92 protein-coding genes and 5 pseudogenes (1 of these 97 running past the window's edge) are annotated in these 115,343 nt (G+C 64.6%); 45 read left to right on the top strand and 52 right to left on the bottom strand.

Going from position 1 to position 115,343, the window contains the following annotated elements; genetic code table 11:
• Nucleotides 1-167 precede the first annotated feature (167 nt).
• From BTE28158_RS08640 to BTE28158_RS08660, 6 genes and pseudogenes are all read left to right on the top strand, one after another.
• Nucleotides 168-954: pseudogene (locus BTE28158_RS08640) on the top strand (IS3 family transposase); the annotation flags it as partial.
• Between the two features lie 35 nt (nucleotides 955-989).
• A pseudogene (locus BTE28158_RS32435) lies at nucleotides 990-1,178 on the top strand (diguanylate cyclase); the annotation flags it as partial.
• Nucleotides 1,179-1,901: 723 nt separating this feature from the next.
• Nucleotides 1,902-2,327, top strand: coding sequence for a MarR family winged helix-turn-helix transcriptional regulator (locus BTE28158_RS08645; protein ID WP_151048516.1), 426 nt, complete (start codon nucleotides 1,902-1,904; stop codon nucleotides 2,325-2,327).
• A 127-nt stretch (nucleotides 2,328-2,454) separates the two neighbouring features.
• A complete protein-coding gene (locus BTE28158_RS08650; RefSeq protein WP_151048517.1) occupies nucleotides 2,455-4,056 on the top strand; it encodes an APC family permease in 1,602 nt (533 codons plus the stop codon).
• 31 nt (nucleotides 4,057-4,087) lie between these two features.
• Nucleotides 4,088-6,067, top strand: coding sequence for a chloride channel protein (locus BTE28158_RS08655; protein WP_151048518.1), 1,980 nt, complete (start codon nucleotides 4,088-4,090; stop codon nucleotides 6,065-6,067).
• A complete protein-coding gene (locus tag BTE28158_RS08660; RefSeq protein WP_151048519.1) occupies nucleotides 6,051-6,305 on the top strand; it encodes a hypothetical protein in 255 nt (84 codons plus the stop codon). Before BTE28158_RS08655 ends, BTE28158_RS08660 begins: the two co-directional genes overlap by 17 nt.
• A gap of 72 nt (nucleotides 6,306-6,377) precedes the next feature.
• Here the strand turns inward: BTE28158_RS08660 and pal are convergent, their stop codons facing one another.
• Nucleotides 6,378-6,881: a peptidoglycan-associated lipoprotein Pal gene (gene pal / locus BTE28158_RS08665; protein WP_151048520.1), complete on the bottom strand. Its 504-nt coding sequence runs from the start codon at nucleotides 6,879-6,881 to the stop codon at nucleotides 6,378-6,380.
• Nucleotides 6,882-7,286: 405 nt separating this feature from the next.
• Here pal and BTE28158_RS08670 point away from each other — a divergent pair, with 405 nt between their 5' ends.
• Both BTE28158_RS08670 and BTE28158_RS08675 read left to right on the top strand, forming a co-directional pair.
• Nucleotides 7,287-8,474 carry an MFS transporter gene (locus BTE28158_RS08670; protein ID WP_338084130.1) on the top strand — a complete coding sequence of 396 codons (1,188 nt, stop codon included), beginning with the start codon at nucleotides 7,287-7,289 and terminating at the stop codon, nucleotides 8,472-8,474.
• 57 nt (nucleotides 8,475-8,531) lie between these two features.
• Nucleotides 8,532-9,851 (top strand): chloride channel protein, encoded by a 1,320-nt coding sequence (locus BTE28158_RS08675; protein WP_151048521.1) that lies wholly within the window; start codon nucleotides 8,532-8,534, stop codon nucleotides 9,849-9,851.
• A 109-nt stretch (nucleotides 9,852-9,960) separates the two neighbouring features.
• Here BTE28158_RS08675 and petA read toward each other — a convergent pair whose 3' ends face one another.
• The 13 genes and pseudogenes from petA to atpD form a co-directional block, all read right to left on the bottom strand.
• On the bottom strand, nucleotides 9,961-10,587 hold the full coding sequence (petA, locus tag BTE28158_RS08680) for a ubiquinol-cytochrome c reductase iron-sulfur subunit (RefSeq protein ID WP_151048522.1): 627 nt from the start codon (nucleotides 10,585-10,587) through the stop codon (nucleotides 9,961-9,963).
• A 93-nt stretch (nucleotides 10,588-10,680) separates the two neighbouring features.
• Nucleotides 10,681-11,115: a carboxypeptidase regulatory-like domain-containing protein gene (locus BTE28158_RS08685; protein ID WP_239007206.1), complete on the bottom strand. Its 435-nt coding sequence runs from the start codon at nucleotides 11,113-11,115 to the stop codon at nucleotides 10,681-10,683.
• Nucleotides 11,116-11,164: 49 nt separating this feature from the next.
• Complete coding sequence (locus BTE28158_RS08690) at nucleotides 11,165-12,631, bottom strand: PDZ domain-containing protein (protein ID WP_239007207.1); 1,467 nt, start codon at nucleotides 12,629-12,631, stop codon at nucleotides 11,165-11,167.
• A 313-nt stretch (nucleotides 12,632-12,944) separates the two neighbouring features.
• A complete protein-coding gene (locus BTE28158_RS08695; RefSeq protein WP_239007208.1) occupies nucleotides 12,945-14,456 on the bottom strand; it encodes a sensor domain-containing diguanylate cyclase in 1,512 nt (503 codons plus the stop codon).
• Nucleotides 14,457-14,696: 240 nt separating this feature from the next.
• Complete coding sequence (locus BTE28158_RS08700; RefSeq protein ID WP_151048523.1) at nucleotides 14,697-15,554, bottom strand: F0F1 ATP synthase subunit gamma; 858 nt, start codon at nucleotides 15,552-15,554, stop codon at nucleotides 14,697-14,699.
• Nucleotides 15,551-17,098: a F0F1 ATP synthase subunit alpha gene (locus BTE28158_RS08705; RefSeq protein WP_151048524.1), complete on the bottom strand. Its 1,548-nt coding sequence runs from the start codon at nucleotides 17,096-17,098 to the stop codon at nucleotides 15,551-15,553. The genes BTE28158_RS08700 and BTE28158_RS08705 overlap by 4 nt, the downstream gene beginning before the upstream one ends.
• Nucleotides 17,076-17,828 (bottom strand): F0F1 ATP synthase subunit B family protein, encoded by a 753-nt coding sequence (locus tag BTE28158_RS08710; protein ID WP_151048525.1) that lies wholly within the window; start codon nucleotides 17,826-17,828, stop codon nucleotides 17,076-17,078. Before BTE28158_RS08710 ends, BTE28158_RS08705 begins: the two co-directional genes overlap by 23 nt.
• Nucleotides 17,829-17,837: 9 nt before the next feature.
• Nucleotides 17,838-18,086, bottom strand: coding sequence for a F0F1 ATP synthase subunit C (locus tag BTE28158_RS08715; protein ID WP_059602310.1), 249 nt, complete (start codon nucleotides 18,084-18,086; stop codon nucleotides 17,838-17,840).
• Nucleotides 18,083-18,781 (bottom strand): F0F1 ATP synthase subunit A, encoded by a 699-nt coding sequence (locus BTE28158_RS08720; protein ID WP_151048526.1) that lies wholly within the window; start codon nucleotides 18,779-18,781, stop codon nucleotides 18,083-18,085. Before BTE28158_RS08720 ends, BTE28158_RS08715 begins: the two co-directional genes overlap by 4 nt.
• Nucleotides 18,778-19,062: an N-ATPase subunit AtpR gene (locus BTE28158_RS08725; protein WP_059602305.1), complete on the bottom strand. Its 285-nt coding sequence runs from the start codon at nucleotides 19,060-19,062 to the stop codon at nucleotides 18,778-18,780. Before BTE28158_RS08725 ends, BTE28158_RS08720 begins: the two co-directional genes overlap by 4 nt.
• 3 nt (nucleotides 19,063-19,065) lie before the next feature.
• Nucleotides 19,066-19,281, bottom strand: a pseudogene (locus BTE28158_RS33075) (AtpZ/AtpI family protein); the annotation flags it as partial.
• 118 nt (nucleotides 19,282-19,399) lie between these two features.
• Complete coding sequence (locus tag BTE28158_RS08735; RefSeq protein WP_151048528.1) at nucleotides 19,400-19,864, bottom strand: F0F1 ATP synthase subunit epsilon; 465 nt, start codon at nucleotides 19,862-19,864, stop codon at nucleotides 19,400-19,402.
• Nucleotides 19,861-21,291: a F0F1 ATP synthase subunit beta gene (atpD, locus tag BTE28158_RS08740; protein ID WP_059602297.1), complete on the bottom strand. Its 1,431-nt coding sequence runs from the start codon at nucleotides 21,289-21,291 to the stop codon at nucleotides 19,861-19,863. The genes BTE28158_RS08735 and atpD overlap by 4 nt, the downstream gene beginning before the upstream one ends.
• A 333-nt stretch (nucleotides 21,292-21,624) precedes the next feature.
• On the opposite strand from atpD, the gene BTE28158_RS08745 reads away from it, so the two are divergent.
• The 4 genes from BTE28158_RS08745 to BTE28158_RS08760 all read left to right on the top strand — a co-directional run bounded on the left by BTE28158_RS08745 (nucleotide 21,625) and on the right by BTE28158_RS08760 (nucleotide 24,148).
• The gene (locus BTE28158_RS08745; protein ID WP_151048529.1) at nucleotides 21,625-22,314 is read left to right on the top strand and encodes a CBS domain-containing protein; all 690 of its coding nucleotides are present in this window, start codon (nucleotides 21,625-21,627) and stop codon (nucleotides 22,312-22,314) included.
• 151 nt (nucleotides 22,315-22,465) lie between these two features.
• Nucleotides 22,466-23,152 carry a cupredoxin domain-containing protein gene (locus tag BTE28158_RS08750; RefSeq protein WP_151048530.1) on the top strand — a complete coding sequence of 229 codons (687 nt, stop codon included), beginning with the start codon at nucleotides 22,466-22,468 and terminating at the stop codon, nucleotides 23,150-23,152.
• A gap of 84 nt (nucleotides 23,153-23,236) precedes the next feature.
• A complete protein-coding gene (locus tag BTE28158_RS08755; protein WP_059602287.1) occupies nucleotides 23,237-23,512 on the top strand; it encodes a hypothetical protein in 276 nt (91 codons plus the stop codon).
• 261 nt (nucleotides 23,513-23,773) lie between these two features.
• A complete protein-coding gene (locus BTE28158_RS08760) occupies nucleotides 23,774-24,148 on the top strand; it encodes a SpoIIAA family protein (RefSeq protein WP_059602343.1) in 375 nt (124 codons plus the stop codon).
• Between the two features lie 314 nt (nucleotides 24,149-24,462).
• Here the strand turns inward: BTE28158_RS08760 and BTE28158_RS08765 are convergent, their stop codons facing one another.
• On the bottom strand, nucleotides 24,463-24,945 hold the full coding sequence (locus tag BTE28158_RS08765) for a cupredoxin domain-containing protein (RefSeq protein WP_151048531.1): 483 nt from the start codon (nucleotides 24,943-24,945) through the stop codon (nucleotides 24,463-24,465).
• Between the two features lie 1,306 nt (nucleotides 24,946-26,251).
• On the opposite strand from BTE28158_RS08765, the gene BTE28158_RS08770 reads away from it, so the two are divergent.
• The 3 genes from BTE28158_RS08770 to BTE28158_RS08780 all read left to right on the top strand — a co-directional run bounded on the left by BTE28158_RS08770 (nucleotide 26,252) and on the right by BTE28158_RS08780 (nucleotide 31,309).
• Nucleotides 26,252-28,609 carry an AAA family ATPase gene (locus BTE28158_RS08770; RefSeq protein ID WP_151048532.1) on the top strand — a complete coding sequence of 786 codons (2,358 nt, stop codon included), beginning with the start codon at nucleotides 26,252-26,254 and terminating at the stop codon, nucleotides 28,607-28,609.
• Nucleotides 28,606-30,501, top strand: a complete 1,896-nt coding sequence (locus BTE28158_RS08775) for a UvrD-helicase domain-containing protein (protein WP_151048533.1) — start codon at nucleotides 28,606-28,608, stop codon at nucleotides 30,499-30,501. Before BTE28158_RS08770 ends, BTE28158_RS08775 begins: the two co-directional genes overlap by 4 nt.
• A gap of 211 nt (nucleotides 30,502-30,712) precedes the next feature.
• Complete coding sequence (locus BTE28158_RS08780; protein ID WP_151048534.1) at nucleotides 30,713-31,309, top strand: plasmid pRiA4b ORF-3 family protein; 597 nt, start codon at nucleotides 30,713-30,715, stop codon at nucleotides 31,307-31,309.
• Between the two features lie 264 nt (nucleotides 31,310-31,573).
• On the opposite strand, the gene BTE28158_RS08785 is transcribed toward BTE28158_RS08780, so the two are convergent.
• The 17 genes from BTE28158_RS08785 to tssJ form a co-directional block, all read right to left on the bottom strand.
• Nucleotides 31,574-36,220 carry an RHS repeat-associated core domain-containing protein gene (locus BTE28158_RS08785; RefSeq protein ID WP_151048535.1) on the bottom strand — a complete coding sequence of 1,549 codons (4,647 nt, stop codon included), beginning with the start codon at nucleotides 36,218-36,220 and terminating at the stop codon, nucleotides 31,574-31,576.
• A 15-nt stretch (nucleotides 36,221-36,235) separates the two neighbouring features.
• Nucleotides 36,236-37,501 (bottom strand): hypothetical protein, encoded by a 1,266-nt coding sequence (locus BTE28158_RS08790; RefSeq protein ID WP_151048536.1) that lies wholly within the window; start codon nucleotides 37,499-37,501, stop codon nucleotides 36,236-36,238.
• Nucleotides 37,502-37,516: 15 nt separating this feature from the next.
• Nucleotides 37,517-39,721 carry a type VI secretion system Vgr family protein gene (locus BTE28158_RS08795; protein WP_151048537.1) on the bottom strand — a complete coding sequence of 735 codons (2,205 nt, stop codon included), beginning with the start codon at nucleotides 39,719-39,721 and terminating at the stop codon, nucleotides 37,517-37,519.
• Nucleotides 39,718-42,390 carry a type VI secretion system ATPase TssH gene (tssH, locus tag BTE28158_RS08800; RefSeq protein WP_151048538.1) on the bottom strand — a complete coding sequence of 891 codons (2,673 nt, stop codon included), beginning with the start codon at nucleotides 42,388-42,390 and terminating at the stop codon, nucleotides 39,718-39,720. Before tssH ends, BTE28158_RS08795 begins: the two co-directional genes overlap by 4 nt.
• Before the next feature lie 12 nt (nucleotides 42,391-42,402).
• On the bottom strand, nucleotides 42,403-43,527 hold the full coding sequence (gene tssG / locus BTE28158_RS08805; protein ID WP_151048539.1) for a type VI secretion system baseplate subunit TssG: 1,125 nt from the start codon (nucleotides 43,525-43,527) through the stop codon (nucleotides 42,403-42,405).
• Entirely contained in the window at nucleotides 43,524-45,395 is a 1,872-nt protein-coding gene (tssF, locus tag BTE28158_RS08810) for a type VI secretion system baseplate subunit TssF (protein ID WP_151048540.1), read from the bottom strand. The genes tssG and tssF overlap by 4 nt, the downstream gene beginning before the upstream one ends.
• Before the next feature lie 4 nt (nucleotides 45,396-45,399).
• Nucleotides 45,400-45,948: a type VI secretion system baseplate subunit TssE gene (tssE, locus tag BTE28158_RS08815; RefSeq protein ID WP_151048541.1), complete on the bottom strand. Its 549-nt coding sequence runs from the start codon at nucleotides 45,946-45,948 to the stop codon at nucleotides 45,400-45,402.
• A 16-nt stretch (nucleotides 45,949-45,964) separates the two neighbouring features.
• Nucleotides 45,965-46,456, bottom strand: a complete 492-nt coding sequence (locus BTE28158_RS08820) for an Hcp family type VI secretion system effector (protein WP_057927224.1) — start codon at nucleotides 46,454-46,456, stop codon at nucleotides 45,965-45,967.
• A 59-nt stretch (nucleotides 46,457-46,515) separates the two neighbouring features.
• Nucleotides 46,516-48,033: a type VI secretion system contractile sheath large subunit gene (tssC, locus tag BTE28158_RS08825; RefSeq protein ID WP_124624102.1), complete on the bottom strand. Its 1,518-nt coding sequence runs from the start codon at nucleotides 48,031-48,033 to the stop codon at nucleotides 46,516-46,518.
• Complete coding sequence (gene tssB, locus BTE28158_RS08830) at nucleotides 48,026-48,580, bottom strand: type VI secretion system contractile sheath small subunit (RefSeq protein WP_151048542.1); 555 nt, start codon at nucleotides 48,578-48,580, stop codon at nucleotides 48,026-48,028. The genes tssC and tssB overlap by 8 nt, the downstream gene beginning before the upstream one ends.
• Nucleotides 48,581-48,639: 59 nt before the next feature.
• Entirely contained in the window at nucleotides 48,640-49,764 is a 1,125-nt protein-coding gene (gene tssA, locus BTE28158_RS08835; RefSeq protein ID WP_174919811.1) for a type VI secretion system protein TssA, read from the bottom strand.
• Nucleotides 49,751-52,123, bottom strand: a complete 2,373-nt coding sequence (locus BTE28158_RS08840; protein ID WP_151047939.1) for a serine/threonine-protein kinase — start codon at nucleotides 52,121-52,123, stop codon at nucleotides 49,751-49,753. The genes tssA and BTE28158_RS08840 overlap by 14 nt, the downstream gene beginning before the upstream one ends.
• A 65-nt stretch (nucleotides 52,124-52,188) precedes the next feature.
• Nucleotides 52,189-52,884 (bottom strand): type VI secretion system-associated protein TagF, encoded by a 696-nt coding sequence (gene tagF, locus BTE28158_RS08845; RefSeq protein WP_151047938.1) that lies wholly within the window; start codon nucleotides 52,882-52,884, stop codon nucleotides 52,189-52,191.
• A complete protein-coding gene (tssM, locus tag BTE28158_RS08850) occupies nucleotides 52,866-56,495 on the bottom strand; it encodes a type VI secretion system membrane subunit TssM (RefSeq protein WP_151047937.1) in 3,630 nt (1,209 codons plus the stop codon). The genes tagF and tssM overlap by 19 nt, the downstream gene beginning before the upstream one ends.
• Nucleotide 56,496: 1 nt before the next feature.
• Complete coding sequence (locus BTE28158_RS08855; RefSeq protein WP_151047936.1) at nucleotides 56,497-57,816, bottom strand: DotU family type VI secretion system protein; 1,320 nt, start codon at nucleotides 57,814-57,816, stop codon at nucleotides 56,497-56,499.
• Between the two features lie 14 nt (nucleotides 57,817-57,830).
• Nucleotides 57,831-59,213: a type VI secretion system baseplate subunit TssK gene (gene tssK, locus BTE28158_RS08860; RefSeq protein ID WP_151047935.1), complete on the bottom strand. Its 1,383-nt coding sequence runs from the start codon at nucleotides 59,211-59,213 to the stop codon at nucleotides 57,831-57,833.
• Nucleotides 59,210-59,725, bottom strand: coding sequence for a type VI secretion system lipoprotein TssJ (gene tssJ / locus BTE28158_RS08865; RefSeq protein ID WP_124900828.1), 516 nt, complete (start codon nucleotides 59,723-59,725; stop codon nucleotides 59,210-59,212). The genes tssK and tssJ overlap by 4 nt, the downstream gene beginning before the upstream one ends.
• A 630-nt stretch (nucleotides 59,726-60,355) precedes the next feature.
• Here tssJ and BTE28158_RS08870 point away from each other — a divergent pair.
• Both BTE28158_RS08870 and tagH read left to right on the top strand, forming a co-directional pair.
• Nucleotides 60,356-60,742 carry a TssQ family T6SS-associated lipoprotein gene (locus tag BTE28158_RS08870; RefSeq protein ID WP_151047934.1) on the top strand — a complete coding sequence of 129 codons (387 nt, stop codon included), beginning with the start codon at nucleotides 60,356-60,358 and terminating at the stop codon, nucleotides 60,740-60,742.
• A 47-nt stretch (nucleotides 60,743-60,789) separates the two neighbouring features.
• On the top strand, nucleotides 60,790-62,208 hold the full coding sequence (gene tagH / locus BTE28158_RS08875) for a type VI secretion system-associated FHA domain protein TagH (protein WP_151047933.1): 1,419 nt from the start codon (nucleotides 60,790-60,792) through the stop codon (nucleotides 62,206-62,208).
• A 171-nt stretch (nucleotides 62,209-62,379) separates the two neighbouring features.
• Here the strand turns inward: tagH and BTE28158_RS08880 are convergent, their stop codons facing one another.
• The 9 genes and pseudogenes from BTE28158_RS08880 to BTE28158_RS08920 form a co-directional block, all read right to left on the bottom strand.
• Nucleotides 62,380-63,825 carry an NAD-dependent succinate-semialdehyde dehydrogenase gene (locus tag BTE28158_RS08880; protein ID WP_151047932.1) on the bottom strand — a complete coding sequence of 482 codons (1,446 nt, stop codon included), beginning with the start codon at nucleotides 63,823-63,825 and terminating at the stop codon, nucleotides 62,380-62,382.
• A 162-nt stretch (nucleotides 63,826-63,987) separates the two neighbouring features.
• Nucleotides 63,988-65,307 carry a c-type cytochrome gene (locus BTE28158_RS08885; protein WP_151047931.1) on the bottom strand — a complete coding sequence of 440 codons (1,320 nt, stop codon included), beginning with the start codon at nucleotides 65,305-65,307 and terminating at the stop codon, nucleotides 63,988-63,990.
• A 15-nt stretch (nucleotides 65,308-65,322) separates the two neighbouring features.
• Complete coding sequence (locus BTE28158_RS08890) at nucleotides 65,323-67,557, bottom strand: xanthine dehydrogenase family protein molybdopterin-binding subunit (protein WP_151047930.1); 2,235 nt, start codon at nucleotides 67,555-67,557, stop codon at nucleotides 65,323-65,325.
• 1 nt (nucleotide 67,558) lies between these two features.
• The gene (locus tag BTE28158_RS08895) at nucleotides 67,559-68,014 is read right to left on the bottom strand and encodes a (2Fe-2S)-binding protein (protein WP_059525474.1); all 456 of its coding nucleotides are present in this window, start codon (nucleotides 68,012-68,014) and stop codon (nucleotides 67,559-67,561) included.
• A 141-nt stretch (nucleotides 68,015-68,155) separates the two neighbouring features.
• Nucleotides 68,156-68,455 (bottom strand): putative quinol monooxygenase, encoded by a 300-nt coding sequence (locus tag BTE28158_RS08900; protein ID WP_044843118.1) that lies wholly within the window; start codon nucleotides 68,453-68,455, stop codon nucleotides 68,156-68,158.
• Nucleotides 68,456-68,548: 93 nt separating this feature from the next.
• Entirely contained in the window at nucleotides 68,549-69,607 is a 1,059-nt protein-coding gene (curA, locus tag BTE28158_RS08905) for an NADPH-dependent curcumin/dihydrocurcumin reductase (RefSeq protein WP_151047929.1), read from the bottom strand.
• Between the two features lie 201 nt (nucleotides 69,608-69,808).
• Entirely contained in the window at nucleotides 69,809-70,429 is a 621-nt protein-coding gene (locus tag BTE28158_RS08910; RefSeq protein ID WP_124900820.1) for a TetR/AcrR family transcriptional regulator, read from the bottom strand.
• Nucleotides 70,430-70,552: 123 nt separating this feature from the next.
• The gene (locus BTE28158_RS08915; RefSeq protein WP_151047928.1) at nucleotides 70,553-71,563 is read right to left on the bottom strand and encodes a DNA-binding protein; all 1,011 of its coding nucleotides are present in this window, start codon (nucleotides 71,561-71,563) and stop codon (nucleotides 70,553-70,555) included.
• A gap of 409 nt (nucleotides 71,564-71,972) precedes the next feature.
• Nucleotides 71,973-72,541: pseudogene (locus BTE28158_RS08920) on the bottom strand (transposase); the annotation flags it as partial.
• Between the two features lie 231 nt (nucleotides 72,542-72,772).
• On the opposite strand from BTE28158_RS08920, the gene BTE28158_RS08925 reads away from it, so the two are divergent.
• The 3 genes from BTE28158_RS08925 to BTE28158_RS08935 are packed head-to-tail and all read left to right on the top strand — an operon-like array spanning nucleotide 72,773 to nucleotide 73,756.
• Nucleotides 72,773-73,021, top strand: a complete 249-nt coding sequence (locus BTE28158_RS08925) for a CsbD family protein (protein ID WP_151047927.1) — start codon at nucleotides 72,773-72,775, stop codon at nucleotides 73,019-73,021.
• 52 nt (nucleotides 73,022-73,073) lie between these two features.
• Nucleotides 73,074-73,445 (top strand): phage holin family protein, encoded by a 372-nt coding sequence (locus tag BTE28158_RS08930; RefSeq protein WP_151047926.1) that lies wholly within the window; start codon nucleotides 73,074-73,076, stop codon nucleotides 73,443-73,445.
• Nucleotides 73,446-73,480: 35 nt separating this feature from the next.
• Nucleotides 73,481-73,756 (top strand): hypothetical protein, encoded by a 276-nt coding sequence (locus BTE28158_RS08935; protein WP_239007209.1) that lies wholly within the window; start codon nucleotides 73,481-73,483, stop codon nucleotides 73,754-73,756.
• A gap of 74 nt (nucleotides 73,757-73,830) precedes the next feature.
• Here BTE28158_RS08935 and BTE28158_RS08940 read toward each other — a convergent pair whose 3' ends face one another.
• From BTE28158_RS08940 to BTE28158_RS08950, 3 genes are all read right to left on the bottom strand, one after another.
• Nucleotides 73,831-74,955: a zinc-binding metallopeptidase family protein gene (locus tag BTE28158_RS08940; RefSeq protein WP_151047924.1), complete on the bottom strand. Its 1,125-nt coding sequence runs from the start codon at nucleotides 74,953-74,955 to the stop codon at nucleotides 73,831-73,833.
• Between the two features lie 37 nt (nucleotides 74,956-74,992).
• Nucleotides 74,993-75,448, bottom strand: coding sequence for a hemerythrin domain-containing protein (locus tag BTE28158_RS08945; protein ID WP_151047942.1), 456 nt, complete (start codon nucleotides 75,446-75,448; stop codon nucleotides 74,993-74,995).
• A 107-nt stretch (nucleotides 75,449-75,555) separates the two neighbouring features.
• Nucleotides 75,556-76,176, bottom strand: coding sequence for a TetR/AcrR family transcriptional regulator (locus BTE28158_RS08950; RefSeq protein ID WP_174919829.1), 621 nt, complete (start codon nucleotides 76,174-76,176; stop codon nucleotides 75,556-75,558).
• A 517-nt stretch (nucleotides 76,177-76,693) separates the two neighbouring features.
• On the opposite strand from BTE28158_RS08950, the gene BTE28158_RS08955 reads away from it, so the two are divergent.
• From BTE28158_RS08955 to BTE28158_RS08965, 3 genes are read left to right on the top strand one after another with little or no spacing between them, the layout of a single operon-like run.
• A complete protein-coding gene (locus tag BTE28158_RS08955) occupies nucleotides 76,694-77,815 on the top strand; it encodes an efflux RND transporter periplasmic adaptor subunit (RefSeq protein WP_151047923.1) in 1,122 nt (373 codons plus the stop codon).
• Nucleotides 77,812-80,979 (top strand): efflux RND transporter permease subunit, encoded by a 3,168-nt coding sequence (locus tag BTE28158_RS08960; RefSeq protein ID WP_151047922.1) that lies wholly within the window; start codon nucleotides 77,812-77,814, stop codon nucleotides 80,977-80,979. The genes BTE28158_RS08955 and BTE28158_RS08960 overlap by 4 nt, the downstream gene beginning before the upstream one ends.
• Nucleotides 80,979-82,445, top strand: a complete 1,467-nt coding sequence (locus BTE28158_RS08965) for an efflux transporter outer membrane subunit (protein WP_151047921.1) — start codon at nucleotides 80,979-80,981, stop codon at nucleotides 82,443-82,445. The genes BTE28158_RS08960 and BTE28158_RS08965 overlap by 1 nt, the downstream gene beginning before the upstream one ends.
• 278 nt (nucleotides 82,446-82,723) lie before the next feature.
• Here BTE28158_RS08965 and BTE28158_RS08970 read toward each other — a convergent pair whose 3' ends face one another.
• The gene (locus tag BTE28158_RS08970; protein WP_151047920.1) at nucleotides 82,724-83,047 is read right to left on the bottom strand and encodes a hypothetical protein; all 324 of its coding nucleotides are present in this window, start codon (nucleotides 83,045-83,047) and stop codon (nucleotides 82,724-82,726) included.
• 201 nt (nucleotides 83,048-83,248) lie between these two features.
• On the opposite strand from BTE28158_RS08970, the gene BTE28158_RS08975 reads away from it, so the two are divergent.
• The 3 genes from BTE28158_RS08975 to pstS all read left to right on the top strand — a co-directional run bounded on the left by BTE28158_RS08975 (nucleotide 83,249) and on the right by pstS (nucleotide 84,899).
• The gene (locus tag BTE28158_RS08975; RefSeq protein ID WP_151047919.1) at nucleotides 83,249-83,464 is read left to right on the top strand and encodes a hypothetical protein; all 216 of its coding nucleotides are present in this window, start codon (nucleotides 83,249-83,251) and stop codon (nucleotides 83,462-83,464) included.
• Nucleotides 83,465-83,554: 90 nt separating this feature from the next.
• Nucleotides 83,555-83,821, top strand: coding sequence for a hypothetical protein (locus BTE28158_RS08980; RefSeq protein WP_151047918.1), 267 nt, complete (start codon nucleotides 83,555-83,557; stop codon nucleotides 83,819-83,821).
• A 52-nt stretch (nucleotides 83,822-83,873) separates the two neighbouring features.
• A complete protein-coding gene (gene pstS / locus BTE28158_RS08985) occupies nucleotides 83,874-84,899 on the top strand; it encodes a phosphate ABC transporter substrate-binding protein PstS (protein WP_151047917.1) in 1,026 nt (341 codons plus the stop codon).
• Nucleotides 84,900-85,380: 481 nt separating this feature from the next.
• Here pstS and BTE28158_RS08990 read toward each other — a convergent pair whose 3' ends face one another.
• On the bottom strand, nucleotides 85,381-86,130 hold the full coding sequence (locus tag BTE28158_RS08990; RefSeq protein WP_124624026.1) for a TetR/AcrR family transcriptional regulator: 750 nt from the start codon (nucleotides 86,128-86,130) through the stop codon (nucleotides 85,381-85,383).
• A 76-nt stretch (nucleotides 86,131-86,206) separates the two neighbouring features.
• Here BTE28158_RS08990 and BTE28158_RS08995 point away from each other — a divergent pair, with 76 nt between their 5' ends.
• The 8 genes and pseudogenes from BTE28158_RS08995 to BTE28158_RS09030 form a co-directional block, all read left to right on the top strand.
• Nucleotides 86,207-86,677: a hypothetical protein gene (locus BTE28158_RS08995; protein ID WP_174919813.1), complete on the top strand. Its 471-nt coding sequence runs from the start codon at nucleotides 86,207-86,209 to the stop codon at nucleotides 86,675-86,677.
• A gap of 12 nt (nucleotides 86,678-86,689) precedes the next feature.
• Entirely contained in the window at nucleotides 86,690-87,760 is a 1,071-nt protein-coding gene (locus BTE28158_RS09000) for a VOC family protein (protein ID WP_151047915.1), read from the top strand.
• A gap of 37 nt (nucleotides 87,761-87,797) precedes the next feature.
• A complete protein-coding gene (locus BTE28158_RS09005; protein ID WP_151047914.1) occupies nucleotides 87,798-88,754 on the top strand; it encodes a fumarylacetoacetate hydrolase family protein in 957 nt (318 codons plus the stop codon).
• Nucleotides 88,751-90,745 (top strand): acyl-CoA synthetase, encoded by a 1,995-nt coding sequence (locus BTE28158_RS09010; protein ID WP_151047913.1) that lies wholly within the window; start codon nucleotides 88,751-88,753, stop codon nucleotides 90,743-90,745. Before BTE28158_RS09005 ends, BTE28158_RS09010 begins: the two co-directional genes overlap by 4 nt.
• A gap of 115 nt (nucleotides 90,746-90,860) precedes the next feature.
• On the top strand, nucleotides 90,861-91,598 hold the full coding sequence (locus tag BTE28158_RS09015; protein WP_151047912.1) for an OmpW/AlkL family protein: 738 nt from the start codon (nucleotides 90,861-90,863) through the stop codon (nucleotides 91,596-91,598).
• 39 nt (nucleotides 91,599-91,637) lie between these two features.
• The gene (locus BTE28158_RS09020) at nucleotides 91,638-94,616 is read left to right on the top strand and encodes a molybdopterin-dependent oxidoreductase (protein ID WP_151047911.1); all 2,979 of its coding nucleotides are present in this window, start codon (nucleotides 91,638-91,640) and stop codon (nucleotides 94,614-94,616) included.
• A 10-nt stretch (nucleotides 94,617-94,626) separates the two neighbouring features.
• A complete protein-coding gene (locus BTE28158_RS09025; RefSeq protein ID WP_151047910.1) occupies nucleotides 94,627-95,496 on the top strand; it encodes a 4Fe-4S dicluster domain-containing protein in 870 nt (289 codons plus the stop codon).
• A 49-nt stretch (nucleotides 95,497-95,545) separates the two neighbouring features.
• Nucleotides 95,546-95,675 (top strand): annotated as a pseudogene (locus BTE28158_RS09030) (cation transporter); the annotation flags it as partial.
• 195 nt (nucleotides 95,676-95,870) lie between these two features.
• Here BTE28158_RS09030 and BTE28158_RS09035 read toward each other — a convergent pair.
• A complete protein-coding gene (locus BTE28158_RS09035; RefSeq protein ID WP_151047909.1) occupies nucleotides 95,871-97,061 on the bottom strand; it encodes a helix-turn-helix transcriptional regulator in 1,191 nt (396 codons plus the stop codon).
• A gap of 281 nt (nucleotides 97,062-97,342) precedes the next feature.
• On the opposite strand from BTE28158_RS09035, the gene BTE28158_RS09040 reads away from it, so the two are divergent.
• The 5 genes from BTE28158_RS09040 (at nucleotide 97,343) to BTE28158_RS09060 (ending at nucleotide 102,665) form a co-directional block, all read left to right on the top strand.
• Nucleotides 97,343-98,281 carry an alpha/beta hydrolase gene (locus BTE28158_RS09040; protein WP_151047908.1) on the top strand — a complete coding sequence of 313 codons (939 nt, stop codon included), beginning with the start codon at nucleotides 97,343-97,345 and terminating at the stop codon, nucleotides 98,279-98,281.
• The gene (gene ribBA, locus BTE28158_RS09045) at nucleotides 98,278-99,402 is read left to right on the top strand and encodes a bifunctional 3,4-dihydroxy-2-butanone-4-phosphate synthase/GTP cyclohydrolase II (RefSeq protein WP_151047907.1); all 1,125 of its coding nucleotides are present in this window, start codon (nucleotides 98,278-98,280) and stop codon (nucleotides 99,400-99,402) included. Before BTE28158_RS09040 ends, ribBA begins: the two co-directional genes overlap by 4 nt.
• A 172-nt stretch (nucleotides 99,403-99,574) precedes the next feature.
• A complete protein-coding gene (locus tag BTE28158_RS09050) occupies nucleotides 99,575-99,988 on the top strand; it encodes a helix-turn-helix domain-containing protein (protein WP_151047906.1) in 414 nt (137 codons plus the stop codon).
• A 2-nt stretch (nucleotides 99,989-99,990) separates the two neighbouring features.
• The gene (locus tag BTE28158_RS09055; protein ID WP_151047905.1) at nucleotides 99,991-101,325 is read left to right on the top strand and encodes a type II toxin-antitoxin system HipA family toxin; all 1,335 of its coding nucleotides are present in this window, start codon (nucleotides 99,991-99,993) and stop codon (nucleotides 101,323-101,325) included.
• 104 nt (nucleotides 101,326-101,429) lie between these two features.
• Nucleotides 101,430-102,665: an NADH:flavin oxidoreductase gene (locus BTE28158_RS09060; protein ID WP_124623995.1), complete on the top strand. Its 1,236-nt coding sequence runs from the start codon at nucleotides 101,430-101,432 to the stop codon at nucleotides 102,663-102,665.
• A gap of 46 nt (nucleotides 102,666-102,711) precedes the next feature.
• Here the strand turns inward: BTE28158_RS09060 and BTE28158_RS09065 are convergent, their stop codons facing one another.
• Complete coding sequence (locus BTE28158_RS09065; protein WP_124623993.1) at nucleotides 102,712-103,839, bottom strand: 4-hydroxyphenylpyruvate dioxygenase family protein; 1,128 nt, start codon at nucleotides 103,837-103,839, stop codon at nucleotides 102,712-102,714.
• A 357-nt stretch (nucleotides 103,840-104,196) separates the two neighbouring features.
• Between BTE28158_RS09065 and shiA the strand changes: the two genes are divergently transcribed.
• The 3 genes from shiA (at nucleotide 104,197) to BTE28158_RS09080 (ending at nucleotide 108,054) form a co-directional block, all read left to right on the top strand.
• Nucleotides 104,197-105,504 carry a shikimate transporter gene (gene shiA / locus BTE28158_RS09070; protein ID WP_124623991.1) on the top strand — a complete coding sequence of 436 codons (1,308 nt, stop codon included), beginning with the start codon at nucleotides 104,197-104,199 and terminating at the stop codon, nucleotides 105,502-105,504.
• Between the two features lie 210 nt (nucleotides 105,505-105,714).
• Nucleotides 105,715-107,016 carry a UDP-N-acetylglucosamine 1-carboxyvinyltransferase gene (locus BTE28158_RS09075; protein WP_151047904.1) on the top strand — a complete coding sequence of 434 codons (1,302 nt, stop codon included), beginning with the start codon at nucleotides 105,715-105,717 and terminating at the stop codon, nucleotides 107,014-107,016.
• Between the two features lie 267 nt (nucleotides 107,017-107,283).
• The gene (locus BTE28158_RS09080; protein WP_151047903.1) at nucleotides 107,284-108,054 is read left to right on the top strand and encodes an IclR family transcriptional regulator domain-containing protein; all 771 of its coding nucleotides are present in this window, start codon (nucleotides 107,284-107,286) and stop codon (nucleotides 108,052-108,054) included.
• Nucleotides 108,055-108,093: 39 nt separating this feature from the next.
• Here the strand turns inward: BTE28158_RS09080 and BTE28158_RS09085 are convergent, their stop codons facing one another.
• From BTE28158_RS09085 to BTE28158_RS09100, 4 genes are all read right to left on the bottom strand, one after another.
• Nucleotides 108,094-110,394 carry an ATP-dependent DNA helicase gene (locus BTE28158_RS09085; RefSeq protein WP_151047902.1) on the bottom strand — a complete coding sequence of 767 codons (2,301 nt, stop codon included), beginning with the start codon at nucleotides 110,392-110,394 and terminating at the stop codon, nucleotides 108,094-108,096.
• On the bottom strand, nucleotides 110,391-112,085 hold the full coding sequence (locus BTE28158_RS09090; protein WP_151047901.1) for a VRR-NUC domain-containing protein: 1,695 nt from the start codon (nucleotides 112,083-112,085) through the stop codon (nucleotides 110,391-110,393). The genes BTE28158_RS09085 and BTE28158_RS09090 overlap by 4 nt, the downstream gene beginning before the upstream one ends.
• A gap of 105 nt (nucleotides 112,086-112,190) precedes the next feature.
• Complete coding sequence (locus BTE28158_RS09095) at nucleotides 112,191-113,069, bottom strand: MipA/OmpV family protein (RefSeq protein ID WP_151047900.1); 879 nt, start codon at nucleotides 113,067-113,069, stop codon at nucleotides 112,191-112,193.
• 207 nt (nucleotides 113,070-113,276) lie between these two features.
• Entirely contained in the window at nucleotides 113,277-113,588 is a 312-nt protein-coding gene (locus BTE28158_RS09100; protein ID WP_044843100.1) for an ATP-binding protein, read from the bottom strand.
• 520 nt (nucleotides 113,589-114,108) lie between these two features.
• Here BTE28158_RS09100 and BTE28158_RS09105 point away from each other — a divergent pair.
• The 3 genes from BTE28158_RS09105 to BTE28158_RS09115 form a co-directional block, all read left to right on the top strand.
• Complete coding sequence (locus tag BTE28158_RS09105) at nucleotides 114,109-114,357, top strand: hypothetical protein (protein WP_124900792.1); 249 nt, start codon at nucleotides 114,109-114,111, stop codon at nucleotides 114,355-114,357.
• A 339-nt stretch (nucleotides 114,358-114,696) separates the two neighbouring features.
• Nucleotides 114,697-115,128 (top strand): CBS domain-containing protein, encoded by a 432-nt coding sequence (locus BTE28158_RS09110; RefSeq protein WP_124623976.1) that lies wholly within the window; start codon nucleotides 114,697-114,699, stop codon nucleotides 115,126-115,128.
• A 63-nt stretch (nucleotides 115,129-115,191) separates the two neighbouring features.
• Nucleotides 115,192-115,343, top strand: the 5' portion of a protein-coding gene (locus tag BTE28158_RS09115; protein ID WP_151047898.1) for a PRC-barrel domain-containing protein. Its footprint extends 349 nt past the window's final position; 152 of the gene's 501 nt are visible here — the first part of the coding sequence; it begins with the start codon at nucleotides 115,192-115,194; its stop codon lies beyond the right edge, outside the window.

Below are 115,343 nucleotides of genomic sequence, written 5' to 3' on the forward strand. Positions count from 1 at the left end.
ATTGCCGAGCCGTTGAGCGAATTCATGTCATTTGCGAGAGTGGTCTGAATCCGGTCGATGGGTATTTCAACGGCCTGCTAGTGGCCAAGTCTTGATTGCGGCGTCGGCTTGGCGCAGCGTCGCTCGTTGAATCCGCATGTCAAGACGGCCGCCTTGCCACGCTTACCTCGCAACGCAAGGCATGTGGCTATCTGGGGTTGAGCCGCCGGGTGGCCACCTATACGCTCAAGCAACCGGAGAAGGATCGGAGGCTGGGCGAGCAACGGATGGCGGCCGTGCAGGAAGTGCCGCGCTTCGGCTACCGGCGCATGTCGGCTTGGCTGGCGCTGGGTGAATCGCGCGTGCGGCGAAAGTGGCGAGCCTTGCAGCTCAACATTGCGCGGCGGCGGCCTCGCCGTCGTCGTTGTGGCAACGACATTCGCTTGCCCGGTGCGACACAACCGAATTCGGTATGGAGCTACGACTTCGTGCACGATCAACTGGTCGATGGGCGAGCGTTGAAGACGCTTTGCGTGATCGATGAATATACCCGCGAGTGCCTGGCGATCGAAGTCGGTGTCGGCCTGCGGTCGCAGGATGTAATCCTGACGTTGTCGCGACTGATGCGGCTATATATGGCAAGCCCACATTCGTTCGGTCTGACAACGGCGCTGACTTTACCGCGGCCAAGATCATGCGTTGGCTGCGAGACGCTGCACTCGGTCCGGCCTTCATCGCGCCTGGCAGTCCGTGGCAAACTGGTTCGTCGAGCACCTTTGCCACGGCAAGCTGCGTGACGAATTGCTGAACCGGGAATGGTTCTGCAGCCGTGCCGAGGCAAAGGTGCTCGTCGAACGCTGGCCGCAGTTCTACAACGAGCGCCGGCCGCATAGCGCGCATCGCTACCAACCTCCCGCCACGGTCCGTCGAGCCTGGCTGGATTCCGATAATATCGACGCGAGACTCACTGCTTGATTGGTCACAAAATTCCGCCTCAGGTCACCGGTTCAATTAACGGACTGGAACTCGAGCACGTCGGAAGCGAATATGGGTGCGTAATCGCGAGTATTGGGTTGGCGGGGTGGACGCCGGATCAAGACGGCGACCCGCGAGCCGTGATCAATGCCGCCGATGAAGCGCTGTACTACGCAATGGCGACCGGACGAAACAAAATCACAGCGTTCAGTCCTTCGGCGTAGCAGTGAGCCAAGTGCACGTAATCTCAGATTATTCAGATTGGCGTGCGAGTCGCGCAGCCGTAGTGAGAGGTTGTCCCCTATACGGATGCGACATGACCGTCTCTAGCTGAAGAGCTTGACGTGTGTGGCACTCGCGTCCTGACGAACAGACCGCCCACAATCCACTCTGCGCAGTTGCGAAACTCGAATGGGCGGTTTGTCCGGATGGACGGGAGAATCTGAACTCCCTTGCCGAGGACCTCACCGCGGTGCCTTGCGGCAGCGGGTGGACCTTAGGCGGTGCTGATCGATTACCACTTGAACCGTTCGCCCGCCAGCCGGGGGAGAGTGCCCCAACCGTCGGGGTGATACGTCACGCTGGGGATGTAGACCCTAGTGGAAGTCGAATAGCTTGCCGCCGGGCGGTGGGTGTTCGGCATGAAACTTGGCCACGCCCGCAGGTTGCCGACATGCAGTATATTTCGCGCCGAGACAACGACGTGGCTGGCCGTTCCCCCACGTGAGCTTATCGAATCACCGGGCTGTACGACGACCAGCGCGACCAGCAGCGGTATCGAAATGCCGTCCACTTGTCCTCACCGATTCAGGTTGATGGGGTCAATCCACGCAGCGACCGGAGTAGAAACCGATGAAAGCACTTTGCACTACCCATCACGCGCGCCTATATTTTAGGTCACGTGATGACATGATTCCAGAAAACTCCCGGTGTTCCCGGAGTTCGTGATGGCAGCAAGCAATCGAAAGGCTGGCGCAAGCGCCACGAAACACGACCTCGAGCAGCTATCCGAATTTCGCTACCGGCTGCGGCGCTTCCTGCGTTTCTCGGAGGAAATCTTGCGTGCCGAGGGGCTGACGCCGTTGCAATACATGCTGATGTTGCACACCTGTGCGTTTCCGGACCGCTCGTGGGCGACAGTCGGCGAGATTGCCGAGCGGCTGCAGGCTTCTTCGCATGGCACGGTGGCGCTCGTCACACGCTGCGAAGCGGCCGGGCTCGTCCGGCGCCAGACGAGCGAGCAGGATCGAAGGCAAGTGGAGATCCATCTGACAGAAAAAGGTGCGGATTGTCTGCGCAAGGTCGCGGCTTTGCACAAATCGGAAATTCAGTCGTTCGGCTGGGCATTCCACGACGTCACCGATACCAACTGATCGCGCGGCAGCGATGCGCGCGCAACGGGTTCACCGAACGGCCGACACACATCGCGTCACGAGAACCGGAAGGGTGGGAGAACGAACACACACGCAGCAGGGGGAGGTCGTTTGCAAGGAGTGGAATATGAGCACGACCTCGAGCCTCAATCTGGAAGGCAAGCTCCGGCGTGACGCCGGAATCATCGGGCTGTTGTTCGCCAGCACGACCAGCATGGTCGGTTCCGGCTGGCTGTTCGGCGCCTATCACGCATCGCGTATTGCAGGGCCGCTGAGTATCGGCAGCTGGGTTCTGGGCGCGGTCATCATCATGTTGATCGCGCTTTGTTTTGCCGAGCTCGCCGCACTGTTTCCCCGCAGCGGTGCTCTCGTGCACATGAGCCATGCGAGCCACGGCGCAGGACTCGGACGCATCTGGTGCGGACTGCTGTTTCTCGCATATGTGCCGGTGCCGGCAGTCGAGGCAGAGGCAATCGTCACCTACGCGAACAACTACCTGCCGTGGTTTATCCAGCCGGGAAGCGCCGGCCTGCTGACTGCGATCGGTTTCATGGCCTGTGCCGGCCTGCTCGGGGTCATGGCCCTGCTGAACCTGATGGTGGTCCGCTGGCTGTTGCGCGTGAACTCCACCATGACGTGGTGGAAAGTGCTCGTGCCGCTTCTGACGATTGCCGGATTGCTGGGTGCGAGTACGCACTGGGGCGTGATGCAAGCGGCGCCTGCCAGTTACCATCTATCGGGTATGTTCACTGCGCTGCCGGCCGCGGGCATCGTCTTCAGCTACCTCGGCTTTCGAACCGCGATCGACCTGGGCGGCGAAAGCGCCAATCCGCATCGAAACATTCCGCTGGCCGTGATCGGCGCGGTACTTCTGGCCGCCGTCATCTACATCCTGCTGCAGATCGCGTTCATCTACGCGCTCGCGCCGGCCGACCTTGCCGGCGGATGGAACCATCTCAGCTTCAAGGGCGAGATGGGGCCGTTTGCAGGGCTTGCCGCATCCCTCGGCATGGGCTGGATGGCAACGCTGCTCTACATCGACGCGTACGTGTCGCCCGGGGGCACTGGACTCATGTATGTCACCGGCGGCTCGCGCATCCTGTTCGCGGCGGGCGAACTGCAAGCCGGCCCGCGCATGCTGACGCGGCTGAACGCCAACAGGATCCCCTGGGTCGCGGTGCTGATCATGTGGGGAGTCGGCGTGCTGTTTCTGCTGCCGTTTCCGGCGTGGCAGCAAATGGTGAGCTACATCACGTCGATCACCGTGCTCACGTACGGGCTGGGCCCGATCGCGCTGCTCGTCCTCCGGCGCAACATGCCGGAACTGCAGCGGCCGTTTCGCATGAGCGGGGCCGGGTTGATCGCGCCGCTCGCATTTATCTGCAGCAACCTCGTCATCTACTGGACCGGCTTCAAGACCAACAACTTCCTGTTCTCGCTGGTGGCGATCGGCTTCGCCCTCTACGCGCTTCACCATCATGTCGTGTTGCGCCGTAGCGCGCGAGACTTCGGCTGGAAGCACATCGCATGGTTGCTTCCGTGGTTCGGCGGTTTATGGTTGTTGTCGTGGCTGGGCGGTATCGGCGGCGGCCTGAGCGTCATCGGATTCGGCTGGGACATTCTGCTGGTCGCCGCCTGGAGCGCAGTGGTGCTTGCGTTGGCCATGCGCAGTGCGCTCGATGCCGGCGAGACGTCGGAGATGATGGGGCGCATGAACGAGACCAGTTGACGGATCGACACACTCGACACAGGCGGGCGTCATGACATCGGGACCGACAGGACGAGAGGACAGCGAGGCCGGAGAACTCGCATCGCTTCGCGTGGAAACCGGTCGCGTCCAGCGTTCGTCTCAAACGGAAGATGACGCGTCGCCGATCGACATGTATCGCCTGAGTTGCCTGGGGATCGTGGTTGGCGTCGTCACCGGAATCGGCGCCGTCGCGTTCCGCGGGCTGATCGGTTTTGTGCACAACGCCTTTTTCCTCGGTCGGTTTTCGGTCTCGTACAACGCGAGCGAATTCACGCCGACTTCCGTATGGGGGGCGTTTGTCATATTGGTGCCGGTTGTCGGTGGCCTGGTTGTGACGTGGCTCGTCTGCACCTTCGCTCCGGAAGCGAAGGGGCACGGCGTGCCCGAGGTGATGGACGCGATTTATTTCAAGCGCGGCGTGATTCGCCCGGTGGTCGCTATCGTGAAATCGCTGGCGTCCGCGTTCGCAATCGGCACCGGCGCGGCGGTCGGTAGAGAGGGGCCGATCATCCAGATAGGTTCGGCGCTCGGCTCGACGCTGGGGCAAGCGGTCAGGATGACCGCTGGCCAGCGCATCACGCTCGTGGCGGCAGGCGCGGGTGCCGGGATCGCCGCGACGTTCAATACGCCGATCGGCGGTGTCCTGTTCGCGACCGAGCTGATGATGCCCGAAATCAGCGTGAACACATTCCTTCCCGTCGCATTGGCGACCGGCACGGCAACCTTCGTCGGACGGTTGTTCTTCGGCAGTGCGCCGGCGTTTCTGGTGCCGGCCCAACTGGGCGCGATTCCCGATCGTCCGGGCAGTGTGCTGACACTCCTGCTGTATGCGGCGCTCGGCATTGTCACCGGCACCGGCGCAGCAATGCTGACCCATGGGCTTCATTTTGCGGAGGATGTCTTCGAGCGCATTCCGGGACGCTATGCGCGTCACGCGTTGGGGATGTTGCTCGTCGGAGTGACGATCTACCTGCTAATGCGCTTCGCCGGGCATTACTACGTAGAAGGCGTGGGATATGCAACGATTCAGGCGCTGCTTTACGGACAGCTCGGTGGCTGCCTGTTTCTGATCACGCTTGCGCTCTGCAAGTCCCTCGCGACGTCGATCAGCCTGGGCTCGGGATCCTCTGGCGGTGTCTTCTCGCCGTCGCTTTTCATCGGCGCGGCATTGGGTGCGGCGTTCGCCGCATTCGTCCAGGCCGTACTGCCCTCGGCACCCGTCAGCGCGCCTGCGTTTGCGATGGTTGGGATGGGGGCGATGGTGGGCGGGGGAACCGGCGCGGCGATGACGGCAGTCGCGATGATCTTCGAGATGACCCGCGACTATGACATTGTGCTGCCGATGATCATTGCGGTTGCGGTCAGCCTTGCGACGCGGCGCCTGCTTTGCCGCGAAAGCATCTATACGCTCAAGCTCGTGCGTCGCGGTCACGTGATTCCGAACGCTTTGCATGCCAACATGTTCCTCGTCCAGAACGCGGCGCAAGTGATGGAGACGGACGTGCTCGTGCAGGACGCCGAGGTACCGTTCCGCGACATTCTGGGCAATCTGGATGGCCCCCCGTTCCGCCACGTGGTCGTCACGCGATCGGGCCGGATCGAGGGTGTGCTTCGCATCAACACCGGGTTGCGCCGGGCCATCTCGCACGACCATCCGTCGGTGACGCTCGGTGCACTCGCTCAACGCAATTTCATCGTGGTCGCGCCGGGTGAAGCGGCGTTCGACGTGATCAGCAAGCTGCGTCAGAAGCACGCGACCATGGCAGTAGTTGTGACCCGACCCGAAGAAGAGGGCGCGATGGAAGTGGTCGGGGTCATTGCCAAGGAACACATCGCAGACGCGGTGGCGAGCAGCATCAGGATTTTTCCCGAGAACCGGCGCGGAACGGAGCGCAGCCGGCGGTCAGGGAAACAGCACGGTGACAGCCACGCGTCGACGCGGGCCGAAGCGCATGCCGGCAAGGAGGGGCAGCATGAAACTCAGCGTTGAGCTGGCCGTCCTGCGTCGGCGCCTTGCGGTGGCCCTGCATCTCGATGAATGGAAGGAAGTGTTGGCCGGCAATCTGGAAGACGAGGCGAGTGACGATCGCGAGTGGGTCATCGTCTACAGAACGGCGAATGGATATTGTTGCCTTTACCGAGGGAAGCCGGTCGAGTTCAATGAACTCTCCGATGTGCAGTCCTGGTCCGCCGAGATGGATGTCCGGACGTACTTCATGGGCTTGTGACCGCGATATCGGTGACGAACCATTTCTGTCGGTCAGTGCCTGGCGGGAGCGGGCTCCCGCCACGATAGCGCTTCATCGATAAACGATATCCGCGCGACGATTCTGTGCCCACGACGCTTCGTCGTGGCCCAATGCAACCGGCTTCTCCTTGCCGAAGCTGACTGCCTCGATCTGTGAATCAGGTACGCCGAGCGTTTCCAGTGTGCGTAGCACGGCCTGCGACCGGCGCTCGCCTAACGCGAGGTTGTACTCGCTGGTGCCACGTTCGTCGGTATTCCCCTGGATCAAGACGTGTCGGCTTGGGTGAAGACGCAGATAGTCAGCATGCGCTTGCAGTAGCGACTGATACTCAGGCTTCACCTCATAACTGTCGAAATCGAAATAGATGCTGCGCTTTGCGAGCGGGCTGTTGGGATTGTTCAATTCGTCAGCCATGGTCGACGGTGTTCCGACCGCCTGACCATTTGCGGCACTCTGATTCATCATGCCTGCAGCGCTGGACGTCTTTGTCGCGGAATGGCATCCACCGAACAGCACAAGGGCTAACACCACCGCATATCGCATCAAGCTTTTCATCACTGGTCTCCCGAAGAGGACGTTCGATTGAACGGAATGGGTCGCAGATCAACGGAACGGGTCGTGGCATCACTGCCGGAAGCACAGTGAACGGGGCTGCTCCTGTTTGACGGGCGACGGAGTTTTGTAAATGAATTGAAGGGTGATCCGAAAGGTTTTCTTGGTCACATGGATCTGGAACACGATCGCCTTTACTAGAGTAGGAGAAATGTCACATCGTGACTAGTTGCCATGTTACGATGCGGAAATTCTGCGAAATTGTGAATTCAGATGTGCTCCCTCAGCTCGCGTCACTCGACGTCCGGTCGTCCCGATACGAAAGGCCGGGGCGAGCTTATTGAACCCGGCTACCCAGCTGGGTTTTTTTTGTCCGTTGTTGGATCTGTTCGGTAAATCGCGTCAACGATGTCCCAGTCGTCCACCGTGTCTTCGCGCATGACCGCGCCCGAATTGCGCGCGACCACGTCGCTCGCGGCGATCTTCGCGCTGCGCATGCTCGGCCTGTTCATGATCATGCCGGTGTTCTCGGTCTATGCGAAAACCATCCCGGGCGGCGATAACGTGCTGCTCGTCGGTATCGCGCTCGGTGCCTACGGCGTCACGCAGTCGCTGTTCTACATCTTCTACGGCTGGGCGTCCGACAAGTTCGGCCGCAAGCCCGTGATCGCCACCGGCCTCCTGATCTTCGCGCTCGGCAGCTTCGTCGCCGCGTTCGCGCACGACATCACGTGGATCATCGTCGGCCGCGTGATCCAGGGCATGGGTGCCGTGTCGTCCGCAGTGCTCGCGTTCATCGCCGACCTGACCTCCGAACAGAACCGCACGAAGGCGATGGCGATGGTCGGCGGCTCGATCGGCGTGTCGTTCGCGGTCGCGATCGTCGGCGCGCCGATCGCGTTCCACTGGGTCGGGATGAGCGGGCTGTTCGCGATCGTCGGCGTGCTGTCGATCCTCGCGATCGGCGTCGTGGTGTGGATCGTGCCCGACGCGGCGAGGCCCGCGCACGTGCCGGCGCCGTTCGGCGAGGTGCTGCACAACGTCGAGCTGCTGCGCCTGAACTTCGGCGTGCTGGTGCTGCACGCGACGCAGACGGCGCTGTTCCTCGTCGTGCCGCGCCTGCTGGTCGACGGCGGGCTGCCGGTCGCCGCGCACTGGAAGGTCTACTTGCCGGTGATGGGGCTCGCGTTCGTGATGATGGTCCCGGCGATCATCGTCGCGGAAAAACGGGGCAAGATGAAACCGGTGCTGCTCGGCGGCATTCTGGCTATCCTGATCGGCCAATTGTTGCTCGGCAGCGCACCGCATACCATCCTGATTGTGGCGGCGATCCTGTTCGTGTACTTCCTGGGCTTCAACATCCTGGAAGCGTCGCAGCCGTCGCTCGTATCGAAGCTCGCACCCGGTTCGCGCAAGGGCGCGGCCACGGGCGTCTACAACACCACGCAGTCGATCGGGCTCGCGCTCGGCGGCATCGTGGGCGGCTGGCTGCTCAAGCAGGGCGGCCCGAACATGGTGTTTCTGGTGTGTGCCGGCATGGTTGCAGTATGGTTGGCGATCGCATTCGGCATGAAGCCGCCGCCGCGGCGAACCTGAACGATCCGGACAGCGTTTGAAAATGAACGAGACTGACGAGTGGGCAGGGGGAGACCGATGATCCGCATTTCCGCGCTCGCAGATCGACGCGCGTTGCTGCATGCGCGGCGTCTGTGGCTTCACTATGGCGTGTTCTGGCTGGGTGCGGTGGCGGTCGGCCTCGTCGCGGTGCTTTACGCGAAGCTGATCGATTTCGGCTACGCGGTGTTTCTGGGCTATGCCGCCGAACATGCATGGTTGCCGCTGATCGTCACGCCGCTGATCGGTGCGGTGACGGTCTGGCTGACGCGGAGATTCTTCGATGGTGCGGAGGGGAGCGGCATTCCACAGGTGATTGCCATGCTGCATGCGCCGGGCAACACGGGTGCGCGGCTGCTCAAGATCCGGATCCTGATCGGGAAGATACTCGTCTCGTTCCTGGCCATTCTCGGCGGGTTCACGATCGGCCGCGAAGGCCCGACGATTCACGTCGGGGCCGCACTCATGTTCAACCTGCGGCAGTTTTATCCTCAGCGGTTTCGTGCGATTCGCCCGGGCGTGCTCGAGCACCGGCTGGCCCTCGCGGGCGCGGCGGCAGGCCTTTCCGCCGCGTTCAATGCACCGCTAGCCGGCGTCGTGTTCGCGATCGAGGAGCTCACGCGCAGTTTCGAACAACGGACGAGTGGCGTGCTGATCACGGCGATCATCTTCGCCGGTATCGTGTCGCTCGGCATTCAGGGTAACTACGTTTATTTCGGCACGATCGACGTCGGCGCTCACCTGCCTCAGTCGCTGGCACTTGCGGTCGTCCTCATAGGTGTGATCGCGGGCGTCATGGGTGGAATCTTCTGCTGGTTGTTACTCAACACGCGACGCTGGATGCCGCGAGGGCTTCAGGATTTTCGTGCAGGTCAGCCAGTGCTGTTCGGCGCAGCGTGCGGGCTGGTCGTCGCGGTCGTCGGGGTAGCTACGCACGGCCATACGTTCGGCAGCGGATACGCGGAAGCCCGCGGCATGCTCGAAAGCCACACGAACGTGAGCGTCCTGTATCCGGTGTTCAAGATGGTTTCAATGATTGGCTCGTACCTGCCCGGTGCGCCGGGCGGCTTGTTTGCACCGTCGCTTGCGATCGGTGCAGGGATCGGCAACACGCTGCATATCCTGTTCTCGGGAATGCAGCTGCAAATGCTGATCGCGCTCGGAATGGTCGGCTATCTGGCCGCGGTCACGCAGAGCCCGATCACGGCGTTCGTGATCGTCATCGAGATGATTAACGGCCATGCACTGGTCATCTCGTTGATGGCCACAGCGCTGATCGCCAGCCGCGTGTCGCGATTCTTTGCTCCGCCGCTGTACGAAGCGTTGTCGATACGCTATTTTCCCGCTGACCCCCGATGATCTTTTGAGGGCATCGTTCCAGCGCATCGAACGTCATGAACCGCGTTCGTCTCGACTCGTGAAGGCCCTGCAGATTTCTCTTGCCACGTTGCCCGCGGGTTTGTCGCGACTATGCCGCACCGTGTTCGTCCTGACCAACCAGCAATTCGGTCGGTGAAAGGAACATGTAGCGGGGAACGTCGAGGTTCTGCGGTGCCGGCTTGTCCCGGAATACACGCCCCGCCAGATCATACGTTGATCCGTGACATGGGCACAGGAAACCACCTGGCCAGTTATCGGGCAGGTTTGGCTGAGGTCCGGACTGAAACCTGGGGGTTGGCGTACAACCGAGATGCGTGCAAACGCCGACCACAACGAGAATGTTCCGATGATCGGCACGTGAGCGAAACGGGTTTTTGCAATAGTCCGGCAGCGGCATCGAGAACGCGTGGAGCGAGTCGGGGTCCGCGACCAGCGGGGTCGCCTTGACGACGCTTGCGAGCATGGCCGGCGATCGGTCGACGATGAACACCGGTTTTCCTCGCCATGCAACCGTCGACATCCCGCCTTCTGACAACTGACTGATGTCGACCTTGACCGGGGCTCCTGCGGCGAGCGCGCTGGCGGGCGGCGTCAGCGAATCTACGAAGGGAAATGCAGCTGCAATTCCGCCGACGCCACCCGCGACCGTTGTCGCGATGAGCCAACGACGCCGATTGACGTCGGGTCCCGTAGCCTCAATCGGCTTCTCGTCCATGCCAACTCCTTCGAGACAAAAGAGCGCTCGTGCCTTCACTGCTGCTGTTCCTGAAACGGTAGCCGAACGGGGCAGCACGGCTCCCCGTGTCGATCACATTGTCCAGACGAACACCGCGTGAGAATGCGAAGACGCCTGTATGGCGACGCTCCGGCGCATGACTTTCCCGTGATAAGTGGCCGTCACGGCATAGTGCCCGACCGGCATCGATACGAGCAGAAATGGTCCGGCGGTCACCGTCGAGAGCACGGTGTTGCCATGCGCGTCGACGATCTGCACCGGGATGTCTGCCAAATACTCGTTCCCGCTGCTCGTGTGCCCCGCGAACTCGAGCGCGAGCGAGTATTTGGGCATCTCCTGTTTGATCGCGGCCGATTGGTCACTCCCGATTCCTCCGGACAGATAGGTAACCTTGCCCGAATTTTCGGGAGGTGGAAGCGACGTCAGCTCTGCGGCCAACCCGCTTCGAGCGAAAACGGCAATCGCGGCTGTCGCGACGCCGAACGCCATTCTGGATGAGAACTTCATGACTGCCTCCTGGTGTGCTCCATGTCGATGTGCTTGATTCGAAATGTCTTCAGCTCACATCCATGGTGACAAACATTCGCGTGCCGTTCCGGTCGACAAGGAGCGCTACGTTATGAGCGGAACGCGCGATTCTCTTGAAGAACTGGGTCGTACTCGTCACGGGCGTGTTGTTGATCCTCAGAATGATGTCGCCCGGTTCGATCCCGGCGAACGCAGCCGGCCCACTGCTTTGCTCAACGCGTACACCGCCCTGGACTCGGACAGCCCGTTCTTCGTCACCGGTCAGATTGCGTACCTCCAGTCCGTATGCGCCGGAAGGCGCGCGGGTCATCGCATTGACGGACAGATCGTGGGTGCCCATCGACGACAGAACAAGCGTCGCGTGATGTACAGCATGATTTCGCCAGTAGCCAAGATCGATCGTGGCGCCAGGACTCAGATCGGCCACAGTCGCCGGCAAATGTGTCGAATCCGAGACTGCCGTGCCGTTGATGCCAACGATGATGTCGCCCGCACGCATGCCTGCTTTCGCTGCAGGACCACCCGAGTCGACCGACGTGACGAGCGCACCGTTCGGCCGTGGCAACCCGAACGATCGGGCAAGCGGATCTGTCACGTCTTGCACAGCGACACCGATGCGCCCATGAGTAGCCTTGCCATGCAACTTCAGCTGGCGTTCGACCTTCATGGCTTCGTCGATCGGTATCGCGAAGGCCAGACCTTGGTACGCGTGGCCGTCGTTCGGGAGTGGCGTTTCGATACCGACGACTTCACCGCTGAGGTTCAGGAGCGGGCTACCGCCATCGCCGGCGTTCTCCGTAAGATCGGTCTGGATCAATGGAGCGTACGATTGGTCAGGAAGCAGACGGGATGTATTGCTTACGATGCCCCTCACGATCGAGTTCCCGAGTCCGTATGGGGAACCAATCGACGCGACCCATTCGCCGGCTTTGAGCACCGAGGGCGATCCGATTCTGGCAACCGGCAGCCCTTTCGCGTGAATCTGAAGCAGTGCGACGCCGCTTGCCGAGTCGCTTCCGATTACTTTGGCGGGATACGTTCGGCCGTCGGAGAGGGTAACAGTGACTCTCGAGGCGCCGGCAATGTCGCTGGCGTCGGTGAGGATGCCACCGTCCGACGAGATGATGAAGCCGCTGGCGTGTTGTCGTGCGAGGGCACCGCGGTTGTCGCCAGGTGCGGGAGAGAATTCCCTGAAGAAGCGAAGGAACGGATCGTTTGCGCCGCCTGGCGGAGGCCATAGTTGCTTCACACTCGATGTCGCATCGAGTGGCGACACGTTGACTGTTACGACAGCGGGCCCGTCGACCCTCGCCATGTTCTCGAAGTCGGACACGATTCCCGGATAGGCCGCCATGTCTGACGTTGCGGAGAGAACGCGTTGCGAAGCCCGCGTTGCCTGTGCCGGGGCAAGCGATTCCTTCGACATGCAACTTGCCGACAAGGCTGCAATTGCGACACTAGCGACCGCGATACGCTTGAATCCGATGCTTGCCATGACTACGCTCCTGTCGCGCAGAGGCAAACGTACCGGGCAAAAAACACGCTACGGCGCTTCCATACCGCGACAGTTTTACCGTAGGTCGCGAGTATTAAATTGTGCTTAAAAGACCGGGATCAGGGCGTCGGGCAGGCCCATCGAAGGTGACGACAGGATGTTCTGCATACTTTTCGCTCTACGCGTCGGAACCTGACGACGGGCGCTGAGAGGGCCGTGATCGACGCTTCGCAGTATTGCAAGCCGCGAGGGAGACGGACGGGATGGCTCGAACCGATGTGGCGCGGTACGCGACGAACTACCACGTCGCCATCTATTCGTTGAAGACGACGATCCGGTTACGCCCCCGGGCTTTTGCACGGTAGACGGCAGAATCGGCAGCGTGAAGCAAAGCCGCGAGGTCATCGCCCCGATCCGGCCGCCACGTCACGATGCCGATACTGACTGTCACGCGCCCCGATTCGTTGAGCGCGTGCGCAAGATTCTGGCTTTCGACAGCAGTTCGAATCCGCTCGGCCACGTCGTACGCGTGCCGCTCGGTTGCGTTCGGAAGCACGACTACAAACTCCTCGCCGCCGTACCGACATGCATTGTCGCCGGGATGTCGAAGGTTTTCGACAATGCATCGCGCAACGGCTGCAAGTGCTGCGTCACCGGCCACGTGGCCGTACGTGTCGTTGTAACCCTTGAATCTGTCTAGGTCGATGAACAGCAATGAAATTGGCGTCCGCGCGCGGATTGCCTCATGACATTCGGCCTTGAGGATTCTGTCCAGCCTCCTGCGATTGCTCAGACCGGTCAGCGCGTCGGTGTCCGCCAGCAAGTGCAGTTCGGCTTCGACTTGTGCCCGTCGTCGAAGTTGTACGCCCAGCAAATAGGATAGGGCGAAAATCAGCGCGCCGAGCAACAACACCAGTGCCCCGATGGTTGCCGCACGCTTACTCCAGGGGCGGTAGATGTCGTCATGGGCGGCCGCGACCATGATGATCCACGGCAGGCGCCTCATTTGGGCAAACCAGTAAAGGCGACGTACCCCGTCAAGACTTGCAGTCTCGCTAAACGATCCTTCATCCGAGGCCATGAAGCGCTTGAATGTGGAGGCGCCGCTAATATTTTTTCCAATGACGCTTGTCTGGTATGGCACGCGCATCACCATGAGCCCGTCTTTTCCGATGAGCGATGCTGATCCGCCTGGGCCGAGAGAAAGCACCGACAGCAGCTGGCGGAAGTAGTCGAGACTGATGATCATGACGACGACGCCGCCGAATTTGCCGGCTGGCGCAGGGATTCGTAAGCTCAGAGCGACACATAAATCGCCGCGCCGTGCCCTGGAGTGAAAAGGTGGGCTGAGAAAAAAACCCAGTGCGGGGTGATTACGCTGTGCCGTGAAGTAGATTTGATCGAATAAATTTCTTGCGTGGGGCGTCGCGTCTTCGGAATCAAGTATCACGCGTCCCGTCGGGTCAATGGCAAGGATGGAGCCCAGCGTACTCGAATTCGTCAGACCATCGAGCAAGAATTGTCGACGAAGCGCCGGTGGCATGCGCATGATCGTGGTATTTCCCAGCCTGCCAGCAAGCGTTTGCAACGAACTCTCGTACAGTTCAAAGTTTCGCTCAATGTCCCGCTGTGCGATGAGCGCGATATTTCTGAGATTCTCGCGGGTGTACGTGGTGGCGTCGCGCCGACTCTGATACAACGAGAGCGCACATATTGCTGTCATGAGCATCGCGATGAGCAGGCCGACATAGGGCACGCAACTGGACAACCGTACGACCTTTGTGCGCCACGGCCGGCGGCCAAGCATATTTTTTCGCTTAAGCATCGAATATTTGTCGCGTCACATGCCATTCAGGAGAAAAATATCCTGAATCGGATGTGGCCGCTTTGTTGGTTCGTCTGCAAAAATCCCCGTATGCCTAGCTAAGGTAGTCGATTGAGCGGAAACGTAAAAGTCTCGATGTTCGGAGCGGGCCGCATCGGTGGTGCGATCCCACGGTGCGCGTACCATTTCCTCGGCGGCCGACGGCGATCTCGGGGCAATCAATTGCAATCCCGTCGTGAATCATGAGGCAAAGCCCCCGTCAACGGTCGATAGTTCAACGATTTCTGCAGTGATTTGCTCCTGCCTCAAGCGGTGATAGTCCCGGTTCAGGCGTTGCGCGGTGTCGTCGATATTGCGTTTCGCCGCGATCATTGCGCGCATGCGCGCTTCGTTCTCCGCCGCAAACGACAGGATGATGGCCTCGCAAACCTGTGTGTAGACATATTCCTCGGCCAGTCTTTCCTGCAGTTGCTGTATCGGGAGCGTGACAACCGGCGGAAAGGGGCGCGTGACCGGTTTGAAACGCCGGAAATCGAAGGGCAGCAGCGATGTCGTCAGGATGGCCGCTTCGCTGATCGCTTGTGGTACACCGTGCACGAGCGTGACATGCGATGCGTTGCCGCGACGCAGGCGACGATACAGCGCATTGATGATCTTCGCTGCGAGATCGGGCACGGCATCGGCGTGAACGATCATTTCCGATGACCAGACCACCGGGAGACCGAATTCGTCGGCCGTACTTCGTGCGCGATCGCCCACGACGAAATACTCGACGGCTCCGGTTGCCGGCCGGTTGATTGCCTCAAGCACACGTTGATTGTAGGTGCCGACGAAGCCGTGTTCCGCGCCGATAACGATATAGACATGGGTGTCGTCCGGAAGCGGCGACCTCGGGCTCTCGGGTGACTGTAGTACGGCAACGCTCATCGCGTCAGCGATCGCAAGGCCGATCAGATCGGCGCATGCCCGGATTCCCGGCAGGCGTGCGAGTGCTTCTCGCGTTCGTGTCGCCGCGATGCCGCGCATCGCGCTCACCACGGATTCCAGTTCGCGGACCGTACCCAGTCGATTCTGAACGTCGCCGAGCCGATTGCTCATCGGTCGCTCCGGATTTCCGCGGATTGCGGTATGAGATCGCGGACGATGCGGATGAGCTCGGTGCGATCATCGGATGACACGTTGTCGCCGGCAATGAGCATGGGACCGAGCTTTGTCGCGATACCGGTCGAATCGAGGCGGGCGGGAAGAGCGACTCGCACCGCAGCGATCGCCGACGGTGCGCATGCATCGAATACGCCGTCGGCCAGCGCAAACAGCAATGCGATCTCGCCCACCGGGCGCAGCGGCGCGAATCGCGGTTGCGCAATCAATGCGCGAATGCGTTCCCCACGAGCGATTTGCGCCTTGATTCTCGTATCGCTGAGCCCGCCGAAGCGCGTGAACATCTCGAGCTCGAGAAACTGTGCGTAATCGAGTCGCAACCTTCCAGAGGCAGCTCTCAGTGCCGGAAGCTGGGCCTTGCCGCCGACTCGGCTGATGCTGAGCCCGACATCGATGGCGGGACGCTGGTTGGCCGCGAACAGGTGGGAGTCGAGAACGATCTGCCCATCGGTAATCGAGATCAGATTGGTTGGAATGTACGCCGCGAGATTCCCGGCATCGGTTTCCGCAATGGGCAGCGCGGTCAACGAGCCGCCTCCGCGCTCCGCGGAAAGCTTGGCGGCCCGCTCGAGCAGGCGGGCATGCAGGTAGAAGATATCGCCAGGATAGGCCTCTCGCCCGGGCGGATCTCGTGCCAGCAGCGCCAGCTCACGATGCGTTGCGGCGTGCTTGGTCAGATCGTCGATGACCACGAGTGCGTGCTGACCCCGATCGCGGAAGTATTCCGCAATGCTGAACGCGGCGAACGGTGCGATCCATTGCAGACCGGGCGGATCGGCCGCCGATGCGACGACGAAGATACAGCGTTCCGGTGCGCCGTTCCGTCGAACCGCATCGATTACGCGTTCGACTGCGGTGGCCCGCTGGCCAATCGCCACGTACACGCAGATCACGTCGGAATGCTTCTGGTTGACGATCGCGTCGACCGCGATGGACGTCTTGCCCGTTGCCCGATCGCCGATGATCAGCTCGCGCTGTCCGCGGCCGATCGCGAAAAGCGCGTCGATCAAGAGGATGCCTGTTTCGACTGGTTGAGAGACCGCTGCGCGTTCGATGATCGACGGCGCGGCGCGTTCGATCGGAAGGGTCGACGAACATTTCGGCGGTTGGCCGCGATCGAGTGGCCTCCCGAGCGGATCGACGACGCGCCCGAGTAGGTTCGAGCCCACCGGCACTTCGACGACGCGGCCGGTACCCGAGACGCGCGTGCCGGCCGCAATGCCGCTTTCGGTGTCGAGCAACACGCAACTGAGCGTGTCGACGTCCAGCTTCAGCGCGAAGCCGAACTGTCCTCCGTCAAATTGCAGCAACTCGTTCAGGCGAACATGCGGAAGGCCGCTCACCCGTGCAATGCCGTCAGCGATGTGCTCGACGCGCCCGACCGATTCCGCCCGCGGTGCGAGATTCAGCGCCGCCAGCACGGTTCTGCCGTGCGCCAGCCACGCATCGGCGGTGCCTTCACGCGTTTCGTTCGTCGCCATGGGAAATGAGGTCGCTTTTCAGGGACTCCAGACTATGTCGAAAGCTGTTTCGCACGATGACGTGGGGCGCGACGAGTTCGAGCCCTGCGATCAAAGTCGGATCGACGTCAGCCTGTATCGGCGCGTCGTAACCCAACGCCGTCGCGAGCATCGAGCGACAGCGAGCCAACTCGTCGTCCCGCAACGTACGCGGGGCAATCAGGCGCGGCATTTCACCGTCGCGGCCGAGGCGTGCGCGGTCCTCCGCAGGCAGTGCCCGGACCGCTTCGGCGAGTGGCTCGATGAATCCTTCCACCAGCGTGCTGGCAGGGAGTGTCGTGAGCAATCGGGCCGCGATGTCGATCGCAAACTGGCTGGCCCGTGCCGCGTTGTCACGCCGCGCGTCCTTCTTCATCGCTTCGACTTCAGCCTCGGCGGCTTTTCTCAGCGCATCGGCCTCGGCACGTGCGTCGGCGAGCAGCGATGCCTTAAGGCGCTCGACCTCGACTGTGGCCGCACTCGATCGTTTCAGGCGAGTTGCCTCTTGCTCGGCAACATCTCTCGCCGCCTTGTCGCGATCCTGCTGCGCCGCGTCGCGGGCGGCCGATGCGTCCTGCAGAAGACGCGCAGCGGCTTGCTGACGATCCGCCATGATCTTGGCAACCGGCTTGAACAGAAAGCGCGACAGCAGCCAAATCAGGACGAGGACGTTGATCGTCTGGAAGCCGAGTGTCCACCAGTCGATTCGCATGGCCAATGCTTACTTGGTAAACGGATTGGCAAACAGAACGAGCAGGGCGACCACGAGACAGTAAATCGCCATGGTTTCGATCATCGCCAGACCGACAAACAACGTTCGTGAAATCGTGCCAGCCGATTCAGGCTGGCGTGCCAAAGCATCCATCGCGGCGGCCACGGCGCGGCCCTCAGCCAGTGCCGGGCCGATTGCGCCGAATGAAACAGCAATGGCTGCCGCGACGATGCTTACGATTTGAATCCAGTTGTTCATGATGCTCCTTGCGGTGGATGCGACGCGGGCGCGCCTTCGCTGCCGAGCGCGGCGCCGATGAAGACTGCCGCGAGTACCGTGAAAATGTATGCCTGAACCGCACCTGTCAGCAGGTCAAGCGCCATGAGCGGAATCGGAACCAGCAGGCCCGCGAGCGACAGTACAATGCCAATCACGAACACGCCGCTCATGACGTTGCCGAACAAGCGCACGATCAGCGAAAAGGTACGGGTTATCTGCTCGACCAGATTGAGCGGAATCATGATCCAGGTCGGTTGTGCAAAAGATGCGAGATAACGGGCGAGACCGCGTTCGCGGATGCCGTAGAACACCGTCGACACGAAGACGACACCGGCAAGGGCTGCGTCGGTTTCAAGATGGGCGGTAGGGGGTTCGACACCCGGGATCACGCCGGACCAGTTGCAAGTCAGGATGAACAGGAACAACGTCCCGAGCAACGTCCGGCAACGCGCAGGTTCAACTTGCATCGTGTCCCGCAACTGGTTGTCGAGCGTCGAGACGAACAACTCGGCGGCGGTCTGGAGTTTGCCCGGGGTCAGCGACAGCCGCCGTCGCATCGCTACCACGGCGACGGCAATGAGCGCCATCAGCGCCCAGGTGGTCGCCACCGGCGTAGAGACAGGCACCTCCCCGATGCGAAACAGCGGTTCGGTCATGAGCGGTGAATGCATCATGACGAACCTCCCGGCAGCCGGATCATCACGCGGCGAGCGAGCATGATGCCGGCGAGGCCGCTCAGCAACGCGATGTATCCAATTTGCGCCAGCCCAAATAGCACCAGGGCGATCATGCCGAAACGAACGAGATGCACGATGATGGCGATGCTGATGGCATCCCGTACGTACCAGCGCACGTTGGCGAGCAGCGACGCAAAATAGGCAAGGCCGACGGCCCCACCGGTTAAGCAGCCTGCGGCAGTCTGGACGGGAACCGACAACGTCTGGATTGGCATCATGTTTCAGCTCCCTGGACCTTGGCGATGCATCCAGCGCCATGCGGACCACAGGCCGAACGCCGCACCCAGCATCAGTAGTGGCGCGGAGAAGAACACGCCGGTTTGAAAATGCCGGTCGAGCCAATGGCCCAGCCATAACGCCAGCAAGGCCGGAATCACGATAATCCAGCCGAGCATTCCGATCTGCCCGAGTCTGGAGCCCAGTGTCGGCTCCGGCACGTCACGTGCCTGCCTGTCTCGCTGAACGGCGCGTTGCGCGGTCTGTTCAAGTACCGGCGCGTCGGGCTCCTGAGTTTTCGCCTCCGGACCGGGCCGAGCAGGCGACTCCTTTCCGGGATTACCGCTCATGGCCGGCGCCCTCGTTTGTACCGTCCGCGCGTACGGCTGCGCCCGGTGTGCCGGGACGCAGATACTTCAGTATCTGCCGAATGGCTTGGGCATTGAGGCGCGTTTGCTCGACTCGCACTCTACGCGTCGCATCGAGACGTGATTCGCGGCTTTCCCGTACGCGGGCTTCCAGTGTCTCAAGCGCATCGCCGAGTTCTCCGTCACGGCACGCGATATTGATGTCTTTTCCGTCGATGACCCGTAAAACTCCACCGCTCACCGCACAAAACCGGCGTGTGCCGTCTGCAGTGCGCCAACGCATGACACAGGGTGACAGCACGGTCAGAAAATCCGTATGCCCGGGCAGAACACCGAAACTGCCGGTCGCATCCTCCGCACGGAAGGCGACGACGTCAGGTGAATCGACCAGCATCCCTGCGGGCGTCGCGATGGTCATGTGAAGCGCCGTGCTCATGACGTTTCCCGCTCCCGCTCGCGTGCTTCGTCCAGCGTTCCAACCATGTATAGCGATTGTTCCCGCCATGCGTCGCATTCGCCGTCCAGAATCGCGCGGCATCCTGCAATGGTGTCGTCGGCCGTGACGGAGCGGCCCGGCACACCCGTGAACGCTTCGGTGACGGCGAACGGCTGGGTCAAAAATCGCTGCAGACGGCGGGCCCGGCCGACGATCCGGCGGTCGTCCGCTCCCAGTTCCTCGATGCCGAGCAGCGAAATGACGTCCTGCAACTCGCGGTAGTGCTCGATCGTGCGCCGCACGTCGGTTGCGACCTGGACGTGTTCGGCTCCGACCACCAGCGGATCGAGCAGAATCGACGACGATGCGATCGGATCGATCGCCGGATACATGCCTTCGGCGGCCATTGTGCGCGACAGAACGACCATGCTGTCGACGTGCGCGGCGATGGTCGTGACAGCGGGGTCCGTGAAATCGTCCGCCGGAACGTACACGGCCTCGATCGCCGTGATCGAGACCCCGCCAACGGAAACGATGCGCTCCTGCAACGCCGCGACTTCGCTCGCCAACGTCGGCTGATAGCCGACGCGTGACGGGAGTCGCCCGAGCAAACCCGATACTTCGGCGCCGGCCTGGACGAAGCGGAATACGTTGTCCATCAGGAGCAGCACGTTCTGGTGCTGTTCGTCGCGAAAATATTCTGCAACGGTCAAGGCGGTTAGGGGAACACGCCAGCGCGCCCCTGGGGGTTCGTTCATCTGACCGTACACGAGCACGGTCTTTGGCAGCACGCCGGAATGCTGCATGTCCACCAGCAGTTCATGGCCTTCTCGCGAACGTTCCCCGACACCGGCGAACACGGAAATTCCCTTGTAGCGTTCGACCATCGCATGAATCAACTCCATGACGAGAACGGTCTTGCCCACGCCGGCGCCGCCGAACATCGCCGCCTTGCCACCCCGGGCGAGCGGGGCGAGGAGATCGACGACCTTGATGCCAGTCGCGAATATGCCGGTTGCACTGTCCTGCTCAGACAATGCCGGCGGTGGCTGGTGGATGGGGCGGCGTTGAACATCGAGAGGAAGCGGTTCACCCATGTCGCCAGGTGTACCCATCACGTCGATCAGGCGTCCAAGCACAGCGTTGCCGACCGGAATCGCGATGGGCTGACAGGAAGCTTTCGCCGCCGCCCCTCTCGGCAACCCGCTGGTCGATTGCATGGCCAGTGCTCGGATAGTCCGCTCATCCAGGTGGGCTTGTACCTCGGCAATGATTGAGTTGCGGGCATCGACTTCGATCGAAACTGAAGTGTCCACCGGCGGCAGCATGCCGGTCGGGAACGTGATATCGACGACTGCGCCACGGACTGCCACAACGCGTCCTGGAATCTTCGGGAGGGAGGCGTTGTCGGTCGATGCGGTGTTCATCAGTTCTGTTCGCTGTTGGAGTTGATGTCCGTGTGCCGCTCGGTGCCGTACTGATTTGTGTCTCGGGCATAAGGTACTAGCCAATATTTACTGCGATGCAACCTGTCGACGATTGATCGTGATCAAAGGGCACATCGACAGGCGGGGCGGCCAAGGCGGCTTGGCTATGTGCGCAGCCAAGCCGAAACGTCTGGGATATTCGGCATGGCGAGCCATGGCTACGGCGTTGACTCATATCAACGAACCGATGCGCAGGTTACCTAACCTCGATATCGGATATGCAGGAAGCGCCGTCCAGGGCGCTTGCCTGAAGTAGATTCGAGGAGGCTGACAATGCACGCAATAGATGTCATGACACCCGCAGTGATTTCCGTAAAGCCGGATATGACCGTACAGCAAACAGCAGCGCTGCTCGTCGAGCACGGCATAAGCGGAGCGCCCGTGATCGACGAGAATGGACGTCTGATCGGGATGATCAGCGAGTCGGATCTGGTGCGGCGCGTCGAGATCGACACCGACAGGCCGCATCGCGCCTGGTGGCTGGATTTGCTGACAGCCCGCCGCGACGACGCTGCGGATTATGTGAAAACGCACGCACATCTCGTGAAGGACGTCATGACGAAGCACGTCGTGACCGTCGAGGAGATGACGCCCATCGACGAGCTGGCTCACCTTCTTGAGAAGGCACACGTCAGGCGCGTCCCCGTCGTCCGCGGCAATGAGGTTGTCGGGATCGTAAGCCGGGCCAATCTCGTTCAGGCGCTCGCAATTTCGCCATCAACGCCCAACCTGCAGCAGGTCCTAAGTGACCGCGAGATTCGAGGCATGCTGTTGGCCGAAATCGCAGGTCATAAATGGAGCTTTCCCGGTCGAAACGTGATCGTCAAGAACGGGATTGTGCATCTTTGGGGTTACTACGCATGGGCACCGAACGAGGTGCAAGCGATGCGCGTCGCGGCCGAGGGTATTCCGGGTGTCAAGGGTGTTGAAGATCACACGGGTGTATCGCATTCAGGCGTGTAGAACGTCATGTCCGTGACGGCACGGCGCTGGACATTCTGGACGAGCGTTATGCATGCCGCGACATCGATGCAAGCGAGTACAAGAAGCGGCACGCCGACCGGAAGCATTGGGGTTCCTACGCGCGGAACCAGTCCCTGCGTGGAAGGAGGACATGATGTCCCGTAATTTTAGAATTCGTGTGTTCGCCGTGGCCGCGGCGATGACGTTGCTCGGCGTCACCATGCCAGTGTCGGCGCAGCGCTATTCGGGTAACTCAGACGCGTGGGGCATGATGGGTGGCTACGGCATGGGACCTGGCATGATGGGCGGTTTCTCCAACGGCCCGGGCGGCGGTGGTTGGGGGCGCGAGTCAATGACATACGACCAGGTTCAGGCCTTCATCCGCGACGGCGATCGTCAAGGCAGGGTCGATATCAAAACGAACACAGTCACTTTCGATGCACCGGACGTCACGATCGACATGATCGCCGTTCAACCGGGACATGATGACCAGACGTTCGAAGTTCGCGGCTTGACGAATCCCACGCTGATCGTGCCAGCTAAGGCAGTGGTTCACCTCAATCTGGTGAACATGGATTTCGGAGCTAACATGGAACATGGCTTGATCCTGACGCCGGAGCCGCCGCCCTATCCGTACATGGCGATGATGGCAACCGGACCGGGGCTCGCCCGGATCATGCCGCTACTGCCGTGGCGCAGCAAGAAGACTCTGAAGCAGGCTACTTACGCAAAGCTGTCGACAACGTTTGTCGCAGATGAAGTCGGCACATACTGGTATGTCTGCCCGACGCCGCAGCACGCCGAGGAAGGCATGTTCGGAAAGTTTATCGTGCGTTGAGCGCTGGGGATAGACATACATCCGCCGATTGAAGCTTACCCGGTAGCGACGCTTCAGCACTACCGATGAGAACGGGAGGAAGAAATGGCAAAGACTCTGCTCACCGCCGAACAAATCCGGGACGAGGTGTCCAAGCGCGTCCGTGACGGCAGCGGGAACGATCCGATGCAGGTATCCATCCCGCTGCCAAAGCCTCACCCCACGGACGCCGAAGAACGCAACTGGGATATGGAGACAGTCGGACAGCCGGGTCACGACGCCTATGTCCGCCGCGTGATTGAAGATGCGAGACGTGAGTTCCTGCTGTCCGATGAGGCAGAGCGCGACGAAGCGTTTGGCGATTCGATCGCGCATCCTTGAGGTGCCTGATGTCCTCGGGGAACTGAACGGTTGATCTTACGCGGCCGCGATCAGCTTGGTGTCTGGCAGGGTGTCACGAACTGTTCGTCGGCCTTGTGCCGGTACCGGCGGCGATCGTTCCGTGAGGGCGGGGCGCCGACCGTCGTCGGACGCTCCGGCTTTGTGTGGCGCTCGCACATACCCCGGTGTATAACGATCGTGCCGGCCGCAGCGAGGGCAAACTTGTCGGCTGACCTGAGCGGGCCTGAAAAAGGAGTTGAGATGATCGAGATTCTCAATGAGATGCCACCGGGTGTCGTCGGCTTTGTGGCCAAGGGACAGGTGACCAGGAAGGACTATGAGGACATTCTGATCCCCAAAATGACGGAGATCCTGGCCGCTCACAGGAAGGTGCGCTGTTATTACGAGCTGGGCTCTGATTTCTCAGGCATGGATCCTGGCGCAGCCTGGGAAGACTTCAAGCTTGGCGTTCAGCACATCACACAATGGGAACGCATTGCTGTCGTGACGGACGTTGAATGGGTTCGATTTGCTTTGGCGGCGTTTCGATTCGTGATCCCGGGGGAAGTGCGGGTATTTGCGAGTGGCGACAGCGTGGCGGCACGAGCGTGGATAATCGAAAGCAAATCCACCTGATGTCATATCCGTTCGATGAAGCCGGCTTATATCGCCGACAGGTGACTTCGGATGAGGGGCCGAAAATGCCGCGTGCCTCACACGGTGCTCTTGGTCAGAGTTGAATTGACGAGAAGAACTCGGGTGATCGATGAGCATCGATAGGCAAGTCTCCAAGTACCCCCGACGTCAAATCGGGGCAAGAGCGCGCGCTGGGCGAATGAGGTACCCGATTCCAACTAGTCGATCAGATTCGCCACGATTGCCCGCATTTCGGCTCTGGCGCGCAGCCATCGTCGGCTCCGCGCCAGCGTGATGGCCGCAGCGTTTGGAACTTACATCACGATGAAGTAGCCCGCCATGTAGCCAACCTGGTCGTCGCCACCGTCGCCTTTTGACATCGCCCAGTAGTGGCCTCCCTTATCGCAGGGAGTCAGGCAATGCCACCTGAAAATTCCCTTTTTAGCCGGTGTGAACGAATAGTGCGTGGTCACTGGCGTCACCGTTTGATCCGCATGCTCATGGCCTGGGGCGATCATGACGTTCAAGTTCATTTTTTCGGCCGTGATCGTATGGGCACCTTCGTCATAATTGACGATGGTGAGATCGACCGGCTGGCCCGCCTTGAGCACGACATTGGCCGGCACGATCATGTCGTGTCCGTGCCCATCGGGCCCCTTCGGCGCTTGCTCGCCGCGCAGAACGTAGACCGTGATGTGAGCGCTCGGGCCGGCGGCATGAGCCAGAACAGGCACGATGGCAATTGCGAGCGCCGTGCCCATGATCGCCGAAGCGATGGACTTCCGGAACGTATTCATAATGTGGTCTCCTTTCCCGGGAATAGGGATCTCCCGTTGAAATTGAATCTATGCCCACGCGACCGGTCGCGGTTGACATGAGTCAACGATGCCCAAGCGCCGGCTGATCGGGACGCGGGGGCGTTCCAGATTAAGTACTCCCGGTACCAGTCTGGGGTTTCCGAATCTGTGGTCGTCGTATCGCGATGGTGAGCATAAGTCGTTGTCGGTGCTCTGTACCCACGGGAAACGCTTGTACCGTCGTGTTGCGATGATGCGCGGCGTGCACAATCGCGACTTGACCAAGAAAAGACCCGGGTTTGAACCGGGGCAAACGAAAGTGGCAAGGGGCAAGGCTCCAACCATCCTGAGCCGAAGCGCAATCTGCCGCGTCTACCATCCCTCGGTGTGGACGATCGATGCAGCACTCCCCGTGCTCAAGCTATCGCAGCAAATCTATACGTTCTCGTGCCATACTCACATCTTCCTTACGCATTTCATCGTTAAATTCGGATAACGAATTAACTCGAAATGGTTAACATCGACGCCGAAATGCATGCCGGTGAAGTGTGGCGATCTAAGGCGAACTCTTGAGAATCGGAGGAATGAGTTGGCGGGCCAGGACGGCGGGTATCGAATGCTCACACACCTTGTAGGCAGAAAGCGCAATCAGCACGCACGAACCTGGGGGGACTAGGGTAGGGGCGTTGCAGCGGCGTTGCGCACCGATTTGAACTGCTTGGGCGGCCGACTGACTCCTGCATCAATGCAGGGCGTTTCGGACGACTCTAGACTTAGCGCGATCGGTGTGCAGCCGGAAAGATGAGAGCCCCAATCCCGTCATTCCCGGAAATTATCGCAGCGCTGGGAAAATAATTTATCTTATCACAATAGCATGATTTTTCACCAAAACTAATCGAATCGAAAACGGTGCTGTGCTTTGTACTTGGAACAAGTCGACCGACGCGCAGAGTCCTCTACGGTGGTCGCGGGTGTGGTGAGGGCCCGGTAGCAGAAGGGCGTCAGACCTTGCCGACGTGCTAGCGCATCGTGATAGCTAGCATGCCCAGGTCTGGTGGGCCCGAGGCCTGGGCGCGCATGCCTCCGACGCTCGTTCAGGCGGTCAATGCGGACTTTTCCGAAGAAGCCGGACGGCTACGGGCGGTCGAGTTGCGTTTGCGTGGAAGGGCAGCCATCATTGGCGACAAAGATCATCGGTATAGCGGATACGGTCAGAGCGAAGCGACTACGCGTCGATCCGGTCCGGTGACTTCGAGAGCGAATGAGAATCAGTCCCCGGTGGGGACAATAAAACTACGGGGGCAGCATGCAGATCAAACTCGTCGAAATCGGTAACTTCCGCAAGTTGCAGAAGGTTAGGATCGACCTTGCAGAGAAGACGACGGTTTTCGTCGGTGCCAACAACAGCGGAAAGACGTCCGCAATGGTCGCGCTTCGCCATTTTCTCGTAGGACGTACGGATTTCTCGATCAACGATTTCACACTGTCAAATTGGGCCAAACTCGATGCGCTTGGGCAACAATGGGAGGCCCAGAAGGCTGACGAGGTAGATCCGCCATTCGACTGGAATACAGTGCTCCCGCACCTTGATGTTTGGCTCGATGTTCAAGTGGGGGAACTCCACTATGTTCAAAAGATCCTTCCGACACTTGACTGGGCTGGCGCCCTAATCGGCGTACGTCTGCGCTACGAACCCAAGGACGATCAGGCCTTCAAGGCTGCATATCTGAATGCGAAACTCGCCGCGGAAGCGGTCATGCGTGCCAATGCGGCCGCTGAAGAACCGCCGAAAGCTGTTTCTCAAGGAGCGAATGGCTTCGCTCTCTGGCCCAGATCACTGATGGACTTCCTGTCCGTGAAGCTTCGCTCGATGTTCGAAGTACGAGCGTACCTACTCGATCCGGCCAAGCTTGTCCTCCCGAAGGGCGGCATCGCTGCGCCGCAAGCACTTCCTGCAGAAAGCGAGCCAGTGGAAGGGGATCCTCTCAAAACGATTATTCGCATCGATGAGATTAGTGCGCAGCGTGGGTTTGGATTTGCGCCGGCAACGACACGAAGCGAGGGCAGTTACGAGGAAGGCGCTTCGCGCGGCGGAAAAAAACTGTCCAGTCAACTTCGTCATTACTACACCCAGCATCTAGATCCCTTCGACCAACCTGAGCCAAAGGACCTAGAGGCCTTGCAAGCTCTCCACGGAGCACAATCAGCTTTTGGAAAACGCTTGGAAGTCTGTTTTGCCGACGCACTCCAGGAACTAGAGCAGATCGGCTATCCCGGAGTGGCTGACCCGAAGCTCACAATCACCGCCAACATCAAACCCGTAGACGGCTTAAATCACGCGTCCGCTGTTCAGTACGTCGTGCCTACGCATCAAAGCGCTGGTGCCGGCCATACTCACCAACTTCCGGAGGATTCGAACGGACTCGGCTATCAGAACCTCGTCTCGATAATCTTTGCGCTGATGAGTTTTCGTGACAAATGGATGCGCGTTGGCAAGGCAGGGAAAATGACCGGGGATGGTGATGAATTGATTCCACCGCTTCATCTCGTCCTGATCGAGGAGCCGGAAGCTCATCTTCACGCGCAGGTACAACAGGTTTTTATCAGACAAGCCTATGAGGTTCTTCGCAAACACGAAAGCCTCAAAGCCTCAAAGGATCTGTGCACTCAACTAGTGGTCAGCACGCACTCCAGTCATCTTGCCCACGAAGCCGAATTCACATCGTTACGGTATTTCAGACGGCTCCCGGTGAAAGCCGAGGATGGGTCCGTGCCGGTCTCGTGCGTGGTAAATTTGTCAGAGACGTTTGGTACCGAGGATGGCACTGCCCGATTCGTCAAGCGATACTTAAAGGCGACGCACTGCGATCTCTTTTTCGCAGATGGTGCAATTCTTGTCGAGGGACCAGCTGAGCGCATTCTCGTTCCACACTTCGTCCGCTCCAAGAGCGAGTATGAGTTCATCCGACGCTGTTACGTGACATGGCTCGAGATTGGTGGCAGCCACGCTCATCGATTGAAGTCCCTGATTGAGCATCTCGGCCTGAACACGCTGATCATCACAGATATCGATGCCAAGAATGCTGCCGGTAGTTCGGTCCCGCCTACTCGTGGAGCAAGTCTTAAAGCCCGCAATGAGACGCTGAAAAGCTGGGTGCCAAAGATCGAGTCGCTGGACGCTTTGCTCGACACAGAAGAGGCAGATCTTGCGCTTTGGGACAGTAGTGGTTACGGTGTTCGCGTCGCATATCAACAACCAATAAGCGCTAAGTTTAAGACAGCAGATACGGTGGAGTTGCTCGCAAACACCTTCGAGGACGCCCTAGTCTATGAGAATCTTGAGACTTTTAAGGAAATGGATGGCACTGGGTTGATGGGCCGCCTTCGAAAGTCGATCGATGACGCAACCGATGCTGCTGACCTTGCCAAAAAATTCGCTGTTGACCTCGGAAAAGGGGGCAAGGCTGAATTTGCAATGGAGCTTCTTTATAGTAAAGAAATCGACACGATGGCGGTCCCTGCATATATTAGAAAAGGGCTGCTATGGCTCGCCGCGCAGTTAAAACGAAAGGAGGATGATGTCCTCGGCAAAGAGTCATCCACCATCTCGATGCTGGTAAAGCCTACGCCGAAAGGGCCCGTAACTGATCCGGTGGCCGTATGACAACCGCCATCCAAACAGCAGAACCGAACGATGCGCACGTCGACATTGAGATTGCAGCTTGCCTAAATCTCGATGCTCCGAAGAGTTTTTTCCTGTTTGCAGGTGCGGGATCTGGTAAAACGCGGTCGCTTGTCAGGGCACTTCAGCACATTCAGAACACCTCGGCAGACAGGCTCCGCGTCAAGGGGCAACGTGTCGCCGTCATCACTTTTACCAATGCCGCAAGCGACGAGATTAAGAGACGACTACTGTTCGACTCCTTGATTGACGTCCGAACTATCCATAGCTTCGCATGGTCTCTCATCGAAGGGTTAAATCACGATATTCGTGAATGGTTGCGAGTGGATCTCGCAGAGGATATCGTGCAGCTTAAAGCTGACGAAGCAAAAGGGCGCAAGGGAACAAAAGCATCTGCGAGCCGCCTCAGCAAGATCGAGTCGAAGACACGGCGACTGCAGGACCTACCTTACATCAAGTCGTTCACATATAGTCCAACGGGAGACAACCGCGGGCGCGACGCGCTCAATCATGCGGAGGTCTTGAAGTTGACGGCCCATTTCCTGAGCGCCAAGCCAGCCATGCAAAGCATTCTTGCTGGCCGCTATCCAATTCTGCTCATCGACGAGAGCCAAGACACCCATCGACTTCTCGTCGACGCACTCTTCGTCGTTCAATCCAAATTGAACGAGCGATTTCTGCTCGGGCTGATCGGTGACACGATGCAACGCATCTATTCAGACGGGAAGGAGGGACTCGGGCAGGGGCTGCCAGACAACTGGTCTGAGCCGACGAAAGCCTTAAACTACCGGTGCCCTAAGCGTATTGTGACCTTGATTAACAAGATCCGCGCTGATGGGCAGCAACAGATCACACCGTCCGCCACACCCGAGGGACACGTCAGGCTCTTCGTTCTTCCGAGTAGCATGGCCGACAAACCCACGGCTGAGCGTGTCATTGCCGAGCACATGGCCGTCATCACCGGTGACGAACAATGGAACCAACCGAGGGCAGTGAAGACTCTCACTCTCGAGCATCGCATGGCCGCATCTCGACTCGGGTTTCTCGACGCGTTTTCTGCGCTATATGACTACGAGAGCTGGCGAACTAGCTTTCTTGACGGTACGCTTCCGGTCTTCCGTTTTTTCTCGGAACAAGTCCTTCCTCTCATCCGCGCCAAGCGCGCAGATGACCAGTTCGCCATCGCCCGTATCGTCAAAGCCGACTCCCCGCTCCTGAGTCCCGCATCCTTGCGGCAGTCGAAGGACAATAGGGCGCTGCTTCAAGACGTTAGCAAGGCCATCGGAGGCCTGCTCGAACTCTGGCGCGGCACTGAGGATCCTTCGTTGCTCGCCGTCTTACAGCATGTTGCAAAGACCAATCTGTTTGAGATCCCTGATGCGCTCCAGGCGCATGCGTCTGGAGCAATTGAACGGGCAGCCGCCGATTCGTCCGACGAGGATGAACAAGAGGATCGTCAGACTGAGCGCGACATCGCCATCCAAACTTTTTTGTCGACACCGTTTTCTCAAATTGAACCGATGGCGGAATATCTAGCGGGTAAGGCTCGTTTTGACACCCATCAAGGTGTAAAGGGATTGGAATTTGATCGTGTAATGGTCATCATGGACGACTCAGAAGCACGTGGCTTCATGTTTAAATACGACGATCTATTTGGTGGAAAGCCTTTGGGAGATCGGACAGTAGAGGCGACCAAGCGCCTGTTCTATGTGACGGCAAGCCGTGCAAAAGAGAGTCTTGCGCTGGTTGCTTATTCCGCGTCAACCGAACGTGTCAAATCCTTTGTTTTGAACGAAGGTTGGTTTGCTCCAGGAGAGATCATCTCCGAGCTAGTTGTGGTTGATCGTCTTGCGCGGTCGAACAATCCTGTATAGCCGGAAAGAGAGATGGCGACCAAGAAAACTTGCGAACCAGATTGGACATCGAGCTGATGACCGATGTGACTTTACATAAGAGAATCTAACGAATTAGTCGATTTCGCATATCAAGCTGACCGGAAGCGATTTTCGATTTGCACTTCCAAATAGATCCCGAGGAATCAACCTAGGGTGATAATAGTTCAGATTCCCGTTCTCCGGAGATCAAATGCCAAAATCGTTCCAGCGTCTCACCCTCAATGTGACGCTTCAGCATATCGATCCGCCGATCTGGCGTCAGATTGAAGTCGAAGGAACCGAATCTCTGCGCAAGCTGCATCACATTCTGCAGGCAGCTTTCGGATGGGAGGACACCCATCTGCACGACTTCCTGATCGACGGCATGACCTACGCCATGTTCGAGGTTGATGACGTGGCGGACTTCGCCGATCCGGACACGACTGCCGATGACCGGAAGGTTCGTCTGCAGACAGTCGTGAAGCCAGGTTCGCGCTTCGTGTACCGATACGACTTCGGAGACGGCTGGAATCACGCCGTCGTCGTTGAGAAGATGGAAACGGTCGAGAGCGAACCGTGGGGCGAGGCCCAGGTCATTGACGGCGCTCGTGCTTGTCCGCCTGAGGACGTGGGCGGCCCAACGGGCTATGAAGCGTTCCTGAATACGCTCTCGAACGACCCCAACAGTGAAAAGGCGGAACGTTACCGAAACTGGATCGGCCCCGGCTTCGACGCAGAATTGTTCGATTTGCGTGCCGCCAATGCAGCTCTGTTACGCATGGCTTCCAACCGCTGGGGCAACCGGTAACACACATTGCGTCAACACTCCCATCAGCTTGCAGGCGGAGCCGTCTGGGCATCATGACAGCCATATGCCGGCAAGAAGTTTTGGCACAAAAGCCGGTAGGTACCATCTACGGAGCCCAGTGTTGCGCTGAAGTAGCCGATCCGCGGCTCAGAACGCAACACCTCCAAATGTACCAGGCATGTCGATAATTCACGTTATGTAAACTGTGTTTATGGAGATTCTGGAGTGACAGAATTGAATTGCTCTACACCTCCAGGGACTAGCCTAGGGATTCTGAAAAACTCTAGTCACAGCGACGATCAATCCGGGGCGCGTTTTCGTGTACGTGTATCTGACGTAATCCGGTCTCGTTGCGGAGTTGCCGAATAAGTGAGTCTGTTCGAAATCCAAGGCCCGTCGGCTGAAGGTGATTTCTTTGGCTATCTCTCCTTCGAAAACGCGGAAGCGGCCACGATTGATACCCGGGTCTTGGGCCCACACATAGTCTTTGCCGCCGCTGCCCCCCAACCGGCATCCTCGTGTGTGGCCCGCGTCGTCGGTCAGGCGCCCAAGACTGCGCGCCCAAGCTCGAGACGTCGCATTTGTGCCCGTACCCACGCCGCGACGAAGGTGCGAGGGATCGATCGTCCCAGAGACGGAAATAATCTGACCGGCACTTCCGCGCACAATAATGTCCCCACCGCTGGCATGTAGTCCCAAGGGGTCGATCCAGGTGATCGAACTTTTGGCATAGTTGTACAAGCCGGTGCCACCGGCCAAGCGGATGGGATCGCAACTCGCAAATCTGCCGGCGTGCGGATCGTAATACCGGTAGCGGTTGTAGTGCAAACCGCTTTCCTGATCAAAATACTGCCCCTGCAACCGAAAAGGTTGATCGTGTGTCCTCGTGCCTCGTTGATTTGCTAGTCCCCAGGCCGAATATGCGGCTTCCCAGACAACGATACCCGTCACATCGATCGTCCGAACCGGCGCACCGTTAACCCCGGTTTCGAAGAAAGAAATATCGTTTGACCGAGACGCCGAACTAACCCTTGCCAGCGGCCGAAAGCTGTCTGGATAGTGGACCCACTCCCATGCCTCGCCGCATTGGCCGCCCGCCCCCGGGCGGACGTCGTTCAAGCCGTCCACTCGGACGAGAGCGTCCTCCGGCACCGTGTTTGCGACGGAAAACGCGTCCGACAGTAGCCTGCCGGCTTCCTGATCTCCCTGCGTGAGCTCACCCACCAGCGCATCCCCCTCCCAGAAGAAATAGCTGGTTTGGGACAGCGCCGTCCGATCGGACGCAGCCCCCGTCCGGATGCCGGGATCGTGCTGAATCCGCGTGGTCTTCTTCGTGCGCCGATGGAACACATCGTACGCATAGCGTGTGCAGATGCTCAACGTGCCGCTTGTATCCCCCACGGACTCCGCCTGACGCACGGTCAACGACTCGATCAGCAACCCGTCACCATCCCAGCGCAGCATCAGGTCCTGTTGCCGATCCTGCCTGCGCACCAGATTGCCGATGCGGTCGAATGCGCAATAGCAGCCGTCATGCTCGCCTTCCCGGATCCACGTATCGGCCTTCGTATCCTCGCCAAATACATTGGGCTGGCGGGCCTTACGAATCGATGTCTTCAACTGATCGCCAACCGGGTCATACAGGAACCGATGCAGTTTCCCGACCGGATCGCTGTGTCCGATCAGCCTGCCCATCGGATCGTATTGATAGCGCTCGATGCCCAGGCGGGAGTCGCGCTTCTCGAGCATTTCCCCATTGGCGTCATACGCGTATTCGCTGGTGAACAGGGCGCCTGTGCCAGAAAACAGCGCCTGCGTGGCCAGTAACCCATCAGATGTGTACGATAGCTCGTGCCGAAGCTCGGCCCCAAGGTGCTCGACGCAAATCTGCCCGAGCGCATTACGCTCAAATGTGATCGGCGCAGCCTCGTCGACTTGGATCGATCTGACCGCATCGAGCGCGTCGTAGTCGTAGCGAACCGTATGCGCATTGATGAATTCGCCACCGGCCTGGAGCCGGGTCTGGCGTTCAATCCGATTGCCCGCCGAGTCGTACGTGTTGGCGATTACGAAGTGGTCGCCTTGCCTTTCCTCAACGACACGACCGGCCGCGTCATACTCCAGTTCCACCCGGCTGTCCGGATTCGCGGCGACGATCAAGTTGCCACTGCGATCGTACGAGAAGGTTTCGGTGCGGACTCCATCAGGTTGCCGCGGGTCAGGCACCCGCTTTTGCACGATACGGCCCAGCGCATCCGTTTCGTAGTCGATCGTCTGCCCCAGTGGATCGATGCTGCGTAGCAATTCGCCCGCCGCACCATACTCGTAGCGACGCGCCTGCCCCCAGTAATCGACCTCCTCGACGATCCGCCCCAACGCATTGCGTTTCAGTTGGTACAGTTCGCGGCGCTCGTTGACGACGCCGACCAGTTGCTCCTCGGTGTCGTACCAGTATTCGACGGTGCTGCCGTCCGGCGCGAGCCGCCGGCTCAACTGCCCGAGCGCTGAATACTCCATCTGTGTCACTTGGCTCGCGGGGTCGCGATACCGCACCAGGTTCCCGTCGGCGTCGTAAACGAAATGAAGCTCGCGCCCGCCCGGTTCGATCGCACGCGTCAAGTTGCCGTTGCGGTCGTACTCGTAGTGACTGTGTTGTCCGAGCGGGTCGACCACCTCGACAAGGTTCCCGGTCGCGTCGTGCCCGAACTGCGTGCGATAACCTAATGCATCCGTCCGCGCGGCGGGATAGCCGTCGCGGTCATAGTCGAACCGAGTGAGCGCACCGCGCGGCCCCAAATGTTCGACGGGCTGGCCGTATGCATCGTATGCGTAGCGCGACGTCGTGCCAGACGGCTCAGTCTGCGCCAGCAAGTTGCCGCGAGCGTCCCATTCGTACCGCCACTGCCGGCCGCCGGGCAACGTCACGCAGACGGGATGTTGATGTACATCGTATTCCGTGCGGATCACACTGCCGTCGGGCAGCGTCCGCGCGACGACGTTGCCGTACCGGTCGTAGTCCCACGAGGTCGTGCGGCCAGCAGCATCGACCTGCGCACTCGTGCGCGAGTGTGAATCATATCGGTATGCAGTCACACCACCCAACGGGTCGGTTTCCGCCACCGGCATCCCGCGCTCGTTCATCTGCGTGATCGTCGTATGCCCAAGCGAATCGGTGGCGCGTGTTTCCATCCGCTCGCGATCGTAGGCGAAGCGATAGTCGAATAGGCCGTTGTCACCCCACGCACGATCGACACGCCACACGCCGTCGTCGCCCTGCTGGTAGCTGTAGTAAAACGACACGCCCCGCGCGCTCGTGTGCCTCACCATCCGATGCCCAACTGCATACTCGAAATGGTGCGGATATGCCATCGCGTCAATCGCGGCTGCCAGATTGCGCTCGCGATCATGCTCGTAGCTCACGAGCGGATGTGCGTTTTCGCGCGCATCGATCAGCGTTAGCGACGTTAACAACCCAGCGTTCAGCCCGCGGCCCGTACCGCATTCGACCACGCGCTCGGTCCGCCGATTGCGCTTCCATTCGACGAGACGCGCGAGTCCACCATACGCGTCACGCTCGAATTTCCATGCATTGCCATTGAGATCGGCCATGCGGTCGAGCAGCAGCGTGAGCCGCGAATCGGCATCGAGCGCAGAAGCAGCCTCTCGCCAACGGGGGGGCAGCACGAATCCGTATTCGATTCCCTCACGCGTGCGCAGCACCATCCGCCCGTCGTCGTCATACAACGCATGCCCATGCTGCCAGTCATACGTGCGCGACGTCCAGCCATCGTCCAACGGCACCGCGTTGAAAGCGGTCGCATGATCCGGGAAAAAAACAGCCGCACCGATCCCGTCTTGGTTCCGCATCAGTTCGAGCCGAATATCGGCCGGTGTCTGCCAACCAAAGCCGACAGCGCCTGCATGGCGATTGTGACTCGCGTAATATCGGTCCCACACGAGCGGCAAACGGCCGGACACGGTGAAGTCGTTCTGCTGCACAACCACCTCGCCCGTGGTCACGTCCACCGGCTCCGCCTTCAACACGTTGCACCGCAAGAACCCCGACTTCAGATTCAGCTTATCCGCCAGCGACTTCGCCCACTTCGACCCCCGAAACGCCTTGAACAACCCCTTCGCCGCCGCAGCCATGTTCATGATCGGCGGCCCACCCACCAACACCGGCCGCCCGGTCGGAATCGGCAACATCACCGAACTGGGCATTGACGGATAAGTCCGATCGGTATGCGCGCTGTTGTGCGGAGGCGGCTCCATTCCGACCGACCAGCAACTCAACGCCTCAAGCGCCATGTAAGACATCGGATCGTTGTTGGCGAGCACCGTCTTGCTGCCCATGAACGATTCCCCGTCGTTCGACGGCTCAACTTTGTCAGGCGGCGCAAACGATTCCCCGAGCGGAAAATGCAACCCTGGAACGTGATATGCATGCGTCCCTGCCGTGGCGCGCATCATCCCGTTCACAAAAATCGGCCTGCCGCTGCTACCGCCCGAGCCGACGTTAGAGCCAAGATCGTCACTGATGCGGTTCTTGATCTTGTTGGCCTCTTTCGCCAGCCTCGTCCCCTCCGCGACAGTGGGGTCATTCTTGAAATCAGGTAGCTTGCCTCCGCCCATCAGTTCATTGACCTGCTGAGTCGCTTCGTCGGCGAGATGTTCGAGCTTCGTCACATCTTCGGGATGATCTTCGATGTATTCGGTCACCTTCTCCTGCACGATCATCATTGCAATGCAGCCGACCACGGCCTTTGCGGCCTGGATGTACTCGCGCTTATCGAGCATGAACCCGACATGAGGATGCGGCAGGAACACGGGTGGTGTACCGGGCGTGACCAGTACCGAATGAACGTCCACGCCAACAACGGGATCGAGATGCTTGACGGCTGGAAGTGCCACGGTCTCGGCCCCCGCTCAACGCCCACCGCGCAACGCTGCGACTTTCTCGCTCAACGCGTTGCGCCGCTGGTCCTGTACACCCAACTGCGAAACCATCCACTGAACAACCATCGGCAGATTACTGTTAGCCCGCATCGGCTCATCGATCATCAATCCCGCATCGAGCGCATTGAAACCGGCCTCCAGCGCATGCTCGCGCTCCCCCGCCCGCTCCCAGCACACGGCGCTCATGCGCCACGCCTCGACCGTCATCAGCCCGTCCTGAGCGGCCGTAGTCGACGCCGCCGCACGCTCGTAGCAATACGCCGAGTGCGCGTAATCCTTGTGCGTCAGATGCACGCTCGCCTCGCCGAACAACCCGTTCGCAACGAGCTTGTGCCCCGCCGGATGCCCTGCCTCGACCGCGCGCATGCCGCTGCTGGCGGCACTCCGATACGCATCGATCGCCTTCTCCCGATCACGCCACTTCAGATACGCAGCCCCTGCAATCAGATGCACGACAACGCATTGATCGAACCACTGCTCACGCTCCGCGACCTTCAACGCCGCTGCACGCAATTCCTCCAGTCGAGCAGGATTACCGCCTTCGATCATCTCGGTCAGCATCACGAAATGCCGTCGAAACTCGCCGCTCGGCCCGCGCTCGCCCGATTCCGCCAGCAACTCACGTGGCACGCTCGCCATCGAGTACTTGCCGTGCACGATCCGCACCGCGGCACGGTGCCGTTGCATCAACGCAGCAAACGGCGCGATATCGATACGAGGCACGACGAAGCGCACGCGCTCGGCAAGCTGCGGCGCGACCGCAATAATCGACAGCAAATCGTCGATCCATCGCACCCATGCCGCATCATCCCGAACTTTCGCCGGCTCAAGCACGAAAACCATCGCTGGAAAAATATCCGGATGGTGCTGCATCAGGCTGTCGGCAACCGCGAACAGATACAGCAAGGGATTCTTGCCATCGTCGTACGGCGCTTGCCAATCGGCCCGCACCCCATGCGCATCGGATCCTTCACGCCGGCTGTCGTAGAACGCAATAAGCTCGTCCGTCAGCGCCTTTGCGTACTCCGCTTCATTGACGAACGACGCGCGCATCGTCCTGACCGCACACGACGTCTCGTCCTGAACCTGAAAATAGAGCCGCACGAGCTCCGCATCCGTCTCGTCGGTCTGCCAGATCATCAATCGCGCATCCTGCTCTTTTGCGAAACTCATCCAGTCCGTATGCGCATCCATGAACCTGCGTTCTATCGGATTGGTCGGCTGCCAGTTCTGCATTCGTGCGAGCCTCCGTTATGGATTCAGTTTCAGGATCGCGCCTTCGACCGTGTGTTCGCCGGTCGCCGACGACGTCACCGTCTTGCCGTTCACGCTGTGGGTGTTCGTGCCGGTCGACGCGATGTTGACGCCCTGGATCGTGATCGTGCCGTCACGCTTCATCACGATGCTGGACATCCCGCAGACGAGCGAAAGCTGATCGCCGGCGTTGACGAGCATCTGGTGCTGCACGTTCGTCGTATGGTTCTCGCCGACGTTGACGGTGTGCTCACCGCCGACCGTGTGCGTATGGGCGTTGGCAATCGTCGATGTACGTGCACCGATTTCCTCGGTATGCGACGACGCAACCAGCGTCTTCATGTCCTGCGACGTCGTTTGATACATCTGTCCGACATTCAGCGTCTTGCCTTCGCCGATCGTTTCAGTCTTGGCTTTCGCAACCGTCTCGGTATGTATTCCACCAATGGTCGCGTCGCGATTCGCAGCGATCGTCACGGTTTCGTTCTTGCCGACCGTTCGCGTCCGGTTCCCCCCCACCCCATGCGTCTCGTCCACCCCGATCTGCGCGACCCGGGTGTGCCCGATATTCACTGTCTCGTTCTGCCCGACGCTCCTTTGCCGGTTGTTCTTCACCTGCATCGTCTCGTCGTTCCCGACGGTGTGCGTATGGTTGTTCCCGACGGAAAGCGAATGATCGAGTTCGGTCTCGGCGTCGAAATTGCGCTCGGCATGCATCCACAGCTGCTCCGCGCCCTTCTTGTCCTCGAACCGGAATGCGTTGGCATGGTCGGTCGTCCCGCCCGGCGACGACCTTGACAGCATCCCGCTCTGCGTCGCGCTGCCCGGCAATCCCCACGGCGGCATCTTCTCGCCGTTGTAGACCCGCCCCGTCACGATCGGCTCATCCGGATCGCCGTTGAGAAAATCGACGACAACCTCATCGCCGACACGTGGAATCTGCACGCCACCGAAGCCACCCCCAGCCCAAGGACTCGACACTCGCACCCAGCATGACGAATCCTGATTGCTCTGCCCGTATCGGTCCCACCGGAACTGCAACTTCACCCGCCCATACTGATCGGTCCAGATTTCCTCCCCCGGCGGCCCGACCACGGTAGCCGTCTGCGGCCCGTTCGTCCGCGGCCGCGGCGTTTCACGCGGCGACCGATAAGGCAGGCTCGACGGCTGCACGAGCATCATCGTCTGATGCACCACAGCCTCCGCGCCCTGATCGCTCGCGTACGCGTTCTCCTGGAAACGGTACCGACACCGCACGATCAGGTACTCGCGGTTCTGATCGGCACGCGGGCAATGCGCTAGCGTGAACAGATAGCCCGGCGCGGCGCCGCGCACGTCGGTATCAGCATTTGCCCGCTCATGTTCGGCCTGCTGCTCCTCGAGCCGAACGCGGCTGTAATGCGCACCAGGCGCATCGTCGCGATACCCGCCCGGCCATTCGAAAGACGCAAAACTGTCGTGATCATGCCCACGCGGATCGACCTTCTGCGCGGAAAGATCGGCGCGCGGCTTCGTATAGTCGTAGTCGGTCGTCTGATGCTTGCCGACGCTCACCTCCTGCGCGGGCAGCCAGCCGTCGATGTGCTCCTCGTCGGCGATCGCGGTGCGATCCTGCGCGATGTACGGGATCGTTTCGTAGCCGGGCAACGCGACGTGGGACGACATCGCGTCGCACAGCACGAGCGTATGACTGTCGGCCGCGTGCCGGAAATAGAAATAGATGCCCTCGAACTCCATCAATCGCATCACGAACGCGGCGTCGGTCTCGTTGTATTGCACGCAGAACTCACGCGGCACGTACGCATCGGTCAGCTTGTTTTCGATGGGGAAGCCGTAAGGCGCGAGCACTTCCTGCACGATGTCTGGCACGGTGCGGTTCTGGAAGATCCGGCAATCTGAGCGACGCGTCGCGAGCCACAGCCACGGCCGCACGACCAGTTCGTAACCGTAGTGCCGCTCGGCACGCCGGCCGGCCAGCGTCGCGCGCGCGACGATCCCGTTCAGATAGCGCGTCGACAGGTCCTGCTGCTCGATCCGCACGGTCACGGGCTTGCCGAGCATGTCCTTCAGCGACAGGCTGTGGCTGTCAGCCAGAGCCTCGATCCGGAATTCGAACAGGCGGCCGAGTTCGTCGCTGCCATCGAGCGTGTGGAACTTCAGGTCGTCGCCGTGCGGGCTGTCGATTGTGAATACGCGATTCACGTCGTTCCCTCCTCGTCGAACCGGTAAGCGAATTCGCCGCCGGCGGCGCTCACCTCGATCGACGTCAGCGTGCGCCCTTCGAGCGTGGCTTCTAGGATCGCGCGACCGATCCGCGGCATCACGGTATGCGTGAGAATCGCGTCGACCATCCGGCCGCCGGATTCGATCGTCCGGCAGCGTTCGACGATCAGCGCGGTCGCCGAATCGGTGCATCGCAGCCGGATTCCGTGATGCAGGTCGATCCGCTTCTCGATGCGCCGCAACTGCAACTCGACGATGCGCGCAAGCGTCGCATCGGTCAGCGGGTAGTACGGCACGACGGTCAGCCGGCCGAGCAGCGCGGCGGGGAACACGTCGAGCAGCGGCGCGCGCAGTGCATCGGCGAGCGTCTGCATGTCGGGCAGGCGCTCGGGGTCGCGGCACAGCTGCATCACGCGATCGGCGCCGACGTTCGACGTCAACAAAATCACGGTATGCCGGAAGTCGATGTCGCGCCCTTCGCCATCTTCCATCCAGCCCTTGTCGAACACCTGGAAGAAAATCTCGTGCACGTCGCGATGCGCCTTCTCGATCTCGTCGAGCAGCACGACGCTGTACGGACGCCGCCGCACGGCCTCGGTGAGCACCCCGCCCTGTCCGTAGCCGACGTAGCCGGGCGGCGCGCCCTTCAGCGTCGATACCGTGTGCGCTTCCTGGAACTCGCTCATGTTGATCGTGATCGCGTTGCGCTCACCGCCATACAGCGTGTCGGCCAGCGCGAGCGCGGTCTCGGTCTTGCCGACGCCGGACGGCCCGCACAGCAGGAACACGCCGTGCGGTTTGGTCGGGTCGTCGAGCTTCGCGCGCGCGGTCTGAATCCGTTCGGCGATCAGTTCGACCGCATGGTGCTGGCCGACCACACGTTCGCCGAGCGTCTCGGCGAGCTTGAGCACGGCTTGCGTCTCGTCGCGCACCATCCGGCCGAGCGGAATGCCGGTCCAGTCGGCGACGACGGCGGCGACCGCATGCGTGTCGACGGCGGGCAGCACGAGCGGTGCGTCGCCCTGCATCTCGGCGAGCGCCTGCTGCGTGGCAGCCAGGCGGGACAGGACATCGACGCGTGCGTCGCTCGTGAGCTCGCTCGACGACTCGTCGTCGAGCAGCGCGGCACGCGATTCGACGATCGAGGCCAATGCGTCGCGCTCGGCTTGCCAGCGCGTGTCGAGCCGGTCGAGCTCCGTCTGCACGGTGGCAAGCTCGGCATCGATCGCGTCGCGCCGTGCGGTGTCGCCGCTGCCGAGCGCGCACTCGCGCGCGATCCGTTCCCGCTCGACGCGCAGGCCGTCGATGCGCCGGCGCGCGTCCTCGATCGGCGCGGGCACCGCGTGCTGGCTGACGGCGACGCGCGCGCAGGCCGTGTCGAGCAAGCTGATCGCCTTGTCCGGCAACTGCCGAGCCGGGATATACCGATGCGACAACGTGACGGCGGCCTGCAGCGCGTCGTCGAGCACCAGCACGCGATGGTGGGCTTCGAGCTTCGCGGCGAGACCGCGCAGCATCGTCACGGCGGCGGCCTCCTCGGGCTCGAGAACATGCACGAGCTGGAAGCGCCGCGTCAGCGCGGGATCCTTCTCGATGTACTGCTTGTACTCGGACCACGTGGTCGCGCCGATCATGCGCAGCAGGCCGCGCGCGAGTGCCGGTTTCAGGAGGTTCGCGGCGTCGCCGGTGCCGGCCGCCCCGCCCGCGCCGACGAGCGTATGGACTTCGTCGACGAAGAGGATCGCGGGCCGCTCGGACGACATCGCTTCGTCGATCACGCCACGCAGGCGGCTCTCGAATTCGCCCTTCACGCTCGCGCCGGCCTGAAGCAGCCCGATGTCGAGCAGGTACAGCGCGACGTCTCGCAGTGACGGCGGCACGTCGCCAGCGGCGATGCGCAGCGCGAAACCTTCCGCGACGGCGGTCTTGCCGACGCCGGCCTCGCCGACCAGCAGCGGGTTGTTCTGCCGGCGTCGCAGCAGGATGTCGACGATCTGGCGGATCTCCGCGTCGCGCCCGACGACGGGGTCGATCTCGCCTGCCCGCGCACGGGCGGTCAGGTCGACGGCGAAGCGCGCCAGGGCCGAGCCTTCCGCTGCTGGCATACCGCGCGTCGCGGCGTCGCCGGAGCCGGTGCCCGAGCCCGAATCGGCACGCGCAGCCGGTTGCGCCTCGGGCGAGCCGTCGACGATCGATGCGAGTTCGTCGGCGAGCACGTCGGGCACGATGCGCTCGAACTCGCGTGCGATCGCGTACAGCACGTTGCGCAACTGCGGCGTTTTCAGGATCGCGAGCAGCAGGACCGCGCCGCGAATCCGCGTCGCGTCGTATTTCAAGGTCGCATAGACCCACGCGCGCTCGACCGCGTCGTCGATGTGCACGGACAGGTCCGACACCGATCCCGCGCCGCGCGGCAGCCGATCGAGCGACGCGACGAGGCCGTGCTCGATCGCGGCCTCGTCGATCTCGAACCGGCGCAGCACGCGCTGCAGGTCGCCGTCGGGCCGCTGCAGGAGCTGCTTGAACCAGTGCGCGAGTTCCACGTACGGATTGCCGCGCAGTCTGCAGAATCCGGTCGCCTGCTCGAGCGTCTCGTAGAGGAGCGGATCGAGCTTTCCGAACAGGTTGACGCGGCCGATATCGGACATGACGGTTCCCGTTTAGGCGGTTTCGCGATGAAGGACGGCGCCGGTGCGCGGCGGGCCGCCACGGCGTGCGTCGTAACGGACGACGAGATCGCGCGCGGGGCCCGCGTCGAGCCGTTGCCCGAGCCACGCGGTACGGCCGAGGCCCTGCGACGCGCCGAGTGCGATCGCCGGCACCGCGTCGGCCGCCAGTTCGAGCTGAACGTCCCAGTCGAACTCGATGCCGACGTATTCGCGCACCCAGTGCGCGAGCTGCCGTGCGTGCGGGCCGCCCGGCAGGAAGCGCCGGTACGCGTCGAGCGACAGCGGTCCGAGCACGATCCGGAAATGCGACTGCGCGTCGCGCACCGCGATGCCGAGCGCGACGCCGCCGACGCGCAGGGTCGGCCGCGTCGCACGGATCACGCAGCGCTGCGAGCGTTCGATCGCGACCCAGCGCGACACGTGCTCGACGATGCGCGCATCGACGCCGAAATGGCGTCGCAGGATCTGCACGAGCCCTTCCGGGTTGCGCGTGTGCCGTACGAGATGACCCGCGTGGAAATAAAGCGCATGCGGCGCGAGCGTGTCGGCGGCCGTGCGTTCCGCATCGGGCTGCCCTGGCTGCCCGTTGCCATGCGCGGCGCGCCCGATGAGGCTCGCGACATACGCGTCGAACCGAGCGCGCCCGGGACGATCGAGGCTCACCGTCGGTTGCGCGTCGGCCCATGCTCGGTAGAACAGCAGGATCAGCCGGTGATGAAACAGGTCCGCGAACGCGGCGAAGGTCGGGTCGTCGTGCTGGGCTGCGCGCTCGTGCGCGTATTCGGTCAGGTGGGTCGGCAGCGGCCCGTTCGGTCCGAACAACCCGAAACCGTGGATCGCGATGCGCGGCAGCGTGGCGCTGCCGTCGCCATCGTATGCACCGGCCACCATCGACGCCGCGAACGCGAGCGACGGCTGTTGCCCGAGCCGCACCGGTTCGTCGCGCGGCCGCGCGGCATGGCCGAGCGGTGCACGGCCGGGCGACAGCGCGTCGAGCCAGCGCAACGCCTGGAACAGGTCGTAACCATGCGGCGCAGCGCGCAGTCGCGCCCACCATGCGTCGCGGCGTGCGGCTTCGGCGGCCGATCGAGCGCCGGGTGGCGTGCCGCGTTTCATATCGCGGGCCGCCTGCCGATGCGCGCAGGCCAGTGCGCGAGCGTACCGCGCTGCACGCTGGTCAGCACGCATTCGGCGAACGCATTGATCGATACATGCCGCGCGAAGAACTGTTCGAGCACCGCGCCGAGCAGGAACGGACTGTCGCCGGAGAATGCGTGATCGTCGACGGTCACGTCGACCTGCACGCCGCGCCCGAACATCAGCGGCCCGAGCGCCGGTAGCCGCCGGAACACCGGCGAGAACGCGACGCGCCGCACGCCGTCGATCTGCCGCCGCATCGCGGCATCGGCCGGGTCGGCGTGCAGGCCGAGCAGCTCGCGCAGCGCATGTGCGCCCTCGTCGTCGTCGAGATCGGTCAGCGTCTGCCGGGCGAGCCCGAGATGACGGATAAGCCGCCAGGCCGTCTGCGCGTCGGCGATCGGCGGGCGCGGCCGCGACGGGCCGCGAATCGCGGCGATACGCTCGACGGGCGCCGAGATGCGCAGCGTGAACGTGTTCGCATCGCCTGGCGGCAGCAGCAGCGCGAGATCGCGGTTGGTGCACAGGGTGTCAACGGACAGGTAGCGCATCGACTCGTCGTACGGGGCGCACTGGCTGTCGACGAGCGACACGTAGGTCTCGCTGCCGACGTAGCCGGTGCGCGTGCCGTTCGCGCGTGCCTGCGCGGACACCAGCCGAGGCTCGCGACGCATCGTGTAATACGCGCCGTAGTTGCCGTCGTCGCTCGCGAACGATGCATGGAACGGCCGGAATTCGCGCGACTGGCCATCGTCGCGCTGCTCGCTTGCGAGCCGCTGCACGGCATAGACCTCGTGATCGAGCGGCCGGCTGCGGTCGACGACGACATGATGCTCGCGCGCGCCCGGCTGCAACCGGATGCGGTCGCCGCGACGTGCGAAGAGGTTCACGGCCGGTGTGCAGTTCAGCGCCAGATGCCGCGCATCGACGGCCGCCTCGAGTGCGGCGTCGTGGCGGTCGAACAGCACGGTCAGCTCGCATTCGTCGCCGGTGGCGCGCGCGAGCGCGGCGCGCAGCCCGCCGACGCTGAAGAACAGGAAGCGCGCCGGAAACGCGAAATACTCGCGCAGCAGCCGGTAGCCGTGGAAGCTGCGCCCGTCGTCGGGCAGGATCGCCTGCGCCGGATCGAAACCCTCGTGGACGATCGCATCGGCGTCGAGCGTGTGCAGCCAGCGCGGCGGCTGCCCCGGGTCGTGGCAGACGACGCCGAGCGCATGCGCGGCGATCAGTTCGAGCAGGTGCAGCGCGTCGCGTTCGGGGCCCGCGAGATGAAAGGTCAGCCGCTCGAGCGGCAGTTGCGACAGCCTGGCGCCGCCGCGCGCCTTGAGCCGGATGCGCAACGCGCCGCGCACGTCCTGGCGTGCCGGTACGGCGCCGCGCGGCAGCCACGACGGCGCGCCGGTGACGGCCGCATCTGTCAGCTCGAGCGGCCACAGCGTCAGGTCGTGCGCGGTACGGAATTCGCATGCGGTCTGCTCGGATGCGGCGGGCCGTGCGCGCAACGCGGTGCCGGCCGGCAGCCGCCAGCCCTGCGCGAGGCTGCCTTCGTTCAGCATCGGTGTGAACCGCACGATCGCCATCGACGGCAATGGCGCGAGATACCCCGGATACACGGCGTCCAGCAGCGCCTGGGTGAACCGAGGAAACTCGGCGTCCATCTTCAGCTGCACACGCGCGGTGAGGAAGCTGAAGCCTTCGAGCAGCCGTTCGACGTACGGATCGGGCGGCCCCGACTCGGTGAGCCGCAGCCGCGCGGCGATCTTCGGGAACTGCTGCGCGAATTCGTCGCCGAGCTCGCGCAGGTACGCGAGTTCGCGGTTGTAGTAGTCGAGCAGGCGCGTATCCATCGTGTCAGTTTCCCGCCGCCGACCGCAGCGACATCGCGCCCGTCTCGAGATCCAGGTCGGAGCGCAGCACGAATTCGACCGGATGCGGGATCGACCACAGCGTGCCGCGAATCTCGAACAGCAGCACGTTGTGACGCCGTTCGCCGGCGCGCCCGTCCGATGCATCGGCGAAGCTGCGGACCTCGACGCTGTCAGGCGCGATGCGCGGCTCGAAGCGCACGATCGCGTCGCGGATCGACGCCTCGACCGACATGCGCTCGACGCCCGACATCGGCTTGCCGACCAGCGGCCGCATCCCGTAGTTGAGCACCGAGGCCTGCGCGTGCGCGAACGCGGCCCAGTCGACGAAGCCGTCCTCGGCGTTGCGTGTATTGAGCAGCCACGCGAGATCGCGCAGCACGGCGGCGCGCAGGCGCTCGGCGCCGATCCCTTGCGTGCCGGGCAGATCGGCCGTGCGCTGCGGCGCGTCGTCGGTCAGCCGGTCGAGCAGCGCGGGCTGCAGCCGGTCGCGCATGCCGCCGTGCCGGCCGGCGCGGGCTTGCGGGTCGTCCATCGTCATCGCTCCGCCGTCACATCTCGGTGTTTTCCTTGATGTTCCAGCCGACCGACACCTCGGCGCCCTTGCCGCCGTTGTCGTTCTGCTGCCAGTACTGCTTCTTCACCTTCGCGGCCTGGAAGCCGTAATGCATCATCAGACGGTCGGCCGCGTCTCCCGGATCGATGCCCGCGACCTGCGCGGACGTGACGAGCACTTCCTGCAGCGTCACGCGCATGAACTCGATCTGCGAGCCGCCGGTCTTGCACGCGGAAATCTCGACCTTGGGCAAGTGCTTGCCGCTCGCGCAGTTCTTGATGATCGCGGGCGCACCCTTGTCCATGTACGCGGCCACGACGAGATCGTTGAAGCTCGCCTTGCCCGCATTGCCGCCGCTGCCGCTCGCCATCGCGCCCGGCTGGCTCGCGCCCCACGTGAACGACTCGATGTCGGTCCAGCCCTTGTGCTGCGCGTCCGCCGATTCGCCGGTCACGCCGTCCACCTTCATAAACATTGCCACGCCCATTGCCGTCTCCGTTTCGGTGCGAAATCAGGTTGAATGCCGGATTGAGTGCCCCTTGCCGCTCACTCGTTCGCCGCCTTCGCGGACGGCAGCCGCGAGATCAGCCGCAGCGACACGGTGAGCCCTTCGAGCTGGTAGTGCGGTCGCAGGAAGAATTTCGACGTGTAGTAGCCGGGGTTGTCCTCGACCTCGTCGACGACCACCTGCGCGGCCGCCAGCGGCTTGCGCGCCTTGGTCTCCTGAGACGAGTTCACGGGGTCGCCGTCGACGTAGTTCATGATCCAGTCGTTGAGCCAGCGCTCCATGTCGTCGCGCTCGCGGAACGAGCCGATCTTGTCGCGCACGATGCATTTCAGGTAGTGCGCGAAGCGGCAGCACGCGAACAGGTAAGGCAGGCGGCCGGACAATCGCGCGTTCGCGGTCGCGTCGGGGTCGTGATACTCGGCCGGCTGGTACAGCGACTGCGCGCCGATGAACGCCGCGAAATCCGAGTTCTTCCGGTGCACGAACGGCATGAAGCCGTTCTTCGCCAGCTCGGCCTCGCGGCGGTCGCTGATCGCGATCTCGGTCGGGCATTTCTGGTCGATGCCGCCGTCGTCGGTCGGGAAAGTGTGGCTCGGCAGCCCTTCGACCGCCCCGCCCGACTCGACGCCGCGAATCGACGAGCACCAGCCGTACAGCTTGAACGAGCGGTTGATGTTCGCGGCCATCGCGTAAGCCGAGTTCGCCCACGTGTAGCGGTCGTGATTCGCGGCGTCGGTGTCTTCCTCGAAGTCGAATTCGTCGACCGGATTGGTGCGCGCGCCATACGGCAGCCGCGCGAGAAAACGCGGCATCGCGAGGCCGACGTAACGCGAATCCTCCGACTGCCGCAGGCTGCGCCAGCCCGCGTATTCGGTGTTCTGGAAGATCTTGGTCAGGTCGCGCGGGTTCGACAGCTCCTGCCACGAATCCATCTGCATCAGTTCCGGCGACGCGCCCGCGATGAACGGCGCATGCGCGGCCGCCGCGATCTTCGACAGCTCGCCGAGCATCTCGACGTCCGGCGGGCTGTGATTGAAGTAGAAGTCGCCGACGAGGCAGCCGAACGGCTCGCCGCCGAACTGACCGTATTCCTCCTCGTAGATCTTGCGGAACAGCGGGCTCTGGTCCCACGCGACGCCCTTGTAGCGCTTGAGCATCCGTGCGACCTCGTTGCGCGACGCCGGCAAGGCCTTGATCTTCAGCAGCTCGTCGGTCTCGGTGTGCGTGACGAGGTAATGCAGGCCGCGCCATGCACCTTCGAGCGTCTGGAATTCGTCGTGATGCAGGATCTGGTTGATCTGCTCGGACAGCTTCCGGTCGATCTCCGCGATGATCTGCTTCACGCTGCCGTATGCGTCGGTCGTCATGCCGACCGTATGTTCGAGCGCCTGCTGCGCGAGCGTGCGCACCGCGCGCTCGACCGACTCTCGCGCCTCGGCGGTCTTCGGCTTGAACTCCTTCTGCAGCAGCGCGGCGAACTCGCCGTGCGCGACGGCCGGCTGCGCGGCGTCGCGGGTGTCGCGTACATCTGCGCGGGACTGGACGGGGTCATTCATCGCGGGCCTCCGGTTGGGTCGCGTCGCCGGCGTGCGCGTCGGCGCGCGGTTCGCGCACGAGCGTCTTCAGCAGGTCGGGATCGTTGATCGCGCGCTCGATGAGCTGCTCGGCGCCGTGCTTGCCGTCCATGTACGACAGCAGGTTCGACAGCTCGGTGCGCGCATCCAGCAGCCGGCGCAGCGCGTCGACGTTGCGCGCGATCGCCGCCGGCGAGAAATCGTCGATCTGCTCGAACGTCATGTCGACGTTGAGCATCCCTTCGCCCGTCAGCGTGTTCGGCACCTGGAACGCGACGCGCGGCGCGACCGACTTCATCCGCTCGTCGAAGTTGTCGACGTCGATCTCGAGGAACTTGCGCTCCGGTAAATCCGGCAGCGGCTCGGCACGCTTGCCCGCCAGGTCCGCGATGACGCCCATCACGAACGGCAGCTGCACCTTGCGCTCCGCGCCGTAGGTCTCGACGTCGTACTCGATCTGCACGCGCGGCGCCCGATTGCGCGCGATGAACTTCTGTCCGCTGCCTGTCGCCTTGGTTCTGTCCGTCATCGTCCGCTCCTTCACATCGATCAGATTGCGTGTACGTCGCCGCCGCCGGGCGGCTTGCCTCATTCGCTCCGTTCGCCGCTCAGCAAGTCCAGCTTCGGCAGGCTCTCCGGCGCGAGATCCCGGATGATTTCGTAGAAGTCGAGCGCAAGCAGCCGCTGCGCGCGCCGCAGCAGCAGCGGCGCCGGGTGGCTCGGCTCGTGCAGTTCGAAATAGCGGCAAATCTTGTCGAGGCCGAGCCGCACGTCGTCGCGGCTCGCGACCTCGGCATCGCGCCAGGCCTGTCCGTTCGGCACCGTGGCCGGCGCGGACGCGGCGTGCGCGGCGCCTGGTGCGGCCGGCATTGCCGGAATCGAACCGTCCGCCGGCCCTGCCGCTTGCACCGGTGCCGGCTCCGGCATTTCGCGCACGATGCGTTGCAACGCCTTTTCCGTATCGCTCGCATCGGGCGACCATTCGCTGCCGAGCCGGTCCGTGACGCGCGCGCGGATCGCGTCCAGCGCACCCAGCACCGCGCGCACGGCGTCGATCGGCACGCGGCCGTCGTCGCGTGCGGTCGACAGCGCGGCGACCAGGCCGTCGCGGCTGCCTGCCGACGGGCCGCCCGTTTCGTCGCGGCCGTCGAGCGCGCGTTCGGCGTCGCGCACGCTCGGGCCCCCGTGGAACAGCGGCTGACGCCGCGCCGCGCGCGCGCATTCGTGCGCGCCGGCGACATCGGCGAGCGCGTTCATCCGCGGTGTCGGATCCTGTTCGCCGTCGGCGTCCAGGCGCGGGTGCAGGTCGTCCCACCAGCGCTCGATCAGGCCGGCGACGACCGCGAGCCCGTCCGCGTAGCCCGGAATGCCGTGCTGCTCGGTCCAGCTGCGCGCGAGATGCGCGGCGACACGCAAGTCCTTCGTCCGCTCGCTCAGCGCGAGCGCAAGGCGCTCGACCGCTCGCCAGTCGGGCGTCTCGGCGGGAATCACGGTGTCGCCGTATTGCTGCTCGGCGCGCGGTGTCGCCCGCTCCTGAAGCTGCAGGAAATCCGCGTCGTATTCGAGGTTCGGGCCGCACGGGGCTTCCGGCGAGAGGTCCGCCAGCAGCCGGCCGATCAGCTCGGCGCGCGGCGTCGCCGCCGGCAGGCCCGGTGACGGCGAGGACAATGCGGCGGCGGCCAGCGCCGCCTGGCTGACGTCATTCGAATGCATAGTCGATGTTGACCGGTTTGCTGCCGAAGTCGATCGCCACGGTGCGGTGCAACGGCGGCAGCGAGCCGTTGCGGATCTCGATCTGATAGACACCCGGTGTCAGCGACACCGAGCGCAGCGGCGGGCTCGCGCCGCGCCGTGCGCCGTTCACGTACACGTCGCCCCACGGGCGCACGTTGAAGCGCACCTGAACGGTTTCCTGTTTCGGCGGGCGCTGCTCGGCGGCCGATGCGGTGATCGCGGCGACGGCCGTCGCCGCTTCCGATGGCGATGCCGACGCGGGTACCGGTGCGCTCGACGGCGATGCAGCGGTCTCCGACGGCGGCACGTTGACGATGCGCTCCGATGCGTCGAGGCTGCCGGCCGGTGCGATGGTCGCGCTCGAACCGGCTTGCGACGGCGTGGCGCCCGCGATGTTCGTGGCGGGCGTGGCGACCTGCGGCGCGGGAACGGCAGCCCCCGCGGCGGGCGTGCTGGCCGGAGCGGCGGCGAGCGTTGGAGGCGGCACCTGCGCGGACGATCCGCCCGGCATACTCGACGGCGGCACGACGATCGGCGTCGGGCCGTGCTGCGCGAGCATCGCGTCCGACGCGCCGGCCGAGGACGCGACGCCGGCCAGCGGCTGGCTGGCGCCCGTTTCCGGTTCGCTGGCGACTTTCGCGGGACGCGACAGATAGGTCGCGGCGATGCCAACGACGATCAGTGCTGCCAGCGCGCCACCGACGTAGGTCTTCGTGCGCCGGTTGCCCGCTGCGATGAACGATGGGCGGCGCGGCGGGCGGGTCGGCGGCGATGCACCCGGCGAGGACGTGGATGCGCCAGCGGCGCCAGCAATCGGCACTGCCGTTCCGTTCAGGTTCCCGATATCCGTTGCACGGCCCTGCCCGCTGTCCGCCAGGGCGCTTGCCGATCGCATGCCGGCGTCGCCATGCGCTTCGGTCTTCGAAGTCGACCGTTCGTCGTCCAACGCTTCCTTTGCACGCGCCTCATCACTTTCACGTCCGCCGGATCGCCCCGTTTTCGCGGAGGGCGACAACGCCTGCGATACGGATGACGAAGCAGTTGAAGAAGCGGACGAAGCCGGCGAAGCCAGCGCTCCCGCAGCAGCAGCCGACGCCAAAGACCCGCCATCTTCCGGCTTGTCGCCAGCCCCGGCGGATGCAGTAGACGGCGTACCGGAAGTGCTCGGCTGGCCTTCCGCCCGCTCAGGCTGCGACGACCGCACATCCGTCGTTGCGTCGTCCGATGCCGTCCCGCGTTCACCGGCCGACGCCGCAGCAGCAACCCCGGCCGACGTTTTTCCCGTCACCGCAGACGCACCCGAAACACCGGAGGCCACCTTCCCAGCTCCGCCTCCCCCGGCATCGGCCGTCGGCGGCACAACGGCCGCACCATACCCGCCGCCCGTCGGGTCGAGATCGCGCAACCCGAGTTCCGCCGCGAACGCCGCGACCGACTCCGGCCGATCGGGGATCCGCAACTGGAGCGCGTGATCGATCGCCGCCAGGAACGCCGGGCTGTACACCTCGCCGGCCGGCAACTCGCGCGACGCGAGCGGCCGGTACGTGTCCTTGATGCTGCGCACGACGGCCGCGGGCGGCAGTTCACCGGTGATCAACGCGTGCATCACCGCGCCGAGCGCGTAGAGATCCGTCCACGGCCCCTGGCTGAACGCGGGATCGTCGGTGTACTGCTCGATCGGCGCGTAGCCGGGCTTGATCATCATCGCGCCGTCGTCGACGAGATCGCCGATCCGCTTGCGCGCCGCGCCGAAATCGAGCAGGATCGCGCTGCCGTTCGGGCGGATCAGCACGTTGTCGAGCGCGACGTCGCGATGGAAGCACTGCGCGCGATGCAGCGTGTCGAGCGCGCCGAGCAGCGCGCCGACGATGTTGCGCAATTGCGTCTCGCTCATCCGCACACCGCCGTCGAGCAGCTGCTTGAGCGTGCGCCCCTCGTAGAACGGCATCACCATGTACGCGGTGCCGTGGCTCTCCCAGAAGTGCAGCACCTTCACGAGCCCCGGATGGTCGAATTGCGCGAGCAGGCGCGCCTCGTTGAGGAACGCGCCGCGTCCCGCGTCGAACGCCTGGGCGAACCGCTCGGAGCGCAGCGACACCGTGTAGTCGCCGCCGCGCGTCGCGAGCATGGACGGCATGTATTCCTTGATCGCGACCGCGCGCCGCAACGTGCGATCGAACGCGCGATAGACGATGCCGAAACCGCCGATGCCCAGCACCTCGTCGAGCTGCAGCTCGCCCAGGCGATGACCGAGCGGCAGCGGCCGCACCGTGAATTCGGGTGCGTCGCCGCGGGTCGCCGTGTCGTGCTCGTTGTCTCTCGATGAAGGGTCCTTCATGTCTACCTCGCGATACCGCATCCGTATTGCCTGCGTTGCCTGCCTCCGACCGCCGACCGGCACCGTCAGCTACCGCCGAACAGCGTCAGGAACAGCGCGTTGTCGGGCGCGCCCGTATGCGCATGCGTGCGCAGCGGCGAGCCGTCGGCGCGATTGGTCCACCAGAAGCTCGTCCCGCCGTGCGGATCGAAATAGCCGGACAGCCCGGGCCATGCGGCGAGCGCCGGCCGCTCCGGCAGCGACGCCGGGATCGCGTCGACCACTTCCGCCGTCAGCCCGTCGCCCGGTGCGAGCCGAACGCGGTCGAGCGTCTCCTCGAGGTCGACCGGCGCGCGCGCATGCCGGATCGCGTCGAGCAGCGCATGGCCGATCTGCCAGTAGAACGCGTCGGCCGCGTCCGGCAGCCCGTTCCAGTAATCGGCCGCCGGCATCGGCAGCGTGACGATCACCGGGTAGTAACGCCCGACGCGGTCGCAGCTCGGCGCGAGGCAGCCAGCCTGTACGCACGACGCGCCGGCGCCCGCCGGCACCAGGAAATTCCAGACCGGCGCGACCGTGTAGTGGCGCGCGATCTCGTCCGGGCCGCGTTGGCGCATCGCGGCCATCCCCTGCTGCAGCCAGCGTTCCCACCACTGCGCGAGCGCATGCGGCAGCCGGCTGTTCACGAAGTCGCCGGCGCCGGGAATCTTTCCGTACCAGGCCGGGGCGTCGCCATCGGCGCGCGCGAGCGGCGGGAGGCGGCTCATTGCTTCGGAGGGCATGTAAAGGACTCCATCTGGGGCAGCCTGAACGGATTGCGGACACTGCCCGCATTCACCTGCAGCACGATCGGTTTGCCGTCGACGGTGAAGCGCGCGATCATCTGGTCCGAACCCCGCCCGGCCGACACGGCGGCGCGGTCGAACAGCCGATGCAGCGCCCACGGCCCGTCGGTGGTGAAGCCGTCGGTCGCGCCGGCCTGCCCCGACACCTGCAAGCGGACCTGGTTGCTGCCGCGCGTGCCCGGCCAGTCCACCGCGCTCTGCACGAGCGGGCCGTGCGCATAACGGACGATCTGGCCGTCGACGTCGAGCACCATCTCCGTGAGCGACGGATCCATTTCGAGCGGCTGGATCTGCACCTTCAGTTGCGCGGTGCGTGCGCCGCCGCCGAAGTAGACGTCGCGGATCACCGCGGCTTTCTCGAACGACGAAAGCATCGCGGCCGCCGCCGGATCGGCATCCGCATTGCGGTTCGCGAAACGCCACGGGCGCGACGTCGTATCGACGATCGACTGCAGGTTCTTCTGGAAGAAATCGTCCATCAGGCCGCCCGGCGCGAACATCTGCGCGAAATCCGCCGGTGCGACGTCGCGCGACGATCCGCGCGCGAACGGATAGCGGCCCGCGATCGCCTGCCGGCAGAAATCGCCGACGTTCGCGCCGGCCCGCTGCGCGACGCTGCGCTGCTCGACGGTCGCGACGCTGCCGTTCGCGACGTTCGACAGGTCGTCGAGCACGTCGCGGAATGGCGTGGGCAGCCGCCCGGCCTGCGCGCGCAGCCGCGCGGGCGCGTCGGACGGCGGCGGCTGGGCGCCGCTGCGCAGCGCATCGTCGGTGGCCGTCAGGTACGTATAGAGCGCGTCGATCGACTTCAGCACCGCGTCGAACGCCTGCGCCTGGTCGCCGCTGCCCGGCGCGAACGCGCGCAGCCCGGCGAAGTGGTTGTCGACCACCTGCTCGGGGCTCGCGGGCGCCGCGGCTGACGGATTCGCGTCGCTCGCGCCCTGCCCCGCGAAGATCTGCGACAGCGAACTGCGCGCCTCGTCGACCTTGTCCTGCGCGCGCGACGCGAGATTCCGACCGCCGCCCGGCGCATCGCCGAGCGCCGTGTCGCGCGCGAGCGCGATCATCAGCCGGGTGAGCGGCGAATCCGCCGACGACAGCGCGCGCGCGACCTGGATGCTCTGCGCGAGCGTCGCCGTGCGCTGCAGCTTGATGTCGGCGAGATAGTCGTCCCAGATCTTCAGATAGTCGTTCAGGTACAGCTGGCGGATGTCGCGCGCCCATGCGGCGGCGTCGTTCGGCCCGGGGATCTCGGACAGCCCGAGATTCAGCACCCACACTTCCTCGCGCCCGTATGCGTCGACTTCGCCTGCGAGGCGCGGCGCGAACACGTTCCGGTAGCCGTTGCGCGTATACAGGCCCGGCACGCCTTCCGACAGCGGCTTGCCGCTCTGGCGGCGGAACACGAGCGACGCGTCGGGCCCCACCGCGCGCGCGACGCTGAAATCGAACGCGGACGTCGCCGGCCGCAGCGTGCGCGTGAGCTGGCGATATAGCCGCTGCGAGAACGGCACCTGCCGCAGCCGGTCGCGTACGTCGGCCACCAGCCGCTCGTTCATCGGATACGGCGACACGGCCACCCGGTTGCCGAACAGCGCGGCAAGATGCGCGCGCAGCGCCGAGCGTTCGGCCGGCGAGAAATCGGGCGGCAGCGAGCGCTCCATTTCCAGGTCGACGACGGCCTGCACGAACGCGGGATCGTAGTGCGCGCTGTCGTACAGCATCAGGTAGGCCTTCAGCGCCGCATACGCATAGTCGGTTTCGTCCGGCCGTGCATCGCTCAGCGCGGCCTCCATCCGGCGCGCGGCAATCGGCAGCAGCACGTCGTCGAGCGCGCGCCGGTACACGACGTCGACGGCCTCGTCGATCTTCTCGCCCTGAAAGAGCCCCCAGCGGTACGCGAGCGGCGGATGCGAGCGGTCGACGCCGCCGGCATTCGCGAGCCCGCCGAGCGCATCGAGCACCGGCAGCAGCCGCGCGATGTCGGCCGCATCCGAGAACTTCGCGCCGGCGATCTGCGCATCGACGGCGGGCACCTGCTGCGCGATCCGGTCGAGATACGCGCGATTGTTCGCGTAGCTGCGCAGCCAGGCAGCCAGCACGACCACGCTCACGACCGCGAGGAGCGCATAGCCGGCGATCTGCAACACGCGCCGCTTCTGATGCCAGCGCAGGTCGCTGCCGGCGAGCGCGGCTTCGCGGAAGATGTGTTCCTGCAGCAGCGACTTCAAAAAGAAACTGCGCCCGGTCGAGCCGACCTGGGCGACCGGCGGCATGCCCTCGATCTTCAGGAAGCGCTTGATGCCGCTCATCACGCGGTCGAACGCGGTGCCTTCCTGTGTGCCGCTCGTCAGGTACACGCCACGCAGCATCGGCATCGGCTCGAAACTCGACACGGAAAACACTTCGGCGACGAACTGGCCGAGCATGTCCTGCAAGTCGGCGACCTGCTGCGGCAGCAGGTACGCCATCTCGCGCTGGCGCGCATCGGTCTGCGTCGCGAGCAACTCGGGCAGCCCGTCGTTCAGCCGCTGATGCAGCAGCCGGTATTCGCGGTCGAACGCGGCACGCAGGTCGAAGCCCGGCGCCTCGCTCTGCGCGAGCGGGAACGTGAAACCCCACACCTGCGCGCATTCCGCGCGGCCGAAGCCGCCGAAATACTCGGCGAAGCCAGCCAGCAGGTCGGCCTTCGTCACGAGCAGGTAGACGGGAAACCGGATGCCGAGCTGGGCGCGCAGCTCGAGCAGCCGCTTGCGCAGCACCATCGCGTGCTGTGTGCGCTCGGCTTCCGACGCGCCGACCAGGTCGGCGACGCTGATCGTCAACATGGCGCCATTCAGCGGCTGGCGCGTGCGGTACTTCTTCAGCAGCTCGACGAAGCCTTTCCACTCGGCTTCGTCGAGTGCGCGATTGCCTTCGTGGGTGGTGTAGCGGCCGGCCGTGTCGATCAGCACCGCGTCGTTCGTGAACCACCAGTCGCAGTGCCGGGTCCCGCCCACGCCGCGAATCGCGGCACGGCCGAACTGCTCGGCGAGCGGAAAACTGAGCCCGGAATTGACGAGCGCGGTCGTCTTGCCCGAGCCCGGCGCGCCGATAAACACGTACCACGGAAGCTGGTACAGATACTGGCGCGACATCCGGTCGAACCAACGCGCCAGCCCCTTGCGCGCGGTGTCCGCCTGCCCGAAGCGGACTTTCTTCAGCAGCGCCGCGGCCTCGTCGAAGCGGCTGCGCAGCTCATCGAGCTGGGCCTTGGCCGGATCGTCGGCGTTGGCCGGCCCGGGCGCGGCCTCGCGCAACTGGTTCAGCAATTGCGCGTTCAGGCGGCTCGCGTGCCAGCTTCGCCACGCCACGCGTGCGCCCCACGCGGCGAACAGCACCGCGATCGTCGCCGCGCGCACCCAGCCGCTCTCGAGCGGCCGGATCTCGGCGAACGCAAACAGCGGCCCGGCGAGCCACACGAAACACGCGAGCACGACGAGACCGACGAAGGACCAGATCTCCCGCGACGGCAACGGCCGGATAAAACGCGCGACAGCCTGGTTCATGTCAGTGCGCTCCCTGCGTCGCGCCGACGGCGGCACTGCCGGGCGCCGGCAGCAGCGTGATCTCGACGCGCCGGTTCAGCGCGCGGTTCGCGGGCGTATCGTTCGGCGCGACCGGATCGAGCGTGCCGCGCCCCTCGGCCGCGAGTCGCTCCGGACGGTCGAGGCGCGCGGCGATCATGCCGCGCACGGCCTCGGCGCGCTCGCGCGACAGGTCCCAGTTCGACGCGAAGCGTGCCGTATGCACCGGCGTGTCGTCGGTATAGCCGGTCACGCGCACGTTGCCGGGAACCTGGTTCAGCGCATCCGCGACGCGTGCGAGCACTGGCGCGTAACGGTCGATCACCGACGTCGAGCCGGACTTGAACAGCCCGTCGCCGCGCAGCACGATCACGCTGCGATCCGCGTCGTCGCGCACCGCCACGAGGTCGGCTGCGATCTCGGGCGCCAGGAACTTCGCGACGCGCGGCGCCGGCGCCGGGCGCGGCGGAGCCTGAGCAGGCTGAAGCTTCGGTACGTGCAGCGCATCGATCGACGCGAACAGCCGGTCCGAATGCCCGGCCAGCGCGATGCGCAGCCCGACGAACACGCCGAAGCCGATCAGCAGCGCGAGCGCCACGCAGACCCATAGCGGCACGACGAAGCGACGCGAAACGTCACGCGTGACGACGTCGCGCCAGTGCGGCGACAGCGCGGGATCGAATTCACCGCGCACCGAGCGGATCGTGTGGGCCAGTTGCCAGCGCAGCGCGTCGAGCTCCGCATGACCGTTGTCGAGCACCCGATAGCGGCCTTCGAAGCCGAGCGCGAGACAGAAATACAGCAGCTCCAGCAGGTCGAGGTGCTGGCGCGGCTGCTGGGACAGGCGTTCGAGCAGGTGGAAGAACTTCTCGCCGCCCCAGGTTTCGTTGTGAAACGACACGAGCAGGCTGTGCGACGACCACACGCTGCCGCCCCAGGGCGTCAGCGCGGCTGCTTCGTCGAGCGCCGTGCACAGGCAGTAGCGCGCGCCGATGATCGCCTCCGACGGCACGCCGGCTTCCTGCGCGCGCGCCTCGAACTGACGGATCTCGACGACGAGATGCTCGCGCAGCCACGCCGGGTTCGGATGATGGACGGTCGAACGGATCTGCGGCACGAGATTGAGCAGCGGGTTGGCGGCCGCGACGAGCGGGTTCGTGCCGCTCGCGGCCCAGCGGCCGGGGCGCGGCTGCGTGGCGGTCGGCCCCGCCGCACCGGACGCGGCCGGCGGATGCATGCCGCCCGGATTCGGCGGCACGAATCCGCCTGCGCCGGCGGAAATCGAATCGGAGGAAGAATTCATCGCGCTGCCCGCCCTCACCCGCGAATCGCCCAGAACTCCATCGAGAGCCCCGGAAATTCGCCGGCGAAATGAAATGCGAGACCGCCGGAGCGCGCCAGCTGCTTCCAGAGGTCGCTGCCCTTGTCGATCTCGAAGTACGTATGACCCGCGTGGTACGGGATCTGCCGCGGCGCGACCGGCAACTGGCGCATCGTGATGCCCGGCAGCTGCAACTGCACCAGGTCGCGGATCCGCTCGACCGGGCCGAGCTTTGCCTGCGCGGGAAACCGCGCGCGCAGGCTGTCGGCCGGCACGTCCGCGCGCACGGCCAGCACGAAGCCGGCCGTGTCGCGCAGCGCGGGATCGGCGAGCGTCGCGACCCGGATGCCGTTGCCCGCGTCGTGCAGCTCGATCTGGATCGCGTTTTGCTCGAGCACCGTCGACAGCGACCGGCGCAGCTCCGTCATCAATTCGGCGAAGCTCGTGCGCAAGTCGTCGTGCACGTAGACGGCGAGCGATTGCGGGCGCCGGCCGGCCGCCGTGAACGTGCTGAGGTCGCATGCGAGCTTCAGCCAGTCGCGGAACAGCGCCTCCGGATGCGTCGCGACGTCCTGCTGCGCGTGCCAGGTCAACGCCAGATAGCGGTTCACGAGCTGCAGCAGCAGGAAATCCGCGACTTCCGATACGCCACCGCGCCCCGGCTCCGACAGGCGCTCGGCCAGCGCGTCGCTGCGCTGCGTGAGCAGTCCGTGCAGCTCGCGCGTGTACGCGAGCAACGCCGCATCGCGCTGCGCGACCAGGCGCGGCGGAATGTAGCCGTCGTCGACGAGCAGCCGCGCGTCGGTGCGTCGCTCGACGATCCGCACGACGCCGAGCGCATGCCAGTCGCCGGTCAGCTCGGAGTCGAGCATCAGCCGGACGTTCAGGCGCCCCGTTTGCAGCAGTGCGGGCCCGAGCGCGACCGCGTTCGCATCGGCCACTTCGTATTCGCGCACGACGTAGCGCGCGACGTCCGCACCGCCGCTGCCGCCAGCGTCCGCGCCGAACGACACCTCCTCGCCGCCGCCGCGCCACAACGGCAGCGCGAGCACGACGAGCTGGTCCTTCGCATCGGCCGGCACGTCGAGCGGCTCGGGCAGATCGTCGGGATGCGACAGATCGAACGGCGTGCCGTCGCGCATCACGCCCGCCGCCGCGCGTAGCGCGACCTTGCCGAGCGCGAGCTGCTCGCGGTCGATCTCGAGCGTGTCGAAGCCCCAGTAGAACCCCTGCAGCGGCAGGCAGCGCAGCGCGACGTACCGTTCCCAGTGCCGTTCGAGCTGCTGGAAATGCTGCGGCCGAAGGAACATCCCTTCGGTCCACACCACGCGCTGGCGCAGAGCGGCGACGGGCGTCGCGGACATCGTCGGTTCAGTCATGGGCGCCCCCGCGTGTCGTTCAGCGCGAGACCGCCGTTCCTGACCGCGATCGACAGCTTCAGCTCGCCGGGCGACGTCTGCCAGAACTTGTATACGTTGAGCTGCTTCGCGCGCGGCAGCGGCACCGTCAGGCGCCAGCGGTTCTTGTCGAGCATCCGGTATTCGGCGATCACGCCGATCGCGCCGGCTTCGACGTTGCCGCGGTAATGCAGCGTGCGCGACTCGCCCGGGCGCAGGATCACGCGGTCGGTGCCGAGGAGGTCCGCGCCGAGGATGTTCTCTGGCTTGTCCTGGAGCGAGAAGAAGTCGGCGCCGTCGAACGCGGACGCCGCGCGCAGCTGGAACACCTTCAGCACGATCGGCGAAGGTTTGCGGTTGAAGTCCGGATTGACGTCGGGCGCCACGTCGACCGTGATCGCATACGGCACCGCGGCGGCACGCTCGGTGGCGCCGCATCCGGGCAACAGCAATGCACATCCCAATACGATGAACCCGCTCGACCGCCAGCGCATATTTCATCCTCGCAGCGCAATAATTCCCCCGTCGATTTCCGTACGCGAAATCGACACCTCGAATTAAAAGGGGACAATTAATTGACCGGTAATTATGTGGCTTGCATATCCTTCCGCTCAAATTTCATTCGGCAATTTATTCTTGTAAAAAGCCGGGTCAAATCGCCAATTACGGGACGGGATCAAGATCGGGGAAATGACGATGAATTGAATTGATTTCGGTCATTTTTAAAAGGCGCGTTAATTCGACCGGTTCGCCACGGCGGCCCGGTTCTATTGCATGGACACTGGCCGCATGGACGCTGAACCCAAGCCTGACGGCCGTCGGCGGCGGGTGGTTACGCCCTGCGGGTCGTGTCACGCTGTTTGCGTTGCCCGAACGGAGGGCCGGCTTTTCCGATCATTGACCTGCGCCGGGCAAACAACTGACGAATCCCAAAAGCACAGCGAACTATAGAATCGATTTTATGGATTAACAAGTCGAAAACCCGGAATCGATTTGAGCGATAACTCGAACGCAATTTCCAAAATGAAACAAAACGTAACGGCGACATCACCCGCCTTGATTGGCACTAGAATCCAACAGCGCTTGTGCGCCACCTTCCAATAACGCAAACATTTCATTTCAGAATGAAAGGCCATTCATCGATCGTGATTTTCCTCGGCGCCTTGTTGCTGGGAATCGGCGGGTGCGGTACGTCCCCTACGCAGTCGGCGGCGCGCGCCGCGGTCGACAGCGCGCGCGCGGCGTATGGCGCGGGCGACTACGGACGCACGATCGCGATCCTGAGCCGGGCGAAGGAGATCGACGGGGCCGATACCGACACGCAGGTCTCCGCTCACAAGTTGCTCGCGTTCAGCTATTGCGTGACGAACCGCGTCGCGCAGTGCCGCGCCGAATTCTCGAAGATTCTCGACCTCAACCCGCGCTTCGACTTGTCCCCCGCCGAGAAGGGACATCCGGTCTGGGGGCCCGCGTTCGAGTTCGCGCGCCGCAGACATGCGTCGTCATCCTGACCGAACCGGATTCCCCGCGAGCGTTTCCTTACCGAGCGACGTATGACATGCAACTGATCGTGATCGAACATGCCGGCGAGCCGGTCGAAAGCGACTCCTACGACGCCGTCGTGTTCCACCCGCCCGGCGGCACCATCGGCCGGGCGACCGACAACCATCTCGTGCTGCGCGACGACACCCGGCAGATTTCCCGGCTGCAGGCCCTGCTGCAGGTCGGTGACGATGCGTGCCTGCTGAAGAACCTGAGCAGCGTGTCGACGATCGAGGTGAATCGCGAGCCCGTCGGCTATGCACAGGAGCGCCCGCTCAATACCGGCGACATCATCCGCATCGGACCGTACGTGCTGCGTGCCGAGCGTGACGACGGACATGAGGCGCCGGTCGTCGACATGCCCACCGCCTCCAGCGCGAGCGCCGACCTGCGGCGCACGCCGGAAACCGCCGCACACGCACACGTCGACGCTAAGACGACCGGCAACCGGTTGTGGGGCCTGCTGCAGGATCGTCTCGCTCCGCGCGGCAAGGCGGCGGACACAGGCACGCGATCCGGCACGTCAGCGCGCAGGGAGGCGGCGCAGCCCGCGAACCGCGCCACGCCGACCGCGCCATCGGCGCCATCGCAACGCGACCTGAATCAGCTGTCGACCGACCCGCTCGACTTGTTTGTACAGTCGTCGCCCGATATCGGCGAATCGGGATCGGCGTCACCGTCCGGACGCGGCAATGCGGATCGCGGCGCGTCGTCCGCGACGCAAGCCGACCATGCGCCCGAGTGGACGCAGCACGTGCGTGTGCAACCGGCGACGGCGCATGCCGAGCCACGTCCCGCCGACGAGCCTGCACCGCAGGCGAACCGCGCGCCGACGCCCGATGAATTACTGAACGCGTTCTTCGAAGGCGCCGGCCTCGATACCGCCGCCGAGTCGCATCAATGGTCGGCCGAGCAGCTGTACATCGCGGGGCAGTTGCTCGCGCTGTTCGCGAACGGCACGGTCGAGCTGCTGTCGTCGCGCAGCATTCTGAAGCGGGAGGTGAAGGCGCACATGACGATGCTGCTCGATCGCGAGAACAATCCGCTGAAGCTGCTGCCCGACGGCGGCGCCGTGCTGCGCCAGATGTTCGGGCTGCCGCTGCCGGGCTTCATGTCGCCGCAGAGCGCGGTCAGCGACGCGTTCCAGGATCTGCACGCGCACCAGATCGGCATGGTCGCCGGCATGCGCGCCGCGCTGATGGATCTGCTGACGCGCTTTTCGCCGCAACGTCTGCGCGAGCGCGACGATGCGATGCGCTGGTACGAGAAGCGCGTGCCCGCGCTGTACAAGGCGAGGATGTGGGACCGCTACGCGGCGACGCATCGCGACACGGTGTTCGCGATCGAAGACGATTTCGCGTCGGTATTCGGCAAGGCGTTTCTCGCCGCGTACGACGCGGAGGTGGAAAGCTATCGCGGCAGCAGCCGGCATTGAGCGTCGTATGTCCCGTGCTCGACGGGAACGACCGCCACTCCCGCGCGAAGCCGACTGCCAAGACTGCCATCGACGCAGAAATGACAAAGCCGGGCAGAACGCCCGGCCTTCGGCAACGATATGGCGCGTGCGCGCCGCGCAAACGGCGGCACGCTCGCGCTCGAATGGTCGTCAGACCGCCATCACCGTCACCGACTTCGTGACGAGGTACGGTTCCAGCGCTTCCGGCCCGCCTTCCGACCCGTAGCCCGAATCCTTCACGCCGCCGAACGGCATTTCCGGCCACGGCGTCGCGGGCTGGTTGATCCACAGCATCCCGACTTCCAGGCGCTGCGTCAGCAGGTGCACGTTCGCGAACGAACGCGTGAACGCATAGCCGGCCAGCCCGAACGGCAGACGGTTCGCTTCGGCGATCGCGTCCTCGAGCTTGTCGAAACCGCGGATCGCCGCGACCGGGCCGAACGGCTCGTTGTTGAACACGTCCGCTTCGAGCGGCACGTTCGCGATCACGGTCGGCGCGAAGAAGTTGCCTTCCGAGCCGATCCGTTCGCCGCCGGTCTCGATGCTCGCGCCGACCTTGCGCGCGTTCTCGACGACCGACGCCATCGCGGTCAGCCGGCGCGGATTCGCCAGCGCGCCGAGCGTCGTGCCTTCCTCGAGGCCGTTGCCGACCTTCAGCCCCTTCGCATGCTGGACCAGCGCGCGCGTGAATTCGTCGCGAATGCTGTTGTGCACGAGGAAACGCGTCGGCGAAATGCACACCTGGCCGGCGTTGCGGAACTTCGCGCCACCGGCGGCCTTCACCGCCAGCGCGACATCCGCGTCCTCGGCGACGATCACCGGCGCGTGGCCGCCCAGTTCCATCGTCGCGCGCTTCATGTGCTGGCCCGCGAGCGACGCGAGCTGCTTGCCGACCGGCGTCGAGCCCGTGAACGTCACCTTGCGGATCACCGGGTGCGGAATCAGGTAAGACGAGATTTCGGCGGGATCGCCGTACACGAGACCGATCACACCGGCCGGCACGCCCGCGTCGACGAACGCGCGCAGCAGCGCGGCCGGCGACGCCGGCGTTTCTTCCGGCGCCTTCACGAGGAACGAGCAGCCGGTCGCGAGCGCGGCGCTCAGCTTGCGCACGACCTGGTTGACCGGGAAATTCCACGGCGTGAACGCCGCGACCGGACCGACCGGCTCCTTCACGACGGTCTGCTGCGCGCCGAGATTGCGCGGCGGGACGATCCGGCCGTACACGCGGCGGCCTTCATCCGCGAACCATTCGATGATGTCGGCTGCCGACAGCACTTCGACACGCGCTTCCGTCAGCGGCTTGCCCTGCTCCTGCGTCATCAGCTGCGCGATCGTGTCGGCGCGCTCGCGCACCAGCGCGGCCGCCTTGCGCATCGTCGCCGCGCGCTCGTGCGCGGGCACCTTGCGCCATGCTTCGAAACCGCGCTGCGCCGCGGCCAGCGCGCGGTCGAGATCGGCGATGCCCGCGTGGGCCACCTTGCCGATCGTCTTGCCCGTCGCCGGGTTCACGACATCGATCGTCTTGCCGCTCGCGGCGTCGACCCACTCGCCGTCGATCAGCAGTTGTGTATCCGTATAAGTCACGTTAGCCATCCAGACACCCCAGTTTTGCGTTCGATAAAACGCGCGCTGCCGCGAACGGCCGCGCGCCGGTTGACAGAAAGCACTGCGTTGCCGGGCGCCCTGCACCCGGCAACGTTCGACGACGCGCACGCGGCGCGCATGCCCGTCGTCATCCGCCACGCACGGCCGCGCTCAGCGCGCAGCCGCCGTCGCCTTGCGGAGTTTCGCGACGTCCACCGCCTGCACGGCCGGCGCGCCATTGTTCCAGCCGGCGCGCATGAACGTCAGCACGTCGGCGATCTGCTGGTCGTTCAGCTGATTCGCGAACGCCGGCATCGGATACGCGGACGGCACGCCACCGATCACGAGCGACTCGCTGCCGTTCAACGTCACGTTGATCAGCGACGATGCATCGGTCTCGAGCACGTTCGGGTTGCCCGCGAGCGGTGCGAGCAGCGGCGCGTAGCCGCGACCGTCCGCGCCATGGCAATTCAGGCAGTAAGCGTTATACACCTTTGCACCCGGATCGTTCGCCGGCCGGCCCAACGCGACCTGCGTCGGCTTCGGATCATAACGGTAAGGCGGCGCGCCCGTGCCACCCGCCGCCGGCAGCGATTTCAAATAGCGGGACATCGCCGCGAGATCGTCGTCGTTCAGTTCCTGCGTGCTGTGGTTGATCACGCTGACCATCGAGCCGAACGCGGTCGCATGCTGGTTCGCGCCGGTCTTCAGGAATTGCACGACATCCGCATCGCTCCATCGGCCGAGCCCGGTATTGTGCTCGCCGGTCAGGTTCGACGCGAACCAGTTGTCGATCGGCGCGCCCGACAGGAACGCCGAGCCGCTTTCGTCCAGCGCCTTCTCCTGGAAGCCGACGCCGCGCGGCGTATGGCACGACCCGCAATGCCCGAGCCCCTGCACGAGGTACGCGCCGCGGTTCCACATCGCATCCTTCGCCGGCTTGTCGGTATATGGCGTCGTGTCGAGGAACACCGCGTTCCACAGCGCCAGCGGCCAGCGCATGTTGAGCGGCCACGGAATGTCGGACGCACGGTTCGCCTGCTTCACCGGCTCGACGCCATGCATGAAGTACGCGTAAAGCGCCTTCACGTCGTCGTCGCGCAGCTTTGCGTACGACGGATACGGCATCGCCGGATACAGGTGATGGCCATCCTTCGCGACACCCGAGCGCAGCGCGCCCGCGAACTCGGCCTCCGTATAGCCGCCGATGCCCGTGTCCGGGTCGGGCGTGATGTTGGTCGTGTAGATCGCGCCCATCGGCGTGATCATCTTCAGGCCGCCGGCGAACGGCGCGCCGCGCGGCGCGGTGTGGCACGCCACGCAATCGCCGGCCTTCGCGAGATACGCGCCGCGTGCGAGCAGCGCGCTGTCGGCGGGCGCCGTTTGCGCGGCATGCGCCGCCGTGCCGGCCATCAGCGCGGACAGCGCGATCAACGATGCGCCAAGCGTGCGAGCGGCGCGATTCAGACTGTTCGGGGTGAGGTTTCGCATGTTCGTTCTCTCCCCTCAGGCCGTCTTCAGCTGGTTGCCGACCGGGAGCTTGCGCAGCCGCGTGCCGGTCGCCGCGAAGATCGCGTTGGACAGTGCCGCCGCGGTCGCAGCGGTGCCCGGTTCGCCGATTCCGCCCGGCGCCTCGGCGCTCTTCACGAGATGCACCTCGATCGGCGGCGTCTCGTTGATGCGCATCATCCGGTAGTCGGTGAAGTTGCTCTGCACGACGCGGCCATCCTCGATCGTGATCTCGCCATACAGCGCGCCCGTGATCCCGAAGATGATGCCGCCCTGCACCTGCGCCTCGATCGTGCCCGGATTCACGGCCATCCCGCAGTCGACCGCGCACACGGCACGCTTGACCTGCACTTCGCCGCCCTCCACCGCGACATCGATGACGATCGAGAAGAAGCTGCCGAACGCGTGCATCACCGATACGCCGCGCCCTTGCCCCTTCGGCAGCGGCGCGCCCCATCCCGCCGCCTTCGTCGCGACGTCGAGCACGTTCAGCGCGCGCGGCGTCTTGCCGAGCAGCGCGCGGCGATATTGCACGGGATCGGTCTTGGTCTGCGCGGCCAGTTCGTCGATAAAGCTCTCGACGACGAAGGTGCTGCGCGTCGGGCCGACGCCGCGCCAGAATGCGGTCGGCACGTGACGCGGCTCCTGCCGCACGTAATCGATCAACTGGTTCGGCAGGTCGTACGGCAGGTCGGTCGCGACTTCGACCGCGTCGGGATCGACGCCGTCCTTGAACGCCGGCGGTGCGAAGCGCGCGAGGATCGACGAACCGACGATCCGGTGCTGCCACGCGACCGGCTTGCCGTTCGCGTCGAGGCCGGCCGAAATCCGGTCGTAGTAGTACGGCCGATACATGTCGTGCTGGATGTCTTCCTCGCGGGTCCAGACGACCTTCACCGGCGCGTTGACCTGCTTGGCGATCTTCACGGCCTGGCCGATCATGTCCGTTTCGAGCCGCCGGCCGAAACCGCCGCCGAGCAGGTGGTTGTGCACGACGATCTTCTCCGGCGGAAAGCTCGTGAGCCGCTGCACGGTGTCGACCGCGCGCGTCGGCACCTGCGTGCCGACCCAGATCTCGCAGCCGTCGCCGCGCACGTGCACCGTGCAGTTCACCGGCTCCATCGTTGCGTGCGCAAGGAGCGGCTGTTCATAGACGGCGTCGATGCGGGTCTTCGCGCCAGCGAACGCCTTGCCGACGTCGCCGTCCTTGCGCGCGACCGCGCCCTTCCCGTTCGCGGCGGCCTGCGCGAGATCGGCGACGATGTCCTTGGTCGACACCTTCGCGCCCGCGCCTTCGTTCCACTTCACGACGAGCGCCGACGCGCCGCGCTTCGCGGCCCACGTGTGATCGCCGACCACCGCGACCGCGTTGTCCGCGCGCACGACCTGACGCACGCCCGGAATCTTCTTCGCGGCCGTATCGTCGACGCTCGCGACCGTGCCGCCGAACACCGGGCTGTTCACGATCACCGCGTACAGCATGCCGGGCAGACGCACGTCGAGCCCGAACTGCGCGGTGCCGTCGACCTTCTCCGGCGAATCGAGCCGCTTCACCGGCTTGCCGATCAGCTTGAAATCGGCCGGCTGCTTCAGCGCGACGTCCTTCGGCACCGGCAGCTTCGACGCGGCGTCCGCGAGCTGGCCGTACGATGCGCGCCGGCCGCTCGGGATGTGCCGCACTTCGCCGTTTTCCGCCCGGCAGGTGGCCGGATCGACGCTCCATTGCTTCGCCGCCGCGGAAACCAGCAGCGTGCGCGCGGTCGCACCCGCGCGGCGCAGCGGTTCCCACGCGTAGCGCACCGACGTCGAGCCGCCCGTCAACTGGCCGCCGAGCAGCGGATCGAGGAACAGCTTCTCGTTGGGCGGCGCATGGTCGAGCGTGACGTTCGACAGCGGCACCTCCAGTTCCTCGGCGATCAGCATCGGCAGCGCCGTGTAGACGCCTTGCCCCATCTCGACCTTCGGCATCACCAGCGTGACCTTGCCGCTGCGGTCGATCTGCACGAACGCGTTCGGTGCGAATACGCCGGCGCGCGCACTTTCGTCCGCATCGCCGCCGATCACCGAGCGCCGTGCGTCATCGCCCGCCGCCGGCATGCTGAAACCGAGCAGCAAGCCGCCGCCCGCCGCCGCGCCGAGCGACATGCCAGCCTTCAGAAACGAACGGCGCGACATGCCGGCGCCGGCCGCTTGCCCGGCGACCTTGCCTGCTTCGATCAGTCCTCGCGACATGTCACGCTCCCTTCGCGGCTTGCTTGACGGCCGCGCGAATCCGGTTGTACGTGCCGCAGCGGCAGATGTTGCCGGCCATTGCCGCGTCGATGTCGGCGTCGCTCGGGTTCGGGTTCGATGCGATCAGCGCCGTGGCCGCCATCACCTGCCCGGACTGGCAGTAGCCGCACTGGACGACGTCGAGCTCGCGCCACGCTTCCTGAACCTTCTGCCCGGCCGGCGTCGCGCCGACGGCTTCGATCGTCGTGATCCTGCGGCCCGCGACGGCCGCGACGGGCAGCACGCACGAGCGCGCGGCAACGCCGTCGAGATGGACGGTGCACGCGCCGCATTGCGCGATCCCGCAGCCGAATTTCGTGCCGGTCAGGCCCACGACGTCACGCAGGACCCACAGCAGGGGCATGTCGTCGGGGGCGTCGACCGTGCGGTTCTCGCCGTTGATGTTGAGGGTGACCATTCAGACTCCGGGGCCGGTGTGTTGGGGAAGCGGCGCGAACGATCCGCTGCGCCGCGTTGTCGTTGTCATTGCCGTCGCGTCATGCGTGACGGTTGCCGCGCGGCCCGGGCTCGAGCGAGCCGCGACGACGGTGCCGTGCCGTCACTCGGCCACGTCGATGCCCGACAGCACCTTGATGACGGGCGGCGCCGCGAACCAGTCGGCCGACTTCACGCGGAATTCGGTGAAATGCGGGCTGGCGAGATGCGCGTCGAACGCGGCCTGGTCGTCGTAGATCTCGTACAGGTGCAGGTTCGGCGAACCGTCCTGCTCGCGGAACAGGTCGTAGCGCCGGTTGCCCGGTTCGACGCGCGTCTTGGCGACCATGCTGCGCAATTCGGCCTCGGCGGCCTGCGCATGTTCGGGTTTCAGGAACAGGGAAGCAATCACGTGAAGCGCCATCTTGTCACTCCTTTCGAAACGGAATCGAGCATGCCACAAGCTGGCGTCTCGCGACGCCAGCGTGCAATCGTTGTGTGTCGTCTTGCGCCGGTGTCAGGCCAGTTCGTCCGGACCCACGCGCACGACGACCTTGCCGAAATTCTTGCCGGCGAGCAAGCCGATCAGTGCTTGCGGTGCTTCGGCGAGGTCGGGGACCACATCTTCGAGCGTCTTCACCTTGCCCTGCGCGACCCACTCGCTCATCTCCTTCAGGAACGGCGCATAGCCGGTCGCATAGTGATCCAGAATGATGAACCCCTGCATGCGGATGCGCTTGCGCAGGATCGTGCCCATCAGCGCCGGCACGCGGTCGCGGCCGCCCGATACCGCGGTGTCGTCGTACGCCGCGTCGTTGTAATGCGCGATGATTCCGCACACCGGCACGCGCGCATGATCGTTGAGCAGCGGCCACACCGCGTCGAACACGGCACCGCCGACGTTCTCGAAATAGACGTCGATGCCGTTCGGGCAGGCGGCCTTCAGTTTCTCTGCGAATTGCGGATCGCGGTGATCGACGCACTCGTCGAAGCTGAGCGTGTCCTTCACGTACGCGACCTTGTTTGCGCCGCCCGCGACGCCGACCACGCGGCAGCCCTTCAGCTTCGCGATCTGGCCGACCACCGCGCCGACGGCCCCGCTCGCGGCGGCCACGACCACGGTTTCGCCCGCCTTCGGCTCGCCGATCTTCAGCAGCCCGGTGTACGCGGTGAACCCCGGCATGCCGAGCACGCCGAGCGCATGCGACGGATGCGGGAAGTCGCGGCCGAGCGCAATGAGGTCGCTGCCGTCGGACAGCGAATAGTCCTGCCAGCCGCCGCCCGCGACGACCAGGTCGCCTTCGCGATACGCGGGCAGGTTCGATGCCACGACACGGCTGACCGTGCCGCCGACCATTACGTCGCCTAGCTGGACCGGCGGTGCATACGACGGCGCGTCGCTCATCCGGCCGCGCATGTACGGGTCGAGCGACAGCCAGACCGTGCGCAACAGCACCTGACCGGCGCCGGGCACCGGCACGTCGAGGGTCTCGGTACGGAAGTCGTTCGGGGTGGGCGCGCCGACCGGGCGCGCGTTCAGGATGATTCTGCGGTTTGCTGCCTTGCTTTGCGGCATGGGAACCTCCGTCAACAGGAAGGGACGTGCACCGGGCACGATCGGATCAACTTGGACAACCTTGATGCGAGGCTGCGGGTCGTGCCAGCCAGTCGGCCGGCTGAGCCGCAGCCTCGCGGGTAAAGCAACGGGATTTCAGTTTAAGTAGACCAGTCGTCTAGTACTCATCCAAAAAACAAGGCGCGCCTGCGCGCGCCCACGTTACGACTGCGCTCCGTCCGGCTCGAAGGACGGCAGGTTCAGCATCCGCCGTGTTTCGAGCATCGCGCGTTCGAGCGGTTTGCGGTTCCGGTGAATCTTCTCCAGCAGCGTCGCACCCAGCCACAGCTCGTAAAGGATCGCGGCCGTATGCGCCGGATCGTCGACGCCGCTCAGCGAACCGTCGGCCAGCCCGGCCTCGATCCCGCCCGCGAGCCGCTCGATGATCTGGCCGGTGCCGCGCCGCAGCACCGCGCGCATTGCCTCCGACAGATCGGACACTTCCGCGCCGAGCTTCACCGCGAGGCACTTGCCTTCCGGATCGTCCGCGCACTGCGTGTGCAGCCAGTTGCCCCAGTACGTCATCAGGCGTTGCGCACCCGTGCCGGCCTGTTGGCCGAGCAGGTTGTCGAGATGCTCGAGATAGCCTTCGAAATACGATTCGAGCAGCGCCTCGCCGAACGCCTCCTTCGAGCCGAAGTAATGGTAGAACGAGCCCTTCGGGATGCCCGCCGCGGCGAGAATCTCGTTCAGACCGACCGCCGAGAACCCCTTGTGGAGCATGATCGGCTTCGCGATATTCAGAATGTGCTGGCGGACTTCCGCGCCTGAAGATGCATTCATGATGGCGTATCTTAACAACGATTAGACCGGTCGTCTAGCAACGTCGAGCCGGCGAGTTGAGCGGCACTTTACCCGAATCGCACCGCGTCGCGGATGCGTTATCGCCGTACCGTGGCGCCCATGTCACGCGGGTTTGGGAGCGCGCTTCCTGGCGACCGGTTTCGCCGCACGCAGACTGCCGCCCGCCGGCCGACCGGGCGCCCTGCGCACGGGGGCGCGTGATGCGCGTTCCGCACGCAATGCATCGAGTTCACCGACATACGCGGCATTGGCCGCGCGGGCGCCGTCGAGCTGACCTTCAAGCACCCCGCAGCGGTGCTGCGTGTCGGCCAATTGCGCCTGCAGCGCCGCGAGATCCTTGCGGTGCTGCGTATCGCGCTGTTCGGCGCGCGTCGCGGCCGCATCGAGTTCCTTTTGAACGCGCGCGGCCGCGAGCCGTTCGCGGTCGATCTCCTGAAGCGCCCGTTTCTCCGATGCTCGCAAGCGTTCCTCCGCCCGGCCCGCGTCGTCGCGCAGCCGGTCGAGCTGCGACGTGAAATCGGCGCGCGCTTGCGCCAGCGCACGATCGGCGTCTGCATTGTCGGACTTCAGCCGTTCGACTTCCGCCTGCAGCGCGCGGTGCGACGCTTCGTCGGCCGCCCTTGCCTGCTCGAGCTCCTGGATGCGCACCTGGGCCGCCAGCAACGCGCTCGTGCGGTGCTCCAGCGCGGTTTCGGTACGGGACAGGTCGGTTTGCAATGCAGCGACCTCCGCCTTCGCCGCCGCTCGTTCGGCTTCGACTTCGGCGCGCAGTGCATCGAGCGCTGCGGCGGCATCGGTAGTCGAGCGACTCCACAACGCGGCGACGAGCTCGCCGGCCGCAGCCTGCAGGTCGGCCGGCAAGTCGGGGTGCTCGATGCGCACACGACTCTTCTCCCTCAACTCGGCCCAGAACTCGCCGAGAACCGCTGTCGGCGTGCTCATGCTGCCCTTGCGCACGAGCTGGTACAGGCGGTTCGCGGTGGGCGTGATGCCGAAGCGGAAGAACATCAATGCGCAGACCTCGCGATACAGCTCGCGGGTTTTCGGGAAATCGACCTTCAGGCGGTCGATTTCGGCGATCAGGCGGGATTCGTCGGCAGCGAGGTCGGACATGGCGGTTGCGTCGATAATTTTTCGAATAATATAACGTAAACCGTTAGATATCCAATCACCGGCCGCGATTGATTTGACATTATTTCTATAATGATGAGATCAGTGGTCGCCGGTCTCGCGTTTGGCATCGCCGCCTCTTTGCACGAATTTGTAACCGTTGCCGCCTCCCCCTGCCGTGGCCGAAGAACGGCTAAGCCTCAATGCGCTCACGCAATTTGTGTCTGATATTCCACGCAATTCCGCTCCAAACGCAGAGTTCACCGTTTAGAGGCACTTTGCGTGGCGATCAAAGCGGACGACTCGGAATTTCGGCTTGACTTAGGTGGTTGACGGTTTTGACATGGTCAGCATGACCGCCGGTGCGGATGAACTTGAATGGTCGCAGTCACGTGGACCTTGAGCCTTGATTTCGTCGCTTCGGCAACTTCGAGCGCAGCTGCAACTGCTCTTCGCAATACAACCGGTACACCTGGTTCCGGCCCAACTGCCAGCCTTCCCGGCGCAGCAGTACACGGACACGGCGATACCCGTAACGCACACGCGTATAGGCGATCTCGCGCATACGTGAGCGCAGTTCCGGACGCGGATCCTTGACGCTTCTGCATTACTGAACGCTGCGTGGTTGCTTCACGAGCCGACAGGCCCGCCTCATCGTCAATCCGGAGTGGCTCACTACGTAATCCACCACGTCTCTCCTCAGCGCGGGGCGGACCATACATTTTCTGATGCCACGTTCTGCAGGATGGCCTCGTCCAGGCTCAGTTCGGCGACCAGCTTCTTCAGCCGCGCGTTCTCTTCCTGCAGTTGCTTGAGTTCGCGTACCTGATCCGACTGCATGCCGGCGTATTGCTTCTTCCACCGATAGAACGTCTGTTCCGAAATACCGACCTGCCGGATCACGTCGGCCACCGGCATGCCCAGCTCGGCTTGCTTCAGCACCGCCACGATCTGTTCGATCGAACAGCGTTGCCGTTTCATGACAAACCACCTCCTGGTTCAGGGTGAAGTTGACCGCAAAGCTCACTCGCTGATCGGTCCAGGATTCCTGAAGCGGATCAGCTCAAATGCACTAACCGTCCCAGTGCATTTGAACATGACGCGCGTGAAACAGCCTCTCTACAATGAGTGCCGGGATATCGAATGGCTTCACGGATGTGTTCCATCGTTGTCCCGATGGTTAGGCAACCAAATTGAACGACGAGGTCGATCATGTTCGAAAAGACGGAAGGCACCGTGCAGAAGCTGGCGGGCAAGGCGCAGGAAGCGGTGGGCGACGCCACGGGCAGTGCCGACATGCAGTTCGAGGGAAAGGCGCGTCAGGTGGCCGGCGCAGTTCAGCAATCCTATGGCGAGGCGCTCGAGCAGGTGCGCGACGTTGCCGCAAGCAATCCGATTGCGGCGCTGGCGACCGTCGCGGCGGTGAGTTTCATCATCGGCGCAATGTGGTCGAAGCGCTGATCGGCTGTCGCGAGCCCGACGGCATGCGTTGAAGTCATCATCGGAGCATGTCATGGTTTTGCTTTCGAGAATCAGGAAATGGCAGGATGTCGCGCAATTCTCGGTCGCGCGTCTGACCGATTACGCGGGTCTCGCGGCAATCGAATTCGATCTCGCCAGGAAGTACTTCTTGCGCGATCTGATGCTGTATGCATTGCTCGGCCTGAGCGTAACGTTCGGGCTGGCTTTCGTGTGCGTAGCGGCGATCGTCAGTGCAGCGCGAACGCCGTACCTGATCGAGACGTCATGGGTCGTCGCCGGATTCTGGGTGTGCGTGTCCGTCGGTTCCTTCGCGGCGGTGCGCATGCGTGACGAGCGCGGCACGTTTTCCGTCCTGACGGAGGAATTGCGGCGCGACATCCAGACCATCAAAGAGAGCCTGTGATGAAAAGACGAATCCCCGACGATTCGCCGGAATCGATGCGGCGTGTTCTGCTGGCTCGCATGGCGGCGACCCGGGCCGAATTGTCCGCGTCGAATCACGTCGTCGAAATAGCCCGGCGAGCACGTTCCGGCGACATCGCGGAATATCCGGTGATGAGGCTGCCGACCCTCGGCGGGTCGACCGGCGCAGCCGTCGCGGTGGCGCTGGCCGGTTTCGTGATCCTGGGGCCGCGACGGCTCGTAACGACGGCCGTTCGCGCCGGGCTGGTCGCGTTGATCGGGCAAATGACGCGGGAGATCATGCAGAAGTAGACCGGCGCACACCCGGGCGAAGCGGCCAGGCGAGTGCCGGAGCGGCCGCTTCCATCGGAGGCCTGCCCGGACGTCTACCGCACGCTGTCCGGCTCCGCCCCGCTCCCCGCCGCATACGCGACGAGCGACGGCTGGGCCGCCGTCGCGTCGCCCGAGGCGGCCACGACATCGTGCACGAAGCGCAGTTTCGCGACGACGGCAGGCGCCAGCACGAACGGATAGGCGTCCGGCGTCCCCATGCTGCGGTTCAGGCTGTTCAGCGCGTAAGTCAACGGGAACCAGCGCCGCATCAGGCTGCTGAAGCTCGCTTCGTCGACGGACGTCTGGTCGGCCAGCGTCGGCAGGCTCGCGTCGTCGGGGGCAAGCACGAGCCCGCACGCGGTTGCGGTATCGAGCGTATCGACGATATGCAGGTAGTGCGCCCACGTCTCGGCCCAATCTTCCCACGGGTGCATCGTCGCGTACTCGCTGACGTACGCCTTCTCCCAGCCTGCGGGTTCCCCGTTGGCATAGTGTGCGTCGAGCGCCGCCCGGTAATCGGCGCGCTCGTCGCCGAAACAGGTGCGAAACGATTCGATCCAGCGGCTGCCGCTCACGAGGCGGTCGAAGTAGTAGTGGCCGATTTCGTGCCGGAAGTGGCCGAGCAAGGTGCGATAGGGCTCGCGCATGTCCGCGCGGATCCGCTCCCGCTTCGCGTCGTCTGCTTCGTCAAGGTTCACCGTGATGAGGCCGTTTGCATGGCCGGTCATGACAGGCTCGGTGTCCGTCGACGCCTTGAATGCGAAGCTCATCCCGCGTGCCGGTTGCTGCGCGCGCGATTCCACCGGCAAGCCCAGCACGAGGAGCGTATATAGCATCCGTCGCTTCGCAGCCTCGAGCCGGAACCACAGCAGCCGGTTGTCGGGAGACGACAGGTTTGGGATCGTCTCGGTAAGCACGCATGCGCGGCACAGCGCGTCGTCGCTTTCTGCCGGAATCATCCAGTTGCAAACGCGCTCCATCGCGTAGTTCGCGCATTGCCGATAGCGTTTCCCGGGCGCGGCCGCGTGCAGGCTACGCCATGTTCCGTCGCCCGCAGGCTCGAACGCGCCGACTTCGCCGACGTCCGGCAGATAACCGAGCAATGCATCGCAGCGCTCGCACTTCACGTTCTCGAAGAACACCAGTTGCGAACATTGGCCGCAGTGGAAGGTTTTCATGATGTGCCGTCCGGGTAGAGGATGACGTCGTCGGCCGCTATTCGTCCGCCAGCCGCGCGTGCATGCGCCGATAGTCGTTCCGGTATCGCTTCGCGAGCGTCGACTTGGCCGTATCACGCAGGATCTTTCCGGATATCTGAAAGAAGATCTTCTCCTCTTCTTTCAGATGATCGTGCAGTTCTCCAGACAGTTTCCTGGCAGTCGCCAGCCAGCCGCGTGAGCCGGGGTCGCGGCCGCGCAGGTCGTCGACGATCTCGTCCATCCGGTGATGATCGGCAAGCGCATCGCGCGACGGATGAAGCCCGCGATCGTCCATCAGCATCGGAGCGTACAGAAAGCGCTCCTCGGCGGCCTCGTGCGCGCCAAGCTCGATGCGCAGCTGTTCGAACAGGGTGCCCCGATCCGGGCCTGGCCTCGACCGCAACAACCGGCGCATCAATCCGCGCTGGATCTCGTGACTTTCGCGCAATGCATCGAAGATCGTTTCGGACATGCGTGGCTCCCGGGTGGTCGGCATATGGCGCATTGCGCCGTGGATTCGACATGGTCACAAACCTTCGTGCCGCGCGAAAGTTGCAAATGCACTAGTGCATATCTACGCTACCGACGAACCTGACGGGCGAAGTCGCCGGGCGGCAACGGTCGGTTCGCCACGTCAAGTGCCTCGGCGCACGTCAGGCCGAGCATCTGCAATACCATCGCCGCAGCTCGCTCGGGGAACTTGCCCTCGTCCTCCATCGGCTTTCGTGCCGCGCCCGCCGCCGCGTAGGACTCCGCAGCAATCACCGCCAGGATCGTCCCCGTCGTCGCGAGCACGCTCATGAACGGATCGCCGACGACAAAGCGGCGCGCCGAGATTCCTCGCTCGCTGTCCCGCCGCAAGCGTTGGCCCAGCCCGTGGCCGAGCGCGCGCTCGGAAAGTCCCTCCCGCATCAGGAACCGTGCCCAGAGCCGCTCGCGGCGCGCGCGCATCAGTGTGTGGCGCACGCAGACGGAAACGACCTCCGCCGGATCCGACAATCCGCTCGCCAGACGCTCGAGCCCGTCCGCGAAATCGTCGAACACCCACTCCGTCAGCGCGGCGAAGATGCCGTCCTTCGATTCGAAGTGGTAGTAAAACGAGCCGAACCCCACATCCGCCGCCTCGGTGATCTCGCTGATCGCCACGTTGTCCCTGCCCTTTTCCGCCATCAGGCTGAACGCCGCCTGCAGCAGGCGCATCCGCGTCGCCTGCTTGCGCCGGGCGCCGCGCGGCTGACGCTGCTCCGCCTCGCCCGCTGATGCGTTCGACCGGCGGGGCCGGACCGGTGCGTCGCCCATGAGCGCGCCTCCCTTTTTCGAAAGATTTTTCTGCATGGGGCAATTCTAGATTTTTCTCTCATACTTGACAACATTATCAGTTATGAGTCTAATCTCGGACATCGCAGAGCCGGTCCCTGTCCAGACACCGTCCACCCCACGCTAGCGAGCGTCGGCGACGTGCGGACGGCCGCGTCGGCGCATGCGCGGCTATCGCCAGGCGGGAGCCGCGCCAGGTCGGCAAATGGAATGGTCTGCACCCGGAACATTGGAGTACTGATTGATCGTCAGGCGTACCGCCGCGGAAACGCTCACGTGCGCCTGCATAAACCAGGGCGACCCGCCGTGGTCGCCGACCTCTTTTCAGTTGGCCCTCACTTGTCTTGGAAACATCGTGAAATCACCCGGTCTTGACGCGCTGACTTCAACGCGCCCGTTTATGACACGCATCGCGCCGCCGCTTCGGCGAGCCCCGATTGCGTTCGCCTGCTGTGCGATTCTCCTCACGGCGTGCCACTCGCACGAGGCCCCCGCGCCCGAACTGCAGCCGGTGGTCGCGCTGCCCGTTCATGCGGACAACGGCGCAGTGCAGCGCGTGCTGCCCGCGCAGGTTCAGGCGCGCTATTCGACGCCGCTGTCGTTTCGGGTCGGCGGCAAGATCGTCGAGCGCCGCGTGCGGATCGGCGACACCGTCAAGGCCGGCCAGACCCTCGCGATGCTCGATCCGGCGGACCTGCACAACACACTGCTGAACGCGCGCGCCCAGCTCGATGCCGCCGAGCATCGCGTTGCCTATGCGAAGCAGCAGCTGGATCGCGACCGCGCCCAGGCTCAGGCCAACCTGATCGCACCCGCGCAGCTCGAGACGACGCAGGACGCGTATGCATCGGCGGTCGCGCAACGCGATTCCGCACTCGCGCAGATGGCGCTCGCGAGCGATCAGCTGCGCTACGCGACGCTGGTCGCGGATCACGACGGCGTCATCACGTCGGAAGATGCCGATACCGGGCAGAACGTGCAGCCCGGCCAGGCGGTGTTTCATCTGGACTGGAGCGGCGACCTCGACATCGTCTGCGACGTCGCGGAGCGCGAACTGCGCGATCTCGCGGTCGGCCGCACCGCACACGTCAGCCTGACGGCCCTGCCGGGCAAGGTACTCGACGCACGCGTGCGCGAAGTCGCGGCGGCCGCCGATCCGCAGAGCCGCACCTGGCGCGTGAAGCTGACGCTGCTCGCGCCGGGGCCGGACGTGCGCTCCGGGATGACCGCAAGCATCACGTTCGACGGTGCCGCCGACACTGCCGCGGACCACGCGGTCACGCTCCCGGCCACCGCGCTCTTTCATCACGGCGACGCGCCGGCCGTATGGGTCGTCCGCAAGGGCAGCGACACGCTGGAGCTGCGCCCGGTGTCGGTCGGGCGCTACGAAGAACGCACGATCACCGTCACGTCGGGTCTCGCGGACGACGAACGTGTCGTGATGCAAGGCGTTCACACGGTCAGCGCCGGCCAGCGCGTGCGCGTCGTGCCGCCGCTGCATGCGGAGGACTTCGCATCATGAATGCTCCGGAACACCAGCCGTCGACCGACGGCACGCTCGCACGAACCGGCGCGGCATCGCACGACGGCGGCCGTTTCAACCTCTCCGCATGGGCGCTGAAGCATCAGCAACTGGTGATCTTCCTGATCGGCCTCGCCACGATCTTCGGCGTGATCGGCTATACACGACTCGCTCAATCGGAAGATCCGCCGTTCACGTTCCGCACCATGGTGATCCAGACCTACTGGCCGGGCGCCACGGCGCGCGAGGTGCAGGAACAGGTCACCGACCGGATCGGCCGCCAGCTCCAGGCCGCACCGTACGTCGACAACATCAAGAGCTATTCGCGGCCCGGCGAGTCGATGATCTTCTTCGCGATGAAGGATTCGGCGCCGGTCGATCAGGTGCCGGAAACCTGGTACCAGGTTCGCAAGAAAGTCGGCGACATCCGCGCGACGCTGCCCAAGGGCGTCGTCGGCCCGTTCTTCAACGACGAATTCGGTGACGTCTATACCAATATCTATGCGCTCGAAGGCGACGGCTACTCGCCGGCGCAACTGCACGATTACGCGGACAAGCTGCGCACCGTGCTGTTGCGTGTGCCGGGTGTCGCGAAGGTCGACTACTTCGGCGATCCCGCGCAGCACGTATTCGTCGAGATCTCGAACGCGCAGCTGACGCGGCTCGCGATCACGCCGCAGCAGCTCGCGCGGGCGATCGATGCGCAAAACGCGGTCGCGCCGGTCGGCACGATCACGACGGGGGACGATCGCGTGTTCGTGCGCCCGAGCGGCGCGTTCAAGGACACGCAGGCGCTCGCCGACCTGCTGATCGACGTGAACGGCCGGACGTTCCGGCTCGGCGACGTCGCGAAGGTCACGCGCGGCTACGACGATCCGCCGGTCACGCAGATGCGTACGAACGGTCACGCAGTGCTCGGCATCGGCGTCACGATGCAAAAAGGCGGTGACGTGATCGATCTCGGCAAGGCGCTCGACGCGAAGGCAGCCGAGCTGCAGCGCGGTTTGCCGGCCGGTCTGAAGCTGGCCGCGGTGTCCAGCATGCCGCATGCCGTGAAGCACTCGGTGGACGACTTCGTCGAAGCGGTCGCAGAAGCCGTCGCGATCGTGCTCGTCGTCAGCCTCGTGTCGCTCGGCCTGCGCACCGGCATGGTCGTCGTCATCACGATTCCGATCGTGCTCGCCGTGACGGCACTGTGCATGCACGCGTTCGGCATCGGCCTCGACAAGGTGTCGCTCGGCACGCTGGTGCTCGCGCTCGGGCTGCTGGTGGACGATGCGATCATCGCCGTCGAGATGATGGCGGTGAAACTCGAGCAGGGATGGAGCCGCGCGAGCGCGGCCGCATTCGCGTACACGAGCACGGCGTTCCCGATGCTGACGGGCACGCTCGTCACCGTGTCGGGCTTCCTGCCGATCGCGCTCGCGAAATCGAGCACCGGCGAATACACGCGCTCGATCTTCGAGGTATCGGCGATCTCGCTGATCGTGTCGTGGTTCGCGGCCGTCGTGCTGGTGCCGCTGCTCGGCTATCACATGCTGCCGGAGCACACGCATCGCGACGGTCACGCGCATGGCGACGAGGTGTACGACACGGGGTTCTACCGCCGGCTGTCCGGCTGGATCTCCGCTTGCATCGACCGCCGCTGGGTCGTGCTCGGCGTGACGGCCGTGCTGTTCGCGATCGCGATGGTCGCCTTCACGCGCGTTCCGCAGCAGTTTTTCCCGAATTCGGAGCGGCCCGAACTGCTCGTCGACATGCGCTTGCCGGAAGGCGCTTCGTTCGACGCGACACTGCGTGAGGCAAAGCGGCTCGAGAAGGCGCTGAACGGTCGGCCTGAAATCGATCACGTCGTGGACTTCGTCGGCACCGGTGCGCCGCGCTTCTATCTGCCGCTCGATCAACAGCTTCAGCAGCCGAACTTCGCGCAATTCGTGATCACGGCCAAGGACATCGAATCGCGCGACCGCTTGTCGCATTGGCTCGAGTCGACGCTGGCAAACGGCTTCCCGACCGAGCGCACGCGCGTCGCCCGCCTCGAAAACGGCCCGCCCGTCGGCTTTCCGATCAGGTTCCGCGTCAGCGGCGACGACATCGCGACCGTACGCGGCATCGCGGAAAAGGTCGCGGACAAGGTGCGCGCCGACAACCGCACGCGCAACGTGCAATTCGACTGGGACGAGCCGGCCGAGCGATCGGTGTCGTTCGAGATCGATCAACTGAAGGCACGTCAGCTTGGCGTGACGTCGGAAGACGTGTCCAGCTTCCTCGCGATGACGCTGTCAGGCTATACCGTCACGCAGTATCGCGAACGCGACAAGCTGATCGACGTCGATCTGCGCGCGCCAAAGAGCGAACGCGTCGATCCGTCCAGGCTCGCGGGCCTGGCGATCCCGACGCCGCACGGTCCGGTGCCGCTCGGCTCGATCGGCCATGTGCGCGACACGCTCGAATATGGCGTGATCTGGGAACGCGACCGCCAGCCGACGGTCACCGTGCAAGCTGACGTGCGCGGCGAAGCGCCGAGCATCGGCGTGACACGCGACCTCGACGCCGCCCTGTCGACGCTACGCGCCACTTTGCCGGCCGGTTACCGGATCGATATCGGTGGCGCGGCCGAGGAAAGCATGAAGGGCCAGACGTCGATCAACGCGGAGATGCCGCTCATGATCATCGCGGTGCTGACGTTGCTGATGATCCAGCTCAAACGCTTCTCGCGCACCTTCATCGTCGTGCTGACGGCGCCGCTCGGCCTGATCGGCGTCGTCGCCGCGCTGCTGCTGTTCGGCAAGCCGTTCGGCTTCGTCGCGCTGCTCGGCGTGATCGCGATGTTCGGGATCATCATGCGCAATTCCGTGATCCTGGTCGATCAGATCGACCAGGACATCGCGGCCGGGCAGCCACGCTTCACCGCAATCGTAGGTGCAACCGTGCGCCGCTTCCGGCCGATCATGCTGACCGCCGCGGCCGCCGTGTTGGCGCTGATTCCACTGTTGCGTTCCGGCTTTTTCGGCCCGATGGCCACCGCGCTGATGGGCGGCATCACGATCGCGACGGTGTTGACCATCTTCTTCCTGCCGGCGCTCTATGCGACCTGCTTCAAGGTGCGCGCCGACGAACGCGAGTCGCGCGCAATGGACGTCGCGTCCTCGGAGACATGCTGATGAAACTCTCTCGTATCACATCTTTGCTGGCCGCCAGCGCGGTGCTTGGCCTGGGCGGCTGTGCGATGGCCCCGAGCAGTGCGCCGCCCGCGATGCCGTCGCCGGCGCACTACGGCGCGACGCCCCAGGCGCCGCGCACCGCCGAGGCGGCGGGCGTCGCGCAGCAATTCGACGTCGGCGCCGCGCCTGTCCCGCAATGGTGGAGCCTGTACCGCTCCAGCGTGCTCGACGCGCTGGTCGATGAAGGCCTGCGCGCGAATCCGACGCTGGCCGCGACGGAAAAGACGCTCGCCGCCGCGCACGAGGAACTGCGCGCGCAAATCGGCGCGTCGACGCTGCCGTCGATCGACGCGAATGCGCAGGTCGCCCGCACGCGCACACCGGACATCTCCGGCGCAGGCGCGCAAAGCCTGCGCTACAACGTGTTTGTCGGACAACTGCAGGCGCATTACACCTTCGACCTGTTCGGCGCCACGCGCTACGCGAACGAGGCAAGCGCCGCGCGCGTCGACGTGCGCGGTTGCGAGTTCGAAGCGGCAAGGCGTGCGCTGGCGGCCAACATCGTGGGCACCGCCATCCGCGCCGCGACGCTCGACCGCCAGATCCTGCTGACGGAGCGCCTGATCGCCGTCGCCGAGGCGTCCGCAGCCGAGGACCAGCAGCGTTACGCGCTCGGTGCGGTATCCCATGTGCAGGCGCTGGCGTCGACGCAGGGCGCGGCGTCGCTTGCCGCGACGCTGCCGCTGCTGCGCCAGCAACGCGCGAGCGCAGTTCACGCGCTGGCGATCCTGCTGGGCCGCACGCCCGACGCGCCGCCGCCGGTCCCGTCATTCACGGGCCTGTCGCTGCCGGAACACGTCCCCGTGGTCGTGCCGTCCGACCTGCTGAAAGCACGCCCGGACATCCGCGCGGCCGCGGCGGCCGTGAAGGCGGCATCAGCGGACGTCGGCGAGGCGACCGCGCAGTTGTTCCCCAGCCTGTCGCTCACCGCGACGATGGGGCGCGGCGGCTTCAGCTGGCCGGCGCTGTTGTCGGGCGCGGGCGGGCTGTGGGCCGTCGGCGCCGGGCTGTCGCAGCCGATCTTCCACGGCGGTGCATTGCTTGCGCACCGGCGGGCGTCGCGCGATGCGTACGACGCCGCAGTGCTGCAGTACAAGGCGGCGGTGTTGTCCGCGTTCGGTGACGTCGCAGATTCGCTCGCCGCGCTGGACAACGACGCGCAAGCGCAGGCCGCGAACGAACTCGCGGCGCGCGCGGCAGGCGAGGCGTTCCACGAAACGGCGCAACGCCGCACGTTGGGTGCCGTTCCGATGTCCGCGCAACGGTCGAGCGAGCAGGTCTATCTGAACGCGGAGCTCGATGCGGTGCGTGCCGCGAGCCGCCGGATGACCGATACGGCGGCGCTGCTGCAGGCAATGGGCGAACTGCCACCCGACACCGGCACGACCGTCGCGGCCCGGCAATAGCCGCTGCTTGCGTCGACGGACCGGCCGGCGCCTTCCGGCCGCACCGGTCCGCACTCTCGAAGCCCGATGCGAAACCGGCGCCGCATTGGTCGAAGACGTCGTTGCCGGCGTGTCGGTCGACGTCGGCGCCGAGCGGTCGGGCCGCACGACCCGTGCCGTCGCGCAGTGCGTCCGGGAATCCGCCGTTGGAACGCAGCACCATCGCAAATTCCGAGTGAACGCAGTCATCGGATAGTGTCCAACGAGGGGGACTCCAAGGCTTGACGCCATCAACCTCTCTATGGCGCTCGGCGCATCGCCGCCGCGGAATCCTGCCCGGTGCGCGCATTGCTCGTTCGCAAGAAATCGGCAATGTTCAGCGAAACAGTATCCGCCTTGGCCTTCGAGCGCGCCTTCCGAGCGACGCTCAGGATCGAGCTCAGTTGCTCATAAAAGCATTCAAGTTGGCGCGCATCGGACGCCAATCGCTCAAGATCGAGTGCCTTTTCAAGAACCGTGCGTGCGACATGAAAACGTTGAAGTCCGCGCCCCACTCGAACCTGAAAGACCACACCATCGCTGTTGTGCGGCACCCCTGCCCATACAAGCGAACCGCTGTCCATAAAGCCTCCGAAGATTCGCAATCGTCACATCAATATGCCAGAAGCGCTCACTGCGCACATTGGTATTTCAAAATTGTGACGTTTGGCGCATCGGAATTTTCACGGCAAGCCGAATATTGCAGCGCAACAGGAATGCTCGTAGACTGGGTTCGCACCTTCGATGTAGTTCCCCAGCGTCGCCCCATGACGGGAGAGCACGCCATGACGACTTCTTCACCATCACTGAGTCAGTCGCCCCCGGTCCTCCATGTATTCGAACAAGATGGGGGCTGGCATTGGGGCATCACGATTCCTCGCTGCACGGGAAGCGGCTTCAAACTGATCGCATTCAGCGAGCACATCTTTTCCGCTGAAGACACTGCGCAACGCGACGGCGATCGCGCGCTGGCCTCCATAGTGGCAAGTGGCGGGAACTAAGCGTTTCCGGCAGTTGCACGCTCCTTGAGTTTTCACATCCAGATGCAATACTCCTATCACCCTCCCATGCGAGACCTCTCACCGCGCGCCATGACGGACCACACCACTTGTCTGACATACCCAATCGTCTGCGACGATCTGAGCCTGTCGTTCTCTGCCTATGGCACCGGTTGGGGGTACGTTGCGGTTAAGCTCCCGGCCAACATCATTCGAGAAAAGCTCGGCGCAAACACAGCGACACCGGAGCAGTTGCTCACGGCTTTTGAAAGCAATCGCGACAGGATCACGATCGCGGTCAATCAACATGCATTGCCGAGCGACGGCCGGCACATCCAGCTCGACAAATCAGACTTCTAGATCGTAACCAGCGTGTGGGGCCGGCATGCCGACCGCAGACAGGAGGTTGTAAATGAACATCCGGATCCTGATTTTCTGCACCTTCGCTATTGTCGCCACCGCCGGTCAAGCCGCCGATATCACCGGTGCCGGGAGCACGTTTGCAGCACCGATTTACACGAAATGGGCTGATGCGTACAGGAAGGCAGGCGGCGGCAGGGTCAACTATCAAGGCATCGGTTCGTCGGGCGGCCTCAAGCAGATCAACGCGAAGACGGTCGATTTTGCCGGTTCGGACGCGCCGCTGAAGGATGAAGAGCTCGCGAAGGCAGGCCCGTTCCAGTTCCCGACGGTGGTTGGCGGCGTGGTGCCGGTCGTCAACGTGCCGGGCGTGAAGTCAGGCGAGCTGACGCTGTCGGGCCCGGTGCTCGGCGACATCTACCTCGGCAAGATCAAGAAGTGGAACGACCCGGCGATCGCCGCGCTGAACCCGAAGGTCAAGCTGCCGGATACGGATATCGCAGTCGTTCGCCGCGCTGACGGTTCGGGCACGAGCTTCATCTGGACGAACTACCTGTCGAAGGTCAACGACGAGTGGAAGTCGAAGATCGGCGAAGGCACGACGGTCAACTGGCCGACGGGCACGGGCGGCAAGGGCAACGACGGCGTCGCGGCCTTCGTGCAGCGCCTGCCGGGCGCGATCGGCTACGTCGAGTGGGCGTACGCGAAGAAGAACAACATGACCTACACCGCGCTGAAGAACTCGACGGGTGCGGTGGTCGAGCCGAAAACGGAAACCTTCAAGGCTGCTGCTGCCGGCGCGAACTGGTCGAAGTCGTTCTACCAGATCCTGACGGACGAGCCGGGCAAGGACGCATGGCCCGTCGTCGGCGCGACGTTCGTGCTGCTGTACACGAAGCAGGACAAGCCGGAACAGGGCAAGGAAACGCTGAAGTTCTTCGACTGGGCATTCCGCAATGGCAACCAGGCCGCCACGGATCTCGACTACATTTCGCTTCCGGATCCGGTCGTCGCCGAAATCCGCAAGCAATGGAAAGCGAAAATCAAGGACGCCACCGGGAAAGCGCTGGCCGATTGAGTGCGGTGGGATCGACAACAATCTCAATGGCACGCATGGCGCATGCGAACCAGTTGTTCGGCCACCTCGACGATCCGGAATTGCGTGCGTCAAGCTGGCCGCACTCCCCGCGTGCACTTCCCCGTCCACGGGGTTCTCCACGCTCCCGGCCAATGACAGCGGGGGCAGCATCTCCGGCGTCAAATGCGACGCCGAATGATCAACACGCTCATCATCCTTGTGCCGGCTCCCGTGCCCGGCAGCCGACTGGTCATGCACGCAAGTCCGACACGGGGCACCAGCCTCTATGACGATCGCTGTGCCTCACCTGTCGGCGACGAGATTCGCCGCCGTGCGCTTTCAATTCCGGTGACGCACCTGGTCGAACGCGGTCGGCGTGCACCGACTGGACCACAGACGCCAGGCTCGGCACAGCAGTCGGCTGACAGCTACCGCACCAGCGCTCGGGATGGCCTCGCCGGCGCCTGCGTCGCCCCGTCGGTCACTGTGCCGTTTCGGCCGCTTCCACGACCGGCAGCGGCCGGCTTGCGATCTTCTCGGCATCCGCACGCTTGAGCCCCAGCATATGCAGGAGCGTCGCCGCCGTGCGTTCCGGGAAATGCTCTCCGTTGAAGCCGAGTTCCTTGAGAACACCGGCCGCCGGCGCGCCCGGAGCGACGAAGTTGAGTTCGGCGGCAATTGCGGTCAGCACCGTACCACCAACTGAAAGGAAGCCGATGAACGGGTCGGCAACCACGAAGCGTTTCTCGGCGATACCGCGCTCGATGTCCCGCAGTAGGCGTTGACCCAGGCCGAGCGTCAGGACGCGCGCCGAAAAGCCCTCGCGTATCAGGAAGTGTCCCCATACCGGCTCGCGCCGGGCACGCATCAGCGTATGCCGTACCGAGACGGAGATGATTTCCGCCGGGTCGGACAAGCCGCTGGCCAAGCGATCGAGCGAATCCGCGAACTCCTCAAACACCGATTCCACCAGCGTGGCGTAGATCGCCTCCTTCGATTCGAAGTGGTTGTAGAACGAGCCAAAGCCGACGTCGGCGGCCTCGGTGATTTCGTTGATGGCGACGCCTTCCATGCCCTTCTCCGCCATCAGTCTGAGCGCGGCGTCCAGCAGGCGTGCACGGGTCTCCCGCTTGCGGCGCGCGCCACGTGGCTCACGCTCTTCGGCGACCGCTGGACTGGATGCTTCCGGAGCGGAGCGCTTTGGTGTCCGGCGACTCGGTGTATTCGTCATGAGGTTTCCGATGCTTGTTCGTGCCCAAGTATAGATTCAAATGTCTATATTGACAAACTTATCATCTATGACTTTAATGTCATCAAAGGTGACTGACAAACCCTCGAGAACCGATCGAACGACGAATGGAGATACGGTGGAGACACAACTGCACACGGGCGCCCGCGCGTCCATCAACAACAACTCGCGCTCGTCGACGGAGCGTGCGCTGCCGTTGGCGCTCGGCACACTGATTGCCGGATTCGAGGCAGTCGGCGCCCCGATGGCCAATCGGCGGGTCTGTCACGAAGTCGACGTCTTGATCGTCGACGAGGCTGCCGAGATACGCGTCGCCCCACGCGCGATCGCATTCGGCAACGAAGCGCTGCGGACTCCCGGCACCTGCGCCGTGAAGCGCCGCCTCCATGCGAAATCGACGATCGACTTCGCAATATTTACGGGCCGGCCAGTCACGTCGCGCCCCGATTCGATCGCATGCCTGCCGTTGCGCGGCAAGCCCCTCGGTGCGACGGCGTGTGCCCTCGCGAGCGTCACTCGATCTGCCTGATTGTCATCCGCCATGAAACTGACCACCACACAACCGGCTCGCCACCCTCACCCCACAACGAAGGCATCGGCGCTCGCCTATTTGATCTTCGATCGCCCCGATCTCGACGAGGCAGAGCACTTTCTCAATGACTTCGGTCTCCGAACGGTGCTGCGGGATGACACGCAATTACTGCTGCGCGGAACCGGCACCGCACACTTCTGTTATGTCGTTCGCCGCGCGCCGAAGGCTCGCTTCGTCGGCTTCGGATTGCGGGTCGACAGTCGCGCCGATCTGGAGGCGCTCGCCAAACTCCCTGGCGCGTCGGAGATCGAGGCATCGGATTGGCCTGGCGGCGGCCATCGGGTGCGGCTCGCCGATCCGTCGGGTTTTCGGGTCGACGCGATCGCGGGCCAGACACGGGCCGACACGCTGCCGCATCGTGCTCCGCTTCCATTCAACTCGGTCGACGCGCCCGTGCGGATCAACGAGACGCAGCGGCCACCCGCACACGCGCCCGAGATCATTCGTCTTGGGCACGTCGTACTCGAGCTGGCCGACTTCCAGGAAACCTGCGCGTGGTACACGCGACATTTCGGATTCGTCCCGAGCGACGTCCAGGTGCTGCCGGACGGCTCACCCGCGGTTGCATTCATGCGGCTCGATCTTGGCGAGAGGCCGGCCGACCACCATACGCTCGCGCTCGCTCAAGGGTTCGTGCCGACGTATAGCCACAGCGCATACGAACTGGTCGACGCCGACGCCGTCGGCATGGGCCAGCGCATGCTCCGCGACAGAGGGTGGACGCACGCGTGGGGCATCGGCCGGCACATCCTGGGCAGCCAGATCTTCGACTACTGGCAGGATCCATGGGGCGACAAGCACGAACACTATTGCGACGGCGACCTGTTCACGGCCGACGAGCCGACGGGCACGCACGCAGTCAGCCGCGAAGCGATGGCGCAGTGGGGCCCGACGATGCCGCGCAGCTTCACGAAACCCCGGTTCACGCCCTCGAGCCTTGCGGCGCTGCTTCGCAACCTGCGCCGCAGTCCCGATCTGACGATCCGCAAGCTGCTGACCCTGGCGAAGTTGTTCGCCTGATCCCCATCCGCCTGTTCGACTCACGAGAGACACATTCATGTCACTGCATGTCCTGCACTTCCGGCACAACGGCCGCGCCCAATGGGGTGTGGTCGCCAACGGCGCCGTCACGCCGATTCCCGGCGACTTCGAAACAACCGCGAGCTTTCTCGCGGCGAATCCGGTTGAGCGGCTCGTCGCGCTCGACGGGCCGACGATTCCGGAGACAGATGTGGAGTGGCTGCCCCCTGTAACAGCCAACCAGCAATTCGTTTGCCAGGGCGCGAATTATCGCCAACACATGATCGAATCGGGCATGGATCCGGACGTGAAGAAGTTCAACATGATCTTCACGAAGGCGACGAGTTGCATCGTCGCGGCCGACTCCCAGGTCGTGAAACCGCGGCACGTCAGGTTTCTCGACTACGAAATCGAGCTCGGCCTCATCCTCAAACGCAACATCACGTCTCACCGGCAGATCACGGACACGAACCTGCACGAGTATGTTGCCGGCACCGTGATCGTCAACGACTATTCCGCGCGCGATGTCCAGATCCCGCAGATGCAGTTCTACAAGGGCAAGAGCTTCCGGACCTTTGGCCCGGTCGGCCCCTATCTGTGCCTGCTCGAGCGGCGTGACTTCCCGAAGCTGAAAGCGCTCGACCTGACGCTGACCGTCAACGGCGCGGTGCGTCAGCAGGACTCGACGTCGAACCTCGTCTATGGTCCGGCGGAAACCTTGACCGAGTTGTCGGGCGTGCACGACCTTCGCGCCGGCGATCTGCTCGCGACCGGCACGCCGGCGGGCTGCGCACTGAGCATCCCGTCGCCGCTCAAGCAGCGAGCGGTCGCGCTCTTTCCCGAATCCGTCAAATGGAAGATGTTCATGAAGGTGCAGGCGGGGCGAGCGCAGTATCTGAAGGCAGGAGACATCGTCGAAGCCCGGATCGCGAGCCGCGACGGAACGATCGATCTGGGCGTGCAACGTAACGAAATCGTGGACGAAGCAGCATGAACGGCATCGCGACCCGGGACGACGTGCTTGCGATTGAAGCAATGGCCCTTCCGCCGGACCTTCCGACCAGCACGTACGAGATGATCTGCGCCGGTGCGGCCATCGATCCGTCCGCCCCTGCCCTCTCCTTTTTCATGACCGCCGACGCGCACCGCGACGCCGAATGCTGGACCTATCGCGAGCTGGTCCGGGACATCACGCGCACGGCGAACACGTTCGCGCGCCTCGGCGTGAATTCGAATTCCGTGATCGCTTACGTGCTGCCCAATCTTCCCGAAACGCATTTCGTGATCTGGGGCGGGCAGGCGACCGGCATCGTATGCGCGATCAATCCGCTGCTGGAAGGCGAAGCGATAGGCAATCTGCTCAACGCGGCCGGTGCCAGCGTGCTTGTGACGCTCGCGCCATTTCCCGGGACCGATCTCTGGCAAAAAGTCGCGGAGATCCTTCCCCGGGTCGAGCCGCTTCGGCATCTCGTGCTCGTCAATCTGGCCGATCGCGTGCGGGGCACGGCACGGTCGGCGGACCGGACGCTCCAGCATGACGCGTGTGCGCAGCCTTACGGCGCTGGCGCCTTGCGCGAGACGGTGCCTGCGCACATCCAGATCCACGACTTCGGTGCGGCGATCTCACGGGAATCCGGTACAGCGCTCGACAATGCACGCCGCATTCAACCCGGGGACATGTCCTCTTACTTCTGTACCGGTGGAACCACCGGGTTGCCGAAAATCGCGATGCGCAGTCACGGCAACGAAGTGGCGAATGCGTGGAGCGCCGGGCGATTCTTCGGCAACAGTATCGGCCCCGGCAAAACGACTTTTTGCGGCTTGCCGCTCTTTCACGTCAATGCCGCGATGGTGACCGGCCTTCTGCCGTTTTCGCGCGGCGCCCATGTCGTGCTCGGCACACCGCAGGGCTACCGAGGTAACGGTGTCGTCAAACGTTTCTGGGAAATCGTCGAACATCATCGCATCAATTTCTTCAGTGGCGTCCCGACACTTTATGCTTCGCTGCTCGACATTCCGGTCGGCGATCATGTTATCGACTCGCTCGAATACGGCCTGTGCGGTGCCGCGCCGATGCCGGTCGGGGTCTTCAAGGCCTTCCAGGAAAAGACGGGCATCCGGATTCTCGAAGGTTACGGCCTGACCGAGGGAACGTGCGTGAGCAGCGTCAACCCGACGACCGGCGAGCGCAGGCTTGGATCGATCGGGCTTCGCATCCCCTTCCAGGCGATGAAAGCCGTCGTCGTGGACGAAGCCGGACGGTATCTGCGCGATTGCGCGGCTAACGAAGAGGGGCTGCTGGTCATCTCCGGCCCGAACGTTTTCACCGGCTACACGCATGCCGACCAGAACAAGGCCCTCTGGCTCGATCTCGGCGACGGCAAGCGCTGGCTCAACACCGGCGACCTCGGCCGATGCGACGTCGACGGTTACTTCTGGCTGACCGGCCGCAAGAAGGATTTGATCATCCGCGGCGGACACAATATCGACCCGGCGACAATCGAGGAACCGCTGCATCGGCACCCGGCGGTCCAGATCGCCGCGGCAATCGGGCGCCCCGACGCATATGCAGGTGAATTGCCGGTCGCGTACGTTCAGCTCAAGCCGGGCATGACCGCCACCGAGCACGATCTGGACATGTTCATGCAGCAGGAGATCACCGAACGCGCCGCCCTGCCCAAGCACGTCCGAATCGTCGAAGCGATCCCGCTCACAGGCGTCGGCAAGATATTCAAACCGGAACTCAAACGCCGCGAGACGGGTGACGCGATACGTGCCGCATTGGACCAAGGCGGCGCCCCCGGCGCATCAGTCGACGTCGCAACCAACGATTCCGGCGGAATGTCGGTCGTGGTCGAACTGAGCGATCCAGTGCACGAGACTGCAGCACGCCTGGTGCTGGGCCGGTTTCCGTTTGCGTTCTCGATTTCGATCGCCGCGAGGCCGGTACGGTCGCCTGGATCGACAGCGACAGATCTGCGGTGACGGAGGCGCACGACTAGCCGCGATAACACAAACTCGGAAAGCGGCTCGTCATTATCAATAAGGTATCCAAATTAGTTGTTATTCATGAACCGGATCGAGACAGAGGAGACACACGATGAATTTGACGCGAATGACGCGTTTCGCAGGCGTGGCGGTTTGTATCTGCACGGCTGCACTTGTCGACAATGCGGATGCACAGACGGCCGGAAGCATCACCACATCGGTGGGATGGCTGCACATATCGCCACAGGGCAACGCAACGCCGCTGACCGTGCAAAGTGTTGGCGGCGTGCCGGTGGATCAGCAAATGGCCGGTACCGGAGCGCACGCCAGCTCGACCGATACGATGGGAATCACCACCGAGTACTACGTCACCGACAACATCGGTGTCGCCATGCTGCTTGGACTGCCTCTGAAAGTGAATCTGATCGGTGACGGGACGTTGCACAAGTATGGCACCCTCGGCACCACACGGCCGATGCCGCCCGCCATCGAACTTCGATATCACCTGTTTTCCGCTGCTTCGAAATTCCGTCCCTATGCGGGACTTGGCGTGAACTACACGTGGTTCACTCAGGTTCGGGCAACCAATAGCCAATTCATCTCCGACAGCTTTGGGCCGGGCGGCTCGGCGCGCGCGACACTCAGCGCATCGTGGAACCCCGTATTCGAGCTGGGAGCGAGTTACGCGATGACAAAACACTGGTCCGTCGGCACTTCCATCAACTACATGCCGGTGAAGACCCACCTCACGTTATACGGACAGACTGCGACCGGAACACAGATCGTTTCCACATCGACGCTCCGACTCAATCCCGTCAGCGTTTTCTTGAACGTCGCTTATACGTTCTAGCCGACGCGCCCGCATGGAAGCAACACTTTGGATCGAACGATGAAACGACAGGCTCTCAAGACCATTCTCTTTGCCTTGCCCAAGGTTCTGGACCTGACGGCGCGCCGCTTTCCCGCCTATCGTGATCGCCTCGAGGAGCGCAATCTCGTCGCATGGATCGGGCTCATGGATCACAGCATCGGTCGCGCCATCGAGTTCAGGAATGGCCGCATTCGGTCGCGCGCCGGCAAGCATCCGCGGCCCGACGTGCGCATGGCGTTCAAGGATGTCGCCACCGCCCTGAAGTTCCTTTCCCCCAGCCCGGACCAGGGCGAAATCGTCCACGCCGCCAAGAACTTCAAGGTGGTCACCGAAGGCGAGGACGAACTGCTGGTCTGGCTCATGCAAACCCTGAGCATGATGCGCACGGTCGGTCTGCCGATGGGCACGCCCATGCGCGACGGCACGCGACGCTACACCACCTGCACCAATGGCGGGCCCCTCTTCGTCTACGTGAAGGATGGCCGCATCGTTCGCGTGACCCCCATCGAGCTGGACGATACGGATGCATCGAGTTGGGTGATCGAGGCACGTGGACGCCGCTTCAGCCCGCCACGGCGAGCATTGGTCGCACCGCACGCGTTGACCCTCAAGTCGCTGGTGTACTCCGACAAGCGCATCCTTCATCCGATGAAACGGGGCGACTTCGACCCGGACGGCGAGCGCAATCCCCAGAACCGCGGCAAGTCCGGCTATGTGCGTATCAGCTGGGACGAAGCCCTGGACATCGTCGCCAAGGAGATCAACCGGCAGAAGCGCGTTCACGGCCCCGGTTCCATCACTTTCCCGATGTCGTCTCACCACCAGTGGGGCAACGTGGGCTACTACCTCAGCGCGCTGACGCGCTTCGCCAACCTGATCGGCTTCACGCGGGTCGCCGCGAATCCGGACAGCTGGGAAGGCTGGTACTGGGGCGCCATGCATCATTTCGGCAACTCGATGCGCGTCGGCGTGCCTTCCGGCTACGGCGGCATCGAGGATGGTCTGAAGGAGGCCGAAATGATCGTCTTCTGGTCCTGCGACCCCGAAAGTACCAACGGGGCCTATGCAGGATTCGAGGGAACGCCACGTCGCCTATGGGCCAAGGAACTCGGCATCGAGTTCGTTCACATCGACCCGCACTGCAATCCGACCGCACAGTTGCTGGGCGGCCGCTGGATCCCGGTCCGGCCGCAAACCGATGCCGCCCTGGCGACCGCCATCATGTACGTCTGGACCGTGGAGGGCCTGTACGACAAGGATTACGTCGCGACGCGCACGACCGGTTTCGACGACTGGAAAGCCTACCTTCTGGGCGAAACCGACGGCATCCCCAAGACGCCCGAGTGGCAGGAAAGCGAGACCGGCGTGCCGGCCAAGGACGTCCGTGCGCTCGCGCGCCTGTGGGGAAAGAAGAAAGTGCATCTCGCTGTCGGGATGACCGGCGCGGGATTCGGTGGCGCGGGCCGCGGAGCGACCGGCGCGCAATGGGCGCGCTGCATGATCATGATGATGTCCATGCAGGGCTGGGGCAAGCCGGGCGTGAATTTCGGCTGCCTCGAAATCGGTGCCCCGCACGATCTGCAGTTTTACTTCCCCGGTTACGCGGACGGCGGCATTTCCGGCGACCTGGCGTGGACCGCCAATGCGGTGGACAACTACCAGCGCATGCCGCACATCCTGACCATGAATCCCGTCAAGCAGATGGTGCCTCGACAGCAGATGCCCGATGCGATTCTCAACGGTCACGCCACCGGCTATCTCTGGGACGGCATGTCCCAGGAAGCCCAGTTTGCGCCGTTCACCTACCCGATGCCCGGCTATTCGCCGATCCACATGATCTATCGCTACGGCGGATCCGCGTTCAGTACCGTGACCCATTCCGGACGCTGGACGGAGGCCTATCGGCACTCGAGCATCGAGTTCGTCGTCAATCAGTCGATCTGGATGGAAGGCGAAGCCCAGTTCGCCGACATCATCCTGCCCGCGTGCACGTCGCTGGAGCGTTGGGACATCGGGGAATGGGCGAATTCAGGTGGTTACGCCCACCATGGGTATGGCACGGTCAACCATCGGATGCTGACGCTGCAGCACAAATGCATCGAACCCTTGGGCGAGTCCCGCTCCGACTACGACATTTTCACCGCTATCCTGACCCGGTTGGGCCTGGGTGGCGTTTTCACCGAGGGCTGTGGCGATCTCGACTGGGTCAAGCGCGTCTTCGATTCGTCGGATCTGCCCGATCACATTTCGTGGCGCGCATTTTGCCGCAAGGGCTACTTCGTCGTGCCGCCCGAAAAGCCCGAGTTGCGCCATCCCGTGGACATGCGCTGGTATGCGGAAGGCAGGAAGAAGGACCTGCCGGAACCTCATCCGCTGCCGTCACAGTTCTCGGAAAAATTCGGCAAGGGCCTGCAGACGCCGAGCGGCAAGCTGGAGTTCGTGCCCGAGTTGCTGAAGCGGCACACTGCGGACAATCCGGAGCGACCACCGCTCAACCGGTATATCCCTTCCTGGGAGGGATTGCGCTCGGACCAGGCTCGGCGCTACCCGCTGCAATTGATCGCCACCCACAGCCGCTTCAGTTTTCATACCCACTGTGACGGCAAGAATTCTGCGGTGAACGGCATCGACGATCATCGCGCGCTGATCGCGGGGCACCGGTTCTGGCTCCTGAGGCTCAATCCGGCTGACGCCGCCGTTCGACGCATTGCCCATCGCGATCTCGTCAAAGTACACAACGACCGCGGCGCCGTGATCTGTGCGGCCGATGTCTCGCCCCTGGTGAACGCTGGCGTGGTGAAGTCCTACGAGGCGAGCGCGGAATTTCAGTTGATCGAGATCGATGGTGAGCAAGTCGAGATTGGCGGTTGCATGAACATGCTTACCCCCGACCGCCCGCAGACCTCCGGCACCAGCAGCATGAGCCCGAATTCCTGCCTGGTGCAGGTCGAGAAATGGCGCGGTGCCGAAGCATTCATGCTCGGTCGCGCAGCGTGAGGAATTTCACATGAGCAAATGGAACCTGATTATCAAAGTCGGCCGTTGCGAGAACTGCCACAACTGTGTGATCGCCGCGCGGGACGAGCACGTCGGCAATGACTTCCCCGGTTACGCGGCGCCCGCCGCGGCCAACGCCGAGAGCCCCATCCGCATCCTGCGTCGTGTACAGGGTGCGTCGCACATGATCGAGACCACTTATCTGCCGGTCATGTGCAACCACTGCGACGACGCGCCCTGCATGCGTGTGGGCGGTAGCGCCATTCGCAAGCGCGCCGACGGCATCGTCATCATCGATCCGGACAAGGCACGAGGCCGAAAGGACATCGTGAAGGCATGCCCCTACAAGGCGATCGTCTGGAACGAAGAACTGCAACTGCCTCAGATCTGGATCTTCGATGCTCATTTGCTCGACCAGGGATGGTCGCGTCCGCGTTGCCAGCAGTCGTGCCCCACCGACGTTTTCGAGACGGTCAAGCTCGATGACACGGCGATGGCCGAGAAGGCCCGGCGCGAGGGACTCAAGGTATTGCGACCCAACCTGAGCACGAAGCCCCGCGTGTGGTACAGCGGCCTTGAGCGCTGGGAAACGTGCTTCATCGGCGGAAGCGTCAGTGCCCAGGCAGGGGACGTGGTCGAGTGTGTCGCCGGTGCGGTCGTCACCTTGTATGTCGGTAATCGGCAAGTAGCCGAAACCGTCTCGGACGACTTCGGCGATTTCCGGTTCGACGGCCTGGCCAGGGGGAGCGGCCGCTACCGAGTCGAGATCCGACATGCCCTCGGCAACGCCTGGCGCGAGTGCGAATTGGGCGACAGCACCTACCTGGGCGAGATCAGGCTCAGTCAATCGAAAAACGCCGTGGCCGTCGAGTGCGCATGATCCGCAAGGCTGTCGGCTCGCACGTGCGGACCGATGCGCGTCGTCGTTGCTCGCCGCGCTCGCGATCGGCGCAGTCGTGATCCGCACCGGCATCGGGCTCATCCGGCGCGGCTGTGCGCAGTGGCCGGCATTGGCCGGCATTGGCCGATTGCGCGTATCGCTCGACGCGAGGGTCGTGAACGCGGGCCGCCGCGCCGGCCGTTGACCCGCCGATACTCGTGATCGGCGGCACGGAATGAAGAAGAGGCTCGCGCGGTGCGAGCCTCGTTTGCATGATGTCGCCATCACCGTGTCGCGCGCAACGCATCGGCCGATGCCGACGTGTCGCCGGGCGAACGCATCCGTTGCCGATGCGGCGGCATCGACTCCGCCGCTTACCCGAGCGGCACGACACTCCCGAGCAGGATCCGCACGAGCGTCGCCTGGCGCGTGACGCCCGTCTTCGAGAAGATCGCACGCAGGTGCGTGCGCGCCGTGTTCTTGCTGATTCCCGATTCGTCCGCGGCCTCCTCCAGCGTCAGCCCGTTGGTCAGCAGCAGCGCGAGCGACGTCTCGGCCGGCGTCAGGTCGAACAGCTTGCGGATGATTTCCTGCGCGCCCTGCGGCTTGCGGTCGGGGTCGCGCAGAAACAGCGTGACGGCCGGTCGGCGCTTGTTGTCCTCCGACCAGTCGGACAGCAGCACGGTGCGCACCAGCAGCCCGAGACGCGGCTTGTCGAAACTGCGCGTGATCGGCATCGCCTCGACGGTCGCCGCAGCCGTGCCGTGATGTCCCATCACCGCGTGGCGGATCAGCCGCTTGAGCGTGCGGTTCTCCTGCGCATCGGTCGCCTCGATCGTGCCGCGCGCAATCGTCAGACCATTGTTCTGCTTGAGGATCTCGTCGGCGACGCTGTTCATGTCGATGATCGTGCCGTTCTCGTCGAGCGTGATCGTGCCGATCTGCATCCGGTTGATCGCGTTCGCATAGATCGACCGCTCTACCTCGGCCGTGTCGAGCCGCGAATGGAGCTCGACCGCGCGCTTCAGGTGCGGCAGCAGCAGCGCGCAGATCGCCTTGTCGCGCGCGGAGAACTGCTTCGACGCATGGTTGCGGCACACGCGGAACCGGCACTCGACACCCGACGGCGTGCGCAGGTCCGCGCCGAGGATGTAGCGCACGTCCGCCGGCTTCAGGAACTGCTTGTACAGCTCGCTCGACAGCCAGCCCGTATCGCCGAACACGTCGTCGACCGTGACCACGCGATCGGCCGGCAGGCCGACGAACGGGTCGAGCGAATAGTAGTAGTTGTTGTACGACGCCTCGCCGTCACCCGGCACGACCGGGCCGTATTCCGAAGCGTGCACGGACAACGGCGCGCGGCGGTCGCTCGCAGCGGCGCGCAGGATCAGCGTCACGTAGTTGGCCTGCAGCAACCGGCGAACCAGCTCGAGCGCCCCCGCCCACGGCGGCGTTTCCAACGGTCCCTGGTAGATGCGCGCCATCAGCTCGCTGAAATCCGCGACGCCGATGTCGGCCTCCTCACTTGTTGACTGGCTCTCTTGCGGAGCCCATCTCGTCTCCATCAGCACGCTCCATCCTCCATGCAACTTGTATTCGGTGCGATTCATCCGCGCCGCCATGATTAAGACTCGTCTTAATTCCGGCGTCATCGGGACATTCACTGAATGGTGAGCTTTGGCCAATCGGACGCGCGAACCATCGTCCGATCGGATGATGTGGCGCCCTGCCTGCTGCGCTGGAATGCCCGTCAAGCCGTGCCGACAAGCGTCCGGCGCGGGCTCAGGGAAAACCGCGATGCGGGTTTACCTGATTCAGACCGCATCCGATTCAGACAGGAGTTCCAATGCCGCTCGACCCTCAGGCGCAGGCGCTGCTCGCCGCGCTCGCCCAAGCGCCCGCGATCGATTTCGATCAACTGACCGTGCCCGCGTACCGCGCGAGCCTCGCCGGAGGCAGCGCGTTCGCGCCCGGCGACGCGATTGCCGCCGAAGAGGACTGGCAGATCCCGGCACCGGGTCGTCAGTTATCCGCACGACTGTATCGGCCCGATGCCGACGGGCCGTTGCCGCTGACCGTGTTTTTCCACGGCGGCGGCTTCGTCGCGTGCGGTATCGACTCGCACGCGAACGTATGCCGCAGTCTTGCCAGACGGGCACGCACGCTCGTGCTGTCGGTCGATTACCGGCTCGCGCCCGAAGCGCGCTTCCCGGCGGCCGCGCAGGACGCATGCGATGCCGTGCGCTGGGCCGCCGACAGTGCGCGCGATCTCGGCGCGCGCGCCGGTGCGATCGCCGTGGCCGGCGATAGCGCCGGCGGCAACCTGGCCGCGGTCGCCGCATTGCAGCTGCGCGGCTCGGGCATCGCGATCGCGCACCAGTTGCTGCTGTATCCGGTCGTCGATTGCGCGACCGAGCATCCGTCGTACGAATCGCTCGGTGAAGGCTATTTCCTGACGGCGGACGCGATGCGCTGGTTCAAGCGCCAGTATTTCGACGACGGCGCCGACCGCGCATCGCCGCTCGCGAGCCCGCTCGCGGTGGCGGACCTGTCGGGCGCGGCGCCGGCCACGATCGTGAGCGCGGAATTCGATCCGTTGCGCGACGAGGCCGAAGCGTATGCACTGCGTCTCGCGCAGGCCGGCACGCCGGTCTCGCTCGTGCGCTGGCCGGGCCAGCTGCACGGCTTCGCGAGCATGCTCGGCGCGGTCGACGCGGCCGATCGCGTGCTGACCTTCGGCGCCGACGCGTTGCGCCGCGCATTCGATGCGATGGAGGCGCAATGACGCTCGCCACCACGCCGGAAATCGTCGACGAGCTGCGCGCTGGACGGATGGTCCTGCTCGTCGACGAAGAGGATCGCGAAAACGAGGGCGACCTCGTGATCGCGGCCGATCACGTGACGCCCGACGCGATCAACTTCATGGCGCGCTTCGGGCGCGGGCTGATCTGCCTGACGCTGACCGCCGAGCGCTGCGAGCAACTGCGCCTGCCGCCGATGGCCGACCACAACGGCACGCCGTTCGGCACCGCGTTCACCGTCAGCATCGAGGCGGCCGAAGGCGTGACGACCGGTATTTCCGCGGCCGATCGGGCGCGGACGATCCGCGCGGCGGTCCGCGCGGGCGCGCGCCCCGACGATCTCGTGCAGCCCGGTCACGTGTTTCCGATCGCCGCGCGCCCGGGCGGCGTGCTGGTGCGAGCCGGGCACACCGAGGCCGGCTGCGATCTCGCGGCGCTTGCCGGGCTCACGCCCGCGTCGGTGATCTGCGAGGTGATGAGCGACGACGGCACGATGGCGCGGCTGCCGGAGCTGAAGACGTTCGCCGCGCATCACGGGCTGAAGATCGGCACGATCGCGGACCTGATTCACTACCGCCGCGAGCACGAGTCGCTCGTCGAACGTGTCGGCGAGCGGCCGCTGCATACGCCGTGGGGCCGGTTCCGCGCGATCGAGTATCGCGACACCGTGCACGGCGCGCCGCATCTCGCGCTGGTGCGAGGCGAGCCCGATCCGTCGACGCCCGTGCTGACGCGCGTGCACGAATGCCATTCGCTGCTCGACCTGCTCGACGCGGAACCGTCCGCGCATTCATGGCCGCTGCATGCGGCGCTGCAGCGGATCGATGCGGCCGGCTGCGGCGTCGCGGTGCTGCTCGACTGCGACATGCGCGGCGACGCGATGCGAACGCCCGCCGGCCACGCACGCCGCGACGGCCGCGTGACGGGGATCGGATCGCAGATCCTGCGTAACCTCGGCGTACGACGGCTGAACGTGCTGTCGAGCCCGTTCCGGCTGCCGGCGCTGTCGGGGCACGACCTGGAAATCATGGCGTTCATCCCGCTCGGCGACGACGATCCGGAAAGCGCGCGCGCCGCCCACGCCAGCCCGGTGCGGGCGGCGTGATGCCGAGCTGACGAGCGCGCACCGCCCGCCCTTTTACCGACCCACGGGTGCCCGTCTGACAGGCTATCGTTTGTTTTTATGAATTACAGTCTCAGGTTTGTATTTTGACAATACATACCATAGACTGTATTTTTCGATTACAAGCGATCGCCTGTCATTTCGCGGAGAGCCCATGCCATTCCCGGTCCAGACCTTGAGCCAGTTGCGCCCGATCCTCGTCGGCTTCCGGAAGTCGGCGGGGCTCACGCAGGCGCAGCTCGCCGCCCGCCTCGGCGTGACGCAACAGTCGTACGCGCAGCTCGAAGCCAATCCGTCCGCGGTCAGCATCGAACGGCTTTTCAAGGTGCTGAACGTGCTCGGTGTTCGCCTGACGCTCGTGCCGGGCACCCCGGAAGACACAACGGTGCCCGATGACACCACGCCAGCGCTCAAGCGCGCACCGGCCGCACGCGGCCGCTCGCCCGGTTCGTCGGATGTGCCGGCTCGCCCGCCGGCCGCCGCGAAGGCTCCATCCGCCGCCGCGCGGAAACGGTCTGCCGCGGCGACACCCGGCAAGTCTCGGAACCCCACGCGGGAGGACTGGTGACGATGGGCCGCCGTCCCCGCCACGACCGCCTCGACCTGTGGATGAACGGCATCCCGGTCGGATACTGGGAAGTCCGGCGCGGCATCGAGCGCCTCGTCTACCTGCCGGCATGGGTCGACGATCCGCAAGGGCGTCCGCTGTCGCTGTCGCTGCCGTTCACGCCGGGCAACCAGCCGCACCAGGGCGCGATCGTCGCCGATTACTTCGACAACCTGCTGCCGGACAGCCAGCCGATCCGTCGCCGCATCGCGCAGCGCTACCGGCTCGGGTCGACGACGCCGTTCGAACTTCTCGCGTCGATCGGCCGCGATTGCGTCGGGGCGCTGCAGTTGCTGCCGCCGGACGAAACCCCGATCGACCTCGAATCGATCGACGGCACCGTGCTCGACGACGCGGCCGTGGCCGACGTGCTGCGCCACGCAACCGCCGCGCCGCTGCCCGGCCAAGCGGAGCCGGACGGCGAGCTGCGCCTGTCGATCGCCGGCGCGCAGGAAAAGACCGCGCTGCTGCGCGACGGCAAGCGCTGGCGGCTGCCGGCGGGCAGCACACCGACCACGCATATCTTCAAGCTGCCGCTGGGGCGTGTCGGAAACATGCAGGCCGACATGCGCACGTCGGTCGAGAACGAATGGCTGTGCTCGAAGATCGTCGCCGCATACGGCCTGCCCGTCGCCGCGTGCGATATCGGCCGGTTCGACGACCAGAAGGCGCTGATCGTCGAGCGCTTCGACCGCCGCCCGTCCCGCGACGGCACGTGGATCCTGCGGCTGCCGCAGGAGGACATGTGCCAGGCGACCGGCACGCCGTCGGGCGCCAAATACGAATCCGACGGCGGCCCGGGCATCGCGACGATCATGGGCATCCTCGCGAATTCCGCCGATGCCGCGCAGGACCGCAGGAATTTCTTCGTCACGCAGCTCGTGTTCTGGGTGCTCGCGGCCATCGACGGCCACGCGAAGAATTTCAGCATCGCGCATCTGCCGGGCAATACGTATCGCAGCACGCCGCTGTACGACGTGCTGTCCGCGCACCCGATCATCGGCACGCGACGCAACCAGCTGCCGCCGCGACGCGCACGGCTCGCGATGGCCGTATGCGGGAAGAATCGCCATTACGTGATCGGCGACATCCAGCCGCGTCACTGGATCGCGCAAGGCGCGCGCGTCGGTCTGACCGAACACGACGTGCGCGCGGCCATGGCCGATGTGGCCGCGGGCACCGAACCGGTGATCGCCGCCGTCGCGTCGGGGATTCCGGCGGATTTCCCGGCGGACGTGGCCGATGCGATCTTCGACGGGATGCGTCGTCAGGCACGCAAGCTGGGTACGGCCGAGTAGGCGGTACGGGCGCGGCCCCGGCGGCGGGTCATCCACGTGGACGATGCCGCCCCGCACCGACTCAGCACAATGGTCGCCGTGCCCATTCCCGACGCCTGCCCGATATGGAACCCGCCACGCTCGATACCGCATTCAGCCCGCTGCAGATCGGTCCGCTGACGCTGCGCAACCGCCTGATCAAATCCGCGACCAACGAAGGGATGACGCCGAACGGCGTGCCGTCGCGCGCGCTCGTCGGGTTTCATGAGCGTATCGCCGCAGGCGGCGCCGCGCTGACGACCGTCGCGTACTGCGCGGTCAGCGACGATGGCCGCACGTTCGTCGACCAGGCGCGGCTCGATGCGCCGACGGTCCGGCAATTCCGCGCGCTGACCGACGCGGTCCATCGTCACGGCGCGGCGGCGTCCGCGCAGATCACGCATGGCGGCTGCTTCACGTTCCTGCCGTCGCTGTCGACGAAACGACCGTTGAGCGCATCCGGCGGCTTCAACAAGGTCGGTGTGATGAGTGGCCGTTTCCTGAAGCAGGCGATGACGCGCGACCAGATGACCGCGATCGCCGACGAATTCGCACGGGCGGCGCGACATGCGCGCGACGCGGGCTTCGACGCGGTCGAGATCCACATGGGACACGGTTATCTGCTGAGCCAGTTCCTGTCGCCGCTGTACAACCGTCGTCGCGACGCGTACGGCGGCGATGCGGCGCGCCGCGCGGCGTTTCCCGTCGAGGTGCTGGGCCGCGTGCTCGACGCCGTCGGCCGCGATCTCGCCGTGGTCTGCAAGATCGGCGTGACCGAAGGCGTGCGCGGCGGCGGAACCGCCGACGACGCGTGCGAGATCGCGCGGCGGCTCGAGGCCGAGGGTGCGCACCTGCTGGTACTGAGCGGCGGGATGAACGTCGAGTCGGTGTGGCAGCTGTTCGGCAGCCCGCTGCCCGGCGATGCGCGCGCAAACGCCGACAACGCGATCGTGCGTGCGGCGATGACGCTGCAGAAGCTCACCGAGCCGAGGATGGGCGCATTTCGGGAGATGTATTTCCTCGAGCATTCGAAGCAGGTGCGAGCGGCCGTCCGGATGCCGCTCGCGTATCTCGGCGGTGTGCGTTCCCGCGAGAACGTCGCGCTGGCGATGCGCGAAGGATTCGACGCGGTGGCGCTCGCCCGCGCGCTCGTGTTCGAGCCGGACTTCGTGAACGAGCTGCACGGCGGCCGGCTCACGCAGTCGGGCTGCACGTCATGCAACCGCTGCGTCGTGTCGATGTACACGCCGGGTGGTACCGCGTGCGTGCTCAAGCCGCCGAACGACCCGGCGCCGAACCGCGTGCCGGCCGTGGGCGCTTGAGGTTACGCAGCGGCTGATTCCGCGGTCACGATCGTGCGCCTGCCGCTCAGCCGGCGTCGCGGGCGCGGGCCAGCGCCGCGAGGTTCCCTTCACCGAATCCGTGGTGCCCCTGCCGCTGCACGATCTCGAAGAAGATCTCGCCGGGCCGGCGCTTGACGAAGGTCTGGAAGAACAGGCGCGGCACGCCATCGCTGCCAATCTCGCCATCGACCAGCACGGCGCGGCGGCGCAGCGCGTCGAGATCGACGCCGTGCCCCGGCAGCCGCGCATCGACTTCGTCGTAATAGCGCGCCGGCGGCTCGATGAATTCGACGCCGTTCGCGCGCAGCGCATCGACGCTCGCCAGGATGTCATCGGTCGACAGCGCAACGTGCTGAACGCCTTCGCCTGGGTGGTCGGGCAGATACGCGTGCATCAGTTCGGTGCGCCGCGTGCCTTCCTCGTAGACCGGAATCCGCACCGCGCCGCAAGGTGACACCATCACGCGCGATTCTTCCGACACATGCCAGTGCGCGTCGATTTCGTGGATTTCGCGGAAGTGCAGCAGGTCGTGATAGAAGTCGAGCCACTCGCGCATGCGCCCCGCGCCGACCGTCTGCGTGAAGTGGTCGACCTGCTGCAGGCCCGTGCCGACGCAGTCGACATCGGTATGCGCGGTCGCGATGTCGATCGGCCGGAAATCGATGTCGAAGATCGAGATGTCGCCGACGCCGCCGCGCTGGCCGTCCCGCCCGCGCCAGCGGTCGACGAAATAGAGGTGCGAATCGCCGATCCCCTGGATCGCGGGAATCTTCAGCTCGCCGACCCCGATCCGCTCGCCCTCGAACGCCCACGCGCCGAGCTCGATCGCACGCTCGAACGCGCGGCGCGCGCTGGCCACGCGCAGCCCGATCGCGCAGACGCCCATCCCGTATTCCTCTGCATAGCGCGCGGCGAACGAATCGGGCTCGGCATTGATCAGGAACTGCATCTGTCCTTGCCGGTACAGCGTGACGTTCTTGCTCACATGGCGCGCGATCGCCTTGAACCCGAGCTGCTCGAAGCGTTGCGCAAGCGCGTCCGGCACCGGTGCCGCGAACTCGACGAATTCGAGTCCGGCCATCCCGAGCGGATTGGCGGCCGGATCGGCAACGGGCGGCGTATCGCTGGACAGGGGGTGGGAATTGCCGGGCATTCCAGTCTCCGGGGGCATGCGGTCGATGGGGATGACGCCCGGCGCGCGCGGCACGCCCGGCCAATGTGGCGGCCGGACGTCCGCCCGATTCGGGCGAGGTTTCGATGGTCCAGATTTTAACCAGATCGTTCACGGCGGCACACCCTGGCTGAACGGGATATTGGTGTCGCGCCTAGTGCAAACCCGAAAATCGTTCGATAATCGCACACAACTGAACGATAATCGCGCATTTTGACCGATCGTCTAATTGCCGCCGTGCGGCGCGCGCCCTATTCTCCGTTCACCCATCGACTTCAATGCAGCATCGGACGCGGCGCCGCCACGCTTCCACGATGCGCCGTGCCAGGAGACACCACCATGACCACAACCTTCGCCACCCTCGACGCCGCTGCCGGCGCCCGCGCACGCAGCCAGGCCCGCAAGGCCGCGATCGGCAGCTTCGTCGGCGCCGTCGTCGACTGGTACGACTTCCTGCTGTACGGGATCGTCGCCGCACTCGTCTTCAATTCCGAATTCTTCCCGAAGGTCAGCCCGACCATGGGCACGCTCGCGGCTTTCGCGACCTTCGGCGTCGGCTTCCTGTTCCGCCCGCTCGGCGGTGTCGTGTTCGGCCATTACGGCGACCGGCTCGGCCGCAAGCGGATGCTCGTGCTGACCGTGATGCTGATGGGGCTGTCGACCGTCGCGATCGGCCTGCTGCCGACCTTCGCGTCGATCGGCTGGTGGGCGCCCGTGCTGCTCGTGCTGATGCGCGCGCTGCAAGGCTTCGCGGTGGGCGGCGAATGGGGCGGCGCGGCGCTGATGGCCGTCGAAAGCGCACCGAAGCAAAAAAAGGCGTTCTACAGCAGCGGCGTGCAGGTCGGCTACGGCGTCGGGCTCGTGCTCGCGACGGGCATCGTGTCGATCCTGAGCCATACCCTCGGCGAAGCCGCGTTCAAGGCCTGGGCCTGGCGCCTGCCGTTCGTGTTCAGCATCGTGCTGGTGCTGATCGGGCTGTGGGTCCGCAAGAGCATGGACGAGTCGCAGGAGTTCGTCGAGAAGGTCGAGCACGGCAACCGCAAGCTCCGCCTGCCGGTGCTGGAGGCACTGACGCGCCATCCGAAGGCGTTCCTGCTGATCGTCGCGCTGCGGCTCGCCGAGCTGTTCACGATGTATATCGTCACCGCGTTCGCGCTCAGCTATTCCACGTCGAACCTCGGCATGTCACGCGACCTGTTCCTGAACATCGGCCTGCTGGTCGGTGCGGTGAGCTGCGTGACGATCCCGTGCTTCGCGTGGCTCGCCGACCGCTTCGGCCTGCGCCGCATCTACCTGATCGGCGCGGTGATCGGCCTCGCGTCGGCGGTGCCGTTCTTCGTCGCGCTGGAATCGCGCTCGATCGCGTGGATCGTGGTCTTCTCGATCCTGCTGGCGAATGCCGCGCACGACATGGTCGTGAGCGTCCAGCAGCCGCTGTTCACCGAACTGTTCGGCGCCGAATACCGCTACAGCGGCGCAGGCGTCGGCTATCAGTTCGCGAGCGTCGTCGGCGGCGGGTTCACGCCGTTCATCGCGGTGGCGCTGGTAAGCGTGGCCGGCGGTTCGTGGCACCTCGTCGCGGGCTATCTCGCGGTGGGCTGCCTGATCTCGCTGGTGGTCGCCGCGCGCATGCGGGCGGCGCAGTGAGGCTATGACCGAATGGCCGGCCGCGATCCGCGCCGGCCATTTCCGCACCGACGGCCATCTCCGACCGGGCAAGGGAATCGCGCCCCGCCCAACGTCAAACACGGTCAATCCCGCGGGCAGAAGCCCCTTTTCCCCTCTGAACATTCCACGCCACCCGCCGACCAATGGCATCATATGGGCCTACGTCAGTCACAGATACGCCCCCATATCATGTCGAATCTCATCGTCCACGGCGGCACTCCGCTGCGCGGGGACATCAAGCCGTCCGCGAACAAGAACGCCGTCCTGCCGATTCTGTGCGCCACCCTGTTGACCGATCAGCCGCTGCGCCTCGTCGGCGTGCCGGACATCACCGACGTGCGCAAGATCCTCGACATCTTCCGCACGCTCGGCAGCGACGTGTCGGTCGACTTCACGACAGGCATTCTCGATCTCCACCATCGCAACACGACGTTCGACCCGGCCGTTCACCGCCTGCCCGAGGCGATGCGCTCGTCGATCATGCTGATTCCGCCGCTGCTCGCGCGCTTCGGTGTCGCGCGTCTCGAGAACGACGTGAAGGGCTGCACGCTCGGCGTGCGCGAAATCGATCCGCACGTCGAAGTGTTCGAGCGCTTCGGCGCGCACATCCAGCGCACGCCCGATTCGCTGATCGTCCGTGCCGACGGCCCGCTGACGGCCAACGATCACTGGCTCGACTACGCATCGGTGACGACCACCGAAAACTTCGCGCTGTGCGCGACGGCGGCAGGCGGCACGTCGACGCTGATGAATGCGGCCTCCGAGCCGCACGTGCAGGAGTTCTGCCAGTTCCTCGCGATGATCGGCGTCCCGATCGAAGGCATCGGCACGTCGCGCCTGTGCGTGACGGGCGGCGGCAAGCTCGGCGGCGGCGAATTCCGCTTCGCCGAGGATTTCCACGAAATCGCGACGTTCCTCGCGCTGGGTGCGATCACGGGCGGCGACATCACCGTGCGCAACTCGTCGCCGGAGCATTTCCCGCTGATCGACCGCACGTTCGCGAAGTTCGGCGTGCACGTCACACACCGCGATGGCTGGTCGCGCGCGGAACGCGACGGCCCGCTGCGCGTGCGGCGGCCGTTCACGCAGAACATCCTGACCAAGGTCGAAGCCGCGCCCTGGCCGTACCTGCCGGTCGACCTGCTGCCGATCTTCATCGCGCTCGGCGTGCGTGCGGAAGGCAGCGCGATGTTCTGGAACAAGGTCTACGACGGCGCGCTCGGCTGGTCCGGCGAACTGTCGAAGTTCGGCGCGCACGTGCTGCTGTCCGACCCGCACCGGCTGATCACGTTCGGCGGGCTGCAGCTGACGCCAGCGCGCGTCGAGAGCCCGTACATCATCCGCGTCGCGATCGCGCTGCTGATGGTGGCCGCGAGCATCGAAGGCCGCTCGGAAATCATGAACGCGCTGCCGATCCGGCGCGCGCACCCGCATTTCGTCGAAAATCTGCGTTCGGTCGGTGCGAACGTCGAGTGGACGAGCAGCGAGTAACGTCGATCCGGATGCGGCGTGGGCGATGTCCGCGCCGCGTATCCTGTCCGCCCCGCATTCATCGGACGCCCGGACAATCCGCCGATCGGCCCTGACCAATCAGGGTCCCGCCACCAGCTCCAACCGGCCGTATCGTCGGCACCCGGTACATTCCCCCACCTCGTCACCCATCGCACGTCCGGTCCATTGCTTTCGCTCGATCTTGGATCTGCGCGATAATCGCCCATTCCCGCGCGAACACCGCGCGCCCACCCGTGCGCACCGACGATGAAAAAGCCCGACCTCGACCGACGCGACTGGATTGCCGGCCTCGAAAAGGGCCTGATGATCCTCGAAGCGTTCGACAGCCAGCATGCACGAATGACGCCCACCCAGGCGGCTGCCCGCACCGGTCTCACGCGCACGGCCGCGCGACGCTACCTGCTGACGCTCGAATCGCTCGGCTACGTGTACACCGACGGCAAGCTGTACGGCCTCACGCCGCGCGTGCTGCGGGTCGGCTGGTCGTACTTCGACTCGGCGCGCCTGCCGCGCACGGTCCAGCCGTATCTGCAGCAACTGAGCGCGTCGCTGAACGAATCGGCGTACGTGAGCGTGCTCGATGGCTGGGAACTCGTGTTCATCGCCCGCAACGGCGTGTCGCGCGTGATGACGACCGGCTTCGTGCTCGGCGCGCGCGTGCCCGCCCCGCTGACGTCGCCGGGCGTCGTGCTGCTCGCGCATCATCCGGATCGCGAGGCCGTCCGCGCTTGGCTCGACGACACCGCGCTCGCACCGTTTACGCCACACACGATCACCAACAAGGCACGCCTGCTCGAACAGGTCGATCACGCGCGCGACGCGGGCTTCGCGGTCATCGAACAGCAACTGCAGGTCGGCGTGCGCGGCATCGCGGTGCCGCTGAAGAACCGTCACGGCGAAGTCGTCGCCGCGCTGAGCACGAACATGCCGATCGGTGCCGAGTCGACCGACGCGGCCGTGCGGCGCGTGCTGCCGCATCTGCAGGAAGCCGCGCTCGCGATGCTGAACGTGCTTTAGGGATTCATGCAAGCGGGTGCACGACGCCCGTCCGGCAGATCACCCGATCCGCCACCACCGCGGCAACAGATCGCGCACCTCGCGCCGCCGGTAACGATCGTCGATCAGATGCACGACGCCCTCGTCGTGTTCGGTGCGGATAACGCGTCCGGCCGCCTGCACGACCTTCTGCAAACCCGGGTACAGATACATGTAGTCGTATCCGTTGCCGAAACGCGCATCCATCGCGCGCCGCATCTGTTCGTTGACATCGTTGACCTGCGGCAGCCCGAGCGTCGCGATGAACGCGCCGATCAGTCGCTCGCCGACGAGATCCACGCCCTCCGAGAACGCCCCGCCCAGCACGGCGAAGCCGACCCCGCGCCCGCCCGCGTCGAAGCGCGCGAGAAATGCGTCGCGCTCGCTTTCGGCCATGCCGGGCGCCTGGGCCCACACGGGCACGTCCGGGTGGCGCGTCTGCATCAGCGCGACGACGCGCCCGAGATAGTCGAAGCTGCTGAGAAAACCGAGGTAATTGCCGGGCCGCGTCGCATACTGCGCGGCGATCAGGTCCACGATCGGTTCGAGCGAACGGTCGCGGTCGCGCCAGCGCGTCGACACGTGGCTCGCGACGCGCACGGTCAGTTGTTCGGCGCGGAACGGCCCGTCGACGTCGAGCCAGCCCGTGTTGGCCGGCAGTCCGAGCGTGTCACGATAAAAATGAAACGGGCTCAGTGTGCCGGAAAACAGCACGGTCGCGCGCGCGGCTTCGTAACGCGACGCGAGAAAGCCGGCCGGAATCACGTTGCGCACGCACAGCGTCGACTGGATGCGGCGCCGGCGCGCGGCTGGCGCGACGCCGTCGAGCCCGGACTGGCGCGGCAACGGCTCGCCGTGCAGCGTCGCGTCGAAGATCGACGCGCCGTCGAACGCGTCGGCGAGCACACCGAACTGGATCGCCTCGAAATGAAAGCGCAACAGCGCGTCGCCATTCGCACGCGGCGCATCGGTCAGGTGTTCGCCGATCGCCGCGACGAGGTTCTGCACGGCCGTCACGATCGGGCCGGGAATCTCCGGATACGCCGCGTAGCGCTCGGCCTGTGCGCGATTGAGCGTGCCCCACGCGCGCGCGAGCCGGTCGAACGCCTTGCGCAGAGCCGCGGGTGCGGCCTCGCGCGCGGCCGCGAACGCGAACGGGTCGAGCGATGCGCTGTACATCTTGCGGGCGCGATCGAGCAAGTTGTGCGCCTCGTCGACGAGCACGCCGACACGCCACTGGTTCTGCTGCGCGAGCGTATGCAGCATCGCGCTGCCGTCGTAGTAGTAGTTGTAGTCGCCGATCATCATGTCCGACCAGCGCGCAAGCTCCTGCGCGAGGTAGTACGGACAGACGTCGTGTGCGAGGGCCGCCTCGCGCACAGTGTCGCGATCGAGCAGCCCGGTGGCGATCGCCGCGTCGCGCGCCGCCGGCAGCCGGTCGTAGAAGCCTTGCGCGAGCGGGCACGATTCGCCGTGACACGCGCGGTCAGGATGCTCGCACGCCTTGTCGCGCGCGACGAGTTCCAGCACGCGCAGCGGCAGCGCCGGCGTGCCGGCCCCAAGCGTGGTCGCCGCCTCGAGCGCGAGCGCCCGGCCGGGCGTTTTCGCGGTCAGGAAGAACACGTGATCGAGCTCGCCTTCACCGCATGCCTTCAGCAGCGGGAACACCGTGCCGAGCGTCTTGCCGATGCCCGTCGGCGCCTGCGCCATCAGGCAGCGTTCGTCGCGCGCCGCCCGATAGACGGATACGGCCAGCTCGCGCTGACCGCTGCGGAATTGCCCGTGCGGAAACGTCAGCGCACGCAGCGCCGCGTCGCGAGCCGCGCGATGCGCGGTCTCGCGCTCGGCCCAGCCGACGAAGCACGCGCACTGCTCGGCGAAGAACGCGGCGAGCGCGCTTGCGCCGAGCGTCTCCGTCAGCACGGTCTCGCGCTCCGACACGATGTCGAAATACACGAGCGCGACGTCGATTTCCGTGAGGCCGCGTGCGTCGCACATCAGGTGCGCATAGACCTTCGCCTGCGCCCAGTGCAGCGCGCGATGATTGGCCGGCATCGCGTCGAGGCTGCCGCGATAGGTCTTGATCTCCTCGAGCCGGTTCGCGACGGGATCGTAGCCGTCCGCGCGCCCGCGCACGGTCAGCGTGCCCCATGTGCCGGTCAGCGCGATCTCGGTTTCATAGCGTGCGCCGCGCTTCGACGTGACCGCGCCGTGACCGGCGATGCCTTCGAGCGCGGTCGGCGCGGGCGTGAAGCGCAAGTCGAGATCGCCGCGCCGCGCGGTGAACTCGCACATCGCCCGCACCGCGACGACATAGCTCATGCGGACAACCCCGCCGCTTCGTCCTGCCGGACGCCCGCGCCGGCCCATTCGACATCGACGACGCGCACCGGCATGGCATGCGCGATGCAGTATGCGAGCCAGCGCGTCTGGTTGTCCTGCAGCCGGTCGCCTGGGCCCTTCACCTCGATCAGTTCATAGCGCCGCTCGCCGGGCCAGAAACGGACCAGGTCGGGCAGCCCCGAGCGGTTGCCGCGGATATCCGAGAGCAGGCGCGTGAACCACAGCCGCAGGTGCTCGGGCGGCAGGCATGCCAGCGCCTCGTCGAGCAGTTCGTCGGTCAGCACGCCCCAGAACACGAACGGCGATTGCAACCCCATCTTCGTGGCGTAGTGCCGGCGGATCGTGTCGCGGTACGCGCCCGAATCGAGTTGCGCGAAACAGCCGTCGAAGGCGGCGGTGCGGCGTACCGCGAAATCGGGTGCGTGCAGGTCGGCCGGGCCGCGCTGGAACGGATGAAAGAACGCGCCGGGCACGGCCGAGAACACGGGCTCCCAGCACAGCAACCCGAACAACGAATTGATCAGCGTGTTCTCGACGTAGTGAACCGGCGCGTCGGGCCGTGCAAGGTGATCGCGCACCGCGTATTCGACGCTGACGAACGCGTCGGGGCGCGCAAGCACGAGCGTCTCGCGCGGCACGTCAGGCGCGCTGCCCGCGCGTTCAACCCGCAGCCCGAGACGGCGCTGCAGGCGCGGCAGCATCCGCTCGACGCGCTGACGCTCCTCGTCGCTTTCGAAGGCGCTGCGCGCCTCGAGCGCCAGCGCGAGCGCATCGTCGTCGCGTCCGCAGCGTTCGAGCACGCGAATGCGCCGGTGCCGGCTGCCCGGCCACGCGCTGCGCACATACGCGTCCAGCGCGGCGGTCCAGTCGGCGCGGCGCTCGCAGGTCTGCCCGAGCGTGAACAGCAGCTTCGCGCGGCGCGTCGCGAGCCACGGCTGCACGCAGCCGACCGCGTCGATCGCCTGCAGCAGAGCGTCGAACGGCAGGTCGTCGGGCCACGCATCGAGTGCTTCGCGGCAGGTCTGCAGCGCAAGATACGTCTCGATGTCGTCGCGCTGCTGGAACGCGCGAGACGACGGCGCGAACGGCACGCTTTCGTACTGGAACACGCCGAGATCGGCGAGCACGAATTCGCTCCAGTCCTGATGAAGATTGCCGAAGAACATCAGTCGCAGCCGGTCGCACAGTGCGCCGACCGTCACGCGCAGCACGCAATCGTCGGTCTGCGCGCACCAGGCGTCGAGCGGCTGCGCCACGTCGTGCGCGGGCCGCAGCCGTTCGAGCCAGTCGGGCTTGCGCTCGCCCGCGTGCGCGCCGAGCGACGGGAACACCTTCAGGAGATCGGCCTTGGTCGACAGCGCGAACAGTTCGTCGAGCGTGAGCGCGGGCGCCGGATCGACCCAGCCGAGCTCGACGAGTGGCGTGGCCGCGTCGAGCGTGCTGCCGATCTCGTCATACACGAGCTTGCTCGCACGGAAGTCGGACCCGCTGCGCATCAGCATGCGCACGAGCAGCGCGCGCGACACTTTTGGCAACTGTGCGAAATCCCGAAGAAACGCGTGTTCGCGCGCATCGAGCAGGTCGTCGTAACGCTCGCCGAGCCAGGCCAGCGCGCGTTCGAAATTGGTCAGGTAGTAAAACGCCGGGGGCGTCGGCGATGCAGGCGTCACGGGGATCGATCACTGTACGTTTGTACAGGTCGGAATCATATCAAATGTGACGAAAAATGCTGCATGCCGCGGCCCCTTCCGGCCGCCTTTCCGGCGCCGATCCGATCAGAACTGGTAATTCACCGACATGTCGAACACGCCGTTCGTCGACTGCTGCGTGATCGGGCTGCGCCTTGCGCGGCCGACGAGCTGTTCGATCGCGCCGTCCATCGTCACGAACCAGTGCTTGTTGACGAACCAGACCATCGTCACGCCGGCGCCGAACGACTTCATCCCCGCGCCCGACGAATAGGTCGGCAGCCCCGAACGCGCGGACGCACCCGGGTTCACGCCGAACCAGCTGTTCATGTAGCGCGAATCGGCGAACGACACCGTCGGCCCGGCGAACCAGAAGAACTGCTCGTTGCTGCCCGGCATCGGCACGTACGCGGAGAAATCGCCGATCCAGCCGTTCGAGCCGCCGATGCTGCGCCGAACATCGGCGCGCAGCACGAGCGGAAAATCCTTCGAGATCACGTAATCGGCCGCGAGCTTCATCACCGGCGCCGCGTTGATGTTGTCGAGCCCGTTCAGGTGGTCGAGGTCGTCGGCCGAGCGGCGCCCGAGGTCATAGCCCACCGACAGGCTCACGCGCCAGTTGGGCCCGCGCAGCACGTTCGCGCCGAGCCCCTCGCCCGTCGACAGGAAGAACAGGTCGCGATAGCGCACGTCCACATTCGGGCCGCCCATCACGCGGTAGCGATCGGAACCCGCGTAGCGCGGCTGGAGCGTCATCGCCGCGCCGACGCTGACCTGCCACGTCGGAACTGTCGGGCTGAACAGCTTCTGCAGCGGGACGCCTGCCGAGTATTGCCATTCGCCGAGCGGCGAAGGCGTCTGCGCCGACGCGTCGCGGGCATCTGCCGCCGCCAGCACGGCGAAGGCCGACAGGCCGGACACGACCCGGCGGATGCCGGGCGACAACAACGGGCGGGCAACGGTCATCAAGGCGATCTCCGTCGGTTGCATGAAACGAACCTAAGGGAAAGCGCGTCGCATCCCGATCGGCTGGAACGGCAGGCAGCCAACGGCGCGAACGTAGCGTGCGCTGAATTGTCATCATCCTACGCGACGCGCGGCGAAGCCGCAAAGCGCCCGTTGAACACGGGCACTTTGCCGATTTCCGGCATGAACCGGTGCAGGATTGCGGAATCAGAAACGCTCGACGTGATAGTCGCCGGCCAGCGCGGCCGGACTGCGCTTCGCCATCATGCGCGAGAAGCCGTCGGCGAGACGCCCGAGCGCGAGCTGCTTCTGGCTCGCGTCCCAGTGCGTGTAGGTGTCGTAGGCGGTGTCGTCGAACGACACGGTGACCGCGACCGGGCGTCCGCTCGCGCGAAAGCCGATATGCAGCACGCCGCCCGGCAACTCCTCGATGTGATAGCGCAGCGAACGCGACTCGAAATAACGGCCCAGCACTTGGGCGATCGCGCGCTTGTCGGGCGATTGCACGTGAATGTCCATGATGGTCCTCCTTTCAGTGTTCGCTCGGCCGGCCGTGGTTGGCTGTGCCCGCCCGGCATGCGCATCGGCGGCGGCTGCGATGGCGGATCGCCTAGCGGCTGCCCCGGGGGCACGGGCGGATCGAACGGATCGTCGTGCTCGGGCAGCGCCGGGTCGGGATCGACGTCGGGCGTCGGCTCGGGACGGTGCAGCATGGATCGCGTGCTCATGTCACTCCTGCGCGGCGGCTCGCGCGTGTCGATTGGCGTGGCGAGCACGCGCAACGGGTGTGCCTGCCCGGCGGGGCCGCCGCGCATGTGTCGAACCGTTCGCGCACATCACGGAAATCGCCGCTACACACGCTCGCGTCGTAACGTATCCTTTCCCTGGGTTCAATCATCACGATGTCCTCTCGTCCATACCGGCTGCGGGCAGCCCGAATGGTCGCCCGCCCGGCCGCCTCGACGACTGCAAGCGTCATGCCGCCCGCGCCGCGCGGGCACGGCGCTTGCGATCCTCGTACCCGTAAGGAGGTTCGATCATGACCGCATCCGCCCCCGGCAGCCGCAACGCCGTGTCACCGGCTGCCGGCCCGCTCCCGCTGGCCACGTCGCGCAAGCCGTCCGAAGACAAGACGGAGGAACGCATCGACGAAGGGCTCGAGGAGACGTTCCCGGCAAGCGATCCGCCCGCCGTCGGCGGCGCAACCCGCATCGACCCCGCCAGGCCGTCAGGCGAGCGCGAACGTCGCGCGCCCGACGCCCCGCCACCGCCCCGCGATCACGGCTGACGGCGGCACCCGGCCCGCGATGCGCGGCAGCGCGGCAACGGGCCGGCTCAACCGGAGCGAACTGATGAAACGCATTGAACGTGCATGGCACGAAGTCAGCGGTGCCGCGGGCGTCGCGGCGCTGGCCGCGATCGAGAGCGCGCTGGTGCTCGCCATCGTCGTGATGACGGGCGTCGGCCACTGAGCGCAGCGCGCGGCCCGGCCACGGCTGCCGCCGTGGAAGATGTACAACCCGGCTGGCAAATTTCTCCGTGGCACGGCCGCGCAGGTCCGGCACCTGTCGATTGAACGCGGCACGCGTCCTGCTCCCGCATCGTCTCGCTCACGAAGGAGGCGTTCATGTATCGCGTCAATGAAATCATGTCGCGCGACGTGGTGTGCGTCGCGCCCACCGACACGATTCGCCATGCAGCCGAATTGATGCAGCGCTTCGACATCGGCGTGCTGCCGGTGTGCGACGGCACCGGGCTCGTCGCGATCGTGACGGACCGCGACCTTGCGGTACGCGCGCTGTCGCGCGGGCATCCGCCCGATACCCCCGTGAAAGTGGTCGCATCGGCGCCGGTGCAGTGGTGCGTCGAGGACGACGGCGTCGGCGACGTGCAGCAGCGGATGGCCGACATACAACTGCATCGGATGCCGGTGCTCGACGCCAACCACCAGATCGTCGGCATGGTGTCGCTCGGCGACATCGCGACGCGCGCGGGCGGCCCGGCACGCGACGAGTTGGCGAATACGCTCGAGGACGTGTCCCTGCCGCGCCGCCGCTGAGCGCCCCCCATCCGTGCAGCCCGCGCGCCGTATGCGCCGTGCGCTTCGACCAGGAGAAAAGCGATGACAACGGACAGACCGTCGCGCACGCAGGCGCGCATTGTCGGCGACCGCGGCCGTTCGGCCGGCGGGCCGGGGCCGGACGTGATGGCCGCCGGCACGCTGGAAAACGATCGCGTGCTGACGATCGACGGCGACGACATCGGCAAGGTCAC

It is taken from the genome of Burkholderia diffusa (assembly GCF_902499115.1).
GTDB lineage: Bacteria > Pseudomonadota > Gammaproteobacteria > Burkholderiales > Burkholderiaceae > Burkholderia > Burkholderia diffusa.

Excerpts from the sequence above, each read along its gene's own strand:
- BTE28158_RS09005 (WP_151047914.1), top strand. The coding sequence starts at position 87,798 with ATGTCACTGCATGTCCTGCACTTCCGGCACAACGGCCGCGCCCAATGG.
- BTE28158_RS09000 (WP_151047915.1), top strand. The coding sequence starts at position 86,690 with ATGAAACTGACCACCACACAACCGGCTCGCCACCCTCACCCCACAACG.
- BTE28158_RS09010 (WP_151047913.1), top strand. The coding sequence starts at position 88,751 with ATGAACGGCATCGCGACCCGGGACGACGTGCTTGCGATTGAAGCAATG.
- BTE28158_RS09040 (WP_151047908.1), top strand. The coding sequence starts at position 97,343 with ATGCCGCTCGACCCTCAGGCGCAGGCGCTGCTCGCCGCGCTCGCCCAA.
- BTE28158_RS08915 (WP_151047928.1), bottom strand. The coding sequence starts at position 71,563 with ATGTCCGACCTCGCTGCCGACGAATCCCGCCTGATCGCCGAAATCGAC.
- BTE28158_RS08675 (WP_151048521.1), top strand. The coding sequence starts at position 8,532 with ATGATCCGCATTTCCGCGCTCGCAGATCGACGCGCGTTGCTGCATGCG.
- BTE28158_RS08715 (WP_059602310.1), bottom strand. The coding sequence starts at position 18,086 with ATGAACAACTGGATTCAAATCGTAAGCATCGTCGCGGCAGCCATTGCT.
- tssF (WP_151048540.1), bottom strand. The coding sequence starts at position 45,395 with ATGGATACGCGCCTGCTCGACTACTACAACCGCGAACTCGCGTACCTG.
- BTE28158_RS09105 (WP_124900792.1), top strand. The coding sequence starts at position 114,109 with ATGACCGCATCCGCCCCCGGCAGCCGCAACGCCGTGTCACCGGCTGCC.
- BTE28158_RS08965 (WP_151047921.1), top strand. The coding sequence starts at position 80,979 with ATGAAACTCTCTCGTATCACATCTTTGCTGGCCGCCAGCGCGGTGCTT.
- BTE28158_RS09055 (WP_151047905.1), top strand. The coding sequence starts at position 99,991 with ATGGGCCGCCGTCCCCGCCACGACCGCCTCGACCTGTGGATGAACGGC.
- BTE28158_RS08930 (WP_151047926.1), top strand. The coding sequence starts at position 73,074 with ATGGTTTTGCTTTCGAGAATCAGGAAATGGCAGGATGTCGCGCAATTC.
- BTE28158_RS08885 (WP_151047931.1), bottom strand. The coding sequence starts at position 65,307 with ATGCGAAACCTCACCCCGAACAGTCTGAATCGCGCCGCTCGCACGCTT.
- BTE28158_RS08935 (WP_239007209.1), top strand. The coding sequence starts at position 73,481 with ATGCGGCGTGTTCTGCTGGCTCGCATGGCGGCGACCCGGGCCGAATTG.
- BTE28158_RS08660 (WP_151048519.1), top strand. The coding sequence starts at position 6,051 with ATGAAACTCAGCGTTGAGCTGGCCGTCCTGCGTCGGCGCCTTGCGGTG.
- BTE28158_RS08855 (WP_151047936.1), bottom strand. The coding sequence starts at position 57,816 with ATGAATTCTTCCTCCGATTCGATTTCCGCCGGCGCAGGCGGATTCGTG.
- BTE28158_RS08720 (WP_151048526.1), bottom strand. The coding sequence starts at position 18,781 with ATGATGCATTCACCGCTCATGACCGAACCGCTGTTTCGCATCGGGGAG.
- BTE28158_RS08750 (WP_151048530.1), top strand. The coding sequence starts at position 22,466 with ATGATGTCCCGTAATTTTAGAATTCGTGTGTTCGCCGTGGCCGCGGCG.
- BTE28158_RS08735 (WP_151048528.1), bottom strand. The coding sequence starts at position 19,864 with ATGAGCACGGCGCTTCACATGACCATCGCGACGCCCGCAGGGATGCTG.
- tssH (WP_151048538.1), bottom strand. The coding sequence starts at position 42,390 with ATGTCCGATATCGGCCGCGTCAACCTGTTCGGAAAGCTCGATCCGCTC.
- BTE28158_RS08710 (WP_151048525.1), bottom strand. The coding sequence starts at position 17,828 with ATGCGAATCGACTGGTGGACACTCGGCTTCCAGACGATCAACGTCCTC.
- BTE28158_RS08950 (WP_174919829.1), bottom strand. The coding sequence starts at position 76,176 with ATGCGCCTGCTGCAGGCGGCGTTCAGCCTGATGGCGGAAAAGGGCAGG.
- BTE28158_RS09060 (WP_124623995.1), top strand. The coding sequence starts at position 101,430 with ATGGAACCCGCCACGCTCGATACCGCATTCAGCCCGCTGCAGATCGGT.
- BTE28158_RS08755 (WP_059602287.1), top strand. The coding sequence starts at position 23,237 with ATGGCAAAGACTCTGCTCACCGCCGAACAAATCCGGGACGAGGTGTCC.
- BTE28158_RS08685 (WP_239007206.1), bottom strand. The coding sequence starts at position 11,115 with ATGAAGTTCTCATCCAGAATGGCGTTCGGCGTCGCGACAGCCGCGATT.
- BTE28158_RS08955 (WP_151047923.1), top strand. The coding sequence starts at position 76,694 with ATGACACGCATCGCGCCGCCGCTTCGGCGAGCCCCGATTGCGTTCGCC.
- BTE28158_RS08960 (WP_151047922.1), top strand. The coding sequence starts at position 77,812 with ATGAATGCTCCGGAACACCAGCCGTCGACCGACGGCACGCTCGCACGA.
- BTE28158_RS08880 (WP_151047932.1), bottom strand. The coding sequence starts at position 63,825 with ATGGCTAACGTGACTTATACGGATACACAACTGCTGATCGACGGCGAG.
- BTE28158_RS08970 (WP_151047920.1), bottom strand. The coding sequence starts at position 83,047 with ATGGACAGCGGTTCGCTTGTATGGGCAGGGGTGCCGCACAACAGCGAT.
- BTE28158_RS08945 (WP_151047942.1), bottom strand. The coding sequence starts at position 75,448 with ATGTCCGAAACGATCTTCGATGCATTGCGCGAAAGTCACGAGATCCAG.
- BTE28158_RS08975 (WP_151047919.1), top strand. The coding sequence starts at position 83,249 with ATGACGACTTCTTCACCATCACTGAGTCAGTCGCCCCCGGTCCTCCAT.
- BTE28158_RS09095 (WP_151047900.1), bottom strand. The coding sequence starts at position 113,069 with ATGACCGTTGCCCGCCCGTTGTTGTCGCCCGGCATCCGCCGGGTCGTG.
- BTE28158_RS08990 (WP_124624026.1), bottom strand. The coding sequence starts at position 86,130 with ATGACGAATACACCGAGTCGCCGGACACCAAAGCGCTCCGCTCCGGAA.
- BTE28158_RS09075 (WP_151047904.1), top strand. The coding sequence starts at position 105,715 with ATGTCGAATCTCATCGTCCACGGCGGCACTCCGCTGCGCGGGGACATC.
- BTE28158_RS09065 (WP_124623993.1), bottom strand. The coding sequence starts at position 103,839 with ATGCCCGGCAATTCCCACCCCCTGTCCAGCGATACGCCGCCCGTTGCC.
- BTE28158_RS09050 (WP_151047906.1), top strand. The coding sequence starts at position 99,575 with ATGCCATTCCCGGTCCAGACCTTGAGCCAGTTGCGCCCGATCCTCGTC.
- BTE28158_RS08700 (WP_151048523.1), bottom strand. The coding sequence starts at position 15,554 with ATGAGCAATCGGCTCGGCGACGTTCAGAATCGACTGGGTACGGTCCGC.
- BTE28158_RS08995 (WP_174919813.1), top strand. The coding sequence starts at position 86,207 with ATGTCATCAAAGGTGACTGACAAACCCTCGAGAACCGATCGAACGACG.
- atpD (WP_059602297.1), bottom strand. The coding sequence starts at position 21,291 with ATGAACACCGCATCGACCGACAACGCCTCCCTCCCGAAGATTCCAGGA.
- tssJ (WP_124900828.1), bottom strand. The coding sequence starts at position 59,725 with ATGCGCTGGCGGTCGAGCGGGTTCATCGTATTGGGATGTGCATTGCTG.
- BTE28158_RS08840 (WP_151047939.1), bottom strand. The coding sequence starts at position 52,123 with ATGAAGGACCCTTCATCGAGAGACAACGAGCACGACACGGCGACCCGC.
- BTE28158_RS08745 (WP_151048529.1), top strand. The coding sequence starts at position 21,625 with ATGCACGCAATAGATGTCATGACACCCGCAGTGATTTCCGTAAAGCCG.
- BTE28158_RS08645 (WP_151048516.1), top strand. The coding sequence starts at position 1,902 with ATGGCAGCAAGCAATCGAAAGGCTGGCGCAAGCGCCACGAAACACGAC.
- tssK (WP_151047935.1), bottom strand. The coding sequence starts at position 59,213 with ATGACTGAACCGACGATGTCCGCGACGCCCGTCGCCGCTCTGCGCCAG.
- BTE28158_RS08980 (WP_151047918.1), top strand. The coding sequence starts at position 83,555 with ATGACGGACCACACCACTTGTCTGACATACCCAATCGTCTGCGACGAT.
- tssB (WP_151048542.1), bottom strand. The coding sequence starts at position 48,580 with ATGACGGACAGAACCAAGGCGACAGGCAGCGGACAGAAGTTCATCGCG.
- BTE28158_RS08890 (WP_151047930.1), bottom strand. The coding sequence starts at position 67,557 with ATGTCGCGAGGACTGATCGAAGCAGGCAAGGTCGCCGGGCAAGCGGCC.
- BTE28158_RS08670 (WP_338084130.1), top strand. The coding sequence starts at position 7,287 with ATGTCCCAGTCGTCCACCGTGTCTTCGCGCATGACCGCGCCCGAATTG.
- BTE28158_RS08925 (WP_151047927.1), top strand. The coding sequence starts at position 72,773 with ATGTTCGAAAAGACGGAAGGCACCGTGCAGAAGCTGGCGGGCAAGGCG.
- pstS (WP_151047917.1), top strand. The coding sequence starts at position 83,874 with ATGAACATCCGGATCCTGATTTTCTGCACCTTCGCTATTGTCGCCACC.
- tssG (WP_151048539.1), bottom strand. The coding sequence starts at position 43,527 with ATGAAACGCGGCACGCCACCCGGCGCTCGATCGGCCGCCGAAGCCGCA.
- BTE28158_RS09080 (WP_151047903.1), top strand. The coding sequence starts at position 107,284 with ATGAAAAAGCCCGACCTCGACCGACGCGACTGGATTGCCGGCCTCGAA.
- tagF (WP_151047938.1), bottom strand. The coding sequence starts at position 52,884 with ATGCCCTCCGAAGCAATGAGCCGCCTCCCGCCGCTCGCGCGCGCCGAT.
- tssM (WP_151047937.1), bottom strand. The coding sequence starts at position 56,495 with ATGAACCAGGCTGTCGCGCGTTTTATCCGGCCGTTGCCGTCGCGGGAG.
- BTE28158_RS09035 (WP_151047909.1), bottom strand. The coding sequence starts at position 97,061 with ATGGAGACGAGATGGGCTCCGCAAGAGAGCCAGTCAACAAGTGAGGAG.
- BTE28158_RS08705 (WP_151048524.1), bottom strand. The coding sequence starts at position 17,098 with ATGGCGACGAACGAAACGCGTGAAGGCACCGCCGATGCGTGGCTGGCG.
- BTE28158_RS08760 (WP_059602343.1), top strand. The coding sequence starts at position 23,774 with ATGATCGAGATTCTCAATGAGATGCCACCGGGTGTCGTCGGCTTTGTG.
- BTE28158_RS09015 (WP_151047912.1), top strand. The coding sequence starts at position 90,861 with ATGAATTTGACGCGAATGACGCGTTTCGCAGGCGTGGCGGTTTGTATC.
- BTE28158_RS08775 (WP_151048533.1), top strand. The coding sequence starts at position 28,606 with ATGACAACCGCCATCCAAACAGCAGAACCGAACGATGCGCACGTCGAC.
- BTE28158_RS09085 (WP_151047902.1), bottom strand. The coding sequence starts at position 110,394 with ATGAGCTATGTCGTCGCGGTGCGGGCGATGTGCGAGTTCACCGCGCGG.
- BTE28158_RS08725 (WP_059602305.1), bottom strand. The coding sequence starts at position 19,062 with ATGATGCCAATCCAGACGTTGTCGGTTCCCGTCCAGACTGCCGCAGGC.
- BTE28158_RS08910 (WP_124900820.1), bottom strand. The coding sequence starts at position 70,429 with ATGAATGCATCTTCAGGCGCGGAAGTCCGCCAGCACATTCTGAATATC.
- BTE28158_RS08695 (WP_239007208.1), bottom strand. The coding sequence starts at position 14,456 with ATGCTTAAGCGAAAAAATATGCTTGGCCGCCGGCCGTGGCGCACAAAG.
- BTE28158_RS08770 (WP_151048532.1), top strand. The coding sequence starts at position 26,252 with ATGCAGATCAAACTCGTCGAAATCGGTAACTTCCGCAAGTTGCAGAAG.
- BTE28158_RS09025 (WP_151047910.1), top strand. The coding sequence starts at position 94,627 with ATGAGCAAATGGAACCTGATTATCAAAGTCGGCCGTTGCGAGAACTGC.
- BTE28158_RS09020 (WP_151047911.1), top strand. The coding sequence starts at position 91,638 with ATGAAACGACAGGCTCTCAAGACCATTCTCTTTGCCTTGCCCAAGGTT.
- curA (WP_151047929.1), bottom strand. The coding sequence starts at position 69,607 with ATGCCGCAAAGCAAGGCAGCAAACCGCAGAATCATCCTGAACGCGCGC.
- ribBA (WP_151047907.1), top strand. The coding sequence starts at position 98,278 with ATGACGCTCGCCACCACGCCGGAAATCGTCGACGAGCTGCGCGCTGGA.
- tssC (WP_124624102.1), bottom strand. The coding sequence starts at position 48,033 with ATGAATGACCCCGTCCAGTCCCGCGCAGATGTACGCGACACCCGCGAC.
- tssE (WP_151048541.1), bottom strand. The coding sequence starts at position 45,948 with ATGGACGACCCGCAAGCCCGCGCCGGCCGGCACGGCGGCATGCGCGAC.
- tssA (WP_174919811.1), bottom strand. The coding sequence starts at position 49,764 with ATGCATTCGAATGACGTCAGCCAGGCGGCGCTGGCCGCCGCCGCATTG.
- BTE28158_RS08900 (WP_044843118.1), bottom strand. The coding sequence starts at position 68,455 with ATGGCGCTTCACGTGATTGCTTCCCTGTTCCTGAAACCCGAACATGCG.
- BTE28158_RS08870 (WP_151047934.1), top strand. The coding sequence starts at position 60,356 with ATGAAAGGCCATTCATCGATCGTGATTTTCCTCGGCGCCTTGTTGCTG.
- shiA (WP_124623991.1), top strand. The coding sequence starts at position 104,197 with ATGACCACAACCTTCGCCACCCTCGACGCCGCTGCCGGCGCCCGCGCA.
- BTE28158_RS08655 (WP_151048518.1), top strand. The coding sequence starts at position 4,088 with ATGACATCGGGACCGACAGGACGAGAGGACAGCGAGGCCGGAGAACTC.
- BTE28158_RS08690 (WP_239007207.1), bottom strand. The coding sequence starts at position 12,631 with ATGGCAAGCATCGGATTCAAGCGTATCGCGGTCGCTAGTGTCGCAATT.
- BTE28158_RS08820 (WP_057927224.1), bottom strand. The coding sequence starts at position 46,456 with ATGGGCGTGGCAATGTTTATGAAGGTGGACGGCGTGACCGGCGAATCG.
- BTE28158_RS09110 (WP_124623976.1), top strand. The coding sequence starts at position 114,697 with ATGTATCGCGTCAATGAAATCATGTCGCGCGACGTGGTGTGCGTCGCG.
- petA (WP_151048522.1), bottom strand. The coding sequence starts at position 10,587 with ATGGACGAGAAGCCGATTGAGGCTACGGGACCCGACGTCAATCGGCGT.
- BTE28158_RS09100 (WP_044843100.1), bottom strand. The coding sequence starts at position 113,588 with ATGGACATTCACGTGCAATCGCCCGACAAGCGCGCGATCGCCCAAGTG.
- tagH (WP_151047933.1), top strand. The coding sequence starts at position 60,790 with ATGCAACTGATCGTGATCGAACATGCCGGCGAGCCGGTCGAAAGCGAC.
- BTE28158_RS08780 (WP_151048534.1), top strand. The coding sequence starts at position 30,713 with ATGCCAAAATCGTTCCAGCGTCTCACCCTCAATGTGACGCTTCAGCAT.
- pal (WP_151048520.1), bottom strand. The coding sequence starts at position 6,881 with ATGAAAAGCTTGATGCGATATGCGGTGGTGTTAGCCCTTGTGCTGTTC.
- BTE28158_RS08650 (WP_151048517.1), top strand. The coding sequence starts at position 2,455 with ATGAGCACGACCTCGAGCCTCAATCTGGAAGGCAAGCTCCGGCGTGAC.
- BTE28158_RS08790 (WP_151048536.1), bottom strand. The coding sequence starts at position 37,501 with ATGCAGAACTGGCAGCCGACCAATCCGATAGAACGCAGGTTCATGGAT.
- BTE28158_RS08940 (WP_151047924.1), bottom strand. The coding sequence starts at position 74,955 with ATGAAAACCTTCCACTGCGGCCAATGTTCGCAACTGGTGTTCTTCGAG.
- BTE28158_RS08895 (WP_059525474.1), bottom strand. The coding sequence starts at position 68,014 with ATGGTCACCCTCAACATCAACGGCGAGAACCGCACGGTCGACGCCCCC.
- BTE28158_RS08765 (WP_151048531.1), bottom strand. The coding sequence starts at position 24,945 with ATGAATACGTTCCGGAAGTCCATCGCTTCGGCGATCATGGGCACGGCG.